Source organism: Polyangiaceae bacterium, from assembly GCA_015075635.1.
In the GTDB taxonomy this organism is placed as follows: Bacteria; Myxococcota_A; Polyangia; order Polyangiales; family Polyangiaceae; genus JADJKB01.
Genome location: JABTUA010000002.1, coordinates 965,854 through 1,079,946, shown reverse-complemented (window position 1 = coordinate 1,079,946; position 114,093 = coordinate 965,854). Strand labels below are relative to the sequence as shown.

At 70.5% G+C, this 114,093-nt stretch carries 104 protein-coding genes (1 of these 104 only partly in view); 56 read left to right on the top strand and 48 right to left on the bottom strand.

Annotation, left to right across the window (positions count from 1 at the left end):
• The 3 genes in view from HS104_21225 to HS104_21215 are tightly spaced (at most 32 nt apart) and all read left to right on the top strand, a layout consistent with a single transcriptional unit that may run on beyond the window.
• Positions 1 to 817, top strand: partial view of an MCE family protein gene (locus HS104_21225; protein ID MBE7482492.1) — the 3' portion only. The gene continues 350 nt to the left of window position 1, outside the view; 817 of the gene's 1,167 nt are visible here — the last part of the coding sequence; the start codon falls outside the window, past its left edge; the stop codon is at positions 815 to 817.
• A 7-nt stretch (positions 818 to 824) separates the two neighbouring features.
• Complete coding sequence (locus HS104_21220; protein ID MBE7482491.1) at positions 825 to 2,678, top strand: hypothetical protein; 1,854 nt, start codon at positions 825 to 827, stop codon at positions 2,676 to 2,678.
• 32 nt (positions 2,679 to 2,710) lie between these two features.
• Positions 2,711 to 4,336 (top strand): hypothetical protein, encoded by a 1,626-nt coding sequence (locus HS104_21215; protein MBE7482490.1) that lies wholly within the window; start codon positions 2,711 to 2,713, stop codon positions 4,334 to 4,336.
• Between the two features lies 1 nt (position 4,337).
• Here the strand turns inward: HS104_21215 and HS104_21210 are convergent, their stop codons facing one another.
• The 8 genes from HS104_21210 to HS104_21175 form a co-directional block, all read right to left on the bottom strand.
• Entirely contained in the window at positions 4,338 to 5,024 is a 687-nt protein-coding gene (locus HS104_21210) for a hypothetical protein (protein ID MBE7482489.1), read from the bottom strand.
• On the bottom strand, positions 5,021 to 5,611 hold the full coding sequence (locus HS104_21205) for an RNA polymerase sigma factor (GenBank protein MBE7482488.1): 591 nt from the start codon (positions 5,609 to 5,611) through the stop codon (positions 5,021 to 5,023). The genes HS104_21210 and HS104_21205 overlap by 4 nt, the downstream gene beginning before the upstream one ends.
• 77 nt (positions 5,612 to 5,688) lie before the next feature.
• A complete protein-coding gene (locus tag HS104_21200; protein MBE7482487.1) occupies positions 5,689 to 7,218 on the bottom strand; it encodes a hypothetical protein in 1,530 nt (509 codons plus the stop codon).
• Between the two features lie 32 nt (positions 7,219 to 7,250).
• Entirely contained in the window at positions 7,251 to 8,000 is a 750-nt protein-coding gene (locus tag HS104_21195) for a TonB family protein (protein MBE7482486.1), read from the bottom strand.
• A complete protein-coding gene (locus HS104_21190; protein MBE7482485.1) occupies positions 7,990 to 8,409 on the bottom strand; it encodes a biopolymer transporter ExbD in 420 nt (139 codons plus the stop codon). Before HS104_21190 ends, HS104_21195 begins: the two co-directional genes overlap by 11 nt.
• A gap of 3 nt (positions 8,410 to 8,412) precedes the next feature.
• Complete coding sequence (locus tag HS104_21185) at positions 8,413 to 9,033, bottom strand: MotA/TolQ/ExbB proton channel family protein (protein MBE7482484.1); 621 nt, start codon at positions 9,031 to 9,033, stop codon at positions 8,413 to 8,415.
• A 17-nt stretch (positions 9,034 to 9,050) separates the two neighbouring features.
• Positions 9,051 to 9,932 (bottom strand): hypothetical protein, encoded by an 882-nt coding sequence (locus tag HS104_21180; GenBank protein ID MBE7482483.1) that lies wholly within the window; start codon positions 9,930 to 9,932, stop codon positions 9,051 to 9,053.
• The gene (locus tag HS104_21175; protein MBE7482482.1) at positions 9,929 to 11,923 is read right to left on the bottom strand and encodes a TonB-dependent receptor; all 1,995 of its coding nucleotides are present in this window, start codon (positions 11,921 to 11,923) and stop codon (positions 9,929 to 9,931) included. Before HS104_21175 ends, HS104_21180 begins: the two co-directional genes overlap by 4 nt.
• Positions 11,924 to 12,036: 113 nt before the next feature.
• Between HS104_21175 and HS104_21170 the strand changes: the two genes are divergently transcribed.
• Positions 12,037 to 12,681: a hypothetical protein gene (locus HS104_21170; GenBank protein MBE7482481.1), complete on the top strand. Its 645-nt coding sequence runs from the start codon at positions 12,037 to 12,039 to the stop codon at positions 12,679 to 12,681.
• A gap of 1 nt (position 12,682) precedes the next feature.
• Here the strand turns inward: HS104_21170 and HS104_21165 are convergent, their stop codons facing one another.
• Positions 12,683 to 14,593 carry a chloride channel protein gene (locus HS104_21165; GenBank protein MBE7482480.1) on the bottom strand — a complete coding sequence of 637 codons (1,911 nt, stop codon included), beginning with the start codon at positions 14,591 to 14,593 and terminating at the stop codon, positions 12,683 to 12,685.
• Between the two features lie 168 nt (positions 14,594 to 14,761).
• On the opposite strand from HS104_21165, the gene HS104_21160 reads away from it, so the two are divergent.
• The 5 genes from HS104_21160 to treS are packed head-to-tail and all read left to right on the top strand — an operon-like array spanning position 14,762 to position 23,732.
• Entirely contained in the window at positions 14,762 to 15,178 is a 417-nt protein-coding gene (locus tag HS104_21160; protein ID MBE7482479.1) for a hypothetical protein, read from the top strand.
• Between the two features lie 38 nt (positions 15,179 to 15,216).
• Complete coding sequence (locus tag HS104_21155; protein ID MBE7482478.1) at positions 15,217 to 16,128, top strand: alpha/beta fold hydrolase; 912 nt, start codon at positions 15,217 to 15,219, stop codon at positions 16,126 to 16,128.
• On the top strand, positions 16,049 to 18,391 hold the full coding sequence (locus tag HS104_21150; GenBank protein MBE7482477.1) for a trehalose-6-phosphate synthase: 2,343 nt from the start codon (positions 16,049 to 16,051) through the stop codon (positions 18,389 to 18,391). The genes HS104_21155 and HS104_21150 overlap by 80 nt, the downstream gene beginning before the upstream one ends.
• Complete coding sequence (otsB, locus tag HS104_21145) at positions 18,388 to 20,484, top strand: trehalose-phosphatase (protein ID MBE7482476.1); 2,097 nt, start codon at positions 18,388 to 18,390, stop codon at positions 20,482 to 20,484. The genes HS104_21150 and otsB overlap by 4 nt, the downstream gene beginning before the upstream one ends.
• Positions 20,478 to 23,732, top strand: a complete 3,255-nt coding sequence (treS, locus tag HS104_21140) for a maltose alpha-D-glucosyltransferase (GenBank protein ID MBE7482475.1) — start codon at positions 20,478 to 20,480, stop codon at positions 23,730 to 23,732. Before otsB ends, treS begins: the two co-directional genes overlap by 7 nt.
• On the opposite strand, the gene HS104_21135 is transcribed toward treS, so the two are convergent.
• Complete coding sequence (locus HS104_21135; GenBank protein MBE7482474.1) at positions 23,691 to 24,854, bottom strand: hypothetical protein; 1,164 nt, start codon at positions 24,852 to 24,854, stop codon at positions 23,691 to 23,693. The genes treS and HS104_21135 overlap by 42 nt on opposite strands.
• 214 nt (positions 24,855 to 25,068) lie before the next feature.
• Between HS104_21135 and HS104_21130 the strand changes: the two genes are divergently transcribed.
• Positions 25,069 to 26,109: a hypothetical protein gene (locus tag HS104_21130; GenBank protein MBE7482473.1), complete on the top strand. Its 1,041-nt coding sequence runs from the start codon at positions 25,069 to 25,071 to the stop codon at positions 26,107 to 26,109.
• Between the two features lie 92 nt (positions 26,110 to 26,201).
• A complete protein-coding gene (locus tag HS104_21125; protein MBE7482472.1) occupies positions 26,202 to 26,645 on the top strand; it encodes a hypothetical protein in 444 nt (147 codons plus the stop codon).
• A gap of 30 nt (positions 26,646 to 26,675) precedes the next feature.
• On the opposite strand, the gene HS104_21120 is transcribed toward HS104_21125, so the two are convergent.
• Positions 26,676 to 28,376 (bottom strand): protein kinase, encoded by a 1,701-nt coding sequence (locus tag HS104_21120; protein MBE7482471.1) that lies wholly within the window; start codon positions 28,374 to 28,376, stop codon positions 26,676 to 26,678.
• Positions 28,373 to 28,825 (bottom strand): zf-TFIIB domain-containing protein, encoded by a 453-nt coding sequence (locus HS104_21115; protein MBE7482470.1) that lies wholly within the window; start codon positions 28,823 to 28,825, stop codon positions 28,373 to 28,375. The genes HS104_21120 and HS104_21115 overlap by 4 nt, the downstream gene beginning before the upstream one ends.
• A 93-nt stretch (positions 28,826 to 28,918) precedes the next feature.
• Here HS104_21115 and HS104_21110 point away from each other — a divergent pair, with 93 nt between their 5' ends.
• The 4 genes from HS104_21110 to HS104_21095 all read left to right on the top strand — a co-directional run bounded on the left by HS104_21110 (position 28,919) and on the right by HS104_21095 (position 34,046).
• Positions 28,919 to 32,044 carry a PDZ domain-containing protein gene (locus HS104_21110; protein ID MBE7482469.1) on the top strand — a complete coding sequence of 1,042 codons (3,126 nt, stop codon included), beginning with the start codon at positions 28,919 to 28,921 and terminating at the stop codon, positions 32,042 to 32,044.
• Between the two features lie 87 nt (positions 32,045 to 32,131).
• Positions 32,132 to 32,443 (top strand): hypothetical protein, encoded by a 312-nt coding sequence (locus HS104_21105; GenBank protein MBE7482468.1) that lies wholly within the window; start codon positions 32,132 to 32,134, stop codon positions 32,441 to 32,443.
• Positions 32,440 to 32,769, top strand: coding sequence for a type II toxin-antitoxin system PemK/MazF family toxin (locus tag HS104_21100; GenBank protein MBE7482467.1), 330 nt, complete (start codon positions 32,440 to 32,442; stop codon positions 32,767 to 32,769). Before HS104_21105 ends, HS104_21100 begins: the two co-directional genes overlap by 4 nt.
• 146 nt (positions 32,770 to 32,915) lie before the next feature.
• Positions 32,916 to 34,046 (top strand): hypothetical protein, encoded by a 1,131-nt coding sequence (locus tag HS104_21095; GenBank protein ID MBE7482466.1) that lies wholly within the window; start codon positions 32,916 to 32,918, stop codon positions 34,044 to 34,046.
• A 1-nt stretch (position 34,047) separates the two neighbouring features.
• Here the strand turns inward: HS104_21095 and HS104_21090 are convergent, their stop codons facing one another.
• The 7 genes from HS104_21090 to HS104_21060 form a co-directional block, all read right to left on the bottom strand.
• Positions 34,048 to 34,461, bottom strand: a complete 414-nt coding sequence (locus HS104_21090; protein ID MBE7482465.1) for a DUF86 domain-containing protein — start codon at positions 34,459 to 34,461, stop codon at positions 34,048 to 34,050.
• Positions 34,448 to 34,861, bottom strand: coding sequence for a nucleotidyltransferase domain-containing protein (locus HS104_21085; GenBank protein ID MBE7482464.1), 414 nt, complete (start codon positions 34,859 to 34,861; stop codon positions 34,448 to 34,450). Before HS104_21085 ends, HS104_21090 begins: the two co-directional genes overlap by 14 nt.
• A gap of 29 nt (positions 34,862 to 34,890) precedes the next feature.
• Positions 34,891 to 35,553, bottom strand: coding sequence for a hypothetical protein (locus tag HS104_21080; protein ID MBE7482463.1), 663 nt, complete (start codon positions 35,551 to 35,553; stop codon positions 34,891 to 34,893).
• Positions 35,554 to 35,594: 41 nt separating this feature from the next.
• Positions 35,595 to 36,875, bottom strand: a complete 1,281-nt coding sequence (locus HS104_21075; protein ID MBE7482462.1) for a phospholipid carrier-dependent glycosyltransferase — start codon at positions 36,873 to 36,875, stop codon at positions 35,595 to 35,597.
• A gap of 6 nt (positions 36,876 to 36,881) precedes the next feature.
• Positions 36,882 to 37,382: a hypothetical protein gene (locus HS104_21070; protein ID MBE7482461.1), complete on the bottom strand. Its 501-nt coding sequence runs from the start codon at positions 37,380 to 37,382 to the stop codon at positions 36,882 to 36,884.
• Between the two features lie 72 nt (positions 37,383 to 37,454).
• Positions 37,455 to 38,006 (bottom strand): hypothetical protein, encoded by a 552-nt coding sequence (locus HS104_21065; protein ID MBE7482460.1) that lies wholly within the window; start codon positions 38,004 to 38,006, stop codon positions 37,455 to 37,457.
• Complete coding sequence (locus HS104_21060) at positions 38,003 to 38,590, bottom strand: MYXO-CTERM sorting domain-containing protein (GenBank protein MBE7482459.1); 588 nt, start codon at positions 38,588 to 38,590, stop codon at positions 38,003 to 38,005. Before HS104_21060 ends, HS104_21065 begins: the two co-directional genes overlap by 4 nt.
• Before the next feature lie 1,088 nt (positions 38,591 to 39,678).
• Here HS104_21060 and HS104_21055 point away from each other — a divergent pair.
• The 6 genes from HS104_21055 (at position 39,679) to HS104_21030 (ending at position 45,528) form a co-directional block, all read left to right on the top strand.
• Positions 39,679 to 40,995, top strand: a complete 1,317-nt coding sequence (locus tag HS104_21055; GenBank protein ID MBE7482458.1) for a glycosyltransferase family 39 protein — start codon at positions 39,679 to 39,681, stop codon at positions 40,993 to 40,995.
• A 12-nt stretch (positions 40,996 to 41,007) separates the two neighbouring features.
• Positions 41,008 to 41,733, top strand: coding sequence for a pyridoxine 5'-phosphate synthase (locus tag HS104_21050; protein ID MBE7482457.1), 726 nt, complete (start codon positions 41,008 to 41,010; stop codon positions 41,731 to 41,733).
• Positions 41,730 to 42,113, top strand: coding sequence for a holo-ACP synthase (gene acpS / locus HS104_21045; GenBank protein ID MBE7482456.1), 384 nt, complete (start codon positions 41,730 to 41,732; stop codon positions 42,111 to 42,113). The genes HS104_21050 and acpS overlap by 4 nt, the downstream gene beginning before the upstream one ends.
• Positions 42,110 to 43,657 (top strand): NAD(P)H-hydrate dehydratase, encoded by a 1,548-nt coding sequence (locus HS104_21040; protein MBE7482455.1) that lies wholly within the window; start codon positions 42,110 to 42,112, stop codon positions 43,655 to 43,657. The genes acpS and HS104_21040 overlap by 4 nt, the downstream gene beginning before the upstream one ends.
• 41 nt (positions 43,658 to 43,698) lie before the next feature.
• Complete coding sequence (locus HS104_21035) at positions 43,699 to 44,829, top strand: ATP-binding protein (GenBank protein MBE7482454.1); 1,131 nt, start codon at positions 43,699 to 43,701, stop codon at positions 44,827 to 44,829.
• A gap of 159 nt (positions 44,830 to 44,988) precedes the next feature.
• Positions 44,989 to 45,528, top strand: a complete 540-nt coding sequence (locus HS104_21030) for an RNA polymerase sigma factor (GenBank protein ID MBE7482453.1) — start codon at positions 44,989 to 44,991, stop codon at positions 45,526 to 45,528.
• Here HS104_21030 and HS104_21025 read toward each other — a convergent pair whose 3' ends face one another.
• The 5 genes from HS104_21025 to HS104_21005 form a co-directional block, all read right to left on the bottom strand.
• Positions 45,529 to 46,215, bottom strand: coding sequence for a hypothetical protein (locus tag HS104_21025; GenBank protein ID MBE7482452.1), 687 nt, complete (start codon positions 46,213 to 46,215; stop codon positions 45,529 to 45,531). It abuts the gene before it with no gap.
• Positions 46,216 to 46,324: 109 nt separating this feature from the next.
• Entirely contained in the window at positions 46,325 to 47,101 is a 777-nt protein-coding gene (locus HS104_21020) for a biotin--[acetyl-CoA-carboxylase] ligase (protein ID MBE7482451.1), read from the bottom strand.
• Entirely contained in the window at positions 47,098 to 47,943 is an 846-nt protein-coding gene (gene nadC / locus HS104_21015) for a carboxylating nicotinate-nucleotide diphosphorylase (GenBank protein ID MBE7482450.1), read from the bottom strand. The genes HS104_21020 and nadC overlap by 4 nt, the downstream gene beginning before the upstream one ends.
• A 10-nt stretch (positions 47,944 to 47,953) precedes the next feature.
• A complete protein-coding gene (locus HS104_21010; GenBank protein ID MBE7482449.1) occupies positions 47,954 to 49,108 on the bottom strand; it encodes a ferritin-like domain-containing protein in 1,155 nt (384 codons plus the stop codon).
• A gap of 101 nt (positions 49,109 to 49,209) precedes the next feature.
• Positions 49,210 to 50,160, bottom strand: coding sequence for a hypothetical protein (locus HS104_21005; GenBank protein MBE7482448.1), 951 nt, complete (start codon positions 50,158 to 50,160; stop codon positions 49,210 to 49,212).
• Between the two features lie 79 nt (positions 50,161 to 50,239).
• Between HS104_21005 and HS104_21000 the strand changes: the two genes are divergently transcribed.
• Positions 50,240 to 51,643, top strand: a complete 1,404-nt coding sequence (locus tag HS104_21000; GenBank protein ID MBE7482447.1) for a serine/threonine protein kinase — start codon at positions 50,240 to 50,242, stop codon at positions 51,641 to 51,643.
• 11 nt (positions 51,644 to 51,654) lie between these two features.
• The gene (locus tag HS104_20995; GenBank protein ID MBE7482446.1) at positions 51,655 to 52,455 is read left to right on the top strand and encodes a hypothetical protein; all 801 of its coding nucleotides are present in this window, start codon (positions 51,655 to 51,657) and stop codon (positions 52,453 to 52,455) included.
• Here HS104_20995 and HS104_20990 read toward each other — a convergent pair whose 3' ends face one another.
• Complete coding sequence (locus HS104_20990) at positions 52,456 to 53,856, bottom strand: sigma 54-interacting transcriptional regulator (protein ID MBE7482445.1); 1,401 nt, start codon at positions 53,854 to 53,856, stop codon at positions 52,456 to 52,458.
• Positions 53,857 to 54,027: 171 nt separating this feature from the next.
• On the opposite strand from HS104_20990, the gene HS104_20985 reads away from it, so the two are divergent.
• A complete protein-coding gene (locus HS104_20985) occupies positions 54,028 to 55,638 on the top strand; it encodes a hypothetical protein (protein ID MBE7482444.1) in 1,611 nt (536 codons plus the stop codon).
• Between the two features lie 235 nt (positions 55,639 to 55,873).
• Positions 55,874 to 56,617 carry a hypothetical protein gene (locus HS104_20980; protein MBE7482443.1) on the top strand — a complete coding sequence of 248 codons (744 nt, stop codon included), beginning with the start codon at positions 55,874 to 55,876 and terminating at the stop codon, positions 56,615 to 56,617.
• A 35-nt stretch (positions 56,618 to 56,652) separates the two neighbouring features.
• On the opposite strand, the gene HS104_20975 is transcribed toward HS104_20980, so the two are convergent.
• Positions 56,653 to 57,711 (bottom strand): hypothetical protein, encoded by a 1,059-nt coding sequence (locus tag HS104_20975; GenBank protein MBE7482442.1) that lies wholly within the window; start codon positions 57,709 to 57,711, stop codon positions 56,653 to 56,655.
• Between the two features lie 391 nt (positions 57,712 to 58,102).
• On the opposite strand from HS104_20975, the gene HS104_20970 reads away from it, so the two are divergent.
• The 4 genes from HS104_20970 (at position 58,103) to HS104_20955 (ending at position 59,554) form a co-directional block, all read left to right on the top strand.
• Positions 58,103 to 58,363, top strand: coding sequence for a ribbon-helix-helix protein, CopG family (locus tag HS104_20970; GenBank protein MBE7482441.1), 261 nt, complete (start codon positions 58,103 to 58,105; stop codon positions 58,361 to 58,363).
• Complete coding sequence (locus tag HS104_20965; protein MBE7482440.1) at positions 58,363 to 58,707, top strand: type II toxin-antitoxin system PemK/MazF family toxin; 345 nt, start codon at positions 58,363 to 58,365, stop codon at positions 58,705 to 58,707. The genes HS104_20970 and HS104_20965 overlap by 1 nt, the downstream gene beginning before the upstream one ends.
• Before the next feature lie 324 nt (positions 58,708 to 59,031).
• Entirely contained in the window at positions 59,032 to 59,280 is a 249-nt protein-coding gene (locus HS104_20960; GenBank protein ID MBE7482439.1) for an addiction module protein, read from the top strand.
• Entirely contained in the window at positions 59,255 to 59,554 is a 300-nt protein-coding gene (locus tag HS104_20955) for a type II toxin-antitoxin system RelE/ParE family toxin (GenBank protein ID MBE7482438.1), read from the top strand. Before HS104_20960 ends, HS104_20955 begins: the two co-directional genes overlap by 26 nt.
• Positions 59,555 to 59,803: 249 nt before the next feature.
• Here HS104_20955 and HS104_20950 read toward each other — a convergent pair whose 3' ends face one another.
• The 4 genes from HS104_20950 to HS104_20935 all read right to left on the bottom strand — a co-directional run bounded on the left by HS104_20950 (position 59,804) and on the right by HS104_20935 (position 62,841).
• The gene (locus HS104_20950; GenBank protein ID MBE7482437.1) at positions 59,804 to 60,778 is read right to left on the bottom strand and encodes a hypothetical protein; all 975 of its coding nucleotides are present in this window, start codon (positions 60,776 to 60,778) and stop codon (positions 59,804 to 59,806) included.
• Between the two features lie 409 nt (positions 60,779 to 61,187).
• Positions 61,188 to 61,571 carry a PIN domain-containing protein gene (locus HS104_20945; protein ID MBE7482436.1) on the bottom strand — a complete coding sequence of 128 codons (384 nt, stop codon included), beginning with the start codon at positions 61,569 to 61,571 and terminating at the stop codon, positions 61,188 to 61,190.
• Entirely contained in the window at positions 61,568 to 61,978 is a 411-nt protein-coding gene (locus HS104_20940) for a hypothetical protein (GenBank protein MBE7482435.1), read from the bottom strand. The genes HS104_20945 and HS104_20940 overlap by 4 nt, the downstream gene beginning before the upstream one ends.
• Before the next feature lie 113 nt (positions 61,979 to 62,091).
• A complete protein-coding gene (locus tag HS104_20935) occupies positions 62,092 to 62,841 on the bottom strand; it encodes a CPBP family intramembrane metalloprotease (protein MBE7482434.1) in 750 nt (249 codons plus the stop codon).
• Between the two features lie 143 nt (positions 62,842 to 62,984).
• Between HS104_20935 and HS104_20930 the strand changes: the two genes are divergently transcribed.
• From HS104_20930 to HS104_20920, 3 genes are all read left to right on the top strand, one after another.
• A complete protein-coding gene (locus HS104_20930) occupies positions 62,985 to 65,675 on the top strand; it encodes a HEAT repeat domain-containing protein (GenBank protein MBE7482433.1) in 2,691 nt (896 codons plus the stop codon).
• Positions 65,676 to 65,713: 38 nt separating this feature from the next.
• Positions 65,714 to 66,286 carry a hypothetical protein gene (locus HS104_20925; protein MBE7482432.1) on the top strand — a complete coding sequence of 191 codons (573 nt, stop codon included), beginning with the start codon at positions 65,714 to 65,716 and terminating at the stop codon, positions 66,284 to 66,286.
• Positions 66,287 to 66,364: 78 nt separating this feature from the next.
• Positions 66,365 to 67,081: a hypothetical protein gene (locus tag HS104_20920; protein MBE7482431.1), complete on the top strand. Its 717-nt coding sequence runs from the start codon at positions 66,365 to 66,367 to the stop codon at positions 67,079 to 67,081.
• A gap of 45 nt (positions 67,082 to 67,126) precedes the next feature.
• Here HS104_20920 and HS104_20915 read toward each other — a convergent pair whose 3' ends face one another.
• Complete coding sequence (locus tag HS104_20915; GenBank protein ID MBE7482430.1) at positions 67,127 to 67,705, bottom strand: hypothetical protein; 579 nt, start codon at positions 67,703 to 67,705, stop codon at positions 67,127 to 67,129.
• Positions 67,705 to 67,899 (bottom strand): hypothetical protein, encoded by a 195-nt coding sequence (locus HS104_20910; protein MBE7482429.1) that lies wholly within the window; start codon positions 67,897 to 67,899, stop codon positions 67,705 to 67,707. The genes HS104_20915 and HS104_20910 overlap by 1 nt, the downstream gene beginning before the upstream one ends.
• Before the next feature lie 128 nt (positions 67,900 to 68,027).
• Between HS104_20910 and HS104_20905 the strand changes: the two genes are divergently transcribed.
• The 5 genes from HS104_20905 (at position 68,028) to HS104_20885 (ending at position 73,127) form a co-directional block, all read left to right on the top strand.
• The gene (locus HS104_20905; protein ID MBE7482428.1) at positions 68,028 to 68,504 is read left to right on the top strand and encodes a hypothetical protein; all 477 of its coding nucleotides are present in this window, start codon (positions 68,028 to 68,030) and stop codon (positions 68,502 to 68,504) included.
• Between the two features lie 7 nt (positions 68,505 to 68,511).
• Entirely contained in the window at positions 68,512 to 69,699 is a 1,188-nt protein-coding gene (gene chrA / locus HS104_20900; protein MBE7482427.1) for a chromate efflux transporter, read from the top strand.
• Positions 69,700 to 69,783: 84 nt separating this feature from the next.
• Entirely contained in the window at positions 69,784 to 70,377 is a 594-nt protein-coding gene (locus HS104_20895; protein ID MBE7482426.1) for a hypothetical protein, read from the top strand.
• A gap of 113 nt (positions 70,378 to 70,490) precedes the next feature.
• Positions 70,491 to 72,857 carry a (Fe-S)-binding protein gene (locus HS104_20890; protein MBE7482425.1) on the top strand — a complete coding sequence of 789 codons (2,367 nt, stop codon included), beginning with the start codon at positions 70,491 to 70,493 and terminating at the stop codon, positions 72,855 to 72,857.
• 39 nt (positions 72,858 to 72,896) lie between these two features.
• Positions 72,897 to 73,127, top strand: a complete 231-nt coding sequence (locus HS104_20885) for a hypothetical protein (protein MBE7482424.1) — start codon at positions 72,897 to 72,899, stop codon at positions 73,125 to 73,127.
• A gap of 6 nt (positions 73,128 to 73,133) precedes the next feature.
• Here HS104_20885 and HS104_20880 read toward each other — a convergent pair whose 3' ends face one another.
• The gene (locus tag HS104_20880) at positions 73,134 to 73,907 is read right to left on the bottom strand and encodes a hypothetical protein (GenBank protein ID MBE7482423.1); all 774 of its coding nucleotides are present in this window, start codon (positions 73,905 to 73,907) and stop codon (positions 73,134 to 73,136) included.
• A gap of 48 nt (positions 73,908 to 73,955) precedes the next feature.
• Here HS104_20880 and HS104_20875 point away from each other — a divergent pair, with 48 nt between their 5' ends.
• From HS104_20875 to HS104_20860, 4 genes are all read left to right on the top strand, one after another.
• Positions 73,956 to 76,793, top strand: a complete 2,838-nt coding sequence (locus HS104_20875) for a DUF4175 domain-containing protein (GenBank protein MBE7482422.1) — start codon at positions 73,956 to 73,958, stop codon at positions 76,791 to 76,793.
• Positions 76,790 to 78,328 carry a hypothetical protein gene (locus tag HS104_20870; GenBank protein ID MBE7482421.1) on the top strand — a complete coding sequence of 513 codons (1,539 nt, stop codon included), beginning with the start codon at positions 76,790 to 76,792 and terminating at the stop codon, positions 78,326 to 78,328. Before HS104_20875 ends, HS104_20870 begins: the two co-directional genes overlap by 4 nt.
• 218 nt (positions 78,329 to 78,546) lie before the next feature.
• A complete protein-coding gene (psd, locus tag HS104_20865; GenBank protein MBE7482420.1) occupies positions 78,547 to 79,254 on the top strand; it encodes a phosphatidylserine decarboxylase in 708 nt (235 codons plus the stop codon).
• Positions 79,251 to 81,332 (top strand): methyltransferase domain-containing protein, encoded by a 2,082-nt coding sequence (locus HS104_20860; GenBank protein MBE7482419.1) that lies wholly within the window; start codon positions 79,251 to 79,253, stop codon positions 81,330 to 81,332. Before psd ends, HS104_20860 begins: the two co-directional genes overlap by 4 nt.
• A gap of 4 nt (positions 81,333 to 81,336) precedes the next feature.
• On the opposite strand, the gene HS104_20855 is transcribed toward HS104_20860, so the two are convergent.
• Both HS104_20855 and HS104_20850 read right to left on the bottom strand, forming a co-directional pair.
• Complete coding sequence (locus HS104_20855; protein MBE7482418.1) at positions 81,337 to 81,852, bottom strand: hypothetical protein; 516 nt, start codon at positions 81,850 to 81,852, stop codon at positions 81,337 to 81,339.
• A gap of 40 nt (positions 81,853 to 81,892) precedes the next feature.
• Positions 81,893 to 82,279: a hypothetical protein gene (locus HS104_20850; protein ID MBE7482417.1), complete on the bottom strand. Its 387-nt coding sequence runs from the start codon at positions 82,277 to 82,279 to the stop codon at positions 81,893 to 81,895.
• Positions 82,280 to 82,324: 45 nt separating this feature from the next.
• Between HS104_20850 and HS104_20845 the strand changes: the two genes are divergently transcribed.
• On the top strand, positions 82,325 to 84,322 hold the full coding sequence (locus tag HS104_20845) for an FAD-binding oxidoreductase (protein MBE7482416.1): 1,998 nt from the start codon (positions 82,325 to 82,327) through the stop codon (positions 84,320 to 84,322).
• Here HS104_20845 and HS104_20840 read toward each other — a convergent pair.
• Positions 84,308 to 84,748 (bottom strand): hypothetical protein, encoded by a 441-nt coding sequence (locus HS104_20840; GenBank protein MBE7482415.1) that lies wholly within the window; start codon positions 84,746 to 84,748, stop codon positions 84,308 to 84,310. The two genes, HS104_20845 and HS104_20840, sit on opposite strands and share 15 nt — an antisense overlap.
• Positions 84,749 to 85,287: 539 nt before the next feature.
• Here HS104_20840 and HS104_20835 point away from each other — a divergent pair.
• The 3 genes from HS104_20835 to HS104_20825 all read left to right on the top strand — a co-directional run bounded on the left by HS104_20835 (position 85,288) and on the right by HS104_20825 (position 89,353).
• The gene (locus HS104_20835) at positions 85,288 to 86,490 is read left to right on the top strand and encodes a hypothetical protein (protein MBE7482414.1); all 1,203 of its coding nucleotides are present in this window, start codon (positions 85,288 to 85,290) and stop codon (positions 86,488 to 86,490) included.
• 333 nt (positions 86,491 to 86,823) lie between these two features.
• Positions 86,824 to 87,591 carry a hypothetical protein gene (locus tag HS104_20830; protein MBE7482413.1) on the top strand — a complete coding sequence of 256 codons (768 nt, stop codon included), beginning with the start codon at positions 86,824 to 86,826 and terminating at the stop codon, positions 87,589 to 87,591.
• Positions 87,592 to 88,177: 586 nt separating this feature from the next.
• Positions 88,178 to 89,353, top strand: a complete 1,176-nt coding sequence (locus HS104_20825; protein ID MBE7482412.1) for a hypothetical protein — start codon at positions 88,178 to 88,180, stop codon at positions 89,351 to 89,353.
• Between the two features lie 45 nt (positions 89,354 to 89,398).
• Here the strand turns inward: HS104_20825 and prfA are convergent, their stop codons facing one another.
• From prfA to rpmE, 3 genes are all read right to left on the bottom strand, one after another.
• Positions 89,399 to 90,469 carry a peptide chain release factor 1 gene (prfA, locus tag HS104_20820; protein MBE7482411.1) on the bottom strand — a complete coding sequence of 357 codons (1,071 nt, stop codon included), beginning with the start codon at positions 90,467 to 90,469 and terminating at the stop codon, positions 89,399 to 89,401.
• Between the two features lies 1 nt (position 90,470).
• Entirely contained in the window at positions 90,471 to 91,577 is a 1,107-nt protein-coding gene (locus HS104_20815; GenBank protein ID MBE7482410.1) for a DUF1385 domain-containing protein, read from the bottom strand.
• A gap of 96 nt (positions 91,578 to 91,673) precedes the next feature.
• Positions 91,674 to 91,877 (bottom strand): 50S ribosomal protein L31, encoded by a 204-nt coding sequence (rpmE, locus tag HS104_20810; GenBank protein MBE7482409.1) that lies wholly within the window; start codon positions 91,875 to 91,877, stop codon positions 91,674 to 91,676.
• Between the two features lie 240 nt (positions 91,878 to 92,117).
• On the opposite strand from rpmE, the gene HS104_20805 reads away from it, so the two are divergent.
• Both HS104_20805 and HS104_20800 read left to right on the top strand, forming a co-directional pair.
• Complete coding sequence (locus HS104_20805; GenBank protein MBE7482408.1) at positions 92,118 to 93,086, top strand: DUF362 domain-containing protein; 969 nt, start codon at positions 92,118 to 92,120, stop codon at positions 93,084 to 93,086.
• Positions 93,087 to 93,140: 54 nt separating this feature from the next.
• The gene (locus HS104_20800) at positions 93,141 to 95,075 is read left to right on the top strand and encodes a 4Fe-4S binding protein (GenBank protein MBE7482407.1); all 1,935 of its coding nucleotides are present in this window, start codon (positions 93,141 to 93,143) and stop codon (positions 95,073 to 95,075) included.
• Between the two features lie 94 nt (positions 95,076 to 95,169).
• On the opposite strand, the gene HS104_20795 is transcribed toward HS104_20800, so the two are convergent.
• Entirely contained in the window at positions 95,170 to 95,748 is a 579-nt protein-coding gene (locus HS104_20795) for a hypothetical protein (GenBank protein ID MBE7482406.1), read from the bottom strand.
• Positions 95,749 to 95,954: 206 nt separating this feature from the next.
• On the opposite strand from HS104_20795, the gene HS104_20790 reads away from it, so the two are divergent.
• Both HS104_20790 and HS104_20785 read left to right on the top strand, forming a co-directional pair.
• Positions 95,955 to 96,839 carry a hypothetical protein gene (locus HS104_20790; GenBank protein ID MBE7482405.1) on the top strand — a complete coding sequence of 295 codons (885 nt, stop codon included), beginning with the start codon at positions 95,955 to 95,957 and terminating at the stop codon, positions 96,837 to 96,839.
• Positions 96,840 to 97,022: 183 nt separating this feature from the next.
• Positions 97,023 to 98,351: a hypothetical protein gene (locus HS104_20785; protein MBE7482404.1), complete on the top strand. Its 1,329-nt coding sequence runs from the start codon at positions 97,023 to 97,025 to the stop codon at positions 98,349 to 98,351.
• A gap of 9 nt (positions 98,352 to 98,360) precedes the next feature.
• Here HS104_20785 and HS104_20780 read toward each other — a convergent pair whose 3' ends face one another.
• Positions 98,361 to 98,900: a hypothetical protein gene (locus tag HS104_20780; protein MBE7482403.1), complete on the bottom strand. Its 540-nt coding sequence runs from the start codon at positions 98,898 to 98,900 to the stop codon at positions 98,361 to 98,363.
• A gap of 85 nt (positions 98,901 to 98,985) precedes the next feature.
• Here HS104_20780 and HS104_20775 point away from each other — a divergent pair, with 85 nt between their 5' ends.
• Complete coding sequence (locus HS104_20775; GenBank protein ID MBE7482402.1) at positions 98,986 to 99,897, top strand: hypothetical protein; 912 nt, start codon at positions 98,986 to 98,988, stop codon at positions 99,895 to 99,897.
• A gap of 7 nt (positions 99,898 to 99,904) precedes the next feature.
• Here HS104_20775 and HS104_20770 read toward each other — a convergent pair whose 3' ends face one another.
• Complete coding sequence (locus tag HS104_20770) at positions 99,905 to 100,453, bottom strand: hypothetical protein (GenBank protein MBE7482401.1); 549 nt, start codon at positions 100,451 to 100,453, stop codon at positions 99,905 to 99,907.
• Between the two features lie 18 nt (positions 100,454 to 100,471).
• Between HS104_20770 and HS104_20765 the strand changes: the two genes are divergently transcribed.
• The 4 genes from HS104_20765 to HS104_20750 all read left to right on the top strand — a co-directional run bounded on the left by HS104_20765 (position 100,472) and on the right by HS104_20750 (position 104,275).
• Positions 100,472 to 101,398 (top strand): hypothetical protein, encoded by a 927-nt coding sequence (locus tag HS104_20765; protein MBE7482400.1) that lies wholly within the window; start codon positions 100,472 to 100,474, stop codon positions 101,396 to 101,398.
• Positions 101,398 to 102,732 (top strand): serine/threonine protein kinase, encoded by a 1,335-nt coding sequence (locus tag HS104_20760; GenBank protein MBE7482399.1) that lies wholly within the window; start codon positions 101,398 to 101,400, stop codon positions 102,730 to 102,732. Before HS104_20765 ends, HS104_20760 begins: the two co-directional genes overlap by 1 nt.
• Before the next feature lie 40 nt (positions 102,733 to 102,772).
• On the top strand, positions 102,773 to 103,366 hold the full coding sequence (locus tag HS104_20755; GenBank protein ID MBE7482398.1) for a helix-turn-helix transcriptional regulator: 594 nt from the start codon (positions 102,773 to 102,775) through the stop codon (positions 103,364 to 103,366).
• 102 nt (positions 103,367 to 103,468) lie between these two features.
• Positions 103,469 to 104,275 carry a hypothetical protein gene (locus tag HS104_20750; GenBank protein MBE7482397.1) on the top strand — a complete coding sequence of 269 codons (807 nt, stop codon included), beginning with the start codon at positions 103,469 to 103,471 and terminating at the stop codon, positions 104,273 to 104,275.
• 8 nt (positions 104,276 to 104,283) lie between these two features.
• Here the strand turns inward: HS104_20750 and HS104_20745 are convergent, their stop codons facing one another.
• Positions 104,284 to 105,222, bottom strand: coding sequence for a hypothetical protein (locus HS104_20745; protein MBE7482396.1), 939 nt, complete (start codon positions 105,220 to 105,222; stop codon positions 104,284 to 104,286).
• A 226-nt stretch (positions 105,223 to 105,448) separates the two neighbouring features.
• Between HS104_20745 and HS104_20740 the strand changes: the two genes are divergently transcribed.
• Entirely contained in the window at positions 105,449 to 107,044 is a 1,596-nt protein-coding gene (locus HS104_20740; protein ID MBE7482395.1) for an NAD(P)/FAD-dependent oxidoreductase, read from the top strand.
• Positions 107,045 to 107,059: 15 nt separating this feature from the next.
• On the opposite strand, the gene HS104_20735 is transcribed toward HS104_20740, so the two are convergent.
• From HS104_20735 to HS104_20720, 4 genes are read right to left on the bottom strand one after another with little or no spacing between them, the layout of a single operon-like run.
• Complete coding sequence (locus HS104_20735) at positions 107,060 to 107,950, bottom strand: hypothetical protein (GenBank protein ID MBE7482394.1); 891 nt, start codon at positions 107,948 to 107,950, stop codon at positions 107,060 to 107,062.
• A 1-nt stretch (position 107,951) separates the two neighbouring features.
• On the bottom strand, positions 107,952 to 110,411 hold the full coding sequence (locus HS104_20730) for a TonB-dependent receptor (GenBank protein MBE7482393.1): 2,460 nt from the start codon (positions 110,409 to 110,411) through the stop codon (positions 107,952 to 107,954).
• On the bottom strand, positions 110,411 to 111,133 hold the full coding sequence (locus tag HS104_20725) for a hypothetical protein (GenBank protein ID MBE7482392.1): 723 nt from the start codon (positions 111,131 to 111,133) through the stop codon (positions 110,411 to 110,413). Before HS104_20725 ends, HS104_20730 begins: the two co-directional genes overlap by 1 nt.
• Before the next feature lie 26 nt (positions 111,134 to 111,159).
• Entirely contained in the window at positions 111,160 to 112,137 is a 978-nt protein-coding gene (locus HS104_20720; protein MBE7482391.1) for an acyltransferase family protein, read from the bottom strand.
• 102 nt (positions 112,138 to 112,239) lie between these two features.
• Between HS104_20720 and HS104_20715 the strand changes: the two genes are divergently transcribed.
• On the top strand, positions 112,240 to 113,037 hold the full coding sequence (locus HS104_20715) for a hypothetical protein (GenBank protein ID MBE7482390.1): 798 nt from the start codon (positions 112,240 to 112,242) through the stop codon (positions 113,035 to 113,037).
• Between the two features lie 11 nt (positions 113,038 to 113,048).
• Here HS104_20715 and HS104_20710 read toward each other — a convergent pair whose 3' ends face one another.
• Positions 113,049 to 114,029 (bottom strand): hypothetical protein, encoded by a 981-nt coding sequence (locus tag HS104_20710; protein MBE7482389.1) that lies wholly within the window; start codon positions 114,027 to 114,029, stop codon positions 113,049 to 113,051.
• Positions 114,030 to 114,093 lie beyond the last annotated feature (64 nt).

Below are 114,093 nucleotides of genomic sequence, written 5' to 3'. Positions count from 1 at the left end.
CGGATCAGCTGGGGCGGAGCGCATCGTGGCGGGCGGGGTGGTGCCGACCAAGACCGCCAAGGACCTGGGCGACATGATGGGACAGGTCGCCAACATCAGCGCCAAGGCCGAGAGCGTGATGGGCAACCTGGAGAAGACCACCGGCGTCATGGCCGAGGAGCGCTTCACCGAGGACGTGAAGGGCACCGCGCGCTCGCTCAACAGCATCCTGAAGTCGCTCGACGAGGGCAACGGCTACGCGGCGAGGCTGTTGAAGGACCCTGCCGAGGCAGAGAAGCTGTCGCGCACGCTCACCAACCTGGAGAAGACGACCGCGGAGCTCAATCAGACCCTACGCGGCGTGAACGCCATCGTGAACCGCGTGCAGGCCGGCCCCGGCTTCGCGCACGACGTGGTCTACGGCGACGCGCCGACCAAGACGGTGACCTCGTTCGGCAACGCCGCGGAGGAGCTGGCTCTCACGCTCAAGGGGATCCGCGAGGGCAACGGCCCGGCCAAGAGCCTGATCTACGGCGACGACAAGTCGCAGGAGCTGATGAGCAACCTGAACGTGATGAGCCGAGATCTGCGCCAGATCGTCGCCGGCGTGCGCGCGGGCAAGGGCACCGTGGGCGCGCTGCTCGTGGACCCGAGCGTCTACGAGGACATCAAGATGGTGCTCGGCAACGTCGAGCGGAACAAGGCGGTGCGTGCCCTGGTTCGCTACAGCATCAAGCAAGACGAGACCCGTCCCAAGGTCGAGGTCAAGGACCCCGGCGCGCCCGCGCCGAAGCCGGCGCCGCCTGCCGACGCCCGCGCTTCGAGCAAAGGTGAGTGAAGGGCCGATGAGCCCTGCTCGCCTGGCCCTGCTCGCGCTCGGCCTCGCCTTCGCCACCGGCTGCAAGAAGAGCGAGCTCCCCGCCGCCAAGACCTGGTACGACGCGGCAACCCTCGCCGAGTCGCTGCGCAGCGAGGAACGCGCCGGTGCAGCCCGGAGCGCCGGAGTGAAGGCGCTGAACGAGCTGCCGCTCTACGAGCTCGAGCTGGACCTGTCGGACGATCTGGGGCGCGCTCAGGTCACCGAGACGCTCCACTTCACCAACGGTTTCGGCGTGCCCCTCGACGAGCTGGTGCTGCGGGTCTACATCAACGCGGTCGGCGACGCGCCGCCCGTGAAGGTCGGCAAGGGGGCGTGCTCCGAGGGTCCGGCCTGCAGCGTGAGCACGCCGAGCCCCAGCGTGGTGGTGGCGAAGCTCGACAAGCCCCTTGGTCCGGGCGAGCGCGTGAAGCTCGCGCTCGCCCTCAGCGCGGAGCTCCGCGCCATCGAGCCCGGTCGGACCAGCATGCTGGCGCAGGGCCTCGAGTCGCTCGAGCGGCTGAAGAGCGGCAAGGGCGCCGGCGACTACGGCTTGCTCTCCCGCGGCGAAGAGATCGCGTCGCTGGCCAGCTTCTACGCGGTGCTCGGCCGCTTCCGCGACGGGAAATGGGAGAAGACGGACGCGTCGCAGATGGGCGATCTGGGCGCCGACGGGCTGAGCCACGTGCGCGCGAAGGTGATCGCTCCGGCGGACGCGAAGGTGGTCAGCTCAGGCACCACCGTCGGGAGCGCGCCGGCGCCGAAGGCCGAGGCCGGCGCGCGGCGCGAGACTCGGGTGGTCGCGGCGCTGGTGCGCGATTTCGCCCTGATGCTCAGCCCGCGCTTCGAGACGGCGAGCCGCAAGGTTGGCGACGTCGAGGTGCGCTCCCACTTCCTCGCGCGCGACAAGGAAGCCGGCGAGCGCGTGCTGGACGCCGCTGCCTCGTCGCTGGCGACCTTCGAGAAGCTCTTCGGCCGCTACCCGTACGTGGATCTCGACGTGGTCGAGGCGCCGCTGGTCGGCGGCGCCGGCGGCGTCGAGTTCAGCGGGCTGGTGACCGTTGCGAGCATGCTGTACCGCCCGGCGCTCGACGAAGGTCCCCTGGGCGTGCTCGCGGGGCTGCTCGGCGGCGGCGGCGGAGACGCCGGGATGAAGCAGATGACGGACGCCATGCTGGAGTTCGTCACCGCCCACGAGGTCGCGCACCAGTGGTGGCCGGGGCTGGTCGGGAGCGACACCCGCAAGCACCCGTTCCAGGACGAGTCCTTCGCGCAGTGGAGCGCGGTGCTCTACGTGTCGGAGCGCCACGGGCCCGAGCGCGCCAAGCTGGAGGCCGAGCGCGAGGTGCTCGCGAACTACCACACCATGCGTCTGTTCGGCGTCGAGGACGGCGCGGTGGACCGGCCCGTGGAGGCGTTCGCCGGCGAGGTCGCTTACGCGGGGTTGGTCTACGGCAAGGGACCGTTCTTCTTCCGCGAGGTGCAGAAGGTGATGGGCGACGAGGCGTTCTTCGCCGCGATCCGCGCCTACGTCGCGCGGCATCGCTTCAAGCAGGCGCCGCCGCGAGGGCTCGTGGACGCGCTGGCCACGGGCGAGCACGAAGCCCGCGTGCGCGCCCTCGCCAAGCGCTGGCTCGAAGAGGCTCACGGTGACGAAGATCTCGGGAAGGCCGACATGCGCAAGCTCCTGGCCGGCTGGATCGGCGAAGAGGCGGCAAAGCAGATGGGGCCCGAGGTGGACGTCGCGATGAAGCTGCTCCTGAAGCTCCTCGGCCCGGGGTCCGGCAAGCTGGATGCTGGTGATGTCCTGAAGGAATTGCTCGCGCCCGGCGCGACTCCGTGAACCGGGCTGGCGCCCGGTGTAGAGTTCCTCTCATGCGGCGCCCCCTCGCCTCGGTGGTCCTGGCGCTGGCGGCGGCGCTCGTCGCCGCGGCCTGCAGCATCACCGAGGAGGGTGGGCTGGAGGCCCTCTCGGACGCCGGCGTGGGCGGCACCGGCGGCGGTGGCGGTGTGAGCACCAGCTGCTTTCCCGGCTCCAAGGTGTGCCCCGACGGTAGCGGGCAGCTGAAGTGCGTGGACGCGAACACGCCCCAAACTGGTTGCTCGGACAGCACCGGCTGCACGCCTTGCCCGTTGCCGCACGCCACCGCGAAGTGCGCTGCGACCGGCGAGTGCCAGGTGGACGCCTGCGATCCCGGCTGGCAGGACTGCAACGGCAACCCGGTGGACGGCTGCGAGACGAACGTGGACGGCGACCACCAGAACTGCGGAACCTGCGGCACCGACTGCAAGGCCACCAAGGGGCAGAACTGGATCTGCGACGCCGGCACCTGCATCGTCAACTACTGCGATCCGGACACGCTGCTCGACTGCGACAAGGACAAGAGCAACGGCTGCGAGGTGGACAGCAACACCGATGTCCTGAACTGCAAGTTCTGCGGCAACGCTTGCAGCCTGGCCCACGCCGTGAACGAGTGCGTCGGTCAGGTCTGCAAGATCAAGAGCTGCGAAGCCGGCTGGGAGAACTGCGACGGCGTCGAGGCCAACGGCTGCGAGACGAACGTCGCGACGGATCCGGGCAACTGCGGCAGCTGCGGCAAGCAGTGCAACTCCACCAACGGCACCGCCGGCTGCAGCGCCGGCAAGTGCGGCATCGTCTGCAACGCGCCGTTCCGCAACTGCGACGGCAACGCCGACAACGGCTGCGAGACGAACAGCAACACGAACCCGAGCCACTGCGGCGGCTGCGGCAGCGCGTGCAACCTGCCGAACGCCAACCAAGATTGCAGCGGCGGCTCTTGCACCATCGGCAGCTGCAAGGCCGGGTGGGCCAGCTGCGACGGCAAGGTGAGCACCGGCTGCGAGACGAACCTGAACACCACGGTGACGGCCTGCGGTTCTTGCAGCAAGACCTGCACGGCGCCGCAGAACGCCACGCCCAGCTGCTCCGGCGGCAACTGCGGCTTCGCCTGCAACCAGACCTACTCCCTGTGCGGGACCGCCTCGACGTGCTTCGCCACGCTGACCGACGCGAGCCACTGCGGCTCGACCTGCCAGCAGTGCCCCGGCCCCGCGAGCGGGCAAGGCTCGCCGGTGTGCAACAACGGCAACTGCAACGTCACCTGCAACAACGGGTTCAGCAAGTGCGGGCTCGACTGCTTCAACCTGAAGACCGACAAGAACCACTGCGGCAGCTGCACCAACGTCTGCACGGCGCCTCAAGGCGGCAGCACCAGCTGCGCGAACAGCGTCTGCGTGCCGGCGTGCCCGTCAGCATTGACCCTGTGCAACAACTTCTGCGCCGACACCACCAAGGACCAGAACCACTGCGGCGGCTGCGGCAAGAAGTGCACCGGCGGCAAGGTCTGTGCGGGGAGCACCTGTGTGTGCCCGGGCACCTCCAAGGACTGCGGCAACGGCACCTGCGTCGCGTGCTGCGGCAACAGCGACTGTCCGGGCAGCGACAAGTGCTGCTCCGGCGTGTGCAAGAGCGCGTGTTAGGTCAGCGCCCCAGCGCCTCCGACAGCTCGCTCGCCTCGCGCTGCCGGTAGCCGCCGAAGCGACCCGCCGCGAAGGGCTCGAGCGCCGCGCGCGCTTCCGCGCTCCGGCCGAGCCGCGCCAGACACAGCGCGCGGTTGTAGCGCGCCTCGGTCGAGAAGCGCCCGCGGGGCGCGGCGGCGAGGTAGGCGTCCCAGGCCGCGAGGGCGGCGGCCGAGTCGCCCTCGGTGAAGTGCCGCCGGTGCGCGGCGCGGTACAGCTCGTGGGACGGATCCGCGAGCGGAGCAGCCTTGGCGGGTGTGACGGCGGCTGGCTCTTCGACGGTCGCGGGAGCCGGCTCGGGCGCCGGAGGTGGCAGCACGGCTGGCGGCGCGAGCAGCCTCGGGGCGCGCCGCGACAGCTCCGCGCCGTGCTCCGCCGGCCGCCCCAGGCTCGGAGCGTCCGCGGCTCGCGCCATTCCGAGCGCGCTCTGCCAGCTCGCGGGCAGACGCCCGCCGGCGGCGCCGAAGGCCGTGGAGCCCACCAGCACCGCAGCGATGGGCAACAGGAACGCGACCTTCGCGCTGCGACGCCGCTCCCGCTTGTGCAGCGAGGCCATGACGCGCGCGCGGGTGAAGCGGGCCGAGTCGGCGGCGGGAGCGCTCTGGTCGCGGAGCGCGCGCGTCGCGGCGCGGAGCAGATCTTCGCTCATCGGAACCCCTCCTTCTCGAGCAGCGCGCGCAGCTTCTTCCGAGCGTGGAACAGGCGCGTGCGCATCGTGCCCTCGGGGGCGCCGGCGATGCGCGCTGCCTGCGACGAGGTGCGCTCCTCCACGTCGCAGAGCACGAAGGCCACGCGCTGGTCCAGCGGCAGCTCGTCGAGGGCTCGAGAGAGCGCGTTTGCCAGCTCGCGGCGGCGCAGGTCCCGCTCCGGGCTCGGGCTCGAGGGCGGCGGCTCGTCGGAGTACTTCTGGAGCGCCGCGCGCCGGCGCGCCGCTGCGCGCACGAAGTGGCGCGCGTGGTTGACCGCGATCGAGATCAGGAAGGTGCGGATCGACGACTCGCCGCGGAAGCCGTGGATGGCGCGAGGCAACGAGACGAAGACCTCGTGGACCAGATCCTCCGCGGCTGCGGGTTCGCCGACCAGGCGAGCAGCGAACGCGCGCACCGCCTCGTGATGCTCGTCGTAGACCTGTCCCACCGCCGCCGGCTCCCCGCGCTCGAGCCGCGCGCAGAGCTCGGCGCGCGCGTCGGGGTCCGTTCCCGCGTACGAGATCGAGAGGTCCACGTTCACGGTCATGCGGCGGCTCTCATCTTGGTGCCCGGATCGGGAAGAGTCGTTCAACGAAAATCGAACACCAATGATTTCCGGCGCTTCTAGAACAAGCTGACGCCCGCCACCCCGTAGGCTCGAACCCTCGACCCCTCGCCGTGGGAGTCCACGTCGTGGCTGACCCCGCCGCCCACGAAGACCCCGGTGGGGCCGAGCCCCTCGATGCCGATCAGTCCTCGGAGCGCGCTCAGGTGGCGGTCGGGATCCGAGTCCGTGTCGTCGAAGTCGCTGAGGTAGCGGTAGAGGGCGTCGATCTCCAGGTGGGTGGCGCGACTGAGCTTCACGTGCGCGCCGATGGCGAACGTCGGCGCCGCGCCGTCGCCGCCGTCGTAGCCCGCGCCGACGAGGGTGTAGACCGGTCCGTTCAGGTACTTCACTGCGGCGTTGGCCACCACTTGCGTGTCCGCCCAGGCCACCGCTTGCGTGCGACCGTTCTTGACCACGTTGACGAGGCCGAGGGGCACGCCCTCGACGCGATCGGAGACGTTGACCAGACCCACCTGCGAGCCCTTCACGTTGCCGCCGATGTTGACGAGGCCGAGCTGCGCTCCGTGCACGTTGCCGCCGATGTTGAGGACACTGAGCTGCACGCCCTCCACGTCTTGCTTGGCGTACGCGAGAGCGCCCGCGGCCTGAAAGCCGATCACGGGCCCGTTGGCCCAGCTCACCGCGCCGGAGAGCTGCGCGCCGCGCACGCGCGCCGCCGTGCTCACGATGCCGGCTCCTTGCGCGCCGTCCACGTCCCCGCGCCGGAGCGTCGCGATGCCGCTGGCCTCGGCGCCTTCGAGCTTGCCGCCGCCCTGCGCGAGGATGCCGGTGCCGAACGCGCCCCGGGCGTCGCCGTCGACGCGGGTCCAGAGACCGGAGATGCCGACCCCGTTCGCTGGCCCTTCGACGCGCAGGTGGCCGACGGTCAGGCCGAAGCCGGTGAGGCCGCCGATGCGGCTGTAGGCCAGGCCGACCTCGATGTCGAAGGTCTGACGCTCGCTGCCGTCCACGATGGCCAGCGGGTGGAAGAGCGAGAGGTTCGCGGCGAGCGGTCCGCGACGCGCGCCCTCGGCGGAAGCGGGAGCAGGTGTCGTCTTGGCCTCGACGCCGAGCGCCGGAGCTGGCGTGGGCGTGGGTTCGACCGCCGCGACGGGCTCGGGCTCGGGCTCCGGCTCGGGCTCCGGCTCGGGCTTCTTCAGCCCCGCGAGCAGCTCGCTGGCTTCGTCGCGGGCCAGGTTCCCCGCCAGGAGCGCGATCACCTCGATGCGCGACGACGTCTCCACCGGCAGCTCGACCTCGCGCTCGAGCTTCTCGCCGCTCGCGCGCGTGAAGCTGACCCGCGCTCGGTTGCCCAGGATGCGCACGCCGACCGAGCTCGACGCTTCTCCCTCGGCGACGGCCTCCACGCCGAGCTCCTTGCCGATGGCGGTCCGGATCACGTCCGCCGAGAGCCCGGAGCTGCCGGCGTCCACGCGCACGATCAGCGGCGCGCGGCTGGGCGCGCTGGCGGGCGCGGCGACCTGCGCCTGCGCGGGCAGGCTGAGCAGGCTCGAGAGCGCGAACAGAATGGGCGCCAGCGTTCTCATCGTTGCTCGGTTCCCGCTCGCGGTCGCGTCGTTCAAAGCCCGACCCGGAAGCGACAGGTATAGCGTACCCAGGTGCCGACTGGCCTGCCCTCGCGGTCCATCGGCGGCGACCACTTCGAGCCGATCAGCGTGCGCTGGCACGCAGCCCCGAAGCCGGGTTCGGACTCCGAAACGACCGACGCCGTGCGCACCTTGCCGTCCGAGTCCACGCGGGCGCGCACCACGGCTTGGCCACCCACGCCGCGGCGTCGCGCGTCCTCCGGGTAGTGGCGGGCCAGCGTGCCTGCTAGCGCGGGGGGTTCGGGCCGGCGCGCCAGATCGGGCAGCGGCACCGTGCTCGTTGCAGGCTTGGGGGCAGGAGCAGTAGCGGGGGCGCTCGGCTTCGGCGGCGGCGCCGATGCCGGCGCGGTGCCGCTCTGGATCGGCTCGCGCCGCTCCGAGCCGTCGCCCGTGGGCGCCGCGAAGCTCGTGCCTGGACCCTCGGCGGTGAGGGTCGTGCCACTGAGCTCGGCAGGGGGCTCGGCGCTCGTGGGCTTCGGCGCGGGTGCGGGCGCGATCGGCTTCGGCGCCGCGCGCTTCGCCGGCGGCGGCTCGGGCTCGGGCTCGGGTTCGGGCGGCTCGTCCACACGCGGCGCGGGCGGCGGCGGCAGCGCCACGAACTCCACGGGCGCGCTCGCGCTCGGCGCGGTGAACGAGCGCTGCGGCAGCACGAGACCGGCGCCCGCGTGCGCCAGCGCGCTCACCGCGAGCGAGAGCTCGAGCAGGTGCTTGTCAACGCGCATCTTCCAGATCGCTCGGATCGACGTTGATGGCGAACTGGGTGATCCCCTCGCTGCGCAGGAGGTCCACCAGCGAGACCACCGCGCGGTGCGCCAGCGAGCCGTCGGCGGCGATCACCGCCCGCGCTCCGGGCTCGCGCCGGCGCCGTTCGCCGATGCGCGCGCGGAGCTCGCTCTTGCTCACACGCGTGCCGTCCAGGTACAGCGTCCCGCTCGCGTCGAGCGTGATCGAGAGCGGGCTCGTGCTGGCCTCTCCGGTCTGGGCCTTGGGCAGGTCCACCGGGATGGTGCGTGCCACCAGGTAGGTCGCGGTGACCATCAGGATCACCAGCAGCACCAGCACCACGTCCACCAGCGGAGTGACGTTGATGCCCGTGATCATCTCGTCGTCGTCGTGCTGAATGGCGGCCATGGCTCAACCTTGGCTCTTCAGGTGGGCCAGCACCTCGCGCGACAGCGCGTCCGCACCGGCCAGACGTGCGCGGATCACGCGCTGGAAGAAGTTGAAGCAGGCCACCGCCGGCAGCGCCACGATCAGGCCGAAGGCCGTGGCCACCAGCGCCTCGCCGATCTCCGCCATCAGCCCGGCGGACACCTGCCCGGCGCCGGAGCCGAGGGCGTGGAACGCGCGCACGATGCCGATCACGGTGCCGAGCAGGCCCACGAAGGGGGCGTTGTTGCCCAGCGTCCCCAGGAAGACCAACCGGCGCTCCAGGTCGAGCTTGACCAGCGTGCTCTCCTTCGCGATGCGCTCCTCTGCGGCTTGCGCGTCTTTGCTGTCGAGCGCTGCGACGGCGATGCGCGCCTCGAAGCTCGGGCTCTCCTCCAGGCGATGGCGAGCCTTCTCCAGGTCGCCGCGCGCGAGCAGGCTGGCCAGATCGCGGCTGAGCGCGCTCACGTCGTCTCGCGATCCGAACAGGTACACGGCGCGCTCGATGGCGACCGCCAGACCCACCACGCTGAGCAAGACCAGAAACCACAACACCCAGGTGGCCCCGAGCTGAGTGAGGCCGTTCAGTGCACGCACGATGTCCATGTGTCTTTCTCCGATGCTCAGGGCAGGAGGCAGAGCGTGCGAGCCGACCAGTCGGCTCCGCCGCGCCCGTCTCGAACCACGAAGTAGAAGCGCACGCGCTCGCCCGCGGCGTCGCCGGGGGCGCGCCAGGGGACGCTCACCGACAGCTCGCTCGCGCTTCCCTCGATGACGCTGAGCGGGCGCGACAGCCGGCCGTGGGTCGCGAAGTGCGAGACCAAGAGCGGCTCGCGAGGGGGACCGAGGCCCGTCGAGTCGTCGAGCGGCTCGCGATCCGACTCGTCGAGCTGCACCCGAAGCGTGCGCTCCTCGCCGCTCGGCACGGACAGATCCCCGGGCGAACAGCTCGCCTGCGCGAGCTCGCTCGGCGATGCCTCGGGCCAGGGCTCCGTACCCAGGAAGAGGCTCGCGTCGGCGAGGGTGGGGTTCGTGTTCTGCCGCTCGGGCCCGCCCACCACCACGTCGAACAGGACCTGCTCGCGGTCTCCAGGGCAGCTCGTCCCGAGGCTCTGGGGGAGCGCGTCGCGGCAGACCAGCCCGCGCACCAGCACGCGCTCGCCCGGCGCGGCGGGCAGCACGAAATCGAAGCGCGGCAGCGCGGGCGAGAGCGCGGGCGCGGCGCCGCTGGCGAACACGCCGCCGGCGCACTCCGGAGCACCCCGCGAGGTGGCGTGGGCGGGGCAGGCCTCGAAGTACCAACCCAGGGGCGGGGCCGGCTCCGGATCGGCGACCAGCCACTCGAGGGAGACGGCCTCGCCGGGCTCGGGCCAGGCGAGGCTCGAGTCGCCCTCCACGCTGACGCGCGCGCCGAGCACCCGCATGCGATCGATGTCCTGTGGGTAGGCCAGTGGGTCGTCGCAGCCCAGGAGGCCGAGCGCGATCAAAGACGCGAGCGCTCTCACAGCTCACCTCGCAGGCCGATGTTGGGAAGGATCGGCATTCCGCTCACTCCTTCGCGGCGCGAGTAGTCGTAGCTGTAGCGCGTCGCTTCTTGGTTCTTGGCGTTGTAGGCGTTGAGCAGCTCCACGTAGGCGGCGAGCGTCAGCGGCGAGAGGCGCCACTCCTTCTCGACGCGCAGGTCGAGCTGATGGAAGGCAGGCCGCCGCTCGGAGCCGATCGCGCCGTAGGTCGGCCGGTACTGATCGACCCGCGCGTCGTAGACCGCGCCGGTCACCGGGGTCATCGGATCGCCGCTCACCAGGCGGAAGCGACCGCCCAGCGACCAGCCGGCGCCCAGATCTTGCGACGCCACCGCCGAGAGCACGTGGGTCTGATCGTGGTCGAACAGGCGCCAGCTGCCGTCGCGATCCCGCCGCTCGCTCCGCGAGAGCGAGTAGGCGAGGTAACCGAACGTGCGCGCGGACGGGCGCAGCTCGAGCGACAGCTCGGAGCCGAAGACGCGCCCGCTGCCGTCGTTGACGAAGTGGGGCGGCGCGTTCCCCGCGGTGCCCACCACGTTCTGGTAGATGTACTTGTAGTAGCCCTCGACGCCGAGCGTCACGCCGCGACCGAGCTGTTGCTCCACGCCGGCGCTGCCGTGCAGGGCGTGGTAGGGGTCGAGGTCGGGATTGCCGAGCGTCGGCAGCGCGTAGTACCAGACCGGCGGCTGCGTGAAGAGCCCGACGCCACCCTTCAGCGTGGTGGTCTCGCCGAGGGCGAAGCGCGCGGAGAGCCGCGGGTCGATGGAGCCCTTGCCCAGGTTCCCGTACCAGTCGAAGCGCACTCCTGGGACCAGCGTGACGCGACGGTCGGGCCGGAGCGCCAGCTCGACGAAGGCCGCGGGTTGGATCACCTCGACCCGGTCGCGGATGCTCATGCTCTCGGTCAGCCCGAGGCCGTCGTTCATGCTCGGATCGCCCTCCGGCGCCGGCGGGCGCGGGCCGTGGTAGCGGCCGTCCGCGAGCTCGATGTCGGTGTCGATGCCGAAGAACAGATCCGCCGCGGGCCCGAGCACGAGCTTCTGATCCACGCGCCCGAGCAGCTGCACGGACTCGAGCTCCTGCATCAACGGGCCGATCCTCTGCGAGCGGGTCAGCGTGCCGGCGGTGAGGGAGAGCCGCTGCGACCACTCGCTCGTGGGCGTGCTCTCGAGCGTGGCGTTCACGCGGTGGAACGACAGCACGCCCTTGATCTCGCCGCGCAGCCCCGGATCTTCGAGCACCGGCTTCGCGAACAGCAGGCGAATGGAGTCGCGGCTGCCGTAGGCCATCACGCGCAGCCGGTGATCGTCGCCGAGCCGCAGGCTGCCGAGGGCTTGGTAGTCGTAGTAGACCGGCGCCGCGACGACCGAGTAGGCGTCGGCCGGGACCAGGTTCTCGAAGAAGAAGTCGATGTTGCTGCGGCGCGCGCCGACGGCGACCGAGGCTTCTTTGCCCAGAGGCGTCTGAACCAGCGCGGCGCTGTCGATCAAGGACAGGTCGAGCAGCGCGTGAAGGCGATCGCTCGCCGGCGCGCGAGTCCGCGCCTCGATCACCCCGCCAACGAGCCGCCCGTAGCGCACCGAGAAGTTGCTGGGGTAGAGGTCCACCCGCTCGAGCAGGCGCGAGGGGAAGAAGCTCTGCGCGCTCATGAAATGGTAGAGCAGAGGCACCGGCGCGCCGTCCAGGAACACCACGCTCTCGTGCTGGCTCGCGCCGCGCAGCACCGGCGCGCCGCCCTCGTAACTCGCGCTGCGCGCCACGCCGGGCAGGATCTCGACGGCGCGCAGCGCGTCGCCGCGCGCGCCGGCCACGCGGCGCAGATCCTCGGCGGGCGCGGAGCGGCGCACGGGCTCGCTGGGCGGGGCCTCGACCTCGGCGGTCGCCCCGTACTCCAGCTCTTCCTCCTCGGCCCGCGTGGTGCGCGGGGCGATCAGCGTGAGCAGCAGTGTCGATACCACCAGACGACGGCGCACTCCGGCCTCCCGCGTCGCCCCAGCGATGCCGCGATTGGCATGGCGGGCGACGTTTCGAGCGGTAGTGCCCGCTCCCCTTCCGTTCGTTCAACGGCTGCCGCATACTCTCGCCGATGAGGCACTGGGTGGGCGCGCTGGCGCTGTTTGCGATGCTCGCCGGCGGCTGCGACGACAACGAGATCGAGGACGGCACCGGCGGCGCGAGCGCGAGCGGCGGCGGAAGCGGCGGCGGGAGCGGGAGCGGCGGCACGAGTGGGAGCGGCGGCGCGAGCGGCAGCGGCGGCGCGAGCGGCAGCGGCGGCGCGGCTGGAGACGCCGGCAACGACGCCGACGCAGCCGCGGACGGCGACGCCGAGATCGCCGCGTGCAACTACCTCACCCAGATCGGCCTACAGGTGGCCTCGACCATCTCGGCCGCGACCGTGCCCGTCGCGCAGGGCGGCACGCCGACCGGAGGCTTCTACGCTCTGACCGGGGCGACGCTGTACGGCGGGGCCACGGGCTCGACGTTCTGGCGCACGCTGCGCTTCGACGGCGCCGAGCTGAAGACGGTGGAGCGCGACGGGAGCGCCACCCAGGACTCGACCTCGACCGGGAGCTTCGTCGTTGCAGGGACGAAGCTCACGCGGAACCTGACCTGCCCCGGCGCGACGACGCAGGAATTCGAGTTCACCGCCACTTCGACCCACTTCACCGCCTACGAGAGCCAGGGCAGCGGCAAGCTGGTCGAGCTCGTGTACGAGTGGAAGTCGCCCTGACCTAACCCGGCCCCGCCTCCGCGCGCGTCGCCGAGCTCAGGTGGAGCTTCGCGATGTCGGCTTCGTCCAGGAAGCCGATGACCCGGCGCTCGGCGTCCACCACCGGGAGCTCCCGGAGCCCGCTCTCGACCAGCGCCTTGGTCGCGGTGTGCAGGTCGTCGTCCTGCCGGACCCAGACCGCCGGCTGCATCATGTCGGCGACGATGGTCCAGCGGGCGTCGTCGGCCTGCTGAGCCAACACGTGGGCGGCCTCCGAGGTCACCAGGCCGAGCAAGCGCTGCTCCGCGTCCACGACCGGGAAGACGTTCTGCCAGTCGGCGTCGCCCACCTTGTCGATGACGTCCTGCGCGGACGAGCCGGGTGAGAAGCTCGCGAAGGGGCGCCCCGACACCATCAGCTCGGACACGTGAGCCGTGCGCAGCATGTCGAGCATGATGGCGTCGCGGTGCACCGGGGAGTCCGCCAGCGTCGCCACCTGCGCCTCGTAGATGCCCTTCTTGCGCAACACGACGAAGGAGATCCCGAGCGCGAGCATCAGCGGTACGAGCAGGTCGTAGTTGCCGGCCAGCTCGCACACCAGCACCAGCGCCGCGAGCGGCACGTGGGCGATACCCGCGTAGAAGGCGCCCATGCCGACCAGGGCGAAGGCGCCCGGATCGATGCGCGGGTCGTGGAGCAAGAGCTGGGCGGCGCGACCGAAGGCGCCGCCCAGGAGGCCGCCGATGGCCAGCGACGGCGCGAAGTCCCCCGCTGAGCCCCCCGAGCCGATGGTCAGCGAGCTGGCGAAGATCTTGAGTAGCGCCAGCCCGACCAGTAGCAACACGCCGTTCCAGCCCAGCGGCAGCCAGCTGGCCCCGCTGATCGCCGCCTGTACCGCGCCGTAGCCGCCGCCCAGGATCCCGAGGCCCTGCCCGGGCTGCGTGGTCCCCGCGCCCAGCAGGGTGATGGCTGCCGTGGCCAGGATCCCCAGCGCGAGGCCGCCCAGCGCCGGCCTGAGCCACTCGGGCAGCGGCAGCTTCGAGAACCCGCGTCGCGTGGCGCCGAACACCGCGAGGAAGCCCACGGCGACGCTGGCGACTACCAGCGCCAGAAGGCCGTACAGCGGCAGGTGCGCCGGTACGAACGGGAAGCGAGGCGCGTGGGTGAAGAGGGTGCTCTCGCCGAAGATCGAGATCACCACCGAGTAGGCCGTGACGCTCGACAGGACCGACGGGATCAAGGCGTCGGACTCGAAGCCGTCGCGGTAGAGCAGCTCGACCGCCAGGAGCGCCGCGCCGAGCGGAGTGCGGAACACCGCCGAGATGCCCGCGGCCACGCCGGCCACGAGCAGGATGCGGCGCTCCCGGGCGGAGAGGCCGAGCGCGCGCGCGACGCTCGAGCCGATGGCGCCGCCGATCAACATCGTCGGGCCTTCGCGTCCGCCGGCGCCACCGGTGCCCAGGGTGAACAGCGACGCCAGCGGCTTGGCCCAGATCAGTCGGCGCCGCAGCATGCCGCCGCGATAGTGGAAGGCTTCGATGGTCGGATCGGCGCCGCCGCCGCGCACCTCCGGCACCCAGCGCGCCACCAGGCCCGCGCCGAGCCCGCCCAGCGCCGGGATCAGCACGAGCAGCCACGGGCGGAACGGCGTGCCATGGCCGCTGGCCGCGAACTGCTCGCCGCGCGCGCGCACCGGGACGTACCCCGCCAGATCTTCCAGCAAGAGCCGGCTCAAGTACTCCAGCGCGGCGAAGAACGCGGCTCCCGCCAGCCCCGCGGCGAGCCCCACCAGCGCAGCCTGGATCAAGGCGCGACCCAGGAAGCGGAAGTCCAGCGGCGCGCGTTCGGCGAACCCCAGCGGCACGAGCAGTCGTGGCCCGTTCAACAGCTCGCGCAGGCGCTGCGCAGCGCTCGCCAAGCCAAAGCGCGGCATGCCGCACTTCTAGTCGGGATCGGCTCTTCGGGAAAACAGCGCCACGCCAATATTTCCGGGTCGGTTTTGTCGGGCGCAAAAACTCCCCGAGCGGGTGCCGGCTTCTCCTGCAAAATCGCGGGGACGCGCGTCGGGTGCGGAATTTGCTGCTGCTCCGGGACAGCGGCAATGCCCTCTGCTCTCGCCATCGGTTCGGACTTCCTCCACATCGCCTTCATGGTCGTGTGGGCGGTGGGCTTGCCGCTTTTGGTTTGGCACCGCTGGCCGCGTCTGAGCTTGGCGTACACGGTGTACGCGATCCTGTTCGTGGTGACGTCGCAAGTCTCGCACTACTTCCTGGGCGAGTGCTTCCTGACCACGCTCTCCCGGGATCTGTGGGAGGCAGCGGGCGACGGCGCAGACGGCACCTTCACCGGCAGGCTCGTGAACATGATCGCGGGGGTGAGGCCGAGCACGGACACGGCGGTGCGGGTCTGGCAGATCGCCATCGTCGTCACTGGTGTGGCGGTCTGCTGGTCCCTGGTTCGACAGGTCCGCCGAGTGAAGCCCGGCGGAGGCGATGGATCCGTCGGTCATCCGTGCTGACGTGCACGTCGCGGCGGGGCGGCTAAGCTTCTCCCCGCATGCTTCGCTGGTTGTTCCGGGCCTTGGGTCTCGCGCTCGCCGTCTACTCGCTCGGCACGGTGACCTTGGCCTACGCCGTCGCGCACGCGCCCAACGGAAGCTCGTCGAGTCCCGAGGCCGACCCCTGCCCGGCCGAGCTCGAGTCCCGCGGGCGAGTCGAGGCCACGACCTACGGCGCGCTCTCGACCTGGTTGGTGGAGCCACAGCGCCCACCGCGGGGCACCCTGGTCGTGCTCCACGGCGTGCGCCTCGACAAGCGCAGCATGCTGCCCGCGGCCGAGAGCTTCGTGGACGCCGGCTACCGCGTGGTGTTGGTGGACCTGCGCGGGCACGGCCACTCCGGCGGCGGCTATCTGACCTACGGGATCGGGGACGCGCGGGACGTCTCGGCCTTGCTCGACGGCCTCGAGGCCCGCGGAGTCGCGCTGGGACCGGTGGGTGTCCACGGCTTCTCCTATGGTGCAGCCACCGCCCTCACGCTCGCCGCCACCGATTCGCGGGTGCGCGCGGTGGTCGCGGTGTCGTCGTTCGCGTCGCTCCGAGGCGTGGTGCGCGACTACGTGCGCTGGCAGCTGCCGGCGCTCGCTCCCGCGGTGCCGGACGTCTGGCTCGACTCGGCGGTCGATCTGGGCGCGCTCTGGGCCGGCTTCGACGCGGACGCCGCGGCGCCGGCGGAGTCCGCAGCGCGCATGCGTGCTTCGCTGCTCGTCGTGCACGGCAGCGACGACCCTCAAGTGTCGGTGGAGCACGCGCATCGCATCGAACGCGCGGCCGAAGGTCGAGCGCGGCTCTTGCTCCTGCCGGGGGAGACTCACGCCAGCATTCTGGCGGATGCGCGCGGAAACGTGCGCGCTGCGGCTCGCGAGTGGTTCGACGAGCACCTGCTCCAATTCCGCTCTCGTCAAAACTAGTTGGAGGACCGTCGAGCTTGAGTATGGTGGTCGACCCTTGTCGAAGACCACTCGCCTCGCTGTCGGGCTCGTCCTGGCGCTCGGCTTGCTCACTTGGGCAGCCTGGGCGCTGGTGCACCGCACGACTCAGGGCTGGTTCGAGAAGGACATCAACCTGCGCACGCAGCTCGCGTTCACCGGCGCCAACCGCTCGCTGACCCAGCACTGGAACAACTCGGCGGAGCTGACGGACGTGCTCTCGGAGCTCGCGCGAGACGAGCGGATCATGGCGGCGGCGGCCTGCTCGGGCTCGTTCGAGCTCCTGGCCAAGACCCGGGACTACCCCGCGGTGTTCTCCTGCCGCGGCCTCGGCGAGCAGATGCGCACGGTCGGCGGTGAGCTCGGCCAGCTCGGCGCGACCCACGAGCTGCCAGGCGGCGACGTCCACGTCTCCGCGATGCCGCTCGGCGCCGGGGCCGATTCCATGGGCTTCATCGTGCTGGTGCACGACCTCTCCTTCCTGAACCGGCGCGAGGCCACCGCGCAGCGGTTCCTACTCGGGGCGTTCGCGCTGCTCGCGGCGGCCGCTTCGGCCTTGACCTTCCTCGCCACGCGCTGGTCGTTCCGGCGCTGGAGCGAGGAGCTCCGCAGCGAGCTCGGCGGGCGGACCTCGTTGCGTCCGGAGTTCCGCCCCCTGATCGGCGACGTGCGTGCGCTGGTGGAGCGAGTGATCAGCGAGCGCGAGGCCGAACAGGAGTCCGGGGACTGGACGCCGGCCCGACTCAAGCAGACCTTGCAGCGCCATCTGCACGGCGAGCGCGTGGTCGTGGTGGCCAACCGCGAGCCGTACATCCACGAGCGTGTCCCTGACGGTGAGCCGCGCGTGGTCCATCCCGCCAGCGGCCTCGTCACCGCGCTCGAGCCGGTGATGCGCGCGTGCTCGGGAGTGTGGGTCGCCCATGGCAGCGGCTCCGCGGATCGCGACACCGTGGACGCTCACGATCGCGTGCTCGTCCCGCCCGGGGAGGAGTCCTACGCCATCCGTCGCGTCTGGCTCACCGAGGCCGAGGAGACCGGCTACTACTACGGCTTCGCCAACGAGGGCCTGTGGCCGCTCTGCCACATCGCCCACACCCGGCCGGTGTTCCGGGCCGACGATTTTGCGCAATATCAGGCCGCAAATCGCAAGTTCGTGGACGCGGTCTGCGAAGAGGTGGACTCCGACGACCCCATCATCCTGGTGCAGGACTACCACCTTGCGCTGGCACCGCGGATGATCCGCGAGCGTCTGCCCCGAGCCACCGTGCTCACCTTCTGGCACGTGCCGTGGCCGAACGCCGAGCGCTTCGGCATCTGCCCCTATCGCAAGGAAATTCTCGAGGGGCTCCTCGGGAGCAGCATCCTCGGCTTCCACACCCCGGCGCACTGCAACAACTTCTTCGACTCGGTGGATCGCTTCCTCGAGTCACGCATCGACCGCGAGAACGCGGGGGTGGTTCGCGGCGGGCACCGCACCTTCGTCCGTCCGTATCCGATCTCGGTCGAGTGGCCGGTGCACTGGCTCGCGGATCTGCCGCCTGCCAGCGAGTGCCGGAGGCGCGTGCGGGTCGAGCTCGGGCTCGGCGAGGACGCGCTGATCGGCGTCGGCGTCGATCGCCTGGACTACACCAAGGGCGTCGAGGAGCGCCTGCTCGCCGTCGAGCGGATGCTGGAGGCGCACCCGGAGTACCGCGGCCGCTTCAGCTTCATCCAGGTGGCCGCCCCCAGCCGCACCGTGCTCGAGCGCTATCGGCTGCTCAACGAGGCGGTCGTGGCGCTGGCCGAGCGCATCAACGAGCGCTTCGGCACCGAGGGCTACCGCCCCATCGTGCTGCTCCGCGAGCACCACGAGCCGCCGCGGGTCTTCGAGCTGTACCGGGCCGCCGACCTGGCCTACGTGAGCAGCCTCCACGACGGAATGAACCTGGTGGCCAAGGAGTTCGTGGCCGCGCGGGAGGACGAAGCCGGCGTCCTCGTGCTGAGCCAGTTCACCGGAGCGGCCCAAGAAATGCCCGAAGCGCTGCTGGTCAACCCCTACGACATCGAGCAGGCCAGCGTCGCCCTGGCGGCGGCGTTGTCCATGACGCCGGACGAACAACGCCAGCGCATGCGGGCGCTCCGCCGCTACGTCGCCGAGTTCAACGTGTACCGCTGGGCGGGTCGGATGCTGGTGGACGCGGCGCGCCTGCGGCGGCGGCAGCGCGTGCGCCTGGCGTTCGAGTCCGTGGACGAGGCGGCCGAATGACCCGGCACCTCTTTGCCAAGGACGGCCGCGCGCGACTGGCGGAGCTCGCGGCTCGCCGTCCGCTCCTGGCCTTGGACTTCGACGGTACGCTCTGCCCGATCGTCTCCGATCGCGATCGTGCGCGAATGCCTGCCTCGACGCGGCGGCTACTCGTCGCGGTGGCGCGCCTGTATCCGGTCGTCGTGGTGTCGGGGCGCGCCCGAGCGGACGTCGCCGGTCGGCTCAGCGGGCTGCCGCTCGCGGGCATCGTCGGCAATCACGGTGCCGAGGAGGTTGGAACCTCTGCCCCGTCGAGCGTGCGTCGCTGGCTCACTCGGCTCGAGCGCGAGCTCGCCGAGCTGCCGGGGGTCGAGATCGAAGACAAGGGCGCGTCCCTCGCCGTTCACTATCGGCGTGCGCCGCGGCCCACCGCTGCCTGGCGCGCCATCGTGGCCGCGGTCGATCGGCTCCCGGGCGTGCGCCGCGTGGAAGGCCACGCGGTGGTGAACGTCGTCCCCAAGCGGGCGCCCCACAAGGGCAGCGCCGTGTCGAGCTGGCGCCGCCGGCTCGGTGCCGACTCGGTCCTCTACGTCGGCGACGACGTGACCGACGAGGACGCGTTCGCCCTCTCCGGACCGCGCTTCCTCGCGGTCCGCGTCGGAGCCTCGCGCAGCACGCGCGCCAGCCATCACGTGAAGGACCAGTCCGAGGTGGAAGCTTTGCTCGCGGAGCTCGTGCGGCTACGCACGGCTCCGCGCCGGGCCTCGCCGGTCCTGCCGCTCGCGGCGCTGGCAGCGTCCTTGGCGCTCGCCGCCTGTCGCCGCGAGACGCCCGCGCCCACCCGTGCCGAGCCGTCCGCGGCACCCGTGGGCTCCGCCAGCGCCGCGCCGGCCCCTGCCGACGCCGCGCCCGAGGCGCGCACGCCGCTCAACGTGATCCTGATCTTCATCGACAGCCTGCGCGCCGACGTCTCGTGGACCGGATACCCGCGCCAGACCACGCCCCGCATCGACGCCTTCCGGCGCGACCACTGCGTGGCCTACGCGAACGGCTACTCGCTCTCGAGCTACACCGCCAAGAGCGTGGTGCCGGCGCTGGTCGGCGAATACCCGAGCGCCATGGAGCGGGACGCGTACTTCTTCACGCGCTACCCCGACGCGAAGAACCTGTTCGTGAGCGAGCGCGCGCAGACGGCGGGGCACCGCACGCTCTCGACGCAGGCGCACGGCTACTTCCTGCCCACCTTCCTCACTCACCAGGGCTTCGACGTGAGCCGCACGTTGCCCGGAGGGGTGGATCTGAAGGAGGTCGTCTCCGTGACCAGCGAGCCGCTCACCAAGCTGGCGATGGAGGAGCTGGGGAAGCCCGAGAACACCGCGCCCGGGGGCGGCAAGCGCTTCTTCGCCTTCGCCCACTACATGGACCCGCACCACACCTACGAGGCGCACGCGGGCTTCGAGCGCTACGGGCTCAAGCCGCGGGATCTCTACGACCACGAGGTCCTGTACACGGACCACTGGGTCGGCGAGCTGCTCGAGTTCCTGAAGCGCCAGTCGTGGTGGAAGGAGACGGCGGTGCTCATCAGCTCGGACCACGGCGAGAGCTTCGGCGAGCGCGATCACAACCGGCACGGGCACGAGCTGTGGGAGTCGGTGATCCGAGTGCCGTGGCTGCTCTGCGTTCCCGGCGCCAAGCCGCGTCTGGTGGAGGACGTACGTCGCAGCCACATCGACCTGGCGCCGACCATCGCCGATCTGATGGGACTGCCCGCCGAGCCCGCGTTCCGGGGCCAGAGCCTGGTCCCCGAGGTGCTGGGCGACAGGCCCGCGGAGAAGCGCCGCGTCATCGCCGACCAGCCGCGCGCCGATCTGATGGACCGGCGGCGGGCCGTCATCGACGGCGACTGGAAGATCGTCGCGTTCGGCGACGACAAGGCCTTCATGCTGTTCGACCTGGCGAGCGATCCCTGGGAGAAGGAGGATCTCTCGGCGAAGAAGCCCGAGAAGCTCGCGGAGATGAAGAAGATCTACGAGGAGGAGTCCGCGAAGATCCCGCTGGTCGAGGTTTTGCCCGGACCGGATCTGAAGGGCGCGCCGGCTCGGAGACGCTGGTAGTGACCTGGTACAAGGACGCCGTCTTCTACGAGCTCCGGGTGCGCGCGTTCCACGACGCGAACGGCGACGGCATCGGCGACTTCGCGGGGCTGACCCAGAAGCTCGACTACCTCTCCGATCTGGGCATCACCGCCCTCTGGCTCCTGCCGTTCTACCCGTCGCCGTTGCGTGACGACGGCTACGACATCGCCGACTACTGCGCGGTCCACCCCGCCGTCGGGACGCTCGAGGACTTTCGCGTCTTCGTGGACGCGGCCCACGCCCGCGGCATTCGCGTGGTCACCGAGCTGGTGCTGAACCACACCTCCGACAGCCACGCCTGGTTCCAGCGCGCGCGGCGTGCGCCGCCCGGCAGCACCGAGCGCGACTTCTACGTCTGGAGCGACACGCCCGATCGTTACGCCGACGCGCGCATCATCTTCACCGACTACGAGAACAGCAACTGGGCCTGGGATCCGGTGGCCAAGGCCTACTACTGGCACCGCTTCTTCTCGCACCAGCCGGATCTGAACTTCGACAACCCCGAAGTCGCCCGCGCCCTGTTCGACGTCGTGGACTTCTGGCTGGAGCTCGGCGTGGACGGCCTGCGGCTCGACGCCGTCCCCTATCTGTTCGAGCGCGAGGGGACGAGCTCGGAGAACCTCCCCGAGACTCACGCCTTCCTACGCGCCCTGCGCCGCCACGTGGACGAGCGCTTCCCCGGGCGCATGCTACTGGCGGAGGCCAACCAGTGGCCGGAGGACGCCGCCGCCTACTTCGGCGACGGCGACGAGTGCCACATGGCGTTCCACTTCCCGATCATGCCGCGCTTGTTCCTGGCGCTGCGCATGGAGGACGCCTTCCCGATCCTCGACATTCTGGAGCAGACGCCGCCCATCCCAAAGGACGCGCAGTGGGCCGTGTTCCTGCGCAACCACGACGAGCTGACGCTCGAGATGGTGACCGACGAGGAGCGCGACGTGATGCTGCACGCCTACGCCCGCGAGCCGGAGATGCGGGTCAACGTCGGGATCCGGCGACGGCTCGCGCCGCTGCTCGAGAACAACCGGCGGCGTCTGGAGCTGATGAACGCGCTCTTGTTCTCGCTGCCCGGCGCCCCCGTCCTCTACTACGGCGACGAGATCGGGATGGGGGACAACATCTACCTCGGCGATCGCAACGGCGTGCGCACGCCCATGCAGTGGAGCCCCGATCGGAACGCCGGCTTCTCGCTCGCCAATCCCCAGCGACTGTTCCTGCCCCCCGTGGTCGATCCGGAGTTCCACTACCAGACGGTGAACGTCGAGAACCAGCAGCGGAACCCCAGCTCGCTGCTCTGGTGGACGAAGCGCCTGATCGCGCTCCGGCGCCAGTACCCGACCTTCGGGCGAGGCAGCTTCGAGCCGGTCCAGTCCGGCAACCGCGCCGTGCTCGCGTTCGTGCGCCGAGACGGCGAGGAGCGCCTGCTCGTGGTGGCGAACTTGTCGCGCTTCGTGCAGGCGGCGGCGCTGGAGCTGGGAGGGCTGCGCGGGCTCGTCCCCGTCGAGCTGTTCGGCGGCGCCACCTTTCCGACCATCGGCAACGGGCGCTACCGCGTGTCGCTGGGCCCGCACGACTTCTACTGGTTCCACCTGCAATCGAGCGCCGCGCCCAGCCCCGAGCCGCCGCCTGCTCCCACGCTCACGGTCGCGCAGCACTGGTACGAGCTCCTCGAAGCGCGGACGAAAGCCGCGCCGCTCGAAGCCCAACTGGAGAGCTGGATCGCCGGGCGCCGCTGGTTCCGCGGCAAGACGCGCAAGGTGCGGGTGCGCGTCGCCGGCAGCGTGGAGCTCGACGCGGTGCGAGACACGCGCCTGGTGATGCTGGAGGCGACGCAGCGCGGAGGCTCTCCGGACGTCTACCTGATCGCGCTGCGCGCCGCGCGCGAGGCTCACGAAGCTCCTCTGGCGCTGGTGAGACGAAAGGGCAGCGAGTGGAGCCGCTCGCTGGTCGAGGTCAGCGACGACCCCGAGCTCGGCAAGAGCTTGCTGGCGCTGGCGCGCGCAGGCCGGCGCACCAAGGCGCCGCTCGGCACGCTGGTCGGGAGCGTGAGCCCCGAGGTCGCGGACCAGACCATCGAGAGCGCCCGCCGCGCCTCCGCGGATCAGAGCAACACCTGTTTTCTGCTCGGCAACGATCTGGTCTGCAAGCTGGTGCGCTGCCTGGAGGGCGGTCCGAGCGTCGAGGTGGAGGTCCTCCGCGCGCTCGCTCCCCGCGCTGCCGAGCTCGGCGTCCCCGAGCTGCTCGGGAGCTTGGACTTACTCGGCGCGGACGGCACGCTGCAGACGCTGGCGAGCTTCACCCGCTTCATCCCGAATCAAGGCTCGGCCTGGCAGCTCACCCTCGACGAGATCCGCCGCTTCTTCGAGCAAGCGTTGGTGCGTCGGCTGCCGCCGCCCGCGAAGAAGCGCGGGAGGGGCAAGACCGGCGCGCGCCCCGACGCCGAGCTGCTCGGCGCGTTCGCCGAGATCGCCGAGCGGCTCGGGCGGCGCACCGCCGAGCTGCACCTGGCCCTCGCCGCCTGCCAGCACCCGGACTTCGTGCCGAAGGCGCTGAGCGCGCGGGCGGAGTACCAAGGGCGGCGCACGCTGACGGCGCGCTCGCTCGACCTGCTCGAGCGCGAGCTGCCGCGCTTGCCGGAACAAGCGGCGGGCCTCGCGCGAACGGTGCTGAGGAAGCGACGGGAGATCCAGTCCCGCATTCGCCTCGGGTCGCGCTCCACCGGCATCCGCGTCCACGGCGACTACCACCTGGGTCAGGTGCTGTTCACCGGCAAGGACTTCGCCATCGTGGACTTCGAAGGCGAGCCCGCCCGCAGCTTGGCCGACCGCCGCCGCCGCCGCCCGGCCCTCACCGACGTGGCGGGCATGCTCCGCTCCTTCCAGTACGCGCTCCAGAGCGTGCTCAGCGCCGACGTGCCCACCATCGGTGCGCGACCGGAGGATTTGGCCTTCCTCGCGCCGTGGGGCGAGCGCTGGCTGGAGGGCGCGAGCGCGGCGTTCGTGGCGGGCTACCTGGCTCGCACCGCGGACTCGGGGCTCGTGCCTGCGGACGCCAAAGACCTCCAGCGCGAGCTCGACGTGTGCCTGCTCGAGAAGGCTCTGTACGAGGTCGCGTACGAGCTGGACAACCGCCCGGCGTGGGTGTCGGTCCCGCTCACCGGGCTCGTCGCGCTGCTCGAGCGTGGCTCAGGTCGCGCCGGGGACCGGCGAGCGCGGCACGAAACCTAGACCCACTCGCAGCTCCACGCTGCCCACGCCGCTGCCGGGTAGGGGTGGAAGGACGACCGTGCGAGCGAGCTGCTCCAGCTCCGCCACGAACGCCCGGTCGTCGTAGTCGCTCTCGACGTCCACCCGCAAAGGCTGGCCGCCTGCCGCATCGAAGTCGAAGAGCACGGTGGACGAGCCGATCCACCCGGCGACGTGACGCTGGTGCAGGGCTCGAAGCTCCTCGTTCAACCGACCGAGCACGTTCCGGACGACGTTGTCGAACGAGGTCAGCGCGCCGCCGACGACCGGCTGGGACACGACGAGCTCGAGGGCCTCGGGGTGCTCGGCGCGCGTCGCGACGCCGCGTGGTGGCGGCTTCACGATCACGTCGGCGTTCTCGTGCAGGCCGGTCTTCACCAAGCGAAAGCAGCCGGCAGAGGCGGAGAGCAGCCCCTGACTCTTGCCGGCCTCGTGGCTGCCGACGGGCTTCGACGCCGAGAACCAACCCGCCGGCGCGCGCCGCGCCTGGCAATACAGCTCGTGATCGAAGGCGGCGCGCTCTTCGACGCGGCCCGAGTGCACGTGCACCGTGGGGAAGAACAGCTCGGCCGGCGCTCGCGTGCGAAAGGCGAGCGCCATCGGGTGGACCTTCTTGGTCTCCGCCGCCCGGCGGCGTCCGAAGCCGAGCGACTGCCAGAAGCCTTGCTTCTCGCCCCGCAGCTTGAAGACCGCGAAGCCGAAGTCGCGGTACTGCGGCAAGCGTTGCCAGATCTCCGGGGCCACGACGAAGCGCGGCTCCAGGCGCCCGAAGTCCGCGAGGCTCGGCACGAAGGAGGCCTCGAAGTCACCGACCTGGTGCACCACCAGGTGCTGCACCGCCCGCGACGCGCCGAAGGCCTGACCCGAGATCGGCTCCGGGAACGCGCTCCGCAGGTCGTCGAAGAACCCGGGATAGCCCGACAGGTCGATGAAGCGGAGCCCGGCCTCGCCGTGCCCGGGCTCGACGGGCAGCGGGAGCACCATCGCGACGTCGCCGAGCGCGGCGAGCTCCATCTCGTAGGCGAGGAGCTGCTCGCCGCCCTCGACGCGAGCGAAGATCTTGGTCGCGGCGACGTGGCTCACGGGCTGGGAGAAGATGCACATGGTCCCGGCCCATGTTCGGCGACTCCGACGGCACGGGCAACGCCTCAGTCGCCGCTCGCGTCGGGGTCTGCGTCTCCGGCGTCCGGCGAAGGGTCGATGCCGCCAGGATCGATCTGCACGCAGGGCGGCGCCGCCGGGGTCTCCCACAGCTGGGGCGTGCGCAGGCCCTGCCTGGACGGTGATACGGTAGCTCGCCGTGCAGTTCCGGAGTTCCATGCCCGGCGCTGTCGAGCGCGTCGCCGTGCGGTCGGGCACCATCGCTTACGGTGGTCCAGCCGAGAGGCGATTCGAGCTCGAGTACGCGTCATACACTCTCGAGGTCGTGTACTTCGGCGGCAGCCGGGGTGAGCCCGCGAGCCTCACGGTTTCGGCGTCATTCACCGCGCCGCTCGACCTCGGCCTGAGCGTGCAGGGCCGTGCCCCCGACATCTGGGGACGCTTCGCGCCCAGCTTCAGCGTTCACGCCGATGAGCCGGCCCGCGCTCACGCGCTGCTCACCGAGCCGGTGCAGACCGCGCTGATGCGCGCTCTTGCCCACACCGAACGTGTCAAGGACCGGCCGTGCGTCGCGCTGACCGACGCCGGGATCACCATCCTGACCCTACCGTCCGCGCAGGGGCAGCTGCCGTATGGGCCCGACGGCTATCTCACCTACCTGATGAGCGCGGCCGCCGAGGTCGTGATTACGGTCGAGGTTGTTCGAGCGAGCGTTCCGACCACAGCCTCGCTCGTGGGTCTCGCCCAACAGATGGACCTGGTGGCTCGGGACACGGGCATGCGGTTCACGTTGGCTCCTCTCGGCCTGGCGGGTCGCCGTTTGGGCATCGAGTGCAGGGCGCGCGTGGCCCGGAAGAGGGCCCTCGACTACGAGCTCGTGGTCCACGCGCGCTTTCCAGAGCCGATCCGGCTGGAGCTGGCGCTCGACGATTGCATGAAAGGACCAGCGTTCTTGACCGAGCTCTTCTTCTCGCGTCCCCGGTTCACCACCGGCGACGCCGTCTTCGACAGCTGGTTCGACCTCCGCGTCTACGATCAGGCCCGCGCGCAGGTGGTCTTCTCACCCACCGCGCGTCGCCAGCTATTGCAGCTCCGACAGTTGGGTCCCGTCAGGGGTGACGACACCGGGCTGACGCTGCGCCTCGCGGTGGCGGGCGCGACGGGCGCGAGCGTGCTCGGGGCGCTGGGTCGAATCTCGGACGCCGCCGCGACGATGCTGGGCAAGCGCTTGCCCGGCGAGGGCCCGGCGTATCGCTGAGCCGTCGGTGCGTCTCGAGAGCTCGCTCACCTCTTCGGCGCCACCGAGTCCGCGACCCTGTGTGCATCGTCCACCGAGTGGTAGGCTTGGGCATGCTCCGGACTTCACTCTTGGTGGCTGCCCTGCTGGTTGCGTGCGGAGGTGACGACTCGAAAAGCGGTGTCGACGCCGGAACCGGCGGAACCGGCGGCACCGGCGGCACCGGCGGCAGCGACGGCGGCTCGGTCTGCCCGAGCCCGGTGGTTCCTCCGAACGGCATGGGGAGCTGCGCCGGAGGTGGCAACCACGTCTCCTTCCCTCCGGCTGGGATCGATTGCCAGAAGGCGTGTGGCAACTACAAGGCGCTGTGCGCGTCCGGCTGCAGCATCAGCCCCTTCGACTTTTGCGATGAAGCGGGGTGCCTCGCGGACTGCGAGGCGGGCAAGACTGGGTTTGGATTCGGCAACGCGCTGGCGGGGTGCTCGGCGGGCACCGGCGACTGCTCTTGCCTGAAGGACTGCCTGAACGCCGCGTGTGGCGACTTGCCTCCGATTTGAATTGGAGCTGGCAGCGGGCGCGCACCAACCTCACCCCTTAGGCGCCACCGAGTCCGCCACCGTCGCGGTGTCGCCGCTGTGAGGCCCGGAGCCGGTCAGGGTCGTCGCGCCGATCTCGAGCTCGGGGCCGCTGCCGACGGGGCGCGACTTCGCGAGGTCCCGCTCGACCATCGCGACCAGCTCGGAGAGCGCGCGCTTGCCGGCGCCCTCGCGGGCGACCCCTCGCTCGAGCGCCTCCTCGAGCTCCGCGGCGCTCTGCGGGCGCTTTGCCGGGTCGATCTGCATCGCCCGCTCGATCGCGTCCGCCAGCGGCTTCGCGTCGGGGCGGAGCTCGGTCAGCCGCTTGCGGCGCCCCTCCAAGATCGCCGCCACGATGGCCGGCTCGCTGTCGCCGCTGAACGGTCGGGTCAGCGTCGCGGTCTCGTACAGCAGCACGCCCAGGGCGAACACGTCGGTGCGCGCGTCCACCTCGCCCGCCGAGATCTGCTCCGGGGCGGCGTAGGCCAGCTTGCCGCGCATGTGACCGGTCTTGGTGTGCGTGGCGCGGGTGGCGGCGCGGGCGATGCCGAAGTCGATGAGCTTCACCTCTCCCTCGCGGGAGATCAGCACGTTGTGCGGCGAGACGTCGCGGTGCACGATGCGGAGCGGCTCGCCGTCGTGCCGGCGCAGCGTGTGGGCGTAGTGGAGGGCGGACGCCAGTGAGACGCCGATCTCACTCACCGCCGCGAGCGGCAGCTCGCGGTGGGCCAAAGCGGAGTGGCGGAGCAGCACCGCCAGCGGCAGACCCTCGACCAGCTCCATGGCGATGTACGGGCGCACGTGGGAGCCCGGGCCGCCGGTGCCGAAGCTGTAGACCTCGACGATGTTCGGGTGCCGGAGCTCGGCGGCGAGGCGGGCTTCGTCCAGGAACATCGCGCAGAGCTCGACGTTGTCCACCAGATCGCGGCGAACTCGCTTCACCGCGGCGACGCGCTTCTTGCCCAGCAGCCCCACCGCTTCGGCGACGAACACCTCCGCCATGCCGCCGGCGCCCAGGAAGCGTTGCAGCGCGAAGCCGGGCACGCGGCCCTCCGCGCCTTCGAGCGCGACGCGGAACTGCGCCAGCATGCGCGACGCGATGAACGCGCTGGCGATGGCCGCGGCGGTCACCGCGCCGATCAGCGGCACCGGCATGCCGATGAGCGCGGCCACGTCGAGGAAGCCGGCCAGGAACACCAGCCCCACCGCCGGCAGCGCCGAGCGCCACTGGCTCTTCGGCCAGAACGCCGCGATGGCCAGCGCCTCCGAGAGCTGGAAGGCGCCGCAGGCCACCGCGAACAGCGCTGCCGACGGCAGCGTCAGCACGCGCTGCGGTACGCCGACCGCCGCGCTCGTTGCCGGGAGCATCTCGACCAGGAACGCCGCCACCAATGGAATGGGCACGCCGACGACGCCGAGCCAGGTGCGGTAACGCGCGGCGCGCGGCTCGTCCGACGGGATGACCGCCGCCGTGCCGGCCACGAACGACACGATGGAGAGCGCCACCAACGCGCGCATCGCCAGATCCGGCACGACGCCGGCCATGAGCAGGCCGGCGGCGATGGAGGTGAGCCCCGCCAGCGCCATCGCCACGCTGGTCAGCCGCGTGCCGAGCGGCCAGAGCTCCCCCCGCGGCCAGCCCCAGCACAGCGCGGCCACCGCGAAATCGAAGCCCGCGACGACCAGGGCGTAGGCGGTGGGGAGCTGGCTCACCCCTTCTTCCGAAACACTCCCGACAGCGTCGCCCACAGCCGCCAGCGCAGCGGGATGACGTCGCCGGCCTCGGCCTGGCTCCGCTCGAAGAACTTCTCCAGCGCCTGGAGCTCCCCGGCGTCCAGCCAGATGCCGCAGCCCTCGGGGCAGGTGTCGATGACGATCTGCGAACAGTAGGCGTACTCGCGCGTGTCCATCTCGGTGCCGCACTTCGGGCAGCCGACCGGGCTGGTGTCCGTCTGCGCGACCTTGTTGATGCTGCGGGCCACGGTGTCCGGGAGGTTCTCGAGCACCTTGGAGTAGTCGTTCTCCTTGGCCTCCTGAATCGCCTCGAGCTCGCCCTTGTCGAGCCAGATGCCGCCGCAGGCGGGGCAGGCGTCGATCTCGATCTTGGCCTCGTAGGTCTTGGTCTCGAGCTGGCTTTCGTCACGGGGACAGGTCAGGGACATGGCCCGCCGAGCCTAACAGGAATTTCCAAGGAAACAGCGCTCGCGCGCATCGAAGCGGCTGACTTTCGGTCCTCGCACTATACTGCCCGTCCGATGCGAATTCTGGAGCGGCTCGGCCGCGCGATCGTCGTCCTGGGGGTGTTCGCCCTCGCCTCCTTCTTCGCGCTTCGCTTCGGCACCGGTGGGCTGTGGAAGGGCCTCGAGGCCGCCCACGCGGTGAGCGCGCCCGGCGAGAGCAAGGCGCCCTACGACCTGACGCAGCTGACGGCGGTCAACGAGACACTCAAGACCATCCGCGACAAATACGTCGAGCCGGGCCGGGTCAAGCCCCAGCAGATGTTCCTGTCCGCGCTGAACCAGGTCCAGAAGGAGGTCGCGCAGGTCATCATCCTCCACGACGAGAAGTCGCCCACGGTGAAGGTGCGCGCCGACACGGAGGAGAAGGAGTTTCGCGTCGACAACATCCAGGGCCCCTGGGACGTCGCGGCGCGGCTGCGCGAGGTGTTCGCGTTCCTGCAAGCGAACCTGAAGGACACCGAGGTCGATCTGCGCGACATCGAGTACGCGGCCTGCAACGGCATGCTGCGCACCCTCGACCCGCACAGCGTGTTTTTGAGCCCCGAGGCCTACAAGGAGATGAACCTCTCCACCTCGGGCCATTTCGGGGGTCTCGGCATCGTCATCTCCATCCGCGATCAGCAGCTCACCATCATGCGCCCGATGCCGGACACGCCGGCGGGACGCGCCGGGCTGAAGCGGATGGACCGCATCATGAAGATCAACAACGAGTCCACGCTGAACATGCCGCTCGACGACGCGGTCAAGCGCCTGCGCGGCAAGCCCGGCTCGAAGGTCACCATCTGGGTACACCGGGACGGCAACGACGGTTGGCAGGGCGTGCGCCCGTTCGAGCTGACTCGCGAAGAGATCCGCATCAAGAGCGTGGACTACCGCTCGCTCTCGCCCGGCATCGGCTACGTGCGCCTGAAGCAGTTCCAGTCGAGCACCTCCGACGAGCTGGACGCGGCCCTGGCGGATCTCGCCAAGGGTGAGCCCATCAAGGGCCTCGTGCTCGACCTGCGCGGCAACCCCGGCGGCCTGCTCGATCAGGCGGCGAAGGTCGCCGACAAGTTCCTGGAGACCGGCCCCATCGTGGCCACGGTCGGCGCTGCCGAGGGCCGCGAGGAGAAGAAGGCCGTGCCGCGGGGCACCGAGCCGAACTACCCGATCGTGGTCTTGCAGAACGGCTCGAGCGCCAGCGCCAGCGAGATCGTCGCGGGCGCGCTGAAGAACCAGGACCGCGCGGTCATCGTCGGCCAGACCAGCTTCGGCAAGGGCACCGTGCAGCTGGTGTTCCCGCGCATCACGCCGGACGGCGCGGCGCTCAAGCTGACCATCGCGCAGTACCTGACGCCGGGGGACGTGTCGATTCAGGGCGTGGGCGTCGCACCGGACGTGCAGCTCGACCCCATGACCGCCGACACGCTGGAGATGGATCTCTACAGCGAGGAGAGCCCGGTCAAGGAGCGCGACCTGTCCAAGAGCCTGGGCGGCGCGCTGAAGCGCTCGAGCGACCGCCCCTCGTACAAGCTGCGCTACAACCTGCCGGAGGCGGAGCGGGCCAAGATGCGCGATCTGGGGGGCGATCTGGAGGACGAGTTCCAGCTCGATTTCCCCATCGCGTTCGGCCGGGACCTGGTCGCCAAGCTGCCCCAGGCCAAGCGCCCCGATCAGCTGCGCGCGTCGAAGGCCGTGGTCGAGAAGGCGCAAGACGGACAGCTCCAGGCCGTCGCCGCCGACCTCACGAAGCTGGGCATCGACTGGAGCCCCGCGCCCAAGGACGCCAAGGGCCCGAGCGCGGAGGACTACGAGCTCAAGCTGGAGACCGACCGCAAGGCGGACACGGTCAGCGCCGGTGAGCCGATGAACCTCAAGGTCACGGTGAAGAACAACGGCAAGGAGCCGATCTACCAGCTGCGCGCGCTGACCAAGAGCGACGGCGGCTATTACGACGAGAAGGAGCTGGTGTTCGGCAAGGTCGAGCCCGGCAAGACCCGCACGGCCACGGTGCCCTTCGGCTGGTGCGAGCTCGACGGGCGAAAGCCCGGCAGCACCAAGCCGCTGCCCACCGACGCCAAGCGCGTGTGCAAGATCCCCCTCGACGCCATCACCCGGCAGGACGTGGTGAAGGTACGCTTCTTCGCCGAAGGCGGCGCGGCGCCCAAGGACCAAGAGCTCCGGCCCACGGTGCAGAGCCTGCCGCGTCCGGCCTTCGCCTTCTCGTACCAGATCACGGACAACCGCCCCGGCAACGGCGACGGACAGGTGCAGCGCGGCGAGGGCGTCACGCTCTACCTGACCGTGAAGAACGTGGGGACCGGCAGGTCCTTCGAGACCCAGGCCAACATCCGCAACCTGACCGGCGACGGCCTGTACCTGCGCGCCGGACGCTTCGAGCTGCCCAGCATGAACCCCGGCGACGTGCGCGAGGTCGCCTTCACCTTCGACGTGCTCGACGGGCTCACCGACAACTTCGCCAAGGTCGAGATGAGCATCGCGGACCGCGATCTGCGCGTCGTGTCCAGCGAGAAGATCGTGATCCCGATCACGCGCGCCGGCGTGTTCGTGAACCAGGCGGGCGGCAAGGTCGTCGCCGAGTCCGCCGCGCAGGTGCGCGGCCAGCCGCTGGCCAGCGCGCCCCTGGTCGGCGAGGTCGCCAAGGGCTCCGGGCTCGATCGCCTCGGGACCTTCGGCGCGTTCACCAAGGTGCGCATCGACGGCGATCGCTTCGGCTTCGTGGAATCGTCCGCCATCAAGGACGGCGCGGGGGCGAAGCTCGTCTTCAAGCCGCACCTGACCCACTCGCCGCCGCTGATCGAGCTCAAGCCCGCGTCGCTCGCCATGCGCGGCGACAAGGTGAAGATCGAGGGTACCGCGACCGACGGTGACCGCGTGCTCGACGTCTACGTGTTCGTCGGCTCGCACAAGGTCTTCTACCAGTCGAACCGCAAGGGCTCGGATCCGCTCAAGCTGGGCTTCACCTTCGACGCCAGCCTGAACCCGGGCATGAACGTGGTCACGGTGGTGGCTCGCGAGAACGAGGACACGGCCAGCCGGCACACCATCGTGGTGCGCCGCGACGGCCCGAACGGCGAGGCCTTGACCACGCCCAAGAGCGACGAGTTCGGCGCCGACTGGGAGTTCGTGGGCGGAGACTGAGGGTCGTCCGTCGTCCCGCCGCCCGTGCGACGTTGCCGGCCGCGTGCCGCGTTGCCGGCCGCGTGCCGCGTCCATATACTCGAGCCTATGCAGATACTCATAGAGCTGGACAGGGAGACCTTCCGGCGGCTGGAGGCCGCGGCACCGGCGAAGTCACGCAAGCGATCTGCCTTCATCCGCGCGGCGATTCAGCGCGCGCTGTGGGAGCTCGAGGAGGAGAAGACGCGGCAGGCCTACCTGGTCACGCCCGACCACGACCCTCCGGCGTTCGATGCTGCGGCGTGGGAACCGTTGCCGCACGGCGGGTTCGACGCACCCGAAGCGTCACCTCGCGCGCGCCGCACCCGCAGCGCGGGTACGGCGCGCGTTCGCAAGGGCGTTCGCAAGGGCGGTCGATGAGGCAGTACGAGATCCGTTGGGTGCGGCTTCCAGAGCCCGTCGGTCTGCGTCCTTTGTTGCTGCTCAGTCGAACACCGGCCTACGCCTACTTGTCGAAGGTGCTCGCCGCGGAAGTGACCACCACCGTACGAGGCATTCCGCAGGAGGTGCGCCTTGGCACGCGTGACGGGATGCCCAAGCCCTGCGCGGCAAAGCTCGACAACGTTCATCTCGTACCGGTTCGCTCCATCGGTCGTTTGATGACCGTGCTCCCCGTTCCCCGGATTCCGGAGGTGAAGCGGGCCTTGGGGCACGCCTTGTTCTGGACCGAGCTGATGGCGTTGTAGGTCGCGGGGCGGCCTGGAGCTGGTCGAAGGGACGACGCGGGCCGATTCCGAGCCACGAAATATTCAACGCCCCCAAATCTTTCTCCGCGCTGGCGCGTTCCATGGGACAGCCCGCGCGCGCTCGAAGCCCGGGCCTGGAGGGTCCGATGAGTGCTCGAGGCCGTAGCCTGGTCTACGCGGTCGCCGCGGTGTTTTGTGCTGGACTGATCGCATTTGCTGCCCACGCCGTGAAGAACCGCCGGGGCCACTCCGGCGACGCTTCCTCCCCCGTCGCCGTGGCCGCGGACGGAGGTGTGCGGATCGGCGAGCCGATTGTGCTCGAAGATCTGACGCTGTTCCCGATCTTCTCCGCCACACAGACCGATCCCGGCCCGATGACGACGCTGGCCGCGGCGCTGGGCGCCGGCGCTGCCGAGGTGCGGGAGGTGGGAGCCGAGGAGGCTGCCCCGTCGAGCTCGCGCCACACTCGCCACGGGCGAGAGCGCTCCGGTCCGGTGGTGAACACGCTGGTCATCGCCAATCACGGCGACAAGGCCATCTACGTGCTGGCCGGAACCGTGGTGAAGGGCGGCAATCAGGACCGGCAGATCGCTCAGGACTTCGTGGTGGCGGCGCGGACCACCGTGCCCGTGGACGCGTTCTGCGTGGAGCAGGGCCGCTGGACCGGCGAGCGCGAGGGCGTCGGGACGCAGGGGAAGTTCGAGGCCGTCGAGGCGCTCGCCAACTCGAAGGTGCGCGCCGCGGGCCAATACGAGTCGAGCCAGGGCGAGGTCTGGGCGGAGGTCGCGAAGGTCAACTCGGCGCACGGCAAGCAGAAGGCCTCGGGCACGCTGATGGCGACGCTGGACGACGCCGAGGTCAAGGCGGCGCGCGAGGGTCTCTCGAAGCGGATCTCGCAGGCGCTCGGCAAGGCGCGGCCGTCCGACGAGCTGGTCGGCATGGCCTACGCGGTGAACGGCCAGGTGCGTGGCGTGCGCTGGTTCGCCAGCCACGAGCTGTTCCTGCTGTTTCAGGGCACGCTGGCGAACACCGCGGCGAGCGACGCGCTCACCGCCCGCGGCGGCGCTGCCCCGAAGCCAGCTCCGCCGATGGTCGCGGCCGACGTCGGCGGCTTCATGCGCGAGATCGATCGGGCCAAGGCCGAGGAGAAGAACACCAGCGCCGGCAACGTGAACGCCTACAAGAAGGCCAAGGCGGGCTACGGCTCCTCGACCACCTACAAGCCCAGCCCGGCGAAGGCGGCGGTGCCGCTCAGCTCGGACTACGTGGCGAAGTGAGTCAGGTGGCTCCGGCGACCGCCCTCGCGAACGCCTCGAGCTCGTCCAGGTCGTTCCGGAGGATCTCGTGGATCGTCGCGTGGTCGACGTCCAGGTACATGTGTACGAGCACGTTCCGCAAGCCGGCCCAGCCTTCCATCTTCTTCGCCAGGTCTGGAGGGAGCACGCCGCGCTGCTCCAGAGTTCTGAACGCCTCGCGGTAGGTGACGGGCGTCTGCCAGCCCTTGTCGGCGATCAGGTGACTCGCCAGATCGAGCGCGCACTCCGCCGCCAGGTGGAGCCAGCGCTCGGCCTGCGCCTGCAAGGCGCGATCGGCCAGGAACGTCTCTCGCTCCACGCTGGCCAGCTCTCGCAGGCTGGTCAGGAGCTCCTCCAGCCTGGCGAGCCTCCTGGCGAAGACCTCACGATCGACCAAAGCGGCCCTCCTCGAGTCTCTCCCGCCGTGCCCGGTCGTGGATCTCCCTGAAGTAGCGCTCGTCCTCGGACGCGCTCACCGTCGCCACGAAGAACCGCACGTAGGCCGTTCGATCGGCCACCGTGAGGAGGCGCCCTTGCAGCGCGCGGTGCGCGAGCAGCGGCGGCGCGTCGTTGAGCACGACGACGTCGACCTGTCCGAGGTCGCCGAGCTCACCGCTCAGCCGGGCTCGCAGGCGGAAGCGTTCTGCCGCGGAGAGCGCCGGGGACAGGAATACGGCAACGTCCCAGTCCGAATCGGCGCGGGGCGTACCCGCCGCGCGAGAGCCGAACAGCAGCGCAAACAGGATCTCCGGCACGGATTCGAGGCGTCGAGTCAGCTCTGCTTCCGTGTCGGCCACGAAGAGCAAGGTACCACGACCACCTCGCCTCAGCTCTCCGGAACTCGTGCGCTCTTGCGCTTCTGGTACGCCACGAGCTGCTGCAGGCCGACCAGCGCCGCAGCCACGATCGTGCTCTCGACCAGGTGGCGCGACAGGAACGCGAGGATGGGCCGGGTCCAGCCCGACACCGCCTCGCCGAAGTAGACGGTGAGCGTCATCCACAGGAGCTGCCCCGCCGCGCCCGCTACGAGCACCCAGGGCCAGCGCGCGCGGGCCGCGCCGGCGAGCACGCCGATGGACGGCAGCGGGACGAAGAACAAGAGGTACACGCCGAAGCGCGTGAACATACGCTCCAGGAACAGGATGATCCGCGAGAAGCGCGGCGCGCGTTGCTCAGCCCAGCGCACCGCCGCCTCCCCGTACAAGAGGCCGAGCCCGAAGCCGGCCACGATCCCGAGCAGGCGGCGCAGAGTGCCGACCACCACCAGGAGCGCCGCGGGCACGTTGGGCGCGGCCAGCACCACGTGCCGGCCCTCCGGCGAGATGGCCACCAGCCAGAGCGGGTGCTCCACCACGAGGTAGGGCGAGAGCGCCGTGCCGACGGCGTTGGACAGGGCCACGAAGGCGATCAACGCGAACACCGCGTGGCGCGCCCGCGGGGGGACGCCCGCGAGGGGCGTGATGGCCGAAGGCGCTGCGGTCGCGGTCACGAGCATCCTTCCGTAACGCGGCGGCGGGCCGAGTCAAGGCGTCAGCGCCAGCGCGTGAGAAAGAGCCGGGCTTCGACGCCGGCCCGTGAGAGCGGCAGCTGTCCCCAGACCGGGGCGTAGAAGAAGGAGACCTGCCCGACGATCAGGAGCGCGACGAGCCCGGCGGTGCGGAAGCGGCTCCGGACTTCGTCGAACAGCGTGGTGACCAGCACCAACCCGAAAGCGTAGGCCGGCAAGTAGTGGTTGAGGTAGGAATCCCTGTTCGAGATCAGCCACGGCGCGATCGGGGCACACCAGCACACCAGCAGTAGCAGGCGGCGCGAGCCCGCGCCCGAGATGCCACGGACTCTGGAGACCGCGGCGCGGAGGCCGTGCTTCCTGAGAGCCAGGAGCCCGGCGACGAGCAGCGACAGCGCGGCGAACACCACGGCCACGTCCACCAGCCACCAGAGCAGCGGGTTGCCCAGTGACGTCATGATCCGCGTGCGGCCGTCGCTCATCGGGTCGTTGCGCATTGGCAGCGGGCGCGTGGGCAGGTACCACTCGTACCAGTGAGACAAGAGCGGGTGCTTCCAGTGCGTCAGGCCCGCGTGGTGCAAGTAGAGCCGCTTCGTCTCTGACACGACCCCGGAAATGCCGAACGGCCGCTTCGCCATCCAGAGGCCAATGCTGAACCACCCGACATAGGCAGCCGGCGCAAGCATCACCGTCAGCGACGACAAAAGCGGCGAGCGCTTCGAGAGCGCTGCCCAAACCAGCACCGGCACGAACACCACGGCGCTGTACTTGATCGCGCAGGCGGAGCCGAGCAGCAGTGCAGCCGCCGCGACGCCCAGCGCAGATCTCGAGCGCACGGCCACGACCACGGCGCCCAGGCACAAGCACGCCAGCATGCCGTCGAGCAGCGCAGTGCGCGAGTACGCGATCAGAAAACCGTCTGCCGCGACGAAGGCGGCTCCGATCCAGAAGCTGGTCTTCCGTCCGGTAGCCCAGCTGGCGAGCAGCCCCGCCAGGACGATGCTCAGCGAACCGAGCAGGAACGGCGCGAGCCGCCAGGCGACCGAGTTGTCGCCGAGCAGGTGCATCGGAAGCGCCAAGAGCAGCTTGCCCAGCGGGGGGTGGTCGTTCAGATCGGGCAGCCCCGCCAGGTAGTTGCGAGCGTTCAGGACGAAGTGGTGCTCATCCCAGCTGAAGCCGCGAGGGAAGTGCAGCCGCTGTGCGCGGAGCACGACTCCGAACACGATCAGCACCAGGCAGGCGAACACCAGCGGGGCGTCGGGGGCTGGGGCGCGCAGTCGTCGGAGCAGGGATCTGGCGCTCATTCGACCTCAGCGCCGGTCTGGGCGCACGGTGCAGGCCATCGGTGACACGAGCCAGGAGCTCATCGGTGGTTCGAACTCGCCGCCGGCAGCGAAACGCCGGCGCACTCCGCGCACCCGAGCGAGCACCCTCACGCGGCAGCTCGCGATGAAGCGTTCGCGCGCCTCGCGAGGCAAGCCGACCACCTCGTCCGCCGCGACGCGATCGGCGATGGCAGGAACGGCGAACAGGTTCGGCACGAGCAGATCGCGGCGGTCGACCGTGAGGCACGGGATCAGCGCGCCGTTCGGCTGTTCGACGCTACCCCCGGAGCGGTATTTGCAGGCGTACCCCCAGGGCGCGTCGTCGAGGCTGCACGCCAGGCCGTGCACGTCGCTACTGACCAGAGTGATGTCGACGTCCACGACCGCGCCTGCGTGGAACTCGCCCGTTGTCCCAGAGCAGAACAGGAAGGGCGCGAGACCGAGCCAGAGCAGCACGGTGGCCCACTGCGCCACGGTCGAGGACATCGGCGGGGAGTCAAGACGGCGCGCGGCCCGTCGTCAATCGGGTCGAACGTGTGCGGAGGCGGCGCGCCGTGGTCACTCGACGACCGGGAACGGGAACACCTCCCACACCCCGCGATCCGCTCGCCAATACGCCTCGAAGCCGCGATACAGGAACGTGGAGCCCTCGCACAGGAGCAGGCCGTTCACCTCGACGTCGCTGTCGCCGGGTGGGCCGAGCGGCTCGAAGTACGCGCCCTTCTGGTAGCCGCCGAGATCTCCCGGTGCGTCGAACACGATACGCACCTTCTGCGGCGGACAGGGCGTGTCTTGCTCGTCCACCACGACCCAGTCGTGGCGCACCGCGGCCTGGAGCACCGTGGTCTCGAGCGCGCGGACCCGGGGGGAGGAGGGCGCCGCGCTCGCCGCGGTACTCGTCGTCGCCACGGAGGCCTCCCGCGTCTCGCGGGCCGGTGGGCGCGGGCGCTCGGACCGCGTGCGGCGCGGGCGCTCTTCACTCGCCGTGCGCTCGGGCGTCGCGCTCGCCGCCGCCGTCGTCCGCGGCTTCGCTCGCCCGAAGCCGAGCCAGACCGCTGCCGCCACCAGGCCGAGCGCCAGGGCCAGCAGCGCTCCGCGTCTCGCGTTCACGCGCGCACCCGCCGGCGTCGAGCCGCGACCAGGCCGAGGCCGAGCAGGGCCAAGGCGCCGAAGCCCGAGCTCGGAGCGCTGCCCGTGGTGCGGCAGGCGCAACCGCCTTCTGCATCCTCGGACAGCACCTTGGTCTTCTGGCCCGGACCTGCCGCGGTCTTGCTGCCGCTCCCGCCGCTCGGGTCGATGGCGCCGCTGCCACCGGTTCCGCCGGACCCGCCGCTGCCCGCGGGTGCGGGCTTGGGCAGCGCGTCGTCCATCAGGTAGATCTCCGAGCCGCTGCCGCGCACCAGCACCGGGCGCGAACGCAGCTTCGGTCCGACCGGCAGGGCTTCCAGATCTTTGGCCGCCCACTTCACGATGGCCGCGGAGTCGAAGCCCCAGGTGTCGAAGGCCGCCGGATCCGGAACATGCCGGCGGACCTCGCCGTCGATGACCCAGACCTCGGGGCTGCCGTCGTCGGACTGCACCAGGAGCGGATTGTCTGGCAAGGCGGCATCCTCGGTGATGGCGGCGAGAGCCGTGTCGGCGACGGGCATCACGTCCCAGAACTCCGAGAAGCCCCAGTCGTCGAAGCTGGTCATGTCCTTGACCAGCCGGCGCACGCCGGCGGGGATGACCGGCTCGCAGTCGAGGGTGGCCGGGCTCTGCTGGAGCTCGGCGTTGGCGCCGCCGGCGCTGTCGATGCCGTAGGCGTGAACCGCGTGGGGCTTGCCGTCGTGCAGCGAGAGCGGCGAGGCGACCTCGAAGCCGTGCTTGCAGGAGCCGAGGGGCGTGCACAGGTCCTGGCGATCGATGTTGGCGTCGATGGGCACGCCCTTGGCGCTGGCGTCGCCCGCCGGTCCGCCGAAGTACAGGTGCACCGCGATGCTCTTCGCCGGCGCGTCCGTGTCCTGCGACCAGCCCCAGACGCGCTCGCAGCTCGCGCCGTCCAGGTAGCCCTTCGGCTTCGCGTTCACCGGCTCCGGCGGTAGGGCAGCGGTCCACCAGGTGGTCTGCTTCTTGGCGCCGGTCCAGGCCCAGCTGATGTGCACGTGATCGGTGTGCGGGTTGGTCCCCGTGTACGCCTTCCAGCCCGCTGTCGCGCACGAGGCGTTCGGCGAGCGATAGGCGCCCCAGATCTTGCTGTTCCAGATGAAGTACATCATGCCCAGGCGACGGGCGTTCGCGCAGGCGTTGCCGTGCTGATCGGTGTCGAGCAGCCAGTCGATGACCGTGTCCGCGATGTCCCGCTGGGCGGTGTTGTAGTAGTTGACCTTCCAGTCCCAGGCGCGGCCTTCCTTGTGCTCGCTGGTACCGCCGCTGCTGCAAGCGCGCGTGATGCCGTAGTCGCCGGTGCTCGAGTAGGTCTTCAGGATCAGATCCTTGAAGCTCACCACGCCGGGCTTGGCCGTGGGATCGCAGGTGTCCTGGGCGTCGTAGCTGGCGAAGGGATCGCAGCTCTTGCCGAAGCTGGGCGTTGGCGGTGGCTGAGCCGCCTGGGCCCGAGCGGAGAGGGTGCCGATCGCGAGCAGACCAAGCAGGTGGAGCGGGCGCACGTGCGCGAAGAGTGCAAGGGTCGAACCAGGGGAAGTGTGGGCATTTGTCGGCGAATTCGGCGGGTCCGGGTGCCAACCCGAGGTTTGCAGCGACAAGCGACGGTTGGCGCCCTTTCCTGGTAGAGAGTCGCCTCGTGCCGGGCTCACGAAAGAGACTGGACCTGCTCCTCCTGGGCTGGTGCGCGGTAGCGGTCGCCATCGGCGCCTGGCTGCGCGTGCAGAACCTGGGCGAGCCGCCCGGCCTGGGCTGGGACGAGCACCACTTCGTGCGGAACGCGCAGAACCTCCTCCAAGGTCAGCGCGATCTGAACGACCACCCGCCGCTCGGCAAGCTGCTCATCGCCCAGTCCATCCACTGGTTCGGCGATCACTCGCTGAGCTGGCGCCTGCCCGCGCTCGTCAGCGGCCTGCTCAACATCGCGCTCGCCTCGCTGCTCGCGGCGAGGCTGTTCCGGAGCTGGCGGGCCGGCGCGCTGGCCGCGGCGTTCGTGGCCGGGGACGGCTTCTTCGTCGCCTACTCGCGGGCGGCGCTCCTCGACGGCTGGGTCGCCACGTTCACGCTGGCAACGGCCTGCGCCATCGTGCGCGCCAAGACCGCCTGGCAGATCGCGCTCGCAGCGCTGCTGATGGGCCTGGGCTGCGCGGTCAAGTTCAACGTCGTGGTGATGCTGGCGCCGATCGCGGCGGTCGCGCTGTTCGGGCGAGCGCCGCGATGGAGCGTGGCGCTGCTCGGGCTCGCACCGCTGGCTTACTTCCTGGTCTACCGGCACGGCCTCGTGCTGGGGCACCAGCCGCACGGCGTGCCCGACGTGATGGCCGCCACGCGGGCGCTGTTCGTCCACCACGCGGGCCTCACCGAGATGAAGCACGCGCTGGTGTCGAGCTGGTACGCCTGGCTCGTCCCGACGAAGCCGGTCGCGATGCGCTTCTCCGAAGTCGATGGCGTGGTGCGCAGCATGAGCTCCATGGGCAACCCGCTCTTGTGGTGGGCGGTGAGCCTGACCGTGATCGCCAGCGCCGGCGCCGCGCTCTCCACCCTCTGGGAGCGCGGGCGGGCCAAGCTCCGCGCGCGTCCGACGCCGCTCTCGACCATCGGCGCCGTGGACCCGGGCGAGCTTTGGGCGCTCTGCCTGTGGGCGCTGCCCGTGCTGCCCTGGGTGGTGTCTCGGCGCGACTCGTACGTGTACCACTACCTCCCGGCCTACGGCTTCGGGGTGGTGCTCGTCGCCGGCAAGCTCGCCCGCCTGCTCGACGAGCGACGGCGCGCGGGCTGGCTCGGCGCCGGCGTCATCACCTTGTGCGCCTGGTGGGTCGCGCCGGTGTCGGCGGAGATCCCGGTGACTCGCCTGGGCTACGAGCTCAGGCTGTGGCTGCCGGCGTGGCGCCGCGCGAGCCCCAAGCTGCCCGCCCCAATCCCCGCGCTTTCCGCCGTTCCGCCCGCGGCGCGGTAGTATGCTCCCGGCGTGATCCGCTTCCACGTCAACATCGACCACGTCGCGACGCTGCGCAACGCGCGCGGCACGCGCTACCCCGATCCGGTCTTCGCCGCCCAGCTCTGCGAGCAAGCCGGCGCTCAGGGCATCACGCTGCACCTGCGCGAAGATCGGCGGCACATCAAGGACGACGACGTGGAGCGTTTGCGCGCGGCCGTCACCACGCTGATGAACCTGGAGATGGCCGCCACCGACGAGATGACGGCCATCGCCCGGCGCGTGCGCCCGGACGTGATCACGCTGGTGCCCGAGCGGCGCGAGGAGCGCACCACGGAGGGCGGGCTCGACGTGATCGGCACGCGGGCGGCCGTCGAGAAGGTCGCGGCGATGTGCCGCGAGACGGGCATCAAGCTCAGCCTGTTCATCGCGCCGGACTTCGAGCAGATCGCCGCCAGCCGCGCCCTGGGCGCGGAGCAGATCGAGCTGCACACCGGGGAGTATTGCCACCTGACCGGGCAGGCCCGGGCCGCGGAGCTGGAGCGTCTGAGGCAGGGCGCGCTCCGGGCTGCGGAGCTCGGCCTGGAGGTGGCCGCGGGTCACGGGCTCACCCGCCACAACGTCGGCGACGTTGCCGCCATCGAGCCGATCGTCGAGCTGAACATCGGCCACGCCGTGATCGCGGACGCAGTGTTCGTGGGCTTGCCCGCCGCCGTGCGCGACTTCCGCGCCGCCATCGACCGAGCGAGAGGCGCATGATCGTGGGCCTGGGCATCGACGCGTGCAGCGTGCCCCGCATCGCCAGCGCGCTCGAGCGCTTCGGCGAGCGGTTCTGGGAGCGCGTGCTCACGCCTCGCGAGCGCGTGGACCTCGCGGCGCGCAAGGCGGACCGCGCCACGGCGCTGGCCGGACGCTTCGCGGCGAAGGAGGCCTTCAGCAAGGCGCTCGGCGCTCCGAAGGACGTGTGGTGGCACGACGTCGAGGTGCGCCGCGCGGCGAACGGCGCGCCGGAGCTGGTCGCGCACGGTCCGGCGCTGCCCCACCTCGAGCGCCTGGCGGTGAGCCGAAGCTTGGTTTCCATCAGCCACGACGGCGGCGTGGCCGTCGCCGTGGTCGTCCTCGAGGCAGGTGGCGCATGATCCCCGTGCTGTCCCGCGAGCAGATGCGCGAATTCGACCGCCACGCCATCGAGGCGTGCCGCGTGCCGGGTGTCATCCTGATGGAGAACGCCGGGCGCAACGCGGCAGGCATCGTGCTCCGCGCGCTCGGCGACCGGCAGGCAGAGATCGTGATCGTGGCTGGCGGCGGCAACAACGGCGGCGACGGCTTCGTGGTTGCGCGCCGGCTGCTCGCCCAAGGCCACCCCGCGGAGGTGTACCTCCTGGGGGAGGCGCAGCACCTGAAGGGTGACGCCCGCGTGAACCACGACGCCTGGCGCGGGCTCGGCGGGCGCGTGACGGCGGTGACCGACGACGCCGGGGTGATGGCGCTGTCGGCGGCGCTGGCCGCCCTCGGTCCGGAGGACGTGATCGTGGACGCGCTGCTCGGCACGGGCCTCGATCGCGCGGTGGAAGGCGCGCTCGCGCAGGTGATTGGCGCGATCAACGAGAGCGACGCGCGGGTGTTCGCCCTGGACGTCCCTTCGGGGCTCGACGCCAACACCGGCGCGGTGCTCGGCGTCGCGGTGCGAGCCGCGGACACCGTCACCTTCGCCCACCTGAAGCTCGGCCTGCTCACCCCCACGGGTGCGGAGCACTCGGGCGACGTCCACGTCGTGGACATCGGCGTGCCCGGCGAGCTGTTCCGCGAGGTCGGCTGCTCGGCGCTCTTGTTCGAGAGCGACGACGCCAGCGAGCTCGTCGTCCCGCGCGGCGTGGCGACCCACAAGGGCTCGGCGGGGCACGTGTTCGCCGTTGCCGGTTCCGCCGGCAAGACGGGCGCGGCGCTGCTCTGTGCCCGCGGGGCGCTGCGCGCCGGAGCGGGCCTCGCGACCATCTGCACCTTCCCCGACGCCGCGGACACGCTGGACCAACGCGTGCTCGAGGAGATGACCGCGCGCATCGATCCCGCCCTGCTCGAGGCCTCGCTGGACGAGTGTCTCGCGCGCGCGGACGTGGTGGTCGTCGGCCCGGGGCTCGGCTTGGACGAACGCGCGCAGCGGGTCGCCGAGCACGTGGTCTTGACCTGGAACGGCACGAAGGTCGTCGATGCCGACGCGCTCAGCGCCTTCGCGGGTCGTGCGGCGGAGCTCGCGCGGGCTCGCGGCCAGCTCATCCTCACGCCGCACCCCGGCGAGCTCGGGCGGCTGCTCGGCACGAGCGCCGCGGACGTGGAGCGCGATCGCTTCGGCGCCCTCGCCCGGGCCGTCGAGCTGACGCAATCCGTGGTGCTGCTGAAGGGCGCGCGTACGCTGGTCGGCGCTCCCGGCGAGCTGCCGCTGGTGACCGCCGCGGGCTCGCCGGCGCTCGCCACGGCCGGCGCGGGGGACGTGCTCGCCGGAGTCATCGCGGCGTTCGCCAAGACCACGCCGCCGCGGCTCGCGGCCATGCTCGGCGCGCACGTGCACGCGCTCTCCGCGGAGCGGTGGGTCGAGCAGCGCGGCGCGGACCGCGGCCTGGTCGCGCACGAGGTGGCGGACGGCGTGCCGGGGGTGCTCGCTCGGCTGCTGGGTGCCTCCGAGTGAATCGGAGGGAGCACTTCCAGAAAATTGTGTAAATTGGAGTTATGTACTCCAGACTGCTGCGTGCCCCCAGGAAGAGCTTCCTGTTGCTCGGCCCGCGCGGCACCGGGAAGTCCATGTGGGTCCGGGGCGCGTTTCCCGACGCGGTGTACCTCGATCTCCTGGAGTCCGACCTCTACACGGAGCTCCTGGCGTCGCCCTCCCGGCTCGAGGCCAAGATCCCGCCGAAGCACCGGGGCTGGGTCGTGGTCGACGAGGTGCAGAGGATCCCCGCGTTGCTAGACGAGGTTCACCGCCTGATCGAGACGCGACGGATCAAGTTCGGGCTCACGGGGTCGAGCGCTCGCAAGCTGCGGAGCCGCGGCGTGAACCTGCTGGCGGGGCGCGCGCTCTCGATGACCATGCATCCGTTGACCGCTGCCGAGCTGGGCGGCGACTTCGAGCTCGAGCACTCGCTGCGTTTCGGGCAGCTCCCGAGCGCCTACGTGGACGCCGATCCGATGGCGTTCCTCAAGACCTACGTGAAGACCTACCTGCGCGAAGAGGTGATGCAGGAAGGGCTGACCCGGAACCTGGCAGCGTTCGCGCGCTTCCTCGAGTCCATCAGCTTCTCTCAGGGGATGTTGCTGAACGTGTCGGCCGTGGCTCGCGATTGCCACGTCGAGCGCAAGGTCGTGGAAGGCTACGTGGGGATCCTGGAAGACCTCCTCCTCGGCGTGCGCCTTCCGGCCTTCCAGCGCCGCGCCAAGCGCCGAGTGACGGCGCACCCGAAGTTCTACTTGTTCGACGCGGGCGTCTACCGCGCGGTCCGCCCGCGGGGGCCGCTCGACTCACCGGACGAGATCGACGGTCCGGCGTTCGAGACGCTCCTGCTCCAGGAGCTGCGGGCCCACAACGACTATCGAGATCTGGGCTACCAGATGTTTTACTGGCGCACAGCGACGGGCGTCGAGGTGGATTTCGTGCTGTACGGCGAGCGCGGCCTGCACGCCTTCGAAGCCAAGCGAGCGTCACGGCTCCGGAGCTCGGACTACGACGGCCTCCGGGCCTTCGCGGCGGACTACCCCTCCGCGACCTGTACGCTCGTGTACGCCGGGACCAAGGCGTTCAGCGAAGGCGCCATCCGGGTGCTGCCGCTGCCGCACGCTCTGGCTGAGCTCCCGCGGCTGCTCTGACACCTGCCCGCTTGGCAGCCGGCGCCCCCGCGATGCCAGATTGACACGCCCCCTGCGTCCCCGGGGACGCGCGAGATCCCGATAAAACGCGGGGATTCTTGCGATCTCGAGCCTGGCACGTGGCTTGCGAAGAGCCGCGCTCGGAGGCCGATTCCCCCGATGCTCACCCAGACCCAGATCCCGACCCGCCCGCTGCGCGACGAAATCACCGAGATCCTGCCCGCGCTGCGCGCCCGCGCGCTCAAGCTCTGCCTGAACGCCAACGAGGCTCAGGATCTGGTGCAGGACACGGTGGAGCGGGCGCTGCGCTTCGAGTCCAGCTACCAGCCCGGCACGAACCTGCGCGCTTGGATGCAGCAGGTGCTGTTCAGCGTGTTCGTCACGCGCTGCCGTCGGTTGCGCCGCGAGCGCCGCGCGCTCGAGTCGTTGACCACCGATCCTTGCGCGTGGACGCACTCCGAGTCCGGCCCGGCGATGACGGCGCTGTCGCCCCGCGTGGAGCGCGCGCTCGCCGAGTTGCCGCGCCCGTTCGGCGACGTGGTGCGGCTGGTGGATCTCGACGAGCGCTCCTACAAGGACGCCGCCGCGATGCTCGGCGTCCCGGTGGGCACGGTGATGAGCCGCTTGTTCCGCGGGCGGCGCCTGTTGGCGGAGAGCCTGCGCGAGGTCAGCTTCGAGGCGCTGGCCGAGGCGGCGTGATCAGTTACCGGCGAGGGCAGCGAGGGTGATCTCGACCACGCCGTTCTTCGCCGGCAGCTCGAAGTAGCCCCAGGCGTCGTAGCCCGCGTTGAAGCTCTCCGCGTCGTCCTTCGAGCCGAACACCGGCACGCGGATGGCGTACTTGCCGGGAGGCGGGCTCAGCTTCGTGTAGCACTGGCAGCCGTTCTTCTCACCGTACTGGTAGGTGTAGCCGCTCCACTCGGTCTCGACGGGCTTCGCGTTCGTGACCTCGATGGCCTGCATCATGCAAGCGCCGCAGGCGATGCAGCCCATTCCGGTCTCGCTGCATTCCGCCATGCAGTCCGCGCTGTGCGGGACCTCGGTCTGGTATCCGTCCGCGCACGAGTACAGATCCCAGTTCAGCTGGCAGTCCTCGCGCATCCAGAGCGACGGGCCGATGGGGTTCACGAAGCGGATCTTGGTGGGGTAGGGGCCCGGCTCGGTCGTGGGCACCGCGCACTCTTGCGGCATGCCGCCGGTGCCACCGCCGCCGACGTTGCCGGTGCCGCCGCCGCCGACGTTGCCGGTGCCGCCGGTACCGCCGCCGCCCGTTCCGCCGGTGCTGCCGCCGCCGGTACCGCCAGCGGCGTCGTTGTCGTCGGTCTTGCCGCCGCAGGCGGCGGTCACGAGCAGGGCGAGGGTGGAAACGGCGAGCAGCTTGGTCATGGCGGGGCCCTCAGCAATCGGTGTGCCGCGAGAGAATCCTGGGAAATTCGCGGGAGCTCCCAGTGAGCCACTGGCACACTGGCACAGCTCTGGCGCCGAGAGTCGCGGCTCAGACGAGCTCGACCCCGCCGGAGCGCGCGTGCGCCTCTTCGCCGTCGTCGGCGCGCACGACGAGCGCACCGTCGGCGGCAATCCCCGCCGCCGTTCCGGTCACGTGATCCACGCGCACGCGCCGGCCGAGGAGAGCGTCGCAGGAACGCAGCTCGTCGAGCACGGGCCGGAGACCGTCGCGCAGGTGAACGGCCAGGCGACGCTCCAGCGCCGCGAGCAGCTCGACCAGCACCTCCTCGCGGCTCGGGTCGGGATCGCCCTCCAGCGCGAGGGAGGTCGCGATACCGCGGAGCTCGCTCGGAAGCTCGCGCATCGCGACGTTCAGACCGACGCCGATGACCAGCGCAGACACGCGACCCGCTTCGAGCTGGCTCTCCAGCAAGATGCCCGCGAGCTTCGCGTCGCCGACCAGCACGTCGTTCGGCCACTTCACGCGCACGGCGCCGGTCACGCGCCGAGCGACGACGTCGCGCACCGCGAGCCCCACGGCCAGGGTCAGGGTCCCGGCCCGCTCAGCCGAGAGCTCGGGCCGGAGCAGCACCGAGCAGAGCAGGTTCTCTCCCGGCGGAGAGGTCCAGCGCGCGCCGCGCCGCCCGCGCCCGCGCGTCTGCGCGTCGGCGACGAAGGTCGCGCCGTGGGGCGCGCCGCTTCGCGCCGCTTCCATCGCGTCGTCGTTGGTCGAGCCGGTCTGTGCGACGGCGCTGAGCGGCTCGCCGAGCCCCACGCCGCGCTCGCGACAGAGGGCGAGGAAGCGCGCCCGGTCGAACGCGCTCATCCCAGGCGTTCCAGATCGAGCGCGATGTCGGCGCTCGGCGCCGAGTGGGTGAGCGCGCCGGAGCTGATCACGTCCACGCCGGCGGCCGCCAGCTTCGCGATGCGCTCGAGGGTGATGCCGCCCGAGACCTCGACCAGAGCCTTGCCCTTGGCCTTGGCCACGCCCGCCGCGACGTCCGCCTCGGCGAAGTTGTCGAGCATCACGATGTCGGCGCCCGCCTCGAGCGCCTGGTCGAGCTCCGCGAGCGAGGCCACCTCGACCTCGATCTTCGAGGTGTGGGGCGCGCGGGCGCGGGCCCGCTCCACGGCGACGCCGATGCCGCCGGCGGCCTGGATGTGGTTGTCCTTGATCATCACCGCCGAGCCCAGCGTGTCGCGGTGGTTGTGCGCGCCGCCGGTGCGCACGGCGTAGCGCTCCAGCGCGCGCAGCCCGGGCGTGGTCTTGCGCGTGTCGGTGACGCGGGTCTTGCTGCCCGGCGGCAGGGCGCGCACGTAGGCGCGCGCCAGCGTCGCGATGCCGCTCAAACGCTGCGCGAAGTTCAGCGCGGTGCGCTCCGCCATCAAGAGCGAGCGCGCGCTGCCCTCCGCGACCCAGAGCACGTCGCCTCGCTTTGCGTCGGCGCCCTCGTCCAGCAGGCGCTCGACGCGCACGCCGGGGTCGACGCGGTAGAACACCCGCGCGAAAACGTCACCGCCGCAAACCACCAGATCCTTGCGCGCCACCGCGCGGGCCACGGCGCGGGCGTCGGCGGGCACGGTGGCCTCGGTGGTGAGGTCGCCGCCCTCCAGATCTTCGGCGAGCGCCGCGTCCACGATGCGATCGAGCAGGCTCGAGACGAACACGGCCCAGACCCTAACACGGAGCGTGAACGACTGGCTCGGGACGCGGGGCGGCGCCCGCGAGCAGCGCGCGGGCGCACGGCGCGATCACCTCGCGCACGGCGACGTGAGCCGCCTCCTGGAGCTCCGCCGGGCTCAGGCGCCCAGCGCCCTGGAAGACCTCCGCGGAGACGTCCAGCGCTCGATCGGCCGTGTCCAGCACCGGCACCGTCAGGGAAGCGAGCGCGCCCTCGAGCGCCAGGCGTACGCCGGCGCCCCCGGCATCCAGCGCGAAGGCGAGGAAGCGGAAGGCCAGCGCCGCGTGCCGCTCTTCGTCGTCGGCGATGCGCGCGAGCGCCGTACGCACCGCGGGATCGCTCGCGCGCTCCAGCGCCTGTCGCGCCGCCAGGGCCGCGATGGTCTCCGCCACGCCGCCCTCGCGAAACGCCGCGACCGCGGCGGCCTCGAGCGAGCGGGGCTCGATCGCCCCGGTCTCGAGCGGACCGGGGCCGAGCTTCCGCCCGCCGAAGCGCTCCGCGAGCCCGAAGCAGAGCCGCGCGTGCTCGATCTCGTCGGCCATCGCCCGCTGCGCGTCCGCGATCAGCTCCGGCGGCGCCCCGAAAGCGAGCAGCTCCAGCGTGAAGCGCGCGAAGCTGGCGATGCTGGCGTGCTCCATGCGCGCGTCGCGGAGCCAGGCCTCGGCGATGGAACCGCTCCTCTCGTCCGCCGGCTCGAAGCGCGCGAGCCAGTCCTCGCGCGGCACCGCCGGCGCCAAACGCACGACGCCGTCCACGCTGAACGGCCGGCCGCAGCAGGCGCCCTCGCAGAAGGCGTAGCAGCACTGGCCGCTCTCCTCCCAGCCGGCCTGCGCGGTGTTGCAGCAGCTGTTCTGCACCAACCCTGCCGGCGGGCAGTTGCCCACGACGTCGCCGCCTTGCGGCGGGTTGTTCGCGATGTTCCAGGCCTGCTCCGGCGTGAAGCAGTCCTCGACCTTGGTGCCGTAGGTGCAGGTCACCGCCGGCTTGCCGCCGGTGCCGCCGGTGCCGCCGGTGCCGCCGCTGCTCGTGGTTCCGCCGCTGCCCGCGCTGCCACCGCTGCCGGTCGGGTCCTCGCTGGTGTTGCCGCCGCAGCCGAGCGGCAAGAGCAGGGCTCCCAAGATGACACTCCGGAGTCGGTCGCTGGCGTTCATCTCGGGGAGCGTAGCATCACCGCGCCACCCCGGGTGGTGTGACGTCCGCGTGGGACAGTGACCGTGCAGGGGCCCGCGAGCGTGGTCGTGGTTCACCCGTGTCAGGTCGGGCACACGCTGCCGCTGACGCAAATGCGGGGGTGCGCCCAGACCGTGGGGGTGTCGCAGCACTTCATGCCGGCCGTGCACTCGGTGCAGCTCTCGGCGACCTTGTACTTCACACAGGTCCCCAGAGCGCAGGTCTCGTCGGGTTTGCACTGCTTCGAGCAGGCGCCGCAGTGGTTCGAGTCGCGCAGCTTGTCGAAGCACGACTTGGTGTTGGTGAGCGTGCTCGGGCACTCGATGTGGTCGGCCGGACACGGCGCGCTCGAACACTCGCCGTCGATGCACTTGGAGTTCAGGCAGCGCACCTTCCCCCCGGCCGGCTTGACACAGTGCGAGCCGTCACCGGTGTTGTCGGTGCACGTGAACTCGCACTTGATCTCGTACGTCGACTGATACCACCAGGTCGCGCAATCGTTGGTCCGCGGCCGGCATACGGGAGCCCCGGACACGCAGTACTTCTCCGCCAAGACGACCTTGCCGCAGCCGCCGCAGTTCAACGGATCGCTGTCGGTGCGCGTGCAGCCGCTCGCGCACTTCGTCGTCCCGGCCTGGCAGGTGCAGCTCCCCCCCGAGCACTCCGAGAGCGCTCCGAGCGTGGCTGCGCAAACCACGCCGCAGCTGCCGCAATTGTCCGCGTCGGTCTCGGTGTCCACGCAATCGGCTCCGCAAGCCGAGAGGCCTCCACCGCACGAAGGCCCGCCGTCGTTGCCCGCTGCCGCGCCAGCGCCTCCGGCACCACCGCCGCCGCTCGTGCCGCCCGTGCCGGCTTGCGGCCACCCGGCGACTCCACCGACCCCGCCGCTGCTTCCGGAGCCCGCCACCGAAGCATCGCCCGTCTGCCAGTCGTCCGAGTACCCGTCGAACGACTCGAACAGCGAGCACGCCGAAGCCCAGCTCAGGGCGGCGATGACCAAGGCGCCGCGCTTCACCCGAGAACGATAGCTCAATTCCAGGGGCCGCTATACTGTATGTGTCGTGGAGGAGAAGCCCGAGCTCGACGGTCCGCGCACGCTCGGGCGCTACGTCATGCACGGCGAGATCGCGTCCGGTGGCATGGCGGTCGTCCACTTCGGAAGGCTGCTCGGTCCCGTCGGCTTCTCGCGCACCGTCGCGATCAAGCGCTTGCACGCCCACTTGGCCAAAGACCCCGGTTTCCGCGCCATGTTCCTGGACGAAGCTCGGCTCGCGGCGCGCATCCGGCACCCGAACGTCGTGCCGACGCTGGACGTGCTCGAAGAAGACGACGCGCTCTACCTGGTCATGGACTACGTCCACGGCGAGTCGCTGGATCGCCTGCTGCGCAACGCAGGGCGTCAGGGCGAAGTCGTGCCGCCCGCGATCGCCGCGGGGATCGCCCGCGACGTGCTGAACGGGCTGCACGCTGCGCACGAGGCGACCAGCGAGCGCGGCAGGCCGCTGGGCATCGTCCACCGCGACGTCTCGCCGCAGAACATTTTGGTGGGCATCGACGGACAGGCGAGGGTCCTCGACTTCGGAGTCGCCAAGGCCCAGGCGCGCATGCAGCTAACGGCCGAGGGCCAGCTCAAGGGCAAGATCGCCTACATGGCGCCCGAGCAGGTCGACCAGACCGCGCTCGACCGCCGCGCCGACGTCTGGTCCCTGTCGGTCGTGCTCTGGGAAGCGCTCACGGGCAAGCGCCTCTTCGTCGGCGATCACCCGGCTCAGCTCATGAAGGTCGTGCTCTCGCAGCCGATCCCTTCTCCCAGGGAGATCGCGCCCCACGTGCCCGAAGCGCTCGGCACGCTGGTCATGCGCGGTCTGGAGCGCGACCGCGAGGCTCGCTTCGAGAGCGCAGAGGCCATGGCGCTCGCCATCGCGGCCACCGGGCTTTCGGCGCCGCACCACGAGATTGGGGCCTTCGCCACGCGCGTGTCCGGCGACTCGCTGACGAAGCGCGCCAGAGTGCTCGCGGACATCGAGGCCGGCGCGACCTCGAGCGGTCCCTTCGCCCTGCCGCGGCCGGTCGCTCCCGACGCGGAGCTCGCGGCAGCCGACGCGCGCACCCTGGTCGCGACCAGCCTCACCAACGCCGAGACTCAGCGGCTCGAGCGCCCCGCAGCCCGCGGTGGCAGAGCCCGCCCCTTGGCCTTCGTCGCGGTCGCCGCCGTCGCGGGCGGGCTCGGTGCCGCTGCGACCGTGCTCATTCGCACCGAGCCTCCGGCGCCCGCAGCGCTCAGCGTGGCGCCCGCAATCACCCCTCTGGCGTCCGCGCCCGAGCCGCCTGCCCCGCCGCCGGTCAGCGCCGAACCGCCGGCGCTGCCGCCGGACGCCGGACCCGCGAAGGCGCCTCGAACCCGTGCCTGGAAGCCCCCCGCGCCGGCCAAGCCGGCAGCCGCCGGACGCAGCGACTGCGTCCCTCCCTACATCGAGAAGGACGGGGTCCGCGTCCCCAAGCTCCATTGCCTGTGAGAGCGCTCCGCATGGCACTGGTCGCCCTGACCGCGCTCGGCATCGCGAGCACGGCGCGCGCCGAGCCCACCACGGACTCGACCAAGCTCGCGTGCGCGGTGGCGTACGAGCAGGGCCAGCGCCTGCGCAAGGACGGGCGCCTCCTGGCGGCTCGCGCCCAGCTGCTGGCGTGCAGCGACGCCGCCTGTCCGTCGGTGTTGCAGGGAGACTGCACGCGCTGGCTCACGGAGCTGGACCTGACCATCCCCACGGTCCTGCTCTCGGCGCGCGACGCGAGCGGCGCCGAGCTCTCCGACGTGCGCGTCGAGCTCGACGGCAAGCTCTTGACCACCAGCCTCGACGGCAAGCCCGTGCAGGTCGATCCGGGCGTGCGCAACTTCCGCTTCTTCGCCCGGGGCAAGACCCTCGATCGCGAGGTCACGCTCGAGCCCGGCGACCAGGGGCGAGCGGTCTCGGTCTCCTTCGGCGCGATCGCCAAGGCCGACGCCGCCCGGTCGGCGGGCGGCGTGCCCACCGCGACCTGGGTGCTCGCGGGCGTCGGCGTGATCGGAGTCGCAGGCTTCGGATATTTCTCCCTCGACGGTCGGGCAAAGAAGGACGACCTCGAACGCTGCAAGCCCAGGTGCGACCCCGCAGATGTCGATGCCGCGCGGCGCTCGTTCGTGATCGGCGACGTGTTCCTGGCAGTGGGCCTCTCCGCGCTGGCGGGTGCGACCATCGTCTACGCCACGGCGCCGAAGGAACGACCGAGCGGCCTCCGGCTCTCGCCGGCGCTCGGCGTGGGCAGCGCGTCGATTCTGGGTCGCTTCTGATCAGCCGCGGAAGTCCGACGGATCGAGGCCGAAGCGACGCATCCAGCGGTGGATCTGCACGCGGTCCTTGCGCATTTCGCGCGCCACGGCGGCGACATTGCCGCGGTGACGGACGAGCGCCTCGCGCAGGAGCTCGGCATCGGGTGCGGTCGCGTCGGTCGCCGCTGCCGATGCCGCTTCGCGTGGGTCGCCGTAGCCGGTCAGTCCCTCGAGCACGCTCTCGGGCAGATGCTCGAGCTCGAGCGAAGCCGTGGGCGGCGCGCCCTTCGCGTCGAGCAGGGCAATCGCCCTGCGCACCAGAGACTCGAGCTCGCGCACGTTGAACGGCCAGTCGTGGTGACACAGCGCCGCCGCCGCCGGCGTGGAGATCGACACGTCCTTGCGCCCGTGTTTGGCGAACAGGTGGCGGGTCAGCGGCATCAGCTCCTCCTTGCGCGTGCGCAGCGGGGGCAACAGCGCCACGTGGCCGCTCAGGCGTGCGTAGAGGTCGGCGCGAAAGCTCCCGGCCTCGACCAAGCGCGGCAGGTCGCGATTGGTCGCTGCCACGAAGCGCACGTCCACTCGCTCCGGCGTGGTCGCCCCGAGGGGAAAGAGCTCGCCGGTCTCGAGCACCCGCAGTAGCTTCGCTTGCGCCTCTCGGCCGAGGTCCCCGACCTCGTCCAAGAACAGGGTGCCGCCGTCCGCCGAGCCGATGAGCCCCAGCTTGTCGCGATCGGCGCCGGTGAAAGCGCCCCGCCGGTGGCCGAACAGCTCGCTCTCGACGATGTGTGTCGGAACGGCGGCGCAGTTGAGCGCGGCGAAGCGCCCGCGACGCCCGCTCTGCGCGTGCACCGCTCGCGCCGCGAGCTCCTTGCCCGTGCCGGTCTCGCCCAGGACCAAGACCGCGAGGTTGGACGGCCCGACCGCGCGGAGCGCGTCGAAGACGGCGCGAGTCTGCGGACCGGCCACCCGCTCCGTCGCAGACACGGGTCGATCGATTCGATGCCCGGCGAAGGCGTCGATACCCCTCGCCACGAACACGAAGATCGCGTCACCGACGCGCAGCTCGTCTTGGTGCTCGAGCACGGCCTCGCCGACGCGCCTTCCGTTCACGAGTGTGCCGTTGCGGCTGTCCAGATCCGTCACCGTCCACCCGCCGGGCGCGCGATGGACGCGGGCGTGGACGCGCGAGACCGCCGTCTGCGGCAGCGTCAGCCCGCCAGCGGGTGTTTCGCGCCCGATCATCAACGGTTCGCTCGCCGAGAGCTCGACCACGTGGGGCACGGCGCGGGGGTCCGGCGCGTGCAGGAGGACCAGCCCGGCTCGCTCGCCCGAAGTCGGGCGGAGCGGCGCTTCACCGAGCAGGTGGAGATCCTCGGTGCCCGCCGTTTCCGAGTCCGAGAAGCGCGGGCGGTCGGGCATGGGATCGTCGCGGTTATACCCCAGTTCTCGAGCGTGACACGTCACGTGACAGGTCACGCGTGGAGCCGCGTCGAGCGCGCGCATTCGGGCGCGATCACGCCTGCTTCGTTCGCCCACACTGGAGATTTCCGGTCGGCTCGGTTGGACGACTTCTTGCTCTCTGTCGGCCGCATGCACCTTCACCGACCCCTCACCGCCCTGATTTCCTTTGGCCTGCTCCTCGGCTGCGGCACCACGCCGGACGACGTCGCGAGCAACGAGCCGAGCGCGCCCCCGAGCGGGAGCTCCGTGGACGCGGGCACCCCCGAGGACACCTCACCGATGCCCTCGTCGGGCTCCGACGCAGGCTCGGGTGGGGCTGCAGGCGCGGGCGGGGCCGCGGGTGGACCCGGCACGCCGCTGCCGAAGCTCGCGCCCGCCAAGAACCTCGCGATGAGCGAGATCGCCGTGTTCCAGGGCGTGAAGGTCCCGATCATGAAGGCTGGCCAAGAGCACGACCCTTCGAAGTCGGTGCATCCGGTGGCCGGTCGCGCCGGGTTCGTCCGCGTCTACGTCGAGCCCCAGAGCGGCTTCACGCCCCAGACGGTGACCGCGCGCCTAACGCTCACGCGCCCCGGCGCCGCGCCGACCTCGATCGAGGCGACGCTGTACGTGGACGAAGCGTCGGAAGAGAGCAACCTGGACTCGACGCTCAACGTCCCGTTTCCCGCGGGCGCCGTCGAGACCGACACCAGCTACAGCGTCGAGCTCCTGACCCCACCGGAGCAGGTGAACGGCTCCGTGACCGGCGCGCGCTTTCCGAGCACGGGAGAGCTGCCGCTGCACGCCTGGGACACCGGCTCGGTCTTCAAGGTGAAGCTCGTACCAGTCCTGAACAACGGCAAGCTGCCGGAGCTCGGCGCCGCGCAGCTCGAGCTCTATCGGCAGGAGCTCCAGGCGATGTACCCGGTGCGCAAGGTCGAGCTCACGGTGCGCGAGGCGTACGACTACCCCGGCACCGTGTACGCCGGAGGCTCGGGCATTTCGTCCTTGCTGACCGCGGTGACCAACCTGCGTCAGAAGGACGGCGCGCCCGACGACGTCTACTACTACGGAGCGTTCCGCGCGACGGAGACGTATTCGGGCTACTGCTCCGGGGGCTGCACGACCGGGATCTGCCACCTGGTCGGCAGCTCGACCGACACCTATTCGCGGGCCTGCGTCGGCGTGGGCTACAAGGGGTCGTCGGCCGCCGGCACCATGGCGCACGAGCTCGGGCACGCCCACGGTTTGCCCCACGCGCCCTGCGGCAGCGTGGCTGGGCCGGACTCGAGCTTTCCGTACACGGGCGGCAAGATCGGAGCCTGGGGTTGGGACTCGAGGGACGACACGCTGGTGGAGCCCGCCACCCGCGACTTCATGAGCTACTGCAACCCTTCCTGGATCAGCGACTACAACTTCGATCGACTGCTCCACCGCATGAACAAAGTGGCGAACCAGACCGCTTCCGACACCGGAGCCGGCTCCGAGCAGGCCTCCGAGTGGCAGACGGCCGAGGTGCTCTCGGACGGAACCTTGGTCTGGAGCGACGTCGTGACGCTCCGCCGCGCGCCGGACGCCGAGCCGCGGGCCGTCGTGTTCGAGCGCGCCGGCAGAGACACCGGCAAGGCGGTCGCGCAGTTCTATCCGCTCGCGGATCGGCCGGGCGGCACCTTGCTCGTGCCGAAACGCGCGGAGCCGTGGGACGCCGTCCGCGTGGCGGATCTCGCGGGCCGCACGGTGCGCGCCCCCGCGGCGCCTTAGCCGCTGCTTCGGAACATCGACTCGAGCTCGGCGCTCGCCGCCACGCCATCGAACCGAAGATCGACCAGGTCTCGACAGCCCTCCCCTCGAGTCGCGGCGCGCCATGGCCGCAGCATGGCCTGCTCCTCCGACGCTGCTTCAGGAAGCGTCCAACCAGCATCGTTCGACTTCTTCGAACGTCTCGTTCGGATTGTTCTACTGGTGGAGACGAAGCTCACGTGGGAGCGTCTCGAGCATGGGAGCGAGCGCAGCGGGTGTCGGCGTGGCGGTCTGTTTGCTGCTGGCAGCAGCGGGCTGCTCGAACAGCTCCGCCGACGCGGGCGGAACTGGTGGCTCGGCGGGCAGCGGCGGCGCGGGTGGCAGCGCTGGCGGTGGTGCGGGCGGCAGCGCCGGGACCAGCGCGACCGGCGGCACCGCAGGCTCTGCCAGCGGCGGCGCGGCGGGCGGCGCTGGCGTGCTCTTCCACGACGACTTCGACGTCGCAAACCCCGCCTGGCACTTCGACACGGGGGATCCGACCGCGACCTACGACCTTGCGGCTGGCGGCCTCACGGTGAAGGGCGGGAGCCTCCAGGCCTTCGGGTGGATCGAGCCGGACCCCTCGTGGGGCGACGACGTCGAGGTCGTGGCTCGCTACCGCATCGAGACCGGCCTCGTGGGCGGCGTCGTGGTTCGAGGTGAGCCGACCACCTGGGATGCGGTGAACTGCAACCTGCGCGACGACTACGAACAGCTGCGGCTCGCCGAGCACACGGCGCGCACGTATCTCACGCTCGACTCCGCAGCTTCGACCGTCGATCTCGGCGTGGACTATGCGGTTCGGGCGCGCATCGTGGGCGACACGCTCGACTGCTCCGAGGCCGGGGGTGCCACGGTGTCGCGGAGCTCGATTCAGCGCACGAGCGGCGTGATCGGGTTCTTCGTGTACCAGGGGAGCGTGCGCTTCGACTCCTTCGAGGTGAAGAAGGCATCGAACTGAGCTGGTCCCTGGACGAGCTGCCCGATGATACGGGGTCAGTAGCAGAGCCCGAAGGTGCCAACCACCGTCGGGTTCGTGGCCTTGCAGGTCTTGAAGGTGCCAGTGCAATCCGCGTCCGAGCAGCACATCTTGTGGCACAGATTGTCGTCGTCGCAGTTCATCGTCGGCTTGCACCAGGGCCCCGTGGCGTTGTTGCACGCCTGCCCCTCCAGCTTCGGGCCTTCCGGGAAACAGACGAACCCCGCACTCGTGCCGTTGTACGCCAGATCGCAGGCAGCCCCAGCCTGGCAACCCACGTTCGTCACGGGATTGCACTGCACCACGACCGAGCCCGGCTTCACGCACGACGGGTCGAGCCCGAAGCCGGCATCCGCTCCCCCACTGTCCGAGCTCCCGGAGTCCGGCGCCGCCCCGTCCGACGGACTCGCGTCTCCGCCCGCGTCTGCCGCGGCGTCGCCCGCCCCCGCGTCGGCCAGGCACGCGCCCTTGATGCACGGCGAGTTGGCGCACGCGTTGCCGCAGGCGCCGCAGTGAATCGGGCTCACTTGCAGCGGTTCCTCGCATCCGTTGCCGGGCACGCCGTCGCAGTCTCCCCAGCCCGGAGCGCAGGTGACTACGCAGACGCCGTTGACGCACGAGGGGAGGCCCGTCGTCGTGGGGAGGCAGTACTTGCCACAACCGCCGCACGAGCCGAGGCTCGTCGAGGTGTCCGTCTCGCAGCCATTGGCAGGATTGCCGTCGCAGTCCTGAAACGGGCCCTGGCACCCGGCATCGGCCTCGACGGCATCGGCCTCGACGGCATCGGCCTCGACGGCATCGGCCTCCCCGGCGCTGTCGGCAACCGAGCCGTCCTGCCCGCCCGCGCCAGCCTCCGAGCCGCCGGTCCCTCCCCCGGCCTGGCCTCCGCTGCTGGTCTCCAACGTCACGTCGCTCGCGGCGTCCGCTGCCCCGCTCCCGCCGCCGCCCGATGAACCCGGCTCGTCTCCACACGCTCCGCTCAGGCTCGAAGCCATGCCCAACAACACCAACATCGCGAGCCGGCGCAGAGTCTTCATCTTGTTCGCCTCACCGCCGGCGAGGTGTGAAAAGTCCATGCCAACGATACACCCAGCCCCGCGAGCGACGATAGGCCGCACCGGCCCGATCGCAGAGCAACGCGAGGACTGTTCGTGAACGTTCGCGAACGTTCGCGAACACCCCGCTGCACCGTCGTGGTGTGCGTGCTCACCGGCAACGAGGCACACGCCAACGGGAGCCTTGCGCTCGAGTCGACGACTCTTCTCGACCGACCCGCGCCGACCTTTCTGATTGCGCGAAACTGGCACATCCACGCATTGCGGACGTGACGGCGAGAGCGTTTGAGAACCTGCCGTTCGTGGGCACCGCGAAGTGCTCGCAGTGTTCGCGACGCACCGCTCGAGGAGGCGTGGTCCGTGGCGCTCGACCGCATTGACGCCGCTGGTAATACCGGTAATACTCGGCCGCATGAAGACGGCCGTGTCCTTGCCGGACGATCTGTTTCGACTCATCGACGCGCGGGCGCGCGCTCTCAAGATCTCTCGCAGTGCCTTGCTCGCGAGGGCGGCCCGGGAGTTCCTCGAGAAGGGGACGCCGGCGGCCGACGTGACGGCGGCGTGGAATACTGCCATCGACAGCGGCGGGCAGCCTGGAGACGATCCAGCCGCGCTGGCGTTTCGCCGGCGGGCGAAGCGGGTGCTCCGAACCGGCAAGGCGAAGAAGCGTTGATTCGGCGTGGGCAGATCTGGTGGGTCGATTTCTCCGACCCGCGCGGCTCGGAGCCGGGATTCCGTCATCCAGCGCTCGTCCTGCAGCGAGACGAAGTCAACGCGAGTCGGATCAGCACCGTCGTGGTGTGCGTGCTCACCAGCAACAAGGCACACGCCAAGGCGCCCGGGAACACGCTGCTCGAACGCCGCCACACCGGTCTCCCGAGGGACTCGGTGGCGAACGCGTCACAGATCTCCACCGTGGACAAGGCGGACTTGGATGAGCTCGTCGGCGCTCTGCCACCGCCCGTCCTCCGTGCTGTTTGCGAAGGGCTGCGCTGGTTCTTGGACTTGGGAGAGTGACCCGCCCCACTCACCTCCCCATCCCATGACTCCTCGCCAGATGAGCCGCTCTTCCTGCCTCCCCTCGCGTCGCTTCGCTCCGCGGTCCCCTCCTTACCCGGCGCGCGCGAGCGGTGATGTCTTGCCAAGACCACTGGCGTCTTGCCGGTGCTCGCGCGTGCGCGGGTGGAGGGGACGCGTCGGTCCGCGCTGGGTGCGCTCTCGCCACCTGGGGGCCCCGCAATGCGGCGGGGTCGGAAGCTCGGCCGGCTCTTGGTCTCGACGTACCAGGCCGACCCAAGAAGCGGCTGTGGCCCAAGACGCGCGCTCTGGTACAGTTCGTCCATGGACGCCGACCAACTCCTGCAGGAAGCCCTCCGCCTTCCTGTCGAAGCTCGAGCGAAGCTCGTTGGCGATTTGATTTACAGCCTGGACGACGCCCCACCCGACACCGATCGCGACGTTGCGTGGGCGATCGAGATCCGACGTCGTCTAGCCGCTTACGACGCAGGCGAGCTGCACTCTGTCCCCGGTGATGACCTCCTGCGCGACTTGAGGACGATCGCGAGTGGCGGCGGAACTCGAGGTACTTGACGCAGCGGCGGACGAGGCGCGAGAAGCCGCCCGCTGGTACGCTGAGCGCAACCCGCTCGCTGCGGCAGCGTTTGAGCTCGAGGTTCGGCACGCCTTCCACGAGATTACGGAAACGCCCGACTCCTGGCCTACGCATGTCGAAGGAACACGTCGCTTCCTTCTTCACCGATTCCCGTACGAAATCGTGTACCGCCTTCTTGGCGCAAGCGTCCTGGTTCTGGCGGTCGCACACTGCAAGCGGCGGCCCGGGTACTGGCGTGAGCGAGCGGTCTGACGAGAAATTGAAGCAGACGAGGCCTGCCTTGCCGCCCGGCTGCTCTGCGTAGCTACGCCCTCACCTCCCCATCCCATAACTCCTCGCCAAATAAGCCGCTCTTCCTGCCTCCCCTCGCGTCGCTTCGCTCCGCGGTCCCCTCCTTACCCGGCGCGCGCGAGCGGTGATGTCTTGCCAAGACCACCGGCGTCTCACCGGTGCTCTCGCGCGCGCGGGTGGAGGGGACGCGTGGCTCCGCGCCCGGTGCGCTCACCGAGTTGGAGCGTGGGGTGCGGCAATGCCGCTCCGTCTCAAGGCCTCCTCGGCCCCGGGGTCGTGCACGATGTCTGCGCCCGTTCTTCTCGTTGGCACCTCGGGAACCAAGCCGGCGGGCACGACGACGAGCTTGTCGGGGCAAACGCCCTGGGCAGCGTACGCTGCTCTGACCGCTTCGGCTCGCTCGCGATCCAAGCTGGGCACGTATTCGTCTTGGAAGAAGTATCCGAGCACGTACACCCGCCCCGGTACTCGCGCCACGTCCGCGGCCGGGTAAGGCAAGCCCCAGTCGTTGATGGATGCCGAGCCTCGCTGAAAATAGACCTCGTTGCCGCGCCTCCAGCCCACGACGGGGCGCCTCGAGATCACCCAATGGCCGAGCTCGTCGCACGACGCATTCATCAGCGCGATCGAGTCACCCGGAACGCATGGCGCATTTTCGTCGAAGCTCTCGAGCCAGCATCCGTCGCCCCGCTTCGCCAACGGGACACCGCTCGAGGAGTCACGCCCCTCGCACGGAATGCCGAGGCCTTCAGGGAGCGACGAGCAATCGCCCCAACAGCGGCGGACGCTCCGAGCATCCGAAAGGCACGTGAGCCGCTGGTACGCATGCACGCGGGTCATGCCCGGGAACGAGCCCAGAGACCGCCTCGCCAAACCCGCATCGGGCAGTCGCGGAGAGATTTGCCCGTGGTCATTCGCGCCCCAGCACGCGAGCTCGCCGCTCGCCGAGAGCACGCACACGTGGCCCGCTCCCACGGCGAGCTCCCCGGTCCCCATGGGTGCGGGATCGCCGAGAGCGGGAACGAATCGAAATACCTTGCCGCGCCTGTCGCGTGTGTAGATTGCCCGCCGAAGCGCGTGTAGCTCCGTGACGTCCTCGAGCTGCACGCGGCCGATGACTCTGCCCTTCACCGACAACTCGATGTGGTGGTCCTTGGCGAGCACGGAGACCCAAGCGCCTTTCACACGCAGCCAGAACCCCCGGCCACGGAGAGCTCCACCACCTTGGGCAGCCCCTGAACCACGCGCAACGCTGGCTCTTTGCTGGACCAGCACAGAACCGTGCCAGTGCCGTCGAGTGCGCAGCCGGCGTCGCCTCCGAGCTCGAGTTGATGCACGGAGCCCGACCACTGGTTTGCGCCCGACACAGGCAAGTGGTCGGACACCGGCGCGGTGTGTTGGCTCGTGCAAGCGCTTCCCAGCAAGAGTAGCGCGCCTCGCCGCATCGCCAGTTTCAGCGTAACGGCGCGCGCTCGGCTATGCAACTTGGCGTGTCTGTCCCAGGGTGTCATCGCTGCCAGGGCCTCGGCAGCTTCACGGGCGATCGCGTAGAGCGTGTCGTCGGCACAGCCTCGGACCACGAGCGTCGTCGCGACTACGCTGCGAGCACGACCACCCGAGGAAACTGTGCGCGCAACGCCACGAAGTCTTCGATGTCGCCGGTCAAGACGACGGCGTCCAGGAGCGCCGCGGTGGCCATCACCATGGCGTCGATCGTTCGCTTGGAGTCGACCTCCCGCATCCTGGCGAGTGCAATGCCGGCTGCTTGCGCAGCGGCGACTGAGGCTACGATCTCCGTCGCGCCGAGAATCTCCTCGCGAGCATCGGTCCGACCGCGCCACCATTCTGCGATGACCGGCAGGGGAACGATGAGCCGTGCCCTGCCGATGGCTGCGAGACGGAAGAACCGCGCCGCCCGCTGCTTCCCTCGCTCCACCGACACGAGCGCGCCGGTGTCGAGAACGTACCTCGGGATCAAGCGGCTTTTCCGCCGCGGCCGCGGTGCTTTGCGCCGGCGACCTCTCGCGCGATTTCCCCCTCGAGCTCGGCGGCCTGGTCCGGCGTCAGGCTGGGGATGCGGTGCCTCGACAGGTAAGCGCCTGCAGCCAAGCGCCTACGCGCCTCCTCCGCGAGGTCGGTGACGAGGGCTGACAGATTGCCGCCGAACTCCTTGTCGGCGAGCGCGCGCAGCGCCCGCTTCGTCTTTGCGTCGACGGACACCGAGAAGGTCTCCGTGGCCCCGCTTCGCCGGTTCTTCTTGCGCTTCATGCTTAAAGTGTAGCACAAACGAGCGCAGAGCTTCGCCGGAGTTTCCCCTTCGGCGGAAGCATTGCGCACCTGCGGGGCGTCGATGTCGCCCAATCGATCCATCGGTTTTTCGCGCACCGACGCCGCGCGGCCAAACGGAGAGGGTGAGCGTTGCTCATGCCGGCGCGATGGCCGCCGCGCGGCCAAACGGAGGGGGTGAGCGCTGGGCCACGAGCCCACCCGCCGCCCGCTCACCGCCCCATCCCGTAACTCCTCGCCAGATACGCCGCGAACAAGTTGCACAGCGCATGGAACACGATGCCCGCGCCGATGCCCTTGGTGCGCGCGCGGAGCCACCCGAACGCGAGCGCCGGGAAGAACACCGCGAGCCGATTCGGATGGACCTCCGTCGCGAAGTGTCCGAGCGCGAAAAGCGCGGCGGAGACCAGCACGCCCCAACCGAGCTCCGCACCCAAGATCTTCCAGCGTGGCTTCCAGGCGTCGTCGAGGGCGGTCTGCAGGTAGCCCCGGTAGAAGGCTTCTTCGGGCAGCGCGATCACCAGGAGCTGGCCGAGCACGTCGTCGCCGAGCGCGGGCAGGGCGCCGGGCACGAAGGCGTGGCGGGGCCTCCACCACCACAGGTAGCCGAGCCAGAAGAGCGGGAAGATGGCGAGCGCGAGGCCAAGGGCCCAGGCCAGCGCCCGCGCCGCGTCCTTGCCGATGCGCGCAGGGGAGAGCGGCTCCGGGTCGAGCAGACCGCCGAGCGCGAGCCCGTAGTGCTCCGGGGGCAGCGGGTGATCTCGCCGGAGTGCGACCACGTAGGTGGCGGCGAGGAAGCCCAGGCCCACCGCCGTGGCCGCGTAGTTGTCGGGCATTCCGTAGGAAAGCCCCGTGACCAGCGCGGTCGTGGCGACCGCGACCCCGAGCGGCCGGAGCCAGAGGCGCGGGCCTTGCTGCGGCGCGGCGGGCTCGACCGCGGGCGAGAGCGGCGCCTCACTCACGGCAGGTTTCCCGGATCTTTCCGCCGAATGGGCGGCTCTTTGCTTCAGGTCGCCCCGGTCCTGAGATAAGGTCGCGGCCGCTCGATGTGCGGGCTCGGGCGCCGACGTCGTCGACGACGAGGCCGCACAGCGTCGGAGGAAAAATGCTCGAACCGATCTCGCCGTCCCCGCAGCCTGGCTCTCGGCCCGTTCCACCGTTCGCCGGCGAAGAGCCGAGCGAACGCGTCGACCTCGCCAAATGGCCGCCCGACGACGACGCGCCCGCCGGCGGCGGCGGCAACCCGCAGCTGCCCGGCGCCGGCTCCCCCGGATCGTTCGACACCGGCGACGGCGATTTCAAGAAGGGCCGCTTCAACCCCTTCGTGATCCTGATCGGGTTGGTGGCCGTCATCGGGCTCGGCTTGTTCCTGTTCATCGGCTTCAAGAAGGACGCCGAGAGGCTCACCATAGAGCAGGTCGAAGAGCGGAAGAAAGCGACCTTCATCCTGCCCAAGGCGGAGCAGCTGCCCAAGTGGCGGGAGTGGGCCGCCTCCGAGTCCAGCGACGAGCTGGTCCAGGAGTCGCTCAAGCAGCTGGCGTTCGCCAAGGATCCGGCCGGCGTGGACCTGGCGATCAAGGCGCTGACCCGGCCCAGCGAGCCGATCCAGTCGATGGCGGCGACGTGCCTCGCCGAGTACGGCTTGCCGATGGCAGAGGCCGCCAAGGGCCCGCTGCTCCAGGCGCTCCCCAAGGCGGGCCCCGGCGCCAAGCCGCAGGTCGCCTGGGCGCTGGTGGTGCTCGGCGAGTCGAGCGCTTTCGACAAGATCATGGAGCTCTACCGCGCCGGCCATCTGTCGAAGGTGCAGCGCCTGGGCGGCGGGGTGGCCTTCGACCCCGAGAAGATCGTCAAGCTCATCGACCTGGACAAGCTCGCGACCTTCGCTGGCGACGAGAGCCCGGCGGTGCGCCAGCTCGTGGCCACCGTGCTCGCGCGCAACGCCTCGCCGAAATACACCGACGTGCTGATCAAGCTCGTGCAGGACACCGACGCGGAGATCGCCCGCCAGGCGGCGCCGGGCCTGGGCAAGATCGGCGACCAGCGGGCGCGCGAGCCGCTGATCTCGGCCCTGAAGAAGACCGACAAGGAGAGCCGTAAGAAGTACCTGGCGGCGCTCAAGGACGGCATCGGCTGCGAGGGCCTGATCCTGGCCTTGCAGTCCAACGACACCGACATCGAGAAGAGCTGGTTCCAGACCAAGGTCATCTTCGACCTGGCGCGTGAGCTGGCCGATCCGCGCTGCGGCGACTCGATGCTCAAGTTTCTGGAGACCAAGCCCAACATCCACTGGCAGACCGAGGCCGCCACGGCCATGGCCGAGGTGGGCGACGTGCGGGGCGTGCCGACCTTGGCCAAGCGCCTGCGCATGGATCCGCTGAAGATCTACAGCGACCAATACGACCACGAGCAGCTCTTGAAGCGCGACGACCAGGAGCGCGTGGTGGCCGCGCGCATGCTCGCCGACCTCGCCGTCCTGCACCCCGACCAGCGGGAGTTCATCCGCAAGGAGAGCGAGGACGCGGTCATCTTCTGGATCCACGAGATGCCTTCGCCGCACGCCAACGGCCTGCGCGCCTTGGCCGCGATGGAGTCCACCAAGGACATCGCCCAGCTCCGCAAGTGGGCGGACCCCGACAAGCCGCTGCCCCGAGAAGGCCAGCAGCCGCCGTTCCCCGAGGAGTGGGTCGTGGCTCAGAGCGCGATGCGCTACATCGGCTGGCTCAAGGACGAGCAGAGCTGGGGCGTGCTCGAGAAGGCACTCACGCGCCGCGATCCGAAGCTGGATGTGACCATGGACGGCCTGATGGCCGGCGGCCTGGCCATCCTGGGCATGACCCTGCGCGCCCTGGGCGTCGGCGCCGCCGACGGCATGGCCCAGTGGCAGAACCCGAAGGCCTTCAAGCCGCTGATGAAGTACATCGAGGAGCCCAAGGAGAACGAGCAAGCGCGCATGGCGGCGTGCGCCGCCCTGCCTTGGGTCGCGAGCAAGGAGGACATGCTCGAGGTCGCCAAGAAGGTGCAGGAGTACAACAAGCCGGACAAGGCCGACTCCCAGCGCCGCGCCTGCCTGCTCGAGTCCTTCATCCGCCGTCCGGTGCCCGGCATCGCCAGCGCGCTCTTGCCGATGCTGAACGCCGAAGCGGCGATGGAGACCCGGCACCAGGTCGCGGCCGCCATCGGCAAGACCGGCTTCGACCAGGACGTGGAGCAGAAGCTGTTCGAGCTGATGAAGACGGAGTCGCTGGTCACGGACGCAGCGCTCGCGCTGATCCTGGGCGGCAGTCCCGACACGGCCAAGCGCGCCGTGGCGATGTTCGCCGACAAGCCGAAGACCACCGTCGAGGAGCTCCAGAACCTCTGGTACGACGCCTTCGGTTACTGGTCCCACGAAGATTTGGAGAGCGGCCGCATCTTCAAGTGGGTGGACAACGCCATCGCCATCCAGCAGGTCGAGCTCAAGGGCGTGCCCCAGGACTGGGCGCCGTTCCTGCTGATGAAGCAGTTCGACAACCTCCAGTACGACAACGGCCCGCACTCCTTCACTCGCGTGGTGCTGCGCGTCCGCCTGATGCGCATGGCCAAGGACCAGAGCAAGAAGGAGCTGATGGAGGGCGCCATCCGCACCCTGAAGTTCATGAAGGAGCAGGGCGTGCTCTTGGCGCTGCGCGACGAGAAGGGCCCGACCGGCGAGCTGGCGAGCCAGGCCTACTTCGAGCTGATGAACCCCAAGGTCATCACCGACGTGAAGGTCCCCGAGAGCGACACGGGCGGGGGCGGGGGCAAGAAGAAGGAGTGAGCGGACGCCGAGTCTCCGCACCGAGAGGGGCGCTCGTCGTGAGCGCCCTTCTGGCATTTGCGCTCACGGGCTGCGGGAAGAAGCACGCCGCTGCGCCGGCGAGCGAAAAGGGCCCGCGCATCATCCAGCTCGTCGCGACCCCGGGCGTGGTGGTCAAGCAAGCCTGCACGCCCAGCGGTACGGAGCAGTGTTTCAACGCGCGCGACGACAACTGCAACGGCATCATCGACGAGGGCTGCGGCGTCGCGACGGGGCTCGTGCAGTTCGCCGTCGCCTGGAGCCAGCCCAACGCCGACGTGGACCTGGAAGTGACGGACCCGAACGGCGAGCTCGCCGAGGTGGGGCGTGCGGCCAAGAGCGGCCTGGTCAAGGATCGCGACTGTCCCGGCAAGGCCAACGCCTGCCGCGGCCAGAACATGGAGAACGTGTACCTGGAGGAGGGCGATCCGCCTCGAGGCAAGTACCGCGTGCGCGTGCGGCTCGAGAAGCTGGGCGGCGAGAACCCGCCCATCCAGGTGATGCTGGGCGCACGCGTCGGGCCCAAGACCTACTCGCTCGAGCTCGAGCTGACCAAGCCCGAGGACGAGCGAGTCGTCGTCATCGAGCTGTAGGGGAAACGGCGCAGGTGTTGCGCGCCGGCACGGCGCTCGCGCTTGGCGGCCCGCTGTCCGGCCGCTAGCATTCCGTCGATGCGACGCGATCAGGTTCGTCTCGGGTCGTGCGGAGCAGTGCTTCTCCTTCTGATCTGGGCTTGTAGCTCGAGCAGCACCAACACCGCGAACGCTGGCGGGGCCAGCGGTTCGGCGGGAAGCGGAGGAGCAACCGGCGGGACGAACGCCGCGGGCGGCAGCGCCGGCGCGGCCACGGGTGGCGAAGGCGGTACTGCCGGCGCGGCCACCGGAGGCAGCGGCGGAGCCGCAGGGGCCGGCGGCAGCAGCGATGCGTCAGTCGATGCGCCGGTCGACGTCGCGGTGGAGGCATCCGCTCCCGTCGTGGGCGTCGCGGGGTCGGTCTGGTGCGGCGAAGCTGCGCCGAAGTGCAGCCTCGCGAACGGCGGCAAGTGTTGCTACTCGAGCGGCGACGCGGGTCCGAGCTTCGTCTGCCAGGCGTCGGCCGCCTCGTGCTCGACGCTCACCATCCAGTGCGACAGCAACAACGACTGCGCGTCGGGGCAGGTCTGTTGCCTGATCTCGAAGTTGCTGAACCCCTCGTCATCGGCCACCTGCAAGGCCACGAGCGAGTGCGAGAAGACCACCTTGGACGGCGGCGCCACCACTACCTTCGCGACCCAGCTCTGCGATCCGACCAAGACCTCCCCGACGGAGTGCGTCTACCCTGCCGGGGCGAGCTGCAAGCCGGTGACGACGAGCTCGCTGCCCAAGCAGTACTTCATCTGCGCAAAGTAGCGGCCTTCGACCGTGCGGCGCGGCGCACGCTCGGGTCGAAGCAGTCTAGGGGTCTGACAGCGCGCGCTCGAGGAGATCCGCGACTCCGAGCGGTCCGGACCAGGTCGCCAGGTAGCCCCGATCCAGGCGCTCGCCCTGGATCTCGACGATTCCGCGGACGTCGCCCCATTGCCGCTCGGAGATCTCGTTCCCCAGGCGATACCAGACGAGCTTGTGCAGGAGGGTGTCTTCGGGCGACGCGAACCGCACCGTCAGCGGCCCGCCCTCTGAGTCCAGTGTCTCGACGCGTGCCCGATTCATCTCGCTCGTCATCCAAGGGTCGCGCTTGAAGACGAAGACGTCGGCTTTGAACATCGTCTTCAGGTGGACGACATTGAAGCTGGATTGTCTCGCCAGTGCGTCGCGAATCATGTCCGCATCCACGTAGAAATCGTCGCGCAACGCGGCGACGAACGGGTCGACGTGCTTCCCGAACAACTCGGCCACCACGTCGACGTCTTGGGTCGAGCGGGGCACGCCGTATACCGAGCTCGCCACCGAACCGCCCACGACGTACCGGATCCCAAGCTCATCGAAGGCCCGCACCAGCAGCCCAACCACGAGCAGCGGGTCGCCGAGGACCATCAGTACCCTTCGACCGCAGGGTCCCAGCCGAACGCGCGGCGCATGAGCTCCGGATCGAGGCGGCGTGAGGCGAGCCGCAGCGCGAGCTCACGCTCGTCGGCCCCTGCGTGCGCGCGCCGGACGTCGGCGAGGCCTAGCTGCTGCACGGCTCGTGACAGCGCGCACACTCGCGCCATCTTCTCCGCGCAAGACATGCGCCGGTAGCCCTCGGTGAGGAGCGCGGCGACGACTGGGTGGGTGTCGCTCGGAAGCACGGGCTCAGCCTATACCACCCCGCGACCGGCGTGACCGCCGAGGGCGACTGCGCTAGCCTGCCGGCCCCATGATCAGAACCGCTGCCACACTCACCCTTTCGTTCCTGCTCGCCCTCGCTGCATGCGGCAAGAAGCCCGCCACCGAAGAAGCAGCGGCGCCCGTCGAGAGCGCCAAGCCCGAGAGCGAGGCGCCCAAGACGGAAGATCCCGGGCCCGCAGCGTCGGCCGAGCCCGAGGCCGCTCCGCCCAAAGAGCTCAAGGGCTGCGACAAGACGCTGCACGACTTCGACGAGCTCCTGACCACCGCCAAGAACGAGTGCAAGAAGGACGCGGACTGCGGCTGCTTCCCCGCGCAGCTCTCCAAGATCCCCGGCAACGACTGCGGCGGCGTCGTGGACAAGGCGACCAGCAAGAAGCTCGACGCCCTGGTGAAGGACGCGAAGAAGAACGGCTGCGGCACCATGGCGCAGTGCGACCCGTGGACGTGTGAGCCGATCTGCGAGGAAGGGCGCTGCCAGAAGGGCCCGCGCGAGAAGAAGAAGTGACCCGGAGATGAGGGAGGGGTCGGCGCTCGAGGTCTTGGCGACCTTCGCCAAGCTCGGCCTGACCTCGTTCGGCGGGCCCATCGCTCACATCGGCTACTACCGCCAAGAGCTGGTCGAGAAGCGGAGGTGGGTGAGCGAGACCGAGCTCGCCGAGCTGCTCGCGCTCTGCCAGTTCTTGCCGGGGCCGGCGTCCAGTCAGCTCGGGTTCTGTCTGGGCCTCACCCGCGCGGGTCTCCCCGGCGGGCTCGCTGCCTTCGCCGCGTTCACGCTGCCGTCCGCGGCGTTGCTCTTCGCGTTCGCGGCGCTGTTGCCCCAGCTCTCGAGCGCGCTCGGACGAGGAGCGCTCCACGGTCTCGCGCTCGTGGCGGTGGCGGTGGTGGCGCACGGGCTCATCGGCATGGCGCGGCAGCTCTGCCCCGACGTGCCGCGTGCCAGCATCGCGATCGCCTCCGCGCTGGTGCTGCTGCTCGCAGGTGCGGCATGGGTGCAGCTCGTGGTGATCGCCGCAGGGGCGCTGCTCGGCATGTTCGTGTGTCGCGGCGGCGCGCTGCCGGGCCCGAGCGCGCTCCGCTTGCGCTACGGACCCAAGCTCGGTCTCGCGCTGCTCGCGGCCTTCGCCCTCGGGCTCGTCGGGCTGCCGATCGCCGCGCGTGGGTTCGGCGGGCTCTGGGCCGTGGCGGACGCGTTCTACCGCGCCGGCGGTCTGGTGTTCGGCGGTGGCCACGTCGTGTTGCCGCTGCTCGAGGAGGCCGTCGTCCGTCCGGGCTGGGTCTCGGCGAGCGAGTTCGTCGCCGGCTATGGCGCAGCGCAGGCCATTCCGGGTCCGATGTTCTCGTTCGCGGCCTACCTTGGCTCGCGGATCGCCGGAGCTGGCGGCGCGCTCGTGGCGCTGTGCACGATCTTCCTGCCCGGCCTCTTGCTCGCCGCGGCCGTGCTCCCGCTCTGGCGTTCGGTCGCGTCGCGACCCGGCGCCGTGCGCGCGGTGGCCGGGGTGAACGCGGCCGTCGTGGGCCTGCTGGGCGCCGCCCTCTACGATCCGGTGTGTACCAAAGCGATACGTGGCCCCTTCGACGTGGCCGTTTCGCTGGTGGGTCTCGCGCTGCTGCTCCGGTGGCGCGCCTCTCCGCTCTGGGTGGTACTGGCCTGCGTTTGCGCCAGCGTTGCCCGGGCCATTTGGGTGGCGCCCGGCGGCTGAGGGCATCGGGCAAACCACGGACCCCGCTGGCCTCGGCAAAATCCCCTACGCCGAGGCCGGCCCTGAGGGTACGATCACCCAGATTTGTCGCGCCATCGCCTAGGAAAGGTCACCGGCGCGGTGGACGTGCCCCGCGGGCCCGACGTGATCCACCGCATCCGCGTCGCAGCGGAGTGGCTGGACGAGGGTGCGCTGATCGAGTTCGAGCTGCCGCGCAACCTGAAGTGCGCCACCTGCGAAGGCGGTGGCTGCGACAAGTGCGAACGCTCCGGCGCGATCTCGGTGCGTGGCAGGAAAGAGCTCGGCGAGGTCGTGCAGGTCACGCTGCCCGTTCGCGGAGAGAGCAGCATCGAGTCCACCTCGTCCGGGCGCAGCATCGTGATCCGGATCCCGGAGCGCGGCGGCATCTCCGACAACCCGAACCTGCCGCGGGGCCTGCTCTTGCTCAGCATCGTGCCGGCGGACGTGCCGGATCCCGAGGTGCGGCGCATCGAGCGGCCGAAGGCGCCGCCGGTGCTCACCGAAGAGGAGGCCATGGCGCCTCCAGAGTCGGCGCCCGAGGAAGCTCCGCCGCCCGCGGCGCCGGCGCGGAGCAGCCGCGTGGTGGTGTGGGTGGCGGTGGTCGTTTTCCTTTGGGTTCTGCTCTTGATTTGGCTGCGCCTCAGCGGGCGCGCCTAGCATCGCAGGCCCACGGGCGATTATTTCGCGGCCCCGTCGCGGCTCCTTGGTTGACGCGAAGCAGCATGGCGCCCTAAGACCTCTTCGAAACCCGCGCGCGTGGAGCCCTGCCCATGAATCCCGTAGCGATGGCCGTGATCATCCTGAGTCTGACTGGCGCGTTCCTGTGGAGCGCGAGTCAACGCTGGGGGTTGCTCAAAGTCGGAGGACCGACCCACGAGAGCCGCTTCGGCTCCATCGGCGAGCGTCTGGGGCGCGTCTGGACCTTCGCGTTCTTCCAGAAAAAGATGCGCTACTACCTGACCGCGGGGATCGCGCATCAGCTGATCTTCGTCGGCTTCGTCGTGCTGCTGTTGCGCACGCTGGTGCTCTGGGGCCGGGGCTTCGACCCGACCTTCAACCTGTGGATCCTCGGCCCGAAGGACACGCTCGGGCAGGTTTACGGATTCCTGAAGGACGTGATCTCGACGCTGGTCGTCGTCGGCGTCTGCGTGTTCGTCTACTACCGCACGCTCAACAAGCAGAAGCGCATGACGCTGTCGGGTGAAGGCCTGGTCATCCTGGGCATCATCGCGACGATGATGATCGCCGACCAGCTCTACGACGGCGCGGCCATCGCCCTGAACCACAAGCTCGGCACGGAGTGTGGCACCAGGACCTCGGACTGGTGCGGCACCGCGGCGAATCTGGTGAAGCCGCTGGCGCCGCCGACGGGTCAGCTGGCCTTCCACCCCTACCCGGAGCCCGTCGGCAGCCTGTGGGCGTTGGCGCTGAGCGGCGCGGACGTGCGCACGCTGGCCGTGCTCGGCAACATCGGCTTCTGGGTGCACTCGTCGCTGGTGCTGATCTTCCTGAACATCCTGCCGTACTCGAAGCACTTCCACATCATCACCGCGATCCCCAACGTCGCGCTCAGCGACATCACGCCGCCGGGACGCCTCCGCCCGCTCGCCAAGAACACCGAAGAGCTGATGGCCAAGGTGGAGAAGGCGATGGAGCGCGAGGACATGCTCGCCGCGCCGATCGGCTACGCGCGCATCGACCATTTCACCTGGAAAGACGTGCTCGATTTCTACACTTGCACGGAGTGCGGCCGCTGCTCGGACAACTGCCCGGCGGCCACCACCGGCAAGATGCTGAGCCCGAAGTTCTTGACCCTGGATCTGCGAGATCACCTCTACGAGCGGCAGGAGGAGCTGCTGGAGGTCGGGGAGATCCCGCGGGTGGACCTGAGCACGAAGCCCGCGGAGGAGCCCAACCCGGAGGAGGCGAAGCCGGAAGAGGAGGCGAAGTCGGAAGCCGAGGCGAAGCCGGAGGCCGAAGGTGAGGAGAAGAAGGCCCAGGGCGCCGAGGCGGAGGCCGAGAAGAAGCCGGAGTACAAGCCCATCGATCTGGTCCCGAACGTCGTCCACGAGGACGTGCTCTGGGCGTGCACGACCTGCCGCGCCTGCGAGGAGCAGTGCCCGGTGATGATCACCTACGTGGACAAGATCGTGCAGATGCGCCGCAACCTGGTGATGATCCGCGGCGAGAGCTTCCCGCAGGAGCTGAACAAGCCGTTCCAGGGCATGGAGACCAACGGCAACCCGTGGAACCTGTCGCGGGTCGATCGGGCGAGCTGGGCTGAGGGCCTGGACGTGCCGACCATGGCGGCGAACCCCAAGGCAGAGGTCCTGTACTGGGTGGGCTGCGCCGCCAGCTACGACGACCGCGCCAAGAAGATCGCCCGCGCCACGGCCACGCTCCTGAAGCAAGCCGGCGTGGACTTCGCCATCTTGGCCGAAGAGGAGAGCTGCACGGGGGACTCCGCCCGGCGCGCCGGCAACGAGCTCCTGTTCATGATGCTGGCCGAGACGAACGTCGCCACCATCAACGGCTACCAGGAGCAGGGCGGGGTGAAGAAGATCATCACCACCTGCCCGCACTGCTTCAACGCCCTCGCCAACGAGTACCCCGACTTCGGCGGCAAGTGGCAGGTGGTGCACCACGCCGACTACCTGCTGGAGCTGGTGGCGCAGGGCAAACTGAAGCCCAAGAACGGCGTGAAGGGTCGGGTCGTGTACCACGACTCCTGCTACCTGGGCCGCTACAACGAGATCTACGAGTCGCCCCGCGAGATCCTCAGGCGCATTCCCGGCGTCGAGCTGGTCGAGCCCGAGCACTGGACCCGCAACAAGGGCCTGTGCTGCGGCGCCGGCGGCGCGCAGATGTGGATGGAGGAGCAGAACAAGGATCGCGTGAACGTCAAGCGCACCAAGCAGCTGCTCGAGACCGGCGCCAAGACCATCGCTACGGCGTGCCCCTTCTGCATGACGATGCTGACCGACGGCATCAAGGACCAGGAGAAGGAGGGCGAGATCCAGAACTTGGACATCGTCGAGCTCCTGGCTCAGGCGTGCGGGGAAGAGAAGCTCGCGAAGGCCGAGCCGGAGGCTGCCCCGGAGAAGCCCGCCGAGGAGGAAGCGCCCGCCGAGGCGTAGCTCGGGCACCGCCCGCATACGGTGGTATAGTTCGGCCAGATGTCCGCCTCTCGCGAGCTCCCGCTCGAAGAGCCCGTCCCCGCGAAGCACTTCGTGTGCGACGCGTGCGGCGAGTCCTTCGAGGGCGTGCCCGGCGGCTCCGGCCTGTTCCTGTGGACCCGCGGGGACGAGGTTCGCTACGAAGAGCCGCCGCTCTGCGACGACTGCGCCTCGCAGATCACCGTCGGTGCCCTGGTGCGCTGGGACATGGGCGAGGAAGAAGAGGGCTGAGCCCGCTCACTGAAGCACGGCGTCGGCGCGGTCCACGCCCTTGATGGGAGGCCTGCGTTCGAGCAGCTCGAGGGCCGTGGCTCGGAGCACCATCGACGACTCGGTGGCGCGCACGACCTCCTTGAGCTCGGTGCGCTTGCAGACCGGCAGGAGCGGCATCGCGATCTCGGGCGGCGAGCCGGGGTTCAGCACGATGGCCAGCCGCACGCGGCTGCGGCTCAGCCAGCGCAGCGACTGGGCGACCTCCGCGATGACCTCGGCGCGGGCAGGCCGGCGTGCCACGAGTCGGACCACGTCGTCCTCGACCATCTTGGGGTTCTGGAGCAGCAGGCGAATCACCAGCGGGTGCGGATCGGACAAGAGCTTGTCGAACGAGCGCCGGTTCGGGCGCCGTGCCAGGGAACGGCGCTCGCCCAGGGTCAGCTCGCGCCCGGCGCCGTAGTCCGGCACCGGCAGCTCCGTCGCCGGGCGATCGACGAGCACCGGCGGCGGACCGCGCCTGAGCAAGCGGGACAATCCCAGCAGGTGGCGCGACTGGGCTTCTTCTCTCAAGCGCTCGATCAGCTCCGCGGGTGCCCGACTCACGAAGTAGAGCGAGACCGCCAGGAGCGCCTCGCGCGCCTCCGGGTCGGAGCGCTCGCTCGCGTCGCACAGCTCGTCGAGCAAGCGGGCGCTCCGCGCGACGGGCCCGACCTCGAGCTGCTCGGACAGCCACCCCACCCGGAGACCCGTGTCGGCGAGCGAGAGCAGCAGCCGCTTCAGCCTCTCGACGTCGCTCACGACGCCAAATGGTACCACCCCGCGGCCCCGGCGCTAAGCTCTGACCCCGTGGCCGTCACCGAGCTCATGAACCGCCTCGCCGCTGCCTGGCGGACCCGCGTGGGGACGGCCTCGCGGCAGGCGCTGCTCTGTGCGCTGGTCCTGGCCATCACCGGCGGGGCTCACCTGGCTCGGAATGGGACGACGCCGGCCCGCCTGGGGACCGCCGCGATCATCGCGCTGGTGATCGCGGCCATGGTCGTGCGTGCGGTGCGCGAACGTCGCACGTACCTCGACCTGCGCCGCACCATCCGACAGGTACTGGTTCCTGCCAACCCGGAGCTCGGCCAGCGAACGCTGCGCGCGGTGTCGCTGCTCGAGCGCACGGCGCGCGACGACAGCGCAGGCTCTCCGGAGCTCGCGCGCCTGCACTTCGAGCGCCTGATAGCCCGCGCGTCCGTCGTCGAGGTGGAAGCGTCGGCGACGCGCCGCGCACGCTGGTGGCAGGGCGGGGTGATGCTCGGTTTGGCCGCCGTCGTCGTGTCGTTCGCGGTCGGCCCGATGCGCGTGGTCGAGGGCCTCGACGTGCTGTTCGCGTGGAAGGGGCGCGCGCCGCTGCCGCTGGCCTGGCTCGACTACATGCGTGTCAGCGCCGAGCCACCTGCCTACCTGAAGCTGCCCGAGCGCTCGGTGTTGCCCGGTCTCGCCTCGCGGCACCCGGAGGGCACGCTCTTGTCGGTGCGCGGCGTGCCGCGGCGCGACGGGCGACGCCTGGTGCTCACGGACGGCGTCAGCGAGGTGCCCTTCGTCAGCGACGGCGCGGGCGGCGTCGTCGCGCGCTGGACGTTGGAGCGGACCGGCGAGCTGCACGTCGCCGCGCGCTTCGGCGGCGTGCTGATCCACGAGCTGGAGACCATCCCGGTGACGCTGATCAGCGACGAGGTCCCAGAGGTGAGCCTGGCCGGCGCGCCCAAGACGCTCGAGCTGAAGGGCGTGGAGTCGCTCCCGCTCGCCTACGAAGCCAGCGACGACCACGGGCTCCGGCAGGTGGACGTGGTGTTGCGCGCCGGCGAACGCGAGGACCGACGCGTGATCGCGCGGCTGGACGGCCAGAGCACCTTCGAGCGCGGCAGCCACGTGCTCTCGCCGCGCGACCCGTTCCTCAGGCGCATGTACCTGCCCATCCAGGTCACGGTGGAGGCCCGCGACAACGACCCCGTTCGCGGGCCGAAGTGGGGGCAGAGCCCGGCGATCACGCTGATCCCTCCGGTGGTCGGCGAGCCCGAGGCGCTGCGCTACTCGGCCCTCGCCAAGGCCCGGGGCGAGCTGATCGACTTCCTGGCTTGGCAGCTCGGGCGCGAGAGCGGCAAGGATCTCGAGCCTCTGTCGAAGGACGAGCGCGAGCGCGCGCGGCGCGTCGCCGACGCCGTGCTCGGCGCCGTGGACAAGAGCCACGGCGGGCTCGGTTTCCCGCCGGGCCTCAGGGCGTTCGTCGCCGGTCAGATGCGGGTGCTGGAGCGCCCGTCGCGGCCCGGAGAGTCGAGGATCCGCCGCAGCGAGGACGTGACCCTCGCCGTGGACTCGGTGCTGCGCGTGCTCGGCTCCAAGGACGCGCAGAGCGTCGCCAAGCGCCTGGCGGACGTGGTGGAGGAGATCGCAAACGGCGCCAAGCAAGCGCGCGAGACGGAGAAGAAGAGCGTCGGGCTCGCGCGGCTCGACTCCGCGCTCGGGGCGTCCGAAGCGGGGGCCAAGCGGCTCATCGAGCTGGGCTTCCTGGGCCGGGACCTGGGCAGCGTGGCGGTAGCGGACCTCGGGCGCGTGCAGCGCGCGCGCAAGGCCGACGACCTGACGCACGCCGAGCTGGCCGCCCGTCACCTGGCAGCGCGCCTCCGCCGGCCCAACCCCTCGTTCGGCAGCGCGCAGCGCGGCGGCGTCGAGTCCGGCGCCCCCAGTCAGAACGGCGGGTCGAGCGGCGAGCCCTCGGACGCCAATGATCGCTTCGACGAGCTGGCCGCCGAGCTGGAGAAGCTGGCGGCCGACCACGCCGACGAAATCGGCAAGGTGGAGCGGGCGCTCAGCGAAGCGGAAGCGAGCGTGGACCTGGAGAGCATCCGGGAAGAAGCCAAGCAACGCGCCGACGCGCTCCGCCGCGCCCTGGCGGATCTCCCTCAGTTCAGCCACACGCCCGGCTCCGCCCGCTCGGCTGCGGCGCTCGGTCGCGAGCACGGCACCGCGATGGCCGAGTCGCTGGAGCGGCTGAGCCTGGGCGACGCGGTGCAGAGCGGGAAAGACGCCTTGAACGCGCTCAAAGACGCCGAGAAGAAGGCTGGCGCGAGCGACCTCTTGGACCGATCGGAGCTCGAGGCGAGCAAGAGCGAGCTCGCACGGCAGCTCGCCTGGGCGGAGCAACGCTTGGACGATCTCAAGAAGAACGCACAGCACAAGTCCCGCGACGCCACCAGCTCCTCCGGCGAGCGGGAGCACGAGATGTCGCGCCGCGCCGGCAACCTGGCGTCGCGCGGCAAGAACGGTGACACGGCGCTGCCGGAGGAGGCGCTCGAGAGCCTGGAGAAGGCCGAGGGCTTGATGCGCGAGGCCGCTCGCGCTCTGGTGGACGGGCGCGGGGAGCGCGGTCTGGAGCTGCAGCGCGAGGCTCAGCGCCTGCTCGAGCAGGCGACCACGGGGCAGACCGGAGAAGACGAGGAGCAGTCGCCGCACGACTCGCGTCCGAAGGAGTCGCGCGACGGCCAAGGCAAGGACATGCGGACCGGTGGCGAAGTCCCGCGCGACCAGGACAAGAAGCGCGCGGAGGAGTTCCGGCGGCGAGTCGTCGAGGGCTTGGGCAAGAGCAAAGACGGGCGCTTGGCTCCCGCGGTGAAGCGCTACGCGGAGGGGTTGCTCCGATGAGAGCTCTTCTCCGTCGACTGGCGGCCTGCGTGGCCCTCTTGTCCGCCAGCCCCGCGGCGGCGCAGGGGCCGAGCCGCGCGCAGGCCATCGCCGACGCGATCACCGAGCTCGACGTCGAGCGTGCGCGGAGCTTGCTCGAGAAGACGGACTCCGCCTCCCCCACCATCGCCTTCGAGCGCGCGCGCCTCGCCATCTACCTGGGGGACTGCGACACCGCGTCCGCGATCCTGAGCTCGGTGGAGCTGGGCGGGACGCCGGAGGGGGCGGGGCTGGCGGAGCTGGCCAAGAGCTGCGCCCGAGCGACCGCCGGCGCCCTGGTCGAGGAAGACAAGAACGCCGGCGTGTGGATCCGCCTACAGGACGAGGCGGATCGCGCGCTCGTGCCGCTCATCGTGGACGTCGCGGTCCGCGCACGCGCGCAGATCGAAGCAGATCTCGGCACCGTCTTGCCCCGACCGCTTCGGCTCGATCTGGTGCGCGACCTGTTCACGCTCTCGGCGATCTCCGGCCTGCCGGTGACCGCGGCGGAGACCACCGGCACCGTGGCGGTGGCCCGCTGGGGACGCGTGACGATGATCTCGCCGCGCGCGACCCACCTCGGCTACCCGTGGGAGGACACTCTGGCACACGAGATCGCGCACCTCGCGCTGACGCGCGCCACCCGCGATCGCGCCCCGCTCTGGTTGCAGGAGGGCATCGCCAAGCGCGAGGAGACCCGGTGGCGCGAGCCGCGTCCCTTCGACGGGACGCCGTCCGCGGACTCGGTCGCGCGCACGGCGATCTTGTCGGGTCGCTCCGTCGGCGTGGACAAGCTCGGTCCGTCCATCGCCATGCTGCCCACACCGGAGGCTGCGGCCACTGCGTTCTCGGAGGTCACGAGCTTCGTCGCCTATTGGGTGCGCGAGAACGGCGTGCCAGCGCTGCACCTCTTGGCGAACGACCTGAAGGGGAGCGGCGGCGACGACGCGAGCATCGCGCTCCGGAGCGTGTCGGGGTACGACTTGAACGGCTGGATCCTGAAGTGGCACGACGCGCTCCTGCGGCAGACCGAGGCGACCGCCGCGCCTGCCAAACCTCCACACGCGCTGCCGCGACGAGGTGACGATCCGGCGCGCCGGACCCGCCTCGGGGACCTGCTGTTCTCGCGAGGACACTCCCGCGAGGCGGCGACTCAATTCGAGCCAGCCGCGAAGGCCCTCGCGTCGGAGCCGGCGCTGCGCTTCCGCTGGGCGCGGGCGCTGTGCGACGCGGGTCGGAACGCCGACGCCCGGACGGCGCTGGGCGGGCTCGAGGACGTCCGGACGGTCCACGGCGGCTGGCAGGCCCTGAGCGGACGTTTCCGTGCCGAGGCTGGCGAAAGGCCGGCGGCGCAGGCGGCCTTCGCGCTGGGGATCGCCGTAGATCCCCTGAGCGAGGACGTGGCGTGCGAAGGTCAGTGGAGCCCGCGAGCTGCGGGAAAGCCGGCCCCGGCCTTGCCAGACGACGCGCGGCGTCGAGCGCTCTGCGAAGCTGCGCGGCTCGTGCCGCGAGATTGACCCTCGGGGCTGGGCCGCCTAGCATCGGACGTCCATCTGTGCGAAATCAGATGGCTTCCGCTGACCCCGGTCGATTCGCGCTCTCTGATTGAGGATTCCCGGTGAGTGCCGCCACCTTCGCCGCCGCGCAGCTCCTGAAAGTGCTCCCGCGTAAGCGGATCAGTCGGGCCGTGGGAAAGCTCTGCGAGCAGCCGCTCGCGCCCCCGACGTCGCGCGCCATCGAGCGGGTCTACTCCAGCGTGTTTCGCGTGAACATGGGGGAGGCCGCGCAGCGTACCGACCCGTATCCGACCTTCGACGCCTTCTTCACGCGACACCTGAAGCCCGGAGCTCGCCGCGTCAGCGACGACGTGGTGGTCAGCCCGGCCGACGGTGTGGTCGAGGCGACGGGCCCGGTGGACAGCGGCAGTCGGGTGTTCGTCAAGGGTCGCCCTTACGACGTGGCCGAGCTCGTGGGCGATCCCAAGGACGCCGCGCGCTATGCGGGAGGAGGCTTCGCGGTGGTGTACTTGTCGCCCCGCGACTACCACCGCGTCCACTCGCCCGCCGAGGGTGTCATCTCGCTCGTGCGCGGCATTCCCGGCGACCTCTACCCCGTGAACAAGATCGGCGAGCGGCACGTCCCGCGCCTGTTCGTGCGCAACAACCGCGTCGCCATCGCCATCGACACCCAAGGCCTCGGCCGCGTCTACGTGGTCATGGTGGGTGCGGTCATCGTCGGACGCATCAGCGTCAGCGTCCTTCCCGACCCGGCGGTTCCGCCCGGTGACCACGTGCTCGACCCTGCTTCGCCGGTGAAGCGGGGAGACGAAATTGGAATCTTCCACCTGGGTTCGACGGCGGTCCTGCTGGTCGAACCGGGCATCACCCTGGCCCGTTCCGTCGGTCCGATCCGGTACGGCGAATCCCTGCTGAAACCCGCATGAGCGACGATCAGCTGGACGACGAAGCGCCGCCGGACATTCCGGACATCTCCTCGGATCCCGAGGTGGCGCCGATCCCCCCGTTGCCGTCGCAAATCCCGCCGCCCTCGGTGCCGCTGCCGGAGCAAGCCCGCGCGAAGGCCGACTCCATCGACGTCGAGGTCGACGTGGACGTCGAGGTGCCCAGCGAGCCCGGCGAAGAAGTCGATCCGGAGGTCCTGCCGCCGCTCCCCCCTCCCCGCAAGCGCATGCAGACCAGCCCCGCGACACCGGTGGCCCGCGCGAGCATGCCCCCGCCGGCCGCAGAGGAAGCCGAGAGCGCAGCTCCCACCAGCGACTCTCTCAAGCCGCCGCGCCCGCCTTCGATCGCCGACCTGGACGAGCAGACGACGCGCCTGCCCGACGCGCTGGACGAGTCCGATCTCGAGAGGACGACTCGGCAGGTCGCGCCCGAGCTGGCGATCACCGACCTGGATGAGCCGACCACCCGCATGACCGAGGAGTCGGGTGTCGTCCGACCCATGCTGCCCGTGGAGCTGCCGGTCGCCGAGCCCGCGCGCCCCGCATCGCAGCCTCCGCGTCCGGTGTCGCAACCGCCGCGCCCGGTGTCGCAGCCGCCGCGCCCGATGTCGCAGCCGCCGCGACCCATGTCACAGCCGCCGCGCCCGGTGTCGCAGCCGCCGAGCCCGGCGTCGCCACCTCCACGCCCGGCGTCGCAGCCTCCGCGTCCGGCGTCGCAGCCTCCGCGTCCGGCGTCGCAGCCTCCGCGTCCGGTTTCACAGCCTGCGCCGCCCGCAGCAGCCAAACACGAATCCGAGCCTCCGACGCAGCCCTGGCACGCTCCGCCCGAGGCGCCCGAAGGCGAGCATGCTGCGACCTCCTACCCACCCCCTCCGATCCACGTGGAGGAGGCCGGAGCGCCGACTGAAGCGCCGCCGGTGTCACTCAAGCCGATGCGGGTCATCGGTGTGAAGACACACGTGACGGAGCCGCCGCCGCCGCCGCCGCCCCCGCCGCCGCCGGCTGCGGAAGCCGCTCCGGCCGCGGACGCCGAAGAGCTCTCCGACGACGATTTCGCGCCTCCGTCCCAGGAAGGCGACGAAGAAGGCGAGATCTCCTTCCCCAAGGACGAGGTCGCCGAGGAAGCGCCCGTGGCCGGCGAGGAGCTCACCGACGAGGACATCGCGGTGCCGGAGCGCGAGAGCGAGCCGGAGATCGCGGTGGACGTCGAGGAGGAGAAGCCGGCTGCGCCGCCGCCGCCGCCCCCGCCCCCGCGACGCGAGCCACCCAAGCCGCCCTCGGTGGCCGAGGCCAAGGAAGCCCAGCGCACCAAGCAGCGCAAAGCGTGGTGGGAGGAGCTGTTCGGCGAAGACTTCGCTCGCGCCAACTCGAAGCTGAAGTCTCCGCAGATCGTCCAGGAAGCGGACTTCATCGAGGAGTCGCTGGGCGTGGCCAAGGGCGGCGTGCTCCTGGATCTGGCGTGCGGCGGTGGGCAGCACGCGGTCGAGCTGGCGCAGCGTGGCTACGGCGTGGTCGGCTACGACCTGTCACTCTACCAGCTGGCGGTCGCGGCCGACGTCGCGCAGGAGTACGGGCAGAAGCTCAACCTCCTGCAAGGCGACATGCGTGAGATGGCGTTCGAAGAGATGTTCGACGGCATCTACTGCTGGAACACCAGCTTCGGCTACTTCGAGGAAGAGAAGAACGCGGCGGTCGCGCAGCGCATCTTCCGAGCGCTGCGCCCGGGCGGCATGTTCCTGCTCGACGTCGCGAACCGGGACTTCGTGGTCGCGAACCAGCCCGCGCAGACCTGGTTCGAGGGCGACGCTTGCGTCTGCATGGACGACATGGCGGTGGACTTCATCACCAGCCGCCTGAAGGTGAAGCGCTCGTTGATCCTCGACGACGGGCGCACGATGGAGTGCAGCTACAGCATCCGGCTGTATTCGCTGCACGAGCTCGGGAAGATCCTGCACGACGCCGGCTTCCGGGTGACGGAGGCCAGCGGCCACCCGTCCACCCCCGGCGTGTTCTTCGGCGCGAGCTCGCCGCGGATCCTGATCCTGGCTCAGCGACCCTGACGGGCTAGCCCCAGCAGTCCACCTTCGCCATCACCGCCTCGACGCACGTCGCGGCCTCGGCGCAGGGCTTCTGCATGCAGGTCGCCAGCTCCGAGAGCGTGGCGTCACTGAGCAGTCCGGCGCCGTGCGTGCACATGTCGTTGGTGCCGTTGCACTGCGTCACCCAGTTGGTGCACGCGCTCTTGTAGGACGACAGCGCTGGGGAGCTGACCTTGGCACCTGCCTGGTCGTAGCACTCGTCGTCGCCGCTGCTGCAGTCGCGAGCCGCGTCGCAGCTGAACGCGGAGAGCAGCGCGCTCGTACGCCAATGGCTCTCGAAGCAGCTCTTGCGCGCGACGCACGCTGCCTCGTCCGGAGTGTCGCCGCACTTGGCCTCGCGGTCCGCCATCTTCTTGCAGTACGAGGCGTATTCGGCGCCGAAGTCAGCGGCGTTGCCGTCGCCATCGCTCTGCCCACCGCACCCGAACGCATACGCCGCGAGCCCGAGCACGAGCACGCCGGCACCCCTTCGCATCGCCATGCGCGTAGCCTAGCGCCCTCGCGAACCGGCGTCGCCGAGATCAGCGACCCTGACAGCTCACGCTGGGGCCGCCCGGCTTTTCGCTGCAGCTGCAACCGTCGCCCAGCACCTGCTTCACGCAGGCGCAGGTCGCGCTCGCGGCGCACTCCGGCAGCCAGGCGCAGGCGGCGCCGCCGGGGGCCTTTTCGTCGCAGTAGAAGCCCTTGGGGCAGAGCCCGCCGCCGCACTCGAGACAGGTGCCGTCGGCGCAGGCGGAGGCGCGCGGCGCTTCCTCCTCGGTGTCGCCCGCGCCCTCCTCGCCTCTGCCTTCCTCGCCATTGCCGGCCGCGCCGCTCTTGCCCGACTTGGCGGGCTCAGGCGTCGCGCCTCCGCCGCACGCGCACACGCCGAGCGCGAGGAGCAGGGGGGCGATGCGGGCTCTCGACACGGCACGAAGGTATACGCCCTGGCGCGCGCGGGTTACAAGCGCGGTGTGGACGTCGTCCGTGCCCTCGAGAGCGCGCTGCCGGGCGTCACCGTCAGCGCGTCGAGCCCCGACCGCGTCGCCTACTCGCGAGATCTGTGGCCGCGCCGCTTGTTGGACGTGCGCGCCGGGCGGCCGGGCGTGCACCAGCCGCTGGCGGTGGTGTGGCCGCGGTCCACGGAAGACCTGGTGCGGCTCACGCGCTTCGCGCGGAGCGAGGGCGCTGCGCTGGTTCCCTTCGGCGCCGGCAGCGGCGTGTGCGGTGCAGTGGACCCGAGCGCTCGGAGCATCGTCGTCGATCTGAAGAAGATGCGCGACTTCAGCCTCGATCCGAGCGAGCCGTCCATCGACGTCGGTCCCGGGGCAATGGGCATCACGCTCGAAGAAGACGTGCAGCGCGCCGGCTTCACCATCGGGCACTTCCCGTCGAGCATCTTGTGCTCCACCGTCGGCGGCTGGATCGCGGCGCGCGGCGCCGGCCAGTGCTCGGGCCTGTACGGCAAGATCGAGGACATGGTCGCCTCCGTGGACTGCGTGCTCGGTACCGGCGACGTGGTCACGCTGAAGCGGCGCTTCGACGGCCCGAACCTGGTGCCCCTGGTGATCGGCAGCGAGGGTACGCTCTGCACCATCGCGCGCGCCAAGCTGCGCCTGCACCCGGTGCCGGCAGCGCGCTCCTACGCGGCCTTCTCCTTCCCCGACATCGAGTCCGGCTGGGAGGCGCTGCGCCTGATGTTCCAGGCCGGGCTTCGCCCCGCGGTCTCGCGCCTCTACGATCCCATCGACTCCGCCATCATGAAGAGCGGCTCGGTGCGCTCGGGCAGGAAGAAGCGCGGGCCCAAGACGGCGAGCGCGTCGCTGTCCAGCTTGGCGCGCGGGATCCTGCGCGTGCCACGCGCGCTGAACGCGGTGATCCAGGCGGCCGAGGGCAACCTGCTCGGCGGCGCCACCATGGTGCTGGTGTTCGAGGGCGAGTCCGGGGCAGCCCACGCCGACTGCGAGCGCGCGTCGCTCATCGCCAGCCAGGCCGGCGCGCGTTCGCTCGGCGAGGGGCCCGCCCGCAAATGGTTCGCGCACCGCTACAGCGTGAGCTACCGGCAAGCACCGGTGTTTCGCCTGGGGGCCTTCAGCGACACGATGGAGGTCGCGGCGCCGTGGTCCAAGCTGGGGACGCTCTACGACGCGGTGCGCGCCGCGCTGGGCGAGCACGTGCTGGTGATGGCGCACCTCTCTCACGCCTATCCGGACGGCTGTAGCATCTACTTCACCTTCTCCGGTGCCGCCGACACAGACGATGCGGCGATCGCGAAATACGACGCGGCCTGGCGCTCGGCCCTCGGCGCCGCCATCGAGGCCGGCGGCACGCTGAGCCATCACCACGGCGTCGGTCGCAGCAAGGCGCCGCGCCTGGGCGAGGAGCTGGGCTACGGCATCGAGGTGGTGCGGCGCCTGATGACGGCCTGGGATCCGGACGGGCTGATGAACCCCGGCAACCTGACCCCGCGCGACGGCGCCTCGCCCCGCGACACCGAGCCCATCTCGCCGTTCTTGCCGGGCGAGGTCGACGAGCACTCGCTGCTCGCGACCTTCGCCGGCGACGTCACGCTCGCCGCCGCGGAGTCGGCGCTCGCCGCGCGCGGGCTGACGCTCGGGCTCGCGGCTCCCGGGCAGACGCGCGTGGATGCCTGGATCGCCGCCGGTCTGCCCGGCGTGCGCGACGCCTGGTCGGATCCCGTCGCACAACCACTGGCCGGCTTCTCGGCGCGCCTGCACGACGGTCACCGCCTGCTCGTTCGCCCCGCGCCGCGCCGCGCGGTCGGTCCCGACCTGGCAGCGCTCGTCATCGGCGCCGGCGAACGCGTGGGGCGCGTGGAGCACGCCACGCTGGCGGTGCAGCGACGTGGCGCGCCGGCAGCGCGGGAGCTCGGCTTCACGGGCGAGCGCAATCCACCGGTCGGCGCCGCGGAATCCGCCGCCTGGGAGCGGATCGTGTCAGCCCTGGGCTGACGCCAGAGAAGGTCCGCCGAGCCGCGCCAGCGCCTGCTCGACCATCGCGCGGTCCGCGTCCTCGAGGCTGCCCGCGCCGGCGCGGTGGAGCGCGTAACGCAGCGCGGCCGCCTCCAGTTGGCTCAGCGCGGCGGTGCGGTCGTAGGACATGCCCTCGACCCGGAAGCGCAGCAGGACCTGGCCGTCTTCGAGCACCGCCTCGCCGGTGAGCTCGGCCTTCTGCCGGCCCTGCGCCAAGAGCTGGCGGATGATGCCGCGCACGCGCGCCGCCCGGCGCCGCACCTTGCGCAGACGAGGCTCCTCGAACATGCCGAAGAAGCGGTTCCGGCTGAAGCTGGGCGGCACCAGGATCAGCGCGCACAAGAGGCCGTCCGCGTCGAGCGTCCGGTAGCTCGGCCGATCGGCTTGGTGCTGCGCCTGGCTCACCCGGTCATGTTCGCCGCGAACGAAAGCCAGGTCGAGGAGATTGGACGGCGTGAGCGCGGCGCGGCTCGGATCCCGCGCCGCGCTCTAGCGCTTGACAACCAACGGTTCGGCAGCTGGTGGCAGACCACAGCGCCTCGGTCAGCTCGCCGGGGTGATCGGTCAGGCGGTTCCGCGGGAAGTCGTGGGATCGAATCCTCTCGGAGCAGCCGGCTCGTGCGTCAAAATGCCGCATTGCGCCTGCGGTTCGTGGGCTCCGCCTCGGCGTCGAGCGAATTGCCTGCGCGCGCTCTCGGGAGATCGACGAGAGAGCGACGCGCGCACCAAATGCAACGACGCTCGACGAACATGCACTGGTCGCACGAAATCGCTCGCAAGGCTTGCGCCGCAGCAGCGCATACGCTGAGGAACACGACCTTCGAACGGCGCGTTTCGCAGCCACGGACTTCGAATTGCGCGAGGCAGCGCCACTTCATGCGCGGCGCGCGGCACGGAGCTTGATCGACAGTGGGCGACTTGGTCGACTCGAAAAGGAGGAAGTCATGTCTTCCCGCAAAACGATCATCTCGTGGCTCGTCGTCCCGATAGCTGGGGCGACGGCGATGGCAACACTGGCTGGGGCTTGCGCCGACAAGAGCGATGCGCCCGAAGGGCCCACCTTCGACGCGCCCGCCAGCCACCCCGCAGCACCACCCCCCGGAAAGGGCAAAGACGGCGGCGGCTCACCGGGCGGAGGCGACACCGGGCTCGGCAACAACCTGGCCAATCCGGTCATCTTTGCCGAAGGGCTCGGCCTCACTGGGTTGCCCGTCACGGACGCAGCGACCCAACAACCCATCTACCTCAACACTGGCCTGAGGCCCACCGCGACGGAGGGTCTCACGGTTACCGAGCTGCCGTTCTCGCACTTCGTTCCCGACAGCGCCTATCAGACCGTGATCGACGGAGTCGCGTACTACGAGCAGAAGACGCCCAATGCTTGGCAGCCTCAATGGCGGGATGCCAAGGCCAACGGCGAAGTCGCCCACGCCACGGTCGACTGGGCGGACAACCTGGTGCGCCAAACCTGGACCGCCAATTCGGTGATCCGGGTGGAGGTCGTGCTCAACGACCTGCTGAACACGGACGTGTTGTATCCAGACCTGCCGACCCCGCTGAACCCACAGATGACGGGCTTCAACATGCGCTGGCTCGAGGGGAGCGGGAAGACCGAGCTCTGGGGCACCGACGGTACCACCGGCGCGTTCAACGCGACGATCTACAGCGTCTGTCCGCGGCTCACGATCACCAAGTGTCAAGGTGAGTACGTGCCGGTCACTGCGACCTGCAACGGTAGCTGGGTGCAGGCGATCGACCTGTGGACCTACGACGGCTTGACCGGCGACGGTCCAGGCTTCTATTCGGCCGAGGTGAACGTCTCGGGCAAGGTCATCTTCGGATACAACTGGATGCTGCGTCAGATGCCGGAGGTCATCAACGGCGTGCCCATCGACAAGGCCGGCTGGTGGCGGCTCGCGTTCTCGATCGACGACGGCGGCGGCGCCGTCGCCTGCAACGCCCAGATCGACAACATCCACCCGGCTGACCTGCACGCCTACTACGCGGTGCCGGAACCTGCAGCGGTCACCGAGGAAGAGACCGGGACGGATCCGGTGCTCTACGAGCCGAGGCTCGTGGGCTCCACCACGACGGTGCTCGACGTTTACGTCAAGTCCAACAAGGGCGGAGGCAAAGGGAACAAGTGACAGCGAGCGCGGCGACGCGCAGACGAGCGAGCCCCGGTCGAGATCTCGGCCGGGGCTCCGAGGAGGTGAGCGACAATGTCGAACGAAGCGACGCACGCGATCGAACGTCACCGGCACCCTCTCCGCGCCATCCTGTCGATTCCGACGCTTGCGGGGGTGAGCCTGGCAGTTTCAGCCCTCCTCTCGCCGGCCATCCCGGCGTGTGGGGGACAGCCCGACAGCGAGAAGCCCGGCCTAGTGGGCGGGACACTCGCTCCCGCGGCCGTCATCGCAGATACCGAAGACTGGGTCCGCCCGCAGTGTCAGGGCATTCCTGCGACGATTTGGGCAGGCATGCCGGCCGCGCTCGTACCGAAAGGCGCCAGCGTGAAGAAGAATGCTTGCGGTGGCTTCGAGCTCGTCGGAACCGGCGGGCCTGACGTGATCGTGGGCTCGGCGGGCCGCGACCACATCGTCGGGGGCAACGGCGGCGACCTGATCTGCGCCAAGGAAGCGGGGGACACCGTCGAAGGCGGCAACGGTAACGACCGGATCTACGGAGGATGCGGGCCTGACGTCCTGCTGGGCGAACGAGGGGACGACAGCATCGATGGCGGTGGCGGCCGGGATCGGATCGAAGGAGGCAGCGGGAACGATCTGCTCGCCGGTGGCCCGGGTCCGGACCAGATCTTCGGCGGCAGTGGCGACGACGTGTTGCAGGGCGGTCCTGCCCCCGACTGCCTCGACCCCGGGACCGGAATCGACGTGCTGGATCCCGGCGGAGGCCCCGCGACTTGTGGGCAAGGCGGCCACGAGGAGGACGGGGGGAGCAGCGGCGGTCACGAGGAGGACGGCGGCTGCAGCGGCGGCCACGAGGAGGACGGGGGGAGCAGCGGCGGTCACGAGGATGACGGCGGCTGCAGCGGCGGTCACGAGGAGGACGGGGGGAGCAGCGGCGGTCACGAGGAGGACGGCGGCTGCAGCGGCGGCCACGAGGAGGACGGGGGGAGCAGCGGCGGTCACGAGGAGGACGGCGGCTGCAGCGGCGGCCACGAGGAGGACGGGGGGAGCAGCGGCGGTCACGAGGAGGACGGCGGCTGCAGCGGTGGCCACAGCGGGTAACGGTGCGCTCCCGCGTGGGTCCGGGTCGAGGTCCCGTCTCGACCCGGACCGCGACCATGGGTCCGGGCGACCCACGACGGCTCACTCGGGCCGCGCCTGAGCTCAGCCGAGCTTGGCCGCCGCCAACGAAACCCAAGTCGGGGGGATTGAAGAGCGCGGTCGACGACTCACGCGCCGCCTTGTCGTTCCAGCTCCGCGGCCTGGTACCACGCCACCAGCGCCTCGGTCAGCTCCCCGAGGTCGCCCTCCATCACGCGCTCCAGCTGTGTTGTTGCCCCCCCTCGCCGCCGCTACGCGGCGTCGGTCCCCCCCTTATGCGGCAGCGCGCGCCGGTTGACGTCGTTCCAAGCCCGCCGCGCTCTGCCGATGGCGCGCGCTGCGCGCATGGGGGGGACGCGTCGTTCCGAAGCTGTGGAACGCTCGCCACCGGAGTGCCCAGTTCTCCGGCCCTGCGACGGCGATCAGAGTGCGGCGCAGCGCGCGGGCCGATCGTTCGGCGTGTGCTCGCGGCGACCAAAGGCTCTTGGGCTTGCGCGGCCTTGCGGGTGAGGTGTCGCTGCGCGGCGCGGGGGTCTAGACTGGGCGCGTGACAGCGAAGGGTCGCGGCGTCGGTCTCGCGCTTCTGGCGATCGCGTGCAGCGCCCGCCACCCGGTGGCGGAGCAGCAGCCCTCGTTCACGCCCCCAACGGCCCCCACGCCCGAAGCCGCCCCACCCGTCGACACGTCCGGCTGGGCACGGGCCGACAGCTCGAGCTTCGCGCGCGACGTCTCGTGGCCAAGCACGGACGGCGAGCAGTGTCTGGCCGACCTCGGCTGCCCGAGAGCAGCGGCGATCCCCCCGTGCCGGAGCATCCCCGCGGTGGAGTCGCTGGAGCGTGCGCTGGCCGCTCCGTTGCCCGGCGAGGGGAGGAGAGCAGTGCTTCAGGCGCGGCTCGCTGCGGCGACTCCGATCACCCAGCGCGGCTGCGGTTGGGGTTGCTGCAACACCCGCGGCGGCGGGCTCGTGCTCGTGCAGGCAGATCACACCGTCGCGCTGCGAGCGCCTCCGGGGTCAAGGGCCTTCGCCTGTGGGGGCGACGATTCGGTGGAGTGCTGCGGCTTCGCGCTGCCTGAGGGGAACGTCGTGGCGGCCGGCGTGCTGCGGATGGAGGAGGGGAGGCCCGTGCTCGAGGATGTCGCGCTCTGCGACCGGAGCCCGGAGCCCGCCCCACCTGATGCGTCGTTCTCCTCGACTGCGTGCACGGTCGCGGGCAGGGCGCACGCTTTCGGACGACCGTTCGTTCACGAGCGGCGAATCTGCGTGTGCGACGCGAGCAGCATCAGCTGTCGCGGTCAGGGCTGCTTCCACGCTGGGCGCTGGTTTCCACTCGGCTTTCGCCTTCGCCGCTCCGACTGCGGGACGTGCATGTGTGAGGGGGCCTGGCGCTGTCCGTCCGAGCCGTGCTGGGAGAGTGGCCCGGTGGTTGACTTCGAGACAGGGCGCGCGGAGCTGTCGCCGCATGCGCGACAGTCGCTCGCGCTGATGTCCGGTCTCCAGCACTTCGGCGGGCGCATCGAGGTGAGCGGCTGGGCCGCGGCGGGCGAAGCGCCGGAGGTCGCGCTCCGGCGCGCGCGCGCAGTGAAGGCCGCACTGATCGGCCTCGGCACACGTCCCGAGCAGCTGTTCCTTTCCGCCCGCGAGAGCCCTGGACCAAGCAAGGACGGGAAGCGCGCGAGCCTGACGTTCTGGAGCAGCGAGCGCCCGAGCGTGCCGCCGGAGTAGACGGGCAGACCCCGGACGCACGGTCGTGCCTGACTTTGCGCCGCTTCACGCGCTAGCCTGACGCTCCAGCTCCGCGGCCTGGTACCACGCCACCAGCGCCTCGGTCAGCTCCCCGAGGTCGCCCTCCATCACGCGCTCCAGCTGGTAGAGCGTGAGGCCGATGCGGTGATCGGTCAGGCGATTCTGCGGGAAGTTGTAGGTGCGGATCTTCTCGGAGCGGTCGCCGCTCTTGACCATGCCCCGGCGCTCGTCGCGCACGGCGTCCGCTTGCTTCTGCTGCTCGATGTCGAGCAGGCGGCTCTTCAGGATCTTCAGCGCCTTGGCCTTGTTCTTGAGCTGGCTGCGCTCGTCCTGGCACTTGACGATCATGCCCGTCGGGATGTGTGTGATCTGCACCGCGCTGTTCGTGGTGTTCACGCCCTGGCCGCCGGGGCCGCCGGAGGCGGCGATGTCGAAGCGCAGGTCCTTGTCGTCGATGGTCACGTCCACGTCGTCGGCCTCCGGCAAGACGGCCACCGTCGCGGTCGAGGTGTGGATACGCCCCTGAGCTTCGGTCGCGGGGACGCGCTGCACGCGATGCACGCCCCCCTCGTACTTCAGGTTCGAGTACACGCGGTTGCCGGTGACCAGCAGGATGGCCTCCTTGATGCCGCCGGCGCTGGCTTCGCTCTGGGACATGAGCTCGACTTTCCAGCCCTTCTGCTCCGCGAAGCGCGAGTACATGCGCAGGAGGTCCGCCGCGAAGAGCGCGGCCTCCTCGCCGCCGGTCCCCGCCCTGATCTCCAGGATGGTGTTCTTGTCGTCGTTGGGGTCCTGGGGCAGAAGCAGGATGCGGAGCTGCTTCTCCAGCGCCCCCTGCTTCTCTTCGAGCTCCGGCAGCTCCTCCTCGACCATCGGTCCGAGCTCGGGGTCATCCAGGGCCTCTCGGTCTTCGCGGATGCGCTTCTCCAGGTCTCGCCACTCGCCGAACGCGGTCACCACCGGCTGAATCCGCGCCCGCTCGCGGTTGAGCTCGTTCAGGCGCGCGGGGTCCGCGAGCGTCGCGGGCTCGCACAAGAGCTGCTCGATCTCCTCGTTGCGGCGGTGGACCGCCTCGAGCTTCTCGATCGGGAGCACGTCAGGCTGCCGGGCGCGCCTCGCGCAGCGCGTCGTATCCGTCGAAGGTCGAGTCGCCGTCGGCCTTGACGCTGCCCTGCTCGCGCACGAGGGCGCTGCGCAGCGCCGCAAGCGCGACCTCGAGCTGCGAGTCGTCCGGCTCGATGGTGGTGATCTTCTGCACCAGGAAACCCGGGTAGAGCAGCAGCTGGAGCGGGCCCTTGCCCCAGCGCGCGAGCGCCCGCTGGATCTCGAAAGTGATGGCGGCGATGACCGGCAAGAACGGCAGCTTCATCAGGAAGAAGAGCACGTTGTCCGCGAGCTTGCCGAGACCGAGCTGCGGCAAGAGCGGCCCGATGGCGCTGAAGATCAGGATCGAGACCAGCGCGACCATCACCAGGAAGGTCGTACCGCAGCGCGGGTGCAGCGTGGTCTTGGCGCGGGCGTTCGCCACCACCAGATCCTCGCCGGCTTCGTAGGCGTGGATCGCCTTGTGCTCGGCGCCGTGATACTGAAACACGCGGTAGATCTCCGGCATGCGACGGATGGCCAGCATGTAGCCGACCACGATCACCAGCTTCGCCGCGCCGGTCAGCACCTGGAAGCGCGGGTCCCGCACGTCCAGGTTCAGGCTGAAGAGCCGGCTGGTGCCCTCGGCGAACGCCTGCGGCAAGGCCACGAACAAGCCGATGGCGAAGACGATGGTCAGGAGCGTGAACAGGGACTTCGAGGCGCCGCCCTCCTTGCCCGTGGGCGTCGGCTCGCCGTCACCGGTCACGAGCGCGATGATGGGGAGCGACAGCGCGGCAAGGGTGCTCGGTCCACCCTTCGCCTTCTTCTCCTCCGCCTCCATGTCCTGCTCGTACATCTCTGCGCTGAAGCGCAGGCAGCGGCTGCCGAGCTTGAGGGCCTCCACCAGCGTGGTGATGCCGCGCACCAGCGGCCAGGCCTTCACCCCGACCCGCGGATCGGCCATGGCCTCCTCGCGCACCATCAGGGCGCCGCCGCGGCGACGCAGCACGGCGGCGTACGAGTGCGGCGAGCGCATCATCACGCCTTCGATGAGCGCTTGTCCGCCGATGTAAGGACGAGCGACTCCGTCGCGACCGACGACCGGGGGCTGATTCATGCTGACCTGCAATATAGCGTCGGCCCGCCAGGCGAACAGTACGCGGGCGCGACCGAGCCCCTGCGAGCGCAGCGGGGCTCGCCGCGTTCGTCGGATCTACGCCGTCTTGGCGTACTTCTTCCGGAAGCGATCGACGCGGCCCTGCGTGTCCATCAGGCGCTGCTTGCCCGTGTAGAACGGGTGGCAGGCGCCGCACACGTCCACGGCGAGCTCCTTGGCCGTCGAACGCGTCTGGAACGTGTTCCCGCAGGCGCAGGTCACGGAGATCACGTGGTACTCGGGATGGATGCCGTCTTTCATGGCGGGGCGCGGACCCTAGCGCCCTGGGCCCCGCCGTTCAAGCGGTGGAGCTGTGTTCAGGGGTTCTGCGGCGTCTGGGCCCGGGGCTCCGCGCCCGGGGCTCTCGTCCTGCGGCCGTCGGGGATTTCGTGCCCCGAGCCCGTCTCGGACAAGCCGGGAAAAGAAAGCCCTTACGTTACGTTAGCTTCCGCTCGCCCAAATTTGACGTAACGTGAGATCTGCCCCATACCCAACCGGGTCATGTCGAGTATTTCGCGCCGTGAGGCCCTCGGGCGCCTCGGCGCGGCGGGGGCCGCGCTCGGGGGCGCGGCTTTGCTCGCCAAGCTGACCTACGACCGCGGCGGGTTCGACGTGGCCCGGCTCGACAGCGAGCGCCAGGTCCGGGACTTCGGCGCCAAGCCCGACGGCGCCCTGCCGGTGATGGCCATCGCGAAGAGCTCCACGGACGCCGCCGAGCTCACCCGCAAGGCGGTGGAGGGTCTGGGCGGGATGAAGCGCTTCGTGTCCCGCGGCGACATCGTGGCGATCAAGCCGAACATCGGCTGGGACCGCATGCCGGTGCACGCGGCCAACACCAATCCGGTCGTCGTCGCGGAGCTGGTCCGGCTGGCGTTCGACGCCGGCGCGGCGCGCGTGGTCGTCACCGATGCCTCGTGCAACGAGGCGACCCGCTGCTTCCAGCGCTCCGGCATCTGGCGCGCCACGCACGCGCTGGGAGCCACCGTCATCTTGCCCGCGGCGCACCGCTTCCGCGAGCTGCGCATGAAGGGCGACGTGCTGGACCTCTGGCCGGTGTACACGCCGCTCGTCAACGCGGACAAGGTCATCAACGTCCCCGTCGCCAAGCACCACAACCTCTCGAAGTACACCGGCGCGATGAAGAACTGGTATGGGCTGCTCGGCGGCCGGCGCAACCGGCTGCACCAGAACATCGACGTGTCCATCGCCGACCTCGCCACCTTCATGCGTCCGACCCTCACCGTGTTGGACGCGACGCGAGTCCTGCTGCGCAACGGACCTCAGGGCGGCAACATCGACGACGCCAAGGACATGCACCAAGTCATCGCCAGCCTCGATCAGGTGGCCGTGGACGCCTACGGCGCCACGCTCATCGGTGAGAAGGCGGCGAACGTGAAGTACCTGGCCATGGGCGAGGCTCGTGGGCTCGGCACGGCGAGCTGGGAGCAGGTTGCCCGCGTGGAGGTCTGAGTGACCCAGCACACCCACGAGCGAGCCGCGGAGCTACCGAGCCCGATCCCGTGGCTGGGCGCGCCGGGGCCGGTCGCGCCGCTCGATCGGCCGCCGCCGCCGCAGCAGCCGAAGAGCGCGGGCTGCGGCTCGGGGAGCTGCGGCTGCGCGAGCAACGCCTCCAAGAGCTCCGCTCCCGCGCCGGCGCCGCCGAGCGCCGCGGCCTCGCCGGCCGTGCCGAAGCAGGTCCCCCCGCCGTCGGCCTTCGGCAAGTGGTGGAAGAAGCGCTTCGGTCCGAAGAAGCTCCCCGGCTCCGGCATCCCCGCCCGCAAGGTGATCCGCTTCCTGGTCAAGGCGCGGGTGGTGAGTCAGGCGCTCTTCCTCGGCATCTTCCTCTGGTTCCTGTTCGCCACGGCGTTCCGCGGCAGCTTCAGCGCGGAGGCCGGCAAGGCCATTCGCATGCCGCTCCCCGTGGAGGCGTTCCTGCTCGCCGACCCGTTCGTGGCGGCGATGACCTTCCTCTCCACGCACACCGTGTACCGCGGGCTCGCCTGGTCGCTGGTGATCTTGGCGCTCACGCTGCTCTTCGGCCGCGTGTTCTGCGGCTGGATCTGCCCGTTCGGGACGCTGCACCACTTCTTCGGCTGGATCTTCCCGAGCCGCTACCTGAAGGGGAACAAGCGCGTCGAGAGCAACAAGACCAAGGGCTGGCAACGCGGCAAGTTCTACATGATGTGGGGCTTCCTGGGCGCCGCCGCCGCCGGCAGCGCCATCGGCGGCCTGTTCGATCCCATCTGCGTCGCGGTGCGCGCCATCGGCCTGGGCGTCGTGCCCGCCTTGCAGTACCTGGGCATCCGCGGCGCCACCGTCGCCGCCGACTCGAACGTGCGCGCGGTGCAGAACGCCAGCGACGGCGCTCAGGACTTCTTCTCGCAGACGGTGTGGACGGCGAACCAGGGCTACTTCCACCAGACCTGGTTCATCGTCTTCGCGCTGATCGCCATCTTGTTCATGAACCGCATCATCCCGCGGTTCTGGTGCCGAGCTCTGTGCCCGCTCGGCTCGTTCCTGGGCGTGCTCTCGCGCTTCGCCATCTTCGGCATGGAGAAGGACCACGCGAAGTGCACGGACTGCAACCTCTGCCTCGTCCAGTGCCAGGGCGCCGACAGCCCTCAGGGCGGGGTGAAGCACCGGCAGGACGAGTGCTTCGTGTGCTTCAACTGCGAGGCTGCCTGTCCCGAGGACGTCATCAAGTTCAAGTTCCTGCCGAACCGCAAGAGCGAGATCGTGAAGCCCGATCTCCAGCGCCGCACGCTGCTCGCCTCCACCGCCGCCGGCGCCGCCGCCATCCCGGCCATGCGCATCGCGAACTGGCCCGACCGCGCCTACAGCGAGAAGGTCATCCGTCCGCCGGGCTCGGTGGACGAGCGCGAGTTCCTGGAGCGCTGCATTCGCTGCGCCGAGTGCATGAAGGTGTGCCCGAACAACGCGCTGCACCCCGCCTTCTTCGAGGCCGGCCTCGAGGGCCTGTGGACCCCCATCCTGGTGCCGCGCATCGGCTACTGCGAGTTCAGCTGCGTGCTCTGCGGCCAGGTCTGCCCCACCGGCGCCATCCAGAAGATCGACGAGAAGCAGAAGATGGGCATCGGCCAGAAGCCCATCAGCATCGGCACCGCGATGTACGACCAGGGGCGCTGCTTGCCCTGGGCCATGGCCACGCCCTGCATCGTGTGCGAGGAGTTCTGCCCCACCTCACCCAAGGCCATCTGGGCCGAGGACGTCGAGGTGCCCAAGCGCGAGGCGCACTACGAGGCCGGCGGCGAGCACGCCAAGATGACCACCATCAAGGTGCAACGCCCGCACGTCGACCCGTCGCTCTGCATCGGCTGCGGCGCCTGCGAGAAGGTCTGCCCGATCGTGGACAAGCCCGCCGTCTACGTCACCAGCGCCGGCGAGACGCGCAGCAAGACGAACGTGATCCTGCTGGAGAACACCAGCTACACGTCCTAGCTCCTGCCTCCCCTCGCAGGTGCTCGCCGCGCTCACGTCGAAGCGGAGCGCACCGCAGGGTTCCTTCGCGAGCAACGCGGCGCCGACACCTGGCTCACTGGCAAGCCGCTCCCGTGGCAGCCCACACCCCTCCCGAGCACTTGTGCGCCTGGAAGGAAGTACTGCAGCAAATGATCCCAGCCGCCGTCGAACACGCCTTTCCAGGGCCGACGCTCGCAGGGTTGCTCGGACAGCATTGCGAGTCGAACGTGGTTTCGTGCCACTCGCCGTCGCACTTGCACTGGAACAACGTCGCCTTCGCGCAGCAAGTGCCGACGTCCTTGCAGCTCGTGCCAGTCGCCGGCGCCCCGGCGCAGTTGCCGCTCGGCGCGCTCGGCGGCTCGGTGCAGCTCGAACCGGCGCTACCGCCAGCCCCACCCGTTCCTCCGGTGAAGGTCGTTCCTCCGACTCCGCCCGTGGAGCCCGTTCCACCACTCCCAGCCGCGCCCGCGCTGCCCCCCGAGGAGGTCGCGCCCGCCACGCCGCCACTCGAGCTTCCCCCAGTGGCGGTCGCGCCGGACGAACCGGACGTGCCACCACTCGCGGGGTTCTCGCTGGTGCTGGAGCAGGCTGCGAGCCCGCCGACCAGTACGATCGAGAGAACTGAAGCAGCGCGGCCGGATCGAGCATCCATGATGATGGCTCGTTCTGACTCCGTCCGGGTTGCGCCGCAAGCGGCGCTCATGGGCACGGGCCGCCACGGGCACCATGACCCGCGCCGTACCCGGTCAAAACACCGTGCCGCGTCCGCCTCGACGCTTTTCCACCTCGAGGATGCCAGCTGGTAGCAACGGCGCGACGCACGCCAAGCCGGGAGCGTGCGTCCGTGTTCCAAGCGAATTGGGCCGCCTTCTCCGAGACCTGGTGTGCGCGCTGGTCGCCGTGGCCTGCTGCCGGCCCGGCCCTGCCGCGCGGCCGCACACCTGGGCCGAGCTGGAGTCGCGCCGCCTCGAGGTCGTGGAGCTCGGTCAACCGGGCTTCTCGACCAAGATCGTCCCGCCGTTCATCCTGGTCGGCGACGCGCCACCACCGCTCTTCGAGCAAGACGCGAAGGTCGTGGCCTGGGCGGTGCGACGCCTGAAGGCGGACTTCTTCCCGCACGACCCGGATCCCATCCTGGCGATCTGGATGTTCGATGGCTCGATGAGCTACGAGCGAAACGTCTCGGCGCTGTGGGGTGGCGCTCCGCCCAGCCCATACGGCTACTACTCGCCGTGCCAAGAGGCGCTGGTGGTGAACGCGAGCCTGGGCAACGGGACGTTGGTCCACGAGCTGGTTCACGCGTTCATGGACGCGAACTTCCCCGCCGCGCCCAGCTGGTACAACGAGGGCCTCGCCTCGCTGTTCGAGCGCCCGGTGGAAGCGAACGGTCGCATCAGAGGCACCGTCAACACGCGCCTCGGCCCGCTGAAGGACGGGTGGCGCACGGGCCGCGCCCCCGCGCTCGGAGCCTTGCTCCGCAGCGCGCGCTCCGACTTCGACGGGGAGCGTCGCGCCGAGCACTACGCGGCGGCGCGGTACTTGCTCTACTGGCTTCAGGAGTCAGAACGTCTGCTCGCGTTCCACGCTCGCTTCGCCGCGACGGCATCCAGTGATCCAACGGGGGAGGGGGCGCTCTTGTTCGTGACCGGCGAGCGCTCGCTGGGTCGTGTCGCGGAACGATGGCGGTCCTTCGTCGCAGCCCTGGACGAGCGTATGCCGCCGGCCCCGAGAGACGTGCCCTGAGCGCCGAAGACGCATCGCCCACCCGCTTGCCCCGCGGGCGCCTGAAGCGCCCACCGGGCTGAACCGGGCGCGGCGTCCGGCGCGCGTCCGGACCGGGTCCGGACGAAGCCAGCGGGTACCGAGAAAATGCGGCGAATTTGGCCTGCCCGGCCCAGGCACGCCGTGTGCTCCAGTGTGCTCCTCATGGCGCAGCCGACCTCCCGGGGGATCGCTCTTGGCTCTGTGCTCGGCTTCTCGCTCGCGGCCCTCGCCGCCTGCGCCCCGGCGACCGGCGACCCGCACGAGGACGATCCGGGCACCCTCCAGGCGGTCGATCAACGGGTGTCACTCCTGAACGACGCCTACTGCACCATCAAGGTGTCGGGCGTGGGCAACCGGGACACCGAGACGGATTACCTGCCGCACGTGATCGCCTGCGAGAACGGCGGCGCGGATCTCCAGGCTCTCAAGGCCCAGGCCATCGCCGCACGCTCCGTCGCCTACTACAACATGGCCTCCCAAGGCTCGATTTGCGACGGGCAGGGCTGTCAGGTCTACTCGTGCAACGCCAAGCCGAGCGCGCTGCACTACCAGGCCGTGAAGGAGACGGCGCAGCAGTACCTGAGCTACGGCAACATGCTGACCTACGGCTTCTACGTCGCCGGAGACTCGCAGGTCGTCGGTCCCACGTGCGTGGACGTGGGCGGCTCCACCACGCACTACGTGACCTTCAACGACGGCAAGAGCGGCACCGGCGTGAAGCAGACCAAGCTCGGCTGGGTCGGGCCGCCCGGCTTCGGGCAGAACCGCGGCTGCATGAGCCAGTGGGGCGGCCGCTGCCTGGAGCAGCAGGGGCGCGACTACCTGGGCATCCTGCGCTTCTACTACGGCTCGGACATCGCCATCACGAACGCCCCCGGCAACTGCGGCGTAGGGACGCCGCCCGAGCCGCCGCCCCCGGCGGCAGCAGCCTGCGGCGACGGCAGCTGCGACTCGGGCTCGGGCGAGGACTGCAACACCTGCCCCGGCGACTGCGGCGCCTGCCCCGCACCGCCGTCGCAGCCTCAACCCGGCGCGAGCAGCGAGTGCGCCGGACACTGCGGGCAGCAGGCCCCGAGCGGGTGTTGGTGCGACGCTTCCTGCGCGCAGTTCGGAGACTGCTGCGGCGACGGCAGCAGCTGCTCCGCCTGCGGCAACTGCGGCGGCTCGGGTTCGCCGCCGCCCGCCGCGCAGTGCGGGGACGGGACCTGCAACGGCAGCGAGACCTGCGGCGACTGCCCCGGCGACTGCGGCAGCTGCCCGAGCGGTGGCGGCAGCGGCGGCTCGTGCTCGGTCGCGAGCCACCAGGGGAACGGCGAGAACGGCGAGAGCTGCACCGATCCGGCGGAGAGCTGGCGCTGCGTGTTCCTCCCGTCGTGGGGCACCTGGGGCTCGCAGGTCTGTCGCTACGGCGTCTGGAACACCTACCACCTGAACCCGAAGAGCTGCTCCGCCTGCTGCGGGTCCTACGTGAGCGGCTGCTCGGCGAAGTGAGCGCCTCGCTCACTCCTTCTGCGCGGTGACGACGTAGGTGGTGGTGAATTTCTGCATGGTCCAGCCGCTGATCTCGGTGGCCGTGCCCTGACCGGTGCTGCCCGAGAACGTGAGGTCGATGTCCCAGGACTCCGACTGCTGCTCGCCGGACGAACACCAGCTCTGCGAGTAGCCCACGTTCAGCGAGCAGGTCGCCGGGTCGAGCGTCGCGCTGGCGACGACGAGCTCCGGGCCCGCGTCGCTGCCCGCGTCGCTGGGCAAACACTGGTCGGTCTCGACCTGCCGCTCCAAGAACGTGACCGTCAGCGCGCCGGCCCCTGCATCGGGCCCCTCTGCCACGACCACGTGATCGACGCGGGGCGACCCGGCCTCCGCCTGGAAGGTCCAGGTCCATTTGCCGATCGGCTCGCAGGGTCCCGCATCCACGCCGACGTCGGCGCCGGTGTCGGGGGTGCCCGAGTCCGCGCCACCGGGTCCGGCGGCGCTCTCGCCGCTGCAGGCTGCGAGCAGAAGTGAAGCGATGGCTGGGGCGAGAGCTGCGATCCTCATGACTCCGGGCAGTGCAACGCACGGGCCAGCACCAGTGGCACACTTAGACACATCGCCAGGCAGCGGGTGGCGTACCCTGCGGCCGATGCTCCGGTCGCTGTTGCTTCTCGGACTGGTGGCCGCGGCGTGCCAGCCCGCGCGTGGCCCAGCGCCGTCAGCGCCGCCCGGGACCGCATCGGCGGCTCCTGCCGCGCCGTCCGGCTCCGCCGAGTCACCCCACGATGCGTGGCTCTCCACCTGCGCCGCGGTCACGACGTGCGGCGCGTGCCTGAACTCGCCGCCTTGCAGCTGGTGCGCCGGAGACGGGCGTTGCGTGAGCCCTCGCGCTCAGTGCTCGGAGCTACGAGTCACGGAGAGCACGGCGTGTTCGACGGCGCCGCTCTCGATCGCGAAGAACCAGCATCCCGAGCTCGCGGCGAAGCTCGCGGCTTATGCCTCGGTGCGCGAGAGCAAGACCCTTCCCTTGGCCACGTTCCGGCAGGAGCGCTTCTTCGTCAACGCCGGGGACTGCTTCGCGGTGCTGAGCGAGCCCGCCCCGGGCGCGAAGCTCGATCTCTCGTATGCCGTCCAGGAGATGGGTACCCCCGATCCCGCGCGCAAGAAGCCGAGCTTCGCGCCGGGCACAGGCGCCCGGGGGAACGGCGCCGAGCTCTCCGGCGAGCTCTGCCCTTGGGAGCCGACCTACCTGGTGGTCACCTGGCTGACGCCGTCGTCGGGCGCCGCTGGCCAGCTCGGGCTCCAGCTGCTGGTGCGCCAGAACCCGAATCCCGTCGCCCCGCCGCCGGCGACGCCGGGCACGCGGGGGCCGCCCGTCCACGGGGGGAGCTGCTCGGACTTCGAGTGCGGCGAGGACTGTCGGAGCGAGCACCGGGCCTGCAAGCTGGATTGCTTCCGCTACGGTCGTCACGAGATGGGCAGCCAGCGAATGTGCGAAGCCGGCTGCAACCAGGCGCTCCGGAGCTGCGAGCGTGGCTGCAGCGTGCCGTGTCCGCGTTGAGGCGGTATCACTTGCACGCCATCGTCTTGGACTGCAGTACGTCCTTCTCGCAGGTGAGGGTACCCTTCTTGCAGGTTCCCCACTCGCCGACCTGCCCGCACTCGGGCAACGCCTCGAGAAACCCCTGAGTCACGGTGTCACAGCTCGTGAGCGCCAGGCCCAGACACTTCACTGCTTGTGTGTGCTCGCGATCCGCAGAGCCTGAGCAATCGAAGTCGAAGCCGATCTTCGCGTTCTTGCTGGGCTTCAGCATGTAGGTCGATTGACCTGGTTTTACATCCGCGTCATCGTCTGCACAGTCCTTGCCCCCGCACGTTTCGTTCTCCACGAGGTCGCCGTCGCAGTCGCATGCGACCACGCATCCGCTGCTCCCCGCGGCGGCGTCTGGCGCGGACCCAGCGCTCCCGGCGGTGCCAGCGGTGCCGCCGCTTCCGCTGGCGCCGCCTCCGGCGCTCGTCGCCGGGTCGCGACCTTCGGGCAGGTCCACGATCAAGGCGCAGCTGGCCAAAAACACGAGTGCTGCGCCGCACCAAGTCGCCGACACCGGTCGCATCACGGTCGAAGGGTAGCGCAGATGCTCCGTCGCGGCGCCTTCCTCTGGCTTCAATGTCTCCTGATCGCTGCGATCTCGGGGACCGCGCACGCCGAGGACGACAGGGTGCGAGCGGCCGCCGAGTTCGAAGTGGGCTTGAAGCTGTACGAGCGAGCGGACTATGCGGCTGCTGCGCGGGCGTTTCTGCGCGCCGACGAGCTCGTGCCCAGCGAGGACGCAATCAAGAACAGTATCGCCGCGGCGCGCAAAGCCAGCGACCACCTGACCGTCGCGCGTGCCAGCCGGCGAGCCATGTCCAGGCAAGGAACGAGCGCGGAGTTGGCGTCCGCCGCCCGCGAGGCGCTGGCGCAGGCCGCGCCCCACCTGGCGCGGTTGGAGCTCAGCTGCGAGCCGGAGCCGTGCGAGATCCGCGTCGATGGTGAGAGCGCCCGACCGGGGGAGCACTGGGTCCTGCCCGGAACGCACCGGGCGCGTGCCGACCACGCGGGCCGAAGGAGCGAGCAGGATCTCGCGACGCAACCCGGAGCGACCTATCGCGTGGTGCTGAGGGTGCCCGCCGGAGGCGCGACCGAGCCAGCGGCGGAGCAGGCCAGCCCAGCGAAGGTCCCGCCGGCGCAGCCCGCTCCGGGAGCCGCGGAGCAGTCGCGCTCGGGACGCCCCCTGTCGCCGGCGGTGTTCTACGTGGGCGCCGCCGCGACGCTCGCCCTCACCGCGGTCACGATCTGGTCGGGGCTGGACACGCTGAGCGCGAGCGACGAGCTTCCGTCCCAGCCCACCACGGGTCAGGTGGATGCCGTGCGCACGCGGGTGCGGCGCACCGATTTCCTGCTGGCCGGGACGCTGGTCGTGGCCGCAGGCAGCGGGTACGCGGGGCTCTTCCTGGTGGACTGGTCAGCGGGCGAGCAGCGCGCTTCGGCGTTGGGCCTGTTTGCGTCCGGGCGCTTCTGATGCAACCAGCGACTCTCGCGCCCGTCGCCGCGTACCAGCCGCTCCTCGAGCTCGGCAGCGGTGGGATGGGCGCGGCGTACCTCGCCCGCGCGACGGGGGTGGAGGGTTTCGAGCGGCTCGTCGTGGTCAAGCGCCTGCACTCGCACCTGGTGGCAGTCCCCCAGGCACTGGAGCGGTTCCTCGACGAGGCCCGGCTGGCCGCTCACGTCCGACACGCCAACGTCGTGGGCACGCAGCAAGTGGGTCGAGACGAGCGAGGCCCGTACCTGGTCCTGGACTACGTGGAAGGTGCGAGCCTGGAGCACTTGGTGGACCGGCTGGCGCTGCGCGGACGCCGCTGCCCGGTGCCGATCGCGCTGCGCATCGCCCTGGACGCGCTGGCCGGCCTTCGAGCGGTCCACGAAGCGACCGATGCGCGCGGACGTGAGCTCCGCATGCTGCATCGGGACGTCACGCTCCAGAACGTGCTCTTGGGCCTGGACGGTGTGGCGCGCATCGCCGACTTCGGCATCGCCAAGAGCTCACTCGGCTCCGTCGTGACCGACGAGCGCTATCTCGTGGGAAAGCTCCTGTACATGCCGCCGGAGTACCTGCGGCGCGGGTCGCTGGACGGGCGGCTGGACGTGTACGCGCTGGGCGTGACCCTCTGGCTCCTGCTCACGGGCCGGGAGCTCTGGGACGGCGCGAGCGAGGAGCAGCTCGTCGCCCACGTACTCCACGATCCGTTGCCGACGCTCTCGGACGCCGGACTCGAGGTCGCTCCGCAAGTCGAGGCGCTGCTGGCGCGCGCGACCGCCAAGCGTCCGGACGAACGCTTTGCCAGCGCCGGCGAAATGGCCGCGGAGATCGATCGGATCGCGAAGGACACCGGCTGGCTCGCGAGCCACGCGGAGGTCGGTGAGCTGCTCGAGGAGCTGTGCGGCAGCGAGATCGCCGAGCGGCGCGCGCGCGTGGCCGAGCTGATCGGCAGGGAGGCTCCAGCTGCGCCGGCCGACGAGGCTCCGGCAGCGCGACGTTCGCGGCTCTGGCTGGTCGCTGCGTTCGCAGCGGTGGGCCTGCTGGCTGCGCTCGCGTTCGCGTGGCTCCCTGCCGGTGCGCCTGCGACCGAAGCTGCGCTGGTGGGCGCATCGGCGCAGCGCGCCGCCGTTCGCCCCGTCGTCGAACCACCACCCGTGCCGAGCACCGCCGCACCGCTGGCGGCGGAGAGCGTGGCCCCCGCTCAGCCGAGCGCGGCGCCGCCCGCGCGCCGTCACGTCGCGCCCGCCGCGTCTCCGAGCGTGTCACCTCCCCGACCACCGGACGGGATCTCGAAGTCCAACCCTTATCTCCGGTGATCGCCTTGACCTGACGCCGGCACTGGCGTTCGATCCGCGGGTGGGAATCAACGAACGTCGCGAACGGGAGAAGCAGGCGCGGCGTCGCGCCATCCTCGATGCGGCGTGGCAGATTGCCGAGGAGCACGGCTGGGCACAGTTCAGCGTCGAGCAGGTGGCTGCTCGCGCGGAGCTCGGCCGTGCCACCGTCTACGGGTACTTCGAGTCTCTCGACGTGCTCGTCGGCGAGCTCGCGGCGGAGGCTCTCGACGACTTCGAGACCCGCCTGGCCCAGGCCCGCACGTTGGGCGAGTCCCTCGACGTGCCGGTGCGCCTCGCGCAGTCGCGCCCGGCGGCGTTCGCGCTCTTGTTCGACGCGTACGTGAACCCTCGGCCGGTGTTCTCCGGCGCCGAGCTCGGCAAGGTCCGAGACAAGGCGCGCGAGCTGCTCGGAAGACTCCAGCGCTCGAGCGGGAGTGCCGGCTCGCTCTCGCCGGACGCGGCGAGCGCCGCGGCGTTCATCGCCGGGATTTCGATGGCGGGAGCGATGGTTCCCGAGCTCCGCTCGAGCACTCCGTTGCGCCGCCGCTGGCAGGGGTTGATGTTGGGCGATGAGCCCGAAGCGGGCCCGGGCGGCCCGCGGAAGAAGCCCTGAGGCGAGCTCCCCGACGGGGGTGTCGGATTGCGACGACCGCGCCCGAAATCAACGCTCACGCCGCTTCGCCGCGGGCGCCAGACTCGGAGCAGGAGGTTCGAGATGTCTGGCTTCACTCGCGCGATGGCTTTGGGCGGCTTGTTCTGTTTGGTGCTCGCGGCGCCGGCCTGTGGCGGCGACGACGACGCGTTCACCAGCTCCGGCGGCGGTGGAAAGGCCGGCGGAAGCGGCGGTGTCGGTGGCAAAGGTGGCACGGGTGGTACGGGTGGCAGCGGCGGAGCGACGGGTGGCGCGGCGGGCAGCGCCGGTGCTGCCGGCTCGGCGGGCGCGGCGGGCGCGATGGACGGCGGAGCGGGAACGGACGGCGCAGCCGGGGCCGGTGACGGCGGTGGCTCGGGCGGCACGGACGCAGGCAGCGGAGGTGCCGGCGGTGGCAGCGGCGGTTCCAGCGGCGGGGCGGGTGGCACCGGCGGGACTTCCTGCGTGGACCCCCTGAATGAGCCGAACGAGAGCGAGTCGGCGGCGGCCACGATTCCGGGCGTCAGCTGCGGCGCCGCGGCCAAGACGCACAAGGGGATTCTGGCCGGAAAGTCGGACCAAGACTGGTTCAAGGCAGATGCCGCGGGCCAGCTCGTCGGGTGCTCGGGCAAGGCCAAGGCCTCCGTGGACAAAGCTGGGGTGGACGTCTGCGCGTTCGCGGCTTGTGCGGCGGGGACGACGGACGTGCTCTGCAAGACGGGGACCTTCACGACCTCCGGCAGCGGCCGCAAGGGGTGCTGCGCGAAGCAGAGCGTCGAGCTCGGCGTGACCTGCTCAGGGCTCGGCAACAACCAGGCGGCGACGCTTTGGGTGTCCCTCTCTCAGACCGCGGAAGCGTGCGAGGCCTACGAGCTCAGCTACTCGTATTGACCGGTGGCTCACTTCTTCCGGATGCCGAACAGTCCCAAGACTCTCACCCCTTCGCCGTCGTTCGTCACGATGCGCGCGCCGTCGGCGCTCACCTTGCCGCCGCTGGCCTCGGCCCAGCCGCCGTAGGGCGCCCACTCCTCGAGCACGGACACGCCGTGGACCCAGAGCTCGACCTCGGTGCCGGCGGCCCACCCGGCCGTGTTGGGCACTTCGAGCGCCGCGCGCGGGCAGAGCTGCGTGTCGACGGGTGTGGTGCCGATCAAGATCTCGAACCCGGCGCTCGGATCGACGGCCGGCGGAGCCTTCGCCACCGGGATCTGGACGGCTCGGAATCTCTGGAGCTCCGGCGTGTCGAAGACGAGCTCGTCGTGCTGGAGCTTGGTGCCAGGTGCCAGCGTCAGCGAGACACCGTTGCTGACGGCCGAGTCGCCCGCCGAGAGCTCCACTCCCTGAGCCAGCTCCGGTAGCCTGAAGGTCGTCACCTCGCCGATGGCGTGCTCGGCGGCGCCCTCGGGCAGGAGCTGGGCGAGCTTCACGTGCTCGATGCCGAGGCCGTACTTGAGCGCGGGGCGGGTGATCTGGAGGCCCGGCGAGATGCCGGGAGCGCAGACTCCGGAGGCCTTGTCCAGGGTACACACCTCGCCCTGCGCGGAGGTCGTAGCGGGCTTGCTGCAGGCGCCGAACCCGCAGACGAACATCTGCACGTTCGCGGCCGGCGCGCCCGTCTCATCGACGATCTTCGCGGTGAGCCCCGCGACGAGCTGGGGGGAGCCGCTCGGCTCGTAGCCGGGGCCCTTCGCGCAGCTCGGATCGCCGCCAGCTCCGCCGCCGCCCGAGGCGGAACCGCCGCCGCCCGTGCTGGACAGCGCCCCGCCGCTGCCCGGCGTGCCGCTCGAGGAGCCCGCAGGGCCGCCCCCCTCGGCGCTGCACGCCAGCGCGCAGCACACGGCCGCGGCGAGGGCCGGGTATGCGACGCGACACGGAGGCACTCTCCCTAGACGCGCTGGCTCGCCGACCTTGCACCGATTCCAGCAGCGCCTGCGTGCCCGAGGACCCCGAACGCAGGGAAAGCGTGCCGCTCCTGCGTGCAGCCGCGGCCTTCTGCGTGTGGCACTCCGCTTGCATTTTCTGGAGCGCTCCAGACGACCAGTTCGCCTGCAGGAGGTTTCGACCATGAGCGGCGACGTCATCATCATCGGTGCCGGGATGGCCGGCTTGTCGGCGGGTTGCTACGCGCAGATGAACGGCTACAGGAGCCGGATCTTCGAGTCCCACGTCTTGCCCGGCGGGCTGTGTACCGCCTGGAAGCGCAAGGGCTACGTCTTCGACACCAGCATCCACATGCTGATGTCGTCGAGCTCGGGGATGTTCCACCGCATGTGGCAGGAGCTCGGCGTGGTCCAGGGCCGAGAGTTCGTCCACCACGAGGTGACGACGCGCATCGAGACCATGGGCAAGACGGTCGATCTCTTCGCCGACCTCGATCGGCTCGAGCGCGAGCTCGTGGCGCTGTCGCCAAAGGACGAGAAGCTGGTCCACCAGCTCGTGAGCATGGCTCGTCGCATGTCGGGCTTCGAGCCGGAGATGTTCAAGCCGCGAGAGCTCTGGGGACCGCTGGATTACCTGCGGCAGCTCCGGAACATGGCTCGTGTGCTGCCGGTGCTGGCTCGCGCGAAGGGCTCACTCGCGGGCTTCGCCGCCCAGTTCGAGGACCCGAGGCTCGCCGAGGTGGTGCGCCTGACCATCGACACCCCCGGCTGGCCGATGCCGGATGCCCCGCTGGTCGGCGCGCTGATGGTGCTCGCGTGCTACGACGCGAAGAACGCAGGAACGCCCCTCGGGGGCTCGATCCGGGTGGCCCAGACCGTGGCCAAGCGTTACCGCGGCCTCGGAGGCACGCTCCACTTCGGGGCCAAGGTGGACAAGATCCTGGTCGAGAACGATCGGGCGGTCGGGGTCAGGCTCTCGGACGGGTCCGAGCACCGCGCGGACGCCGTCGTCTCAGCGGCGGACGGTCGCACGGCGATCTTCGGCATGCTCGAAGGCAAGTATACGAGCCCCGAGCTCCGGCGCGCCTACGCCGAGTGGAAGGTCTACCCGCCGCTCATCCAGGTGATGCTCGGCGTGGCCCGCGACCTGTCCGGCGAGCCGCACCATGTCATCTTCGATCTGCCGTGCTCCGTGCTGATCGCGGGCGAGGCCCGGAAGATGCTGGACGTGCTCCACTACTGCCACGATCCCTCCATGGCCCCGCACGGCAAGTCCGTGGTGCAGGTCTGGTACACCAGCAACTACGACTACTGGTCCGCGCTGCGTCCAGACGAAGCGGCCTACGCCGCCGAGAAGCGCCGGGTCGCGGACGTCACCCTCGAACAGCTCGAGCGACGCTGGCCGGGCTTCGCCAAGCAGGTGGAGGTCGTCGACGTGGCCACGCCCGTGACCTACGAGCGCTACACGGGAAACTGGCAAGGCTCACCCGACGGCTGGTGCATGACCAGTCAGAACGTCGGCAAGGAGCTGCCCAAGCGCCTGCCCGGCCTCGCCCGCTTCTACCTGGCGGGGCAGTGGACCCTGCCGTTCTCCGGTGTGCCCGGCGCGGCGGTGAGCGGGCGGCATGCCGTCCAGCTCTTGTGCAAGGACGACCGGAGGCAGTTCGTGACCGTGGCGCCTCGCTCGGTCGAGGCCGTGGCCCATCCGGACTTCCACGACGAGGAGCAGCTCGACGAGCTCGCGGAGCCGGACGCCGTGAGCCACGCACACCTCCACTAGCAGCGCAGCGGCCGCTCAGTGGCCGCCACCGCCGGGCCCGTGGCCACCCTCCTTGATCGGCCCGATGTCGCAGATGCCGGCGCCGCGGAAGCGCGGCAGCTTCGGCACCAGCCCGGTGTAGAGGTAGTCCGCGAAGCTGTCCCAGCGCTCGAAGGTCGCGTTCGGGCCGAGCGGCACCTCGCCGAGCTCCTCCAGCGTCACGTCGCCGTCGCCGTTGCCGTACGCGTCGTCGGCGTCGGCGAAGGGCGCGAAGCGCAGCTCCGCGAGGAAGTCGTTCGGCACGTGCTGGAACAACGCCGCGCTGCGGATCGAGATGTCGAGCGACTGCTGGTCGTCGCTCGACAGGCTGACGCCAGACTCGGTGAGCAGCTTGCAGTCGTCGAACTGCGCCCCCAGCCGGAACGACCAGGAGAAACGCTTGGTGGCACCGGGTCGCTCTGCCTTGCCCGAGACGTACACGGCGCTGCCGCTACCATCGGCGAAGCCGTCGCTGCCCGGCGCGCGAAGGAGCTCCAGATCGGCGGCGCTCACGCCCGCGCCGAGCACCGCGTCCTCGGGCGGGGGGCGCATGCGGAACCGGAAGTCGCAGGACCCGAGCGCGAAGGGCGTGCTGAGCTTCTGCGGGGCCTCGAGCCGTACGTCGAGGACCCGCGAGTAGTCGGTCTCGTTGTACCGAGTGCAGTCGTCGCCGCCCAGGCTCACCTCGCCGAGCGTGATCAAGAAGCGATCGTATTCGACGTGCCAGCCGTCGATGGTGTCGAAGCCGGGCCCGCCCGCCGCGAGCGCGTAGTCGCTGGTCACGGTCACGTCCAGGCGCCCGGGGGGCTTGCGCGTGTCGTCGGGGAGGCAGCCGCCGAGCGCGGCGAGACCGACGACGAGCGCGAGTGAGCGAGCGAGGGTAGTCACGTCAGAATCCCATTTCCGCGCCGACGCTGGGGATGGTGATGGGCCCGATTTCCTGATCGCCGAAGGTCTCCTTGCTGAGCGTCGCGTTGAGCACCTCGGCCACGAACGAGATCCAGGTCGATTGGCCCAGGACCCAGCGCTTCTCGAGGCGCACGTCGAGTCGGAAGAAGGCCGGCGAGCGCTCGACGTCGCTGGTCGTACGCGGCGGTGAGCTCGCGTCTTCGTTCTGCGAGGGTTGGAGCGGTGTGCCGGTGTAGAACACGACGCGACCTCCGGGGCGCCAGCCGCGACCCAGATCGTAGCCCAGCGCGGCGTTCAGCACATGGGTGCGGTCGAAGTTGCTGGGAAACTCCTCGTTGCCCAGGCTGCGCGTGGACCGCGACAGGGTGTAGGAGAGGAATCCGCCGAGCTGCTTGGTGAGCTTGCGCTTCACGAACAGCTCCGCGCCGATGGCCCGGCCCATGGCCCGCTGGTCGAGCTCCCCGGTCGGCGGTCCGCCGCCGGTCTGGGCCCGCGAGCCCAGCGCGTCGGTCATGTCGAAGAAGGCGTTGTAGAACAGCGTCAGGCTGGCGGTCGTCGCGTCGGCGACGTCCACCTCGACGCCGGCGCTGGTCTGAAGGCTCTGCTGAAGACCGTTCTCGAGCTTGCCGGGCGTGAGCCCCGGGATGGGCAGCACGAACGAGGGTGGCTGGTGTGCGATGCCGTAGGCGTGGATGATGCGCACGTCGTCCGACACGGCGAAGCGCGCCGAGATCCGCGGATCGACGGCGACGGCGCTGCCCGACTCGGAGCGATACAGGTCCACGCGGGCTCCGGGGATGACCTCGACGTCCCGCGTCGCGTCGAGCACGAGATCGGCGAAGACGCCGAAGACCAGATCGGTGCGCGGCGGGAAGTCGGCCTCGAAGTCCAGGGTCTCGGGGCTGTCCGGGTCGGCGTATTTCGCCGGGCTGGTGCTGTAGCGCTCGACGCTGCCGTCGGTGCCCGCGCGCAGCAGCACCTCGTCGTCCACGCGGTGCTCGAGTGCGGTGCGCGCGCCCAGGATCTGCGTGGTGATCTGGCGTTGCTCGCCGGCCAGGAAGGCGTTCGCGGTTCGGTCGAGGCCCAGCGTGAACGCGGTGCGCAGCGATCCGTGACCCGTCTCGTGATCGTGCCGGAGGTCGAGCCGGTAGAACTCGGTGCCGAACAGCACCGTGAGATCGCCGTTTCGCTCTCTGCCCAGGAGATCGTAGGCGCCGAAGGAGAAGAGCGTGAGTCGATCGCGAGGTGACAGGTCGTAGGAGAGGCGCGCTTGGTAGTCTCGATAGGCGAGCTCCACTTCGGGAGCGATCAGCGAGAGCAGCGCGGCCGTGTAGGAGTAACGCCCGCCCACCAGGGCCGTGCCCCGCCCGTCCGCGAAGCCGGCTTCGACCAGCGCGCCGGCGTCGAACAAGCGCACGTTGGCCTCGCCGTGCAGCTCCGGCCGAGGGGCGGTCGTCTCCGCGGCCACGATGCCGCCGGCGAAGCGGCCGAAGCGCGCCGGGTAGCCGCCGGGGTAGAGGTCCACGCGTTCGACCAGGCCCGGGTGCACCACGGAGGGGCCGAAGCCCACGTGGTACAGGTAGGGGACGCGTACGCCGTCGAGGAAGTAGCCCACGTTGCCCGGTGGCGCGCCGCGCACGTAGAAGAAGGGCAGACCCGACGCCACCGGGGTGACCCCGGGCATGGCCTCGATGGCGCGGAACGGGTCGCCGAACGCGCCCGGGATCTGGCGGACCTCCTCGCGGCTGAAGGTCTTCACCGCGGGTGCGGGCTTCTCGCCGTGCACCACGACCTCGATCGGTTCGGCCTTCTCGCCACGCTCGGCCCCTGCCGGCGCGACGCGAAACACGACCTCGGTGTCGTCGCCCGGCACGAGCGTCACGTCGGCGGACTGCGCGTCGTGCTCGCCGCTCTCGAGCGAGACGCGGGCCGCGCCCGCCGGCAACTCGCGGCTGGTTGCGTTGCCGTCGTCGGCCGTCGCCAGCGTGCGCTCGCGCCGGTCTGCGCCTTGGACCTTGACCCGGGCGCCGGCCACCGGCTTGCCGGAGCCGGCGTCGAACACCCGCACCGAGAGCCCGGGCGGCGGCGGCCGGAACAGGTAGCGGAAGCGGATGCGCGCCTTGACGGGCGCGCCCGCGCGACGGGCCGGCGCGAACCGCAGCGCCTTCGCGGCTTCGAGCGCGGCCTCGTCGAAGCCATGGCCCTGCGGGGTCTCGACGCTGGCGCGCTCGACCTTGCCGTCCTTGTCGAGCTCGAGGATCAGCACCACCTCGACGCGCTCGTAGACCTTCTCGCGCAGTGCTTGGCGCGGGTAAGCGGCGCCGGGATCGCGCTCCAGCCGCGGCGCGATCAGGTCGGTCTGCGCGCCGGCCGGGCGCGTCAGCGCGAGCGCCACCAGCGCGGCGAGCCGGGCGAAGCGGAGGCGGCGGGAGCTTCTCATCACTCCACGGTGGGCACGAGGTCGTGCGAGCGCACCGACCCGCTCTTCTCGGTGCAAGGTGTCACCGAAGGATCCCACAAGCAGATGCGCACGCCGGCACCGAGGTGCTTCTTCAGGCACGCGATGAAGCGGGTGCGCCCCCGCGCCGTCATACCGGAGGCGTAGCGCTCGCACAGCTCGCCCATCACCTGGCCGTAGCCCTCGGAGGTTCGCTCCGCGCTCTTCGCGACCGAGCTGCACTCGGCGACCTTCTGCACGGGCAGCCCTTGCAGCGCGCCGAGGACGCAGGTGCGGACCCCGCAGCTGTCGCAGGGGACCTCGAAGCTCGCGAGGCACTCGATGGCGCGCGTCGCCGCGAGCGGCGCGTACTCCGCGAGCACCGTCTGGCACATCTGCTTGCGCTCGTTGGGACAGTCCGCGGTCTTCGCCGGGGCCATCGCCGCGCACAGCTTCCGGAGCTCGGCCGCGCTGCGGGGCGCCGGCAAGGGAGGCGCGGCGTTCCCGGCGTCGTCAGGCGCAGCGACCGGTGGCTCCGCCGCCGCGTCGCCGCCGGTATCCGCTGCGAGCTCGGGCTCCGGCTCAGGCTCGGGCTCGGGAAGGGGGGCGGACGGCTCCGCCGCCGTGGGCCGGGTCTGCTCGGCGTCCATCGCGCGGCGCTGCTCGGCGTGGCAGGCGAAGAGCGACGCCGCGAGAAGCAAGAAGGCGTCTCGGTCGATGCGCATGAGTCACCCGAGTCTGGCACGACTCGCTAGCGCGAGGCGCGGGCTCCTTCGCCGACGCGGCCGACGAAGGGCACCCGCCCGCGGGCCAGCTGGTCGAGCTCCCGCTGCATGTCGGCGCGGACGCGCTCGTAGCAGGCAGTCAGCGCCGCAGGATCGTCGGCGGCCTCGGGCCCGAAACCCTCCAGGCGGATCGGCGCGCCAAAGCGCAGCGCGGTCTGCGCCGGGAGCGGCCAGTAGGGCAGAAAGCCCAGGGTGACCCCCCAGGGGATCGAGATCACGATGGGCAGCACCTGGGCGCGGAACAGGCGCTTCACGCCGAGCCGCTGGGCGAGCTTGTCGCCGCGCGTGAGCACGATGAACTGCTCGTGCGTGCCCTCGCTCACCACCGGTACGATGGGCACCTGCGCGCGCAGCGCGAGCTTCAAGAACCCGGTGCGCCCGCCGAGCTCGATGCGATGCCGGTCGCGCCAGGCGCGGGTCGAGTCGAGATCGGAGCCGGGGTACACCAGCACGATGCGGCCGCGCCGGAGCGCCTCCGCGCCGCCGTCGTGCCCCGCCCGGAGCCCGCCGAACTTCACGGTTACCTCGCGGATGCGCGGGTGCTGGAACAGAAGATCGTGCCCGAGCGGGTGGACGCTGCGCTCGAGCCCGAAGCGATCGCGGATGGCCACCAGGGTCAGCAGGCTGTCGAAGGTCTGGAGCCCGCCGTTGTGGTTGCCCACCAAGAGCACGGGTCCGCTGGGCGGCACGTTCTCGAGCCCCTCGACCGTCCAGCGGAAGTAGCGCTCACCGATGAAGCGCGCCAGGTCCAGCACCACCTCGACGAGCTCCGGATCGCGTCCGTCGATGCCCTCCGAAACCCCGCTCTCGGTGTCGCGGTCCAGCGCGAGCTGGAGCCCCGCCGCGAAGATCCCGCGGACGCCGAGGTGCCAGAGGTCGGCGGCGTCGAAATATTTCCCGGCCCGAGCCCGCCACTCGTCGAAGGAGAACGGGGTCGTGGCCATGCTTGGGGTCGTTCTCTGCCACTCCGGGAACCGGCGTCAATGCGAAGCGTCAAGGTACCCTGCCGACTTGTCGCTGCCCCGCCCGCTTGGTAGCCCATCCCCATGGACCGAGACCGCGCCGCGGTGCTCGCGCGCCGGGCGCGCTTCGTCGCTGCCGCGCTGGCCGGCGTGACACCGGCGTTCGCGGCGCGGGCCGAAGCAGGCGACGCGGATCCGCCGGAGGATGCCGGTGCGACCGAAGCGGACGCGACCCCACGGATCTGCCTCTCCCCCGACGACATCGAGGGCACCGAGCGGCCGTGCCGCGACGAGCCGGAGCATCCCGACTGCGCGCTGCCGATTCGAGGCCCGCAGATGCCGCCGCACGTGTGCCTCTCCATCGCGCCGCCGTCGACGAACCTGGAGTACCAGCACGACGGCTTCTACCTGCGCATCGGCCCCGTCGGCGGGCTGCTCGGAGCGTCGGCGGGGGACGAGAGCGCGAGCGGTCTGGCGCTCGGCGCTGAGCTCGACGCGGGTCTGACCTTGGCGCCCGGTGTCGTCGTCGGGCTCGGCGGAACGTTCCTCCGCTCGCCCACGTCGAGCGACTCCTTCGAGTCGATCACGCTCTGGCAGCTCGGCCCGTTCGTCACGGTGTATCCGTCCCCGTTGCGCGGCTGGCGCGCGTCGCTGTCGGTCGCGCCCACGGTGATCGCGATCCGAGCAACCGGCGAAGACGTGTCCGGAGTGGGCGTCGGGGGCGCCCTGTGGCTCGGTTACGACGCGTTCGTCGCGGCGGACTGGTCGCTGGGCGTCGCCGGGGGCGCGATGCTCGGATTCGCGTCGGCGGAGCGCAGCGACGGAAGCGCTGCGCTGCGCGCGCGGGCGCTGGCGCTCTCGGCGAGCCTGCTCTGGCACTGAGCGCTGGTCGCTCAGTACTTGTCGCCGCCGCAAATGGAGACGCACTGCCCCAGGGAGCTGTCGCAGCGTCCAGCGCACTCCAAGGACGTGGTGCAGGTCTGTCCGTCGGCCGCGGCGGCGACGCAGGTGCTGGAGCTGTAGCTGCACCCCGTCCCCGGTGTGCACGCGCCGGACTTCCCCAAGCACGACCCACCGAGGGGGATCGGCGTCGCGCAGGTTCCGGATGCGCACAGCAGCCCGTTCTCGCAGTCGCTGGAGTAAAGGCACGGGGAACCCAAGCCGCTCAAGGGCGCGCACTGGCCCAGCTTCGAGTTGCAGTCCAAGGCGTCGTCGCAATCACTCTCCAGGACGCACTTCGAGCCGACGGTGCCGATGGGCTGGCAGACGAAGGTTCCGGACCCGTCGTCGTCGCATTTCAACCCCTCGGCGCACTGCGACTCGTAATCGCAAGCGCCCCCTTCCTTCACGAGTCCGACCCAGACCTTGCGACACTCGGGGATCTTCGCGAACCCGGGGGTGCCGTGCCCTTGGAGCAAGTTCTCCGCGCCGGGAAGCCCGCTACAGCTCGCCGGCGGCGCTGGAATGCCGGCCGCTTGCTTCGCGATGCAGGCGTCCGCCCACGTCCCGTCGAAGGCCATGGTGCCGTCCGCCATACGGTCTTTGACGAACTGCACGCACTCCGCCGGATCGTCCGGACCGAAGGTGCACGCCGGGAGAATGAACGAGATGTCGTCCTTGTCCGCCTGCGAGCAGCACTTGTCGGCGTAGTCGCACCAGGCCTTCGAGAGGGCCGCGTCCATCTGGCAGTACTCTTCGAGCGTGCGCGCTGGACCAGGGCCGACGCCCCCGCTGCCGCTCACTCCGCCGCCTCCACCGCTTCCACCGCTGCCGCCGCCGTCGGGCGTCCCACCCCCACTCGATCCACCGCTGGAGCACCCAAGAAGCGTGAGGAGTCCGAATCCACAGATGGCGGTCGTCTTGGCAATCATCATGGCCGTGACGGTCGAAGCTAGCGGACCGCGGCGAGAGCGGACTTTTGATCTGGTTTTGAATTCC

Coding starts and splice junctions, on each gene's coding strand:
- HS104_20720 (MBE7482391.1), bottom strand. CDS start 112,137: ATGGCCACGACCCCGTTCTCCTTCGACGAGTGGCGGGCTCGGGCCGGG.
- HS104_21060 (MBE7482459.1), bottom strand. CDS start 38,590: ATGACCAGCTTCGACGACTGGGGCTTCTCGGAGTTCTGGGACGTGATG.
- HS104_20830 (MBE7482413.1), top strand. CDS start 86,824: ATGCCGGCCGCGCTCGTACCGAAAGGCGCCAGCGTGAAGAAGAATGCT.
- HS104_20860 (MBE7482419.1), top strand. CDS start 79,251: ATGAGCGACGATCAGCTGGACGACGAAGCGCCGCCGGACATTCCGGAC.
- HS104_21010 (MBE7482449.1), bottom strand. CDS start 49,108: ATGAACGCCAGCGACCGACTCCGGAGTGTCATCTTGGGAGCCCTGCTC.
- HS104_20785 (MBE7482404.1), top strand. CDS start 97,023: ATGGCGCAGCCGACCTCCCGGGGGATCGCTCTTGGCTCTGTGCTCGGC.
- HS104_20985 (MBE7482444.1), top strand. CDS start 54,028: ATGCACCTTCACCGACCCCTCACCGCCCTGATTTCCTTTGGCCTGCTC.
- HS104_21135 (MBE7482474.1), bottom strand. CDS start 24,854: ATGTGCATCTTCTCCCAGCCCGTGAGCCACGTCGCCGCGACCAAGATC.
- HS104_20780 (MBE7482403.1), bottom strand. CDS start 98,900: ATGAGGATCGCAGCTCTCGCCCCAGCCATCGCTTCACTTCTGCTCGCA.
- HS104_20760 (MBE7482399.1), top strand. CDS start 101,398: ATGCAACCAGCGACTCTCGCGCCCGTCGCCGCGTACCAGCCGCTCCTC.
- rpmE (MBE7482409.1), bottom strand. CDS start 91,877: ATGAAAGACGGCATCCATCCCGAGTACCACGTGATCTCCGTGACCTGC.
- HS104_21040 (MBE7482455.1), top strand. CDS start 42,110: ATGATCCCCGTGCTGTCCCGCGAGCAGATGCGCGAATTCGACCGCCAC.
- HS104_21035 (MBE7482454.1), top strand. CDS start 43,699: ATGTACTCCAGACTGCTGCGTGCCCCCAGGAAGAGCTTCCTGTTGCTC.
- HS104_21190 (MBE7482485.1), bottom strand. CDS start 8,409: ATGGCCGCCATTCAGCACGACGACGACGAGATGATCACGGGCATCAAC.
- HS104_21185 (MBE7482484.1), bottom strand. CDS start 9,033: ATGGACATCGTGCGTGCACTGAACGGCCTCACTCAGCTCGGGGCCACC.
- HS104_21070 (MBE7482461.1), bottom strand. CDS start 37,382: ATGTCCTCGACCGTGGCGCAGTGGGCCACCGTGCTGCTCTGGCTCGGT.
- HS104_21210 (MBE7482489.1), bottom strand. CDS start 5,024: ATGAGCGAAGATCTGCTCCGCGCCGCGACGCGCGCGCTCCGCGACCAG.
- HS104_21075 (MBE7482462.1), bottom strand. CDS start 36,875: ATGAGCGCCAGATCCCTGCTCCGACGACTGCGCGCCCCAGCCCCCGAC.
- HS104_20990 (MBE7482445.1), bottom strand. CDS start 53,856: ATGCCCGACCGCCCGCGCTTCTCGGACTCGGAAACGGCGGGCACCGAG.
- HS104_21205 (MBE7482488.1), bottom strand. CDS start 5,611: ATGACCGTGAACGTGGACCTCTCGATCTCGTACGCGGGAACGGACCCC.
- HS104_20740 (MBE7482395.1), top strand. CDS start 105,449: ATGAGCGGCGACGTCATCATCATCGGTGCCGGGATGGCCGGCTTGTCG.
- HS104_21125 (MBE7482472.1), top strand. CDS start 26,202: ATGCTCCGGACTTCACTCTTGGTGGCTGCCCTGCTGGTTGCGTGCGGA.
- HS104_20960 (MBE7482439.1), top strand. CDS start 59,032: ATGGACGCCGACCAACTCCTGCAGGAAGCCCTCCGCCTTCCTGTCGAA.
- HS104_20970 (MBE7482441.1), top strand. CDS start 58,103: ATGAAGACGGCCGTGTCCTTGCCGGACGATCTGTTTCGACTCATCGAC.
- HS104_20715 (MBE7482390.1), top strand. CDS start 112,240: ATGGACCGAGACCGCGCCGCGGTGCTCGCGCGCCGGGCGCGCTTCGTC.
- HS104_20730 (MBE7482393.1), bottom strand. CDS start 110,411: ATGAGAAGCTCCCGCCGCCTCCGCTTCGCCCGGCTCGCCGCGCTGGTG.
- HS104_21155 (MBE7482478.1), top strand. CDS start 15,217: ATGCTTCGCTGGTTGTTCCGGGCCTTGGGTCTCGCGCTCGCCGTCTAC.
- HS104_20870 (MBE7482421.1), top strand. CDS start 76,790: ATGAGAGCTCTTCTCCGTCGACTGGCGGCCTGCGTGGCCCTCTTGTCC.
- HS104_21115 (MBE7482470.1), bottom strand. CDS start 28,825: ATGTCCCTGACCTGTCCCCGTGACGAAAGCCAGCTCGAGACCAAGACC.
- HS104_20975 (MBE7482442.1), bottom strand. CDS start 57,711: ATGGACTTTTCACACCTCGCCGGCGGTGAGGCGAACAAGATGAAGACT.
- HS104_21200 (MBE7482487.1), bottom strand. CDS start 7,218: ATGAGAACGCTGGCGCCCATTCTGTTCGCGCTCTCGAGCCTGCTCAGC.
- HS104_21100 (MBE7482467.1), top strand. CDS start 32,440: ATGAGGCAGTACGAGATCCGTTGGGTGCGGCTTCCAGAGCCCGTCGGT.
- HS104_20750 (MBE7482397.1), top strand. CDS start 103,469: ATGTCTGGCTTCACTCGCGCGATGGCTTTGGGCGGCTTGTTCTGTTTG.
- HS104_20885 (MBE7482424.1), top strand. CDS start 72,897: ATGTCCGCCTCTCGCGAGCTCCCGCTCGAAGAGCCCGTCCCCGCGAAG.
- HS104_21215 (MBE7482490.1), top strand. CDS start 2,711: ATGCGGCGCCCCCTCGCCTCGGTGGTCCTGGCGCTGGCGGCGGCGCTC.
- HS104_21110 (MBE7482469.1), top strand. CDS start 28,919: ATGCGAATTCTGGAGCGGCTCGGCCGCGCGATCGTCGTCCTGGGGGTG.
- HS104_20775 (MBE7482402.1), top strand. CDS start 98,986: ATGCTCCGGTCGCTGTTGCTTCTCGGACTGGTGGCCGCGGCGTGCCAG.
- HS104_20805 (MBE7482408.1), top strand. CDS start 92,118: ATGTCGAGTATTTCGCGCCGTGAGGCCCTCGGGCGCCTCGGCGCGGCG.
- HS104_20835 (MBE7482414.1), top strand. CDS start 85,288: ATGTCTTCCCGCAAAACGATCATCTCGTGGCTCGTCGTCCCGATAGCT.
- HS104_20725 (MBE7482392.1), bottom strand. CDS start 111,133: ATGCGCATCGACCGAGACGCCTTCTTGCTTCTCGCGGCGTCGCTCTTC.
- HS104_21020 (MBE7482451.1), bottom strand. CDS start 47,101: ATGAGCGCGTTCGACCGGGCGCGCTTCCTCGCCCTCTGTCGCGAGCGC.
- HS104_21130 (MBE7482473.1), top strand. CDS start 25,069: ATGCCCGGCGCTGTCGAGCGCGTCGCCGTGCGGTCGGGCACCATCGCT.
- HS104_20890 (MBE7482425.1), top strand. CDS start 70,491: ATGAATCCCGTAGCGATGGCCGTGATCATCCTGAGTCTGACTGGCGCG.
- acpS (MBE7482456.1), top strand. CDS start 41,730: ATGATCGTGGGCCTGGGCATCGACGCGTGCAGCGTGCCCCGCATCGCC.
- HS104_20795 (MBE7482406.1), bottom strand. CDS start 95,748: ATGGATGCTCGATCCGGCCGCGCTGCTTCAGTTCTCTCGATCGTACTG.
- otsB (MBE7482476.1), top strand. CDS start 18,388: ATGACCCGGCACCTCTTTGCCAAGGACGGCCGCGCGCGACTGGCGGAG.
- HS104_20710 (MBE7482389.1), bottom strand. CDS start 114,029: ATGATGATTGCCAAGACGACCGCCATCTGTGGATTCGGACTCCTCACG.
- HS104_20815 (MBE7482410.1), bottom strand. CDS start 91,577: ATGAATCAGCCCCCGGTCGTCGGTCGCGACGGAGTCGCTCGTCCTTAC.
- HS104_20920 (MBE7482431.1), top strand. CDS start 66,365: ATGCGACGCGATCAGGTTCGTCTCGGGTCGTGCGGAGCAGTGCTTCTC.
- HS104_20995 (MBE7482446.1), top strand. CDS start 51,655: ATGGCACTGGTCGCCCTGACCGCGCTCGGCATCGCGAGCACGGCGCGC.
- HS104_21160 (MBE7482479.1), top strand. CDS start 14,762: ATGCCCTCTGCTCTCGCCATCGGTTCGGACTTCCTCCACATCGCCTTC.
- HS104_21150 (MBE7482477.1), top strand. CDS start 16,049: ATGCGCGCGGAAACGTGCGCGCTGCGGCTCGCGAGTGGTTCGACGAGC.
- HS104_20980 (MBE7482443.1), top strand. CDS start 55,874: ATGGGAGCGAGCGCAGCGGGTGTCGGCGTGGCGGTCTGTTTGCTGCTG.
- HS104_21025 (MBE7482452.1), bottom strand. CDS start 46,215: ATGACCAAGCTGCTCGCCGTTTCCACCCTCGCCCTGCTCGTGACCGCC.
- HS104_20930 (MBE7482433.1), top strand. CDS start 62,985: ATGCTCGAACCGATCTCGCCGTCCCCGCAGCCTGGCTCTCGGCCCGTT.
- HS104_21095 (MBE7482466.1), top strand. CDS start 32,916: ATGAGTGCTCGAGGCCGTAGCCTGGTCTACGCGGTCGCCGCGGTGTTT.
- chrA (MBE7482427.1), top strand. CDS start 68,512: ATGAGGGAGGGGTCGGCGCTCGAGGTCTTGGCGACCTTCGCCAAGCTC.
- HS104_21165 (MBE7482480.1), bottom strand. CDS start 14,593: ATGCCGCGCTTTGGCTTGGCGAGCGCTGCGCAGCGCCTGCGCGAGCTG.
- HS104_20910 (MBE7482429.1), bottom strand. CDS start 67,899: ATGTCTTGCGCGGAGAAGATGGCGCGAGTGTGCGCGCTGTCACGAGCC.
- HS104_20855 (MBE7482418.1), bottom strand. CDS start 81,852: ATGGCGATGCGAAGGGGTGCCGGCGTGCTCGTGCTCGGGCTCGCGGCG.
- HS104_20765 (MBE7482400.1), top strand. CDS start 100,472: ATGCTCCGTCGCGGCGCCTTCCTCTGGCTTCAATGTCTCCTGATCGCT.
- HS104_20915 (MBE7482430.1), bottom strand. CDS start 67,705: ATGGTCCTCGGCGACCCGCTGCTCGTGGTTGGGCTGCTGGTGCGGGCC.
- HS104_21220 (MBE7482491.1), top strand. CDS start 825: ATGAGCCCTGCTCGCCTGGCCCTGCTCGCGCTCGGCCTCGCCTTCGCC.
- HS104_21000 (MBE7482447.1), top strand. CDS start 50,240: ATGCACGGCGAGATCGCGTCCGGTGGCATGGCGGTCGTCCACTTCGGA.
- HS104_21170 (MBE7482481.1), top strand. CDS start 12,037: ATGAGGCACTGGGTGGGCGCGCTGGCGCTGTTTGCGATGCTCGCCGGC.
- HS104_20905 (MBE7482428.1), top strand. CDS start 68,028: ATGATCAGAACCGCTGCCACACTCACCCTTTCGTTCCTGCTCGCCCTC.
- HS104_21030 (MBE7482453.1), top strand. CDS start 44,989: ATGCTCACCCAGACCCAGATCCCGACCCGCCCGCTGCGCGACGAAATC.
- HS104_21195 (MBE7482486.1), bottom strand. CDS start 8,000: ATGCGCGTTGACAAGCACCTGCTCGAGCTCTCGCTCGCGGTGAGCGCG.
- HS104_21105 (MBE7482468.1), top strand. CDS start 32,132: ATGCAGATACTCATAGAGCTGGACAGGGAGACCTTCCGGCGGCTGGAG.